This is a genomic window from Cupriavidus sp. D384, from assembly GCF_001652915.1.
GTDB lineage: Bacteria > Pseudomonadota > Gammaproteobacteria > Burkholderiales > Burkholderiaceae > Cupriavidus.
In genome coordinates this window covers 57,008-172,350 of the sequence record NZ_BBQI01000102.1, presented here as the reverse complement: position 1 = coordinate 172,350, position 115,343 = coordinate 57,008, and the positions used below count along the sequence as shown (strand labels likewise).

General features: G+C 66.2%; 97 protein-coding genes, 1 tRNA gene, 3 pseudogenes and 1 riboswitch (1 of these 102 cut by a window edge). Of the genes and pseudogenes, 59 read left to right on the top strand and 42 right to left on the bottom strand.

Annotated elements, in window-relative coordinates; translation table 11 throughout:
• Together A9J21_RS26825 and A9J21_RS26820 are read right to left on the bottom strand one after the other, a co-directional pair.
• Positions 1-1,001 carry the 5' portion of a cytochrome P450 gene (locus A9J21_RS26825; RefSeq protein WP_231907053.1) on the bottom strand. Its footprint begins 205 nt before the window's first position, so the window shows 1,001 of its 1,206 coding nt (coding positions 1-1,001); it begins with the start codon at positions 999-1,001; its stop codon lies off the left edge, out of view.
• Between the two features lie 99 nt (positions 1,002-1,100).
• Positions 1,101-1,373 (bottom strand): 5'-nucleotidase C-terminal domain-containing protein, encoded by a 273-nt coding sequence (locus tag A9J21_RS26820; RefSeq protein WP_197497575.1) that lies wholly within the window; start codon positions 1,371-1,373, stop codon positions 1,101-1,103.
• 68 nt (positions 1,374-1,441) lie between these two features.
• On the opposite strand from A9J21_RS26820, the gene A9J21_RS26815 reads away from it, so the two are divergent.
• Together A9J21_RS26815 and A9J21_RS26810 are read left to right on the top strand one after the other, a co-directional pair.
• Positions 1,442-3,019: an EAL domain-containing protein gene (locus A9J21_RS26815; protein WP_066741041.1), complete on the top strand. Its 1,578-nt coding sequence runs from the start codon at positions 1,442-1,444 to the stop codon at positions 3,017-3,019.
• A gap of 324 nt (positions 3,020-3,343) precedes the next feature.
• Positions 3,344-5,461 (top strand): bifunctional diguanylate cyclase/phosphodiesterase, encoded by a 2,118-nt coding sequence (locus tag A9J21_RS26810; protein ID WP_082926627.1) that lies wholly within the window; start codon positions 3,344-3,346, stop codon positions 5,459-5,461.
• A 2-nt stretch (positions 5,462-5,463) separates the two neighbouring features.
• Here the strand turns inward: A9J21_RS26810 and panE are convergent, their stop codons facing one another.
• Positions 5,464-6,387 carry a 2-dehydropantoate 2-reductase gene (panE, locus tag A9J21_RS26805; protein WP_066741040.1) on the bottom strand — a complete coding sequence of 308 codons (924 nt, stop codon included), beginning with the start codon at positions 6,385-6,387 and terminating at the stop codon, positions 5,464-5,466.
• A gap of 622 nt (positions 6,388-7,009) precedes the next feature.
• Between panE and A9J21_RS26800 the strand changes: the two genes are divergently transcribed.
• Positions 7,010-8,263 carry an Hsp70 family protein gene (locus A9J21_RS26800; protein WP_066741038.1) on the top strand — a complete coding sequence of 418 codons (1,254 nt, stop codon included), beginning with the start codon at positions 7,010-7,012 and terminating at the stop codon, positions 8,261-8,263.
• A gap of 43 nt (positions 8,264-8,306) precedes the next feature.
• Here the strand turns inward: A9J21_RS26800 and A9J21_RS26795 are convergent, their stop codons facing one another.
• Positions 8,307-8,915 (bottom strand): response regulator transcription factor, encoded by a 609-nt coding sequence (locus tag A9J21_RS26795; RefSeq protein ID WP_404851419.1) that lies wholly within the window; start codon positions 8,913-8,915, stop codon positions 8,307-8,309.
• A 658-nt stretch (positions 8,916-9,573) separates the two neighbouring features.
• Here A9J21_RS26795 and A9J21_RS26790 point away from each other — a divergent pair.
• From A9J21_RS26790 to poxB, 10 genes are all read left to right on the top strand, one after another.
• Positions 9,574-10,260 carry a hydrolase gene (locus tag A9J21_RS26790; RefSeq protein WP_066741036.1) on the top strand — a complete coding sequence of 229 codons (687 nt, stop codon included), beginning with the start codon at positions 9,574-9,576 and terminating at the stop codon, positions 10,258-10,260.
• Between the two features lie 172 nt (positions 10,261-10,432).
• Positions 10,433-11,437 (top strand): alpha/beta fold hydrolase, encoded by a 1,005-nt coding sequence (locus A9J21_RS26785; protein WP_066741034.1) that lies wholly within the window; start codon positions 10,433-10,435, stop codon positions 11,435-11,437.
• 13 nt (positions 11,438-11,450) lie between these two features.
• A complete protein-coding gene (locus A9J21_RS26780; RefSeq protein ID WP_066741032.1) occupies positions 11,451-13,397 on the top strand; it encodes an amidohydrolase in 1,947 nt (648 codons plus the stop codon).
• A 48-nt stretch (positions 13,398-13,445) separates the two neighbouring features.
• The gene (locus A9J21_RS26775; protein ID WP_066741026.1) at positions 13,446-13,880 is read left to right on the top strand and encodes a DoxX family protein; all 435 of its coding nucleotides are present in this window, start codon (positions 13,446-13,448) and stop codon (positions 13,878-13,880) included.
• Complete coding sequence (locus A9J21_RS26770; RefSeq protein WP_066741024.1) at positions 13,877-15,493, top strand: MFS transporter; 1,617 nt, start codon at positions 13,877-13,879, stop codon at positions 15,491-15,493. Before A9J21_RS26775 ends, A9J21_RS26770 begins: the two co-directional genes overlap by 4 nt.
• Before the next feature lie 40 nt (positions 15,494-15,533).
• Positions 15,534-15,812, top strand: coding sequence for a XapX domain-containing protein (locus A9J21_RS26765; protein ID WP_066741022.1), 279 nt, complete (start codon positions 15,534-15,536; stop codon positions 15,810-15,812).
• Positions 15,799-16,893 carry a porin gene (locus A9J21_RS26760; protein WP_156546210.1) on the top strand — a complete coding sequence of 365 codons (1,095 nt, stop codon included), beginning with the start codon at positions 15,799-15,801 and terminating at the stop codon, positions 16,891-16,893. Before A9J21_RS26765 ends, A9J21_RS26760 begins: the two co-directional genes overlap by 14 nt.
• Before the next feature lie 243 nt (positions 16,894-17,136).
• Complete coding sequence (locus tag A9J21_RS26755; RefSeq protein WP_082926626.1) at positions 17,137-17,517, top strand: response regulator transcription factor; 381 nt, start codon at positions 17,137-17,139, stop codon at positions 17,515-17,517.
• Between the two features lie 30 nt (positions 17,518-17,547).
• Positions 17,548-23,106: an ATP-binding sensor histidine kinase gene (locus tag A9J21_RS26750; protein ID WP_066741018.1), complete on the top strand. Its 5,559-nt coding sequence runs from the start codon at positions 17,548-17,550 to the stop codon at positions 23,104-23,106.
• 172 nt (positions 23,107-23,278) lie between these two features.
• Positions 23,279-25,012, top strand: coding sequence for a ubiquinone-dependent pyruvate dehydrogenase (gene poxB, locus A9J21_RS26745; RefSeq protein ID WP_066741016.1), 1,734 nt, complete (start codon positions 23,279-23,281; stop codon positions 25,010-25,012).
• A 194-nt stretch (positions 25,013-25,206) separates the two neighbouring features.
• Here poxB and A9J21_RS26740 read toward each other — a convergent pair whose 3' ends face one another.
• Positions 25,207-25,917, bottom strand: a complete 711-nt coding sequence (locus A9J21_RS26740; protein ID WP_066741014.1) for a response regulator transcription factor — start codon at positions 25,915-25,917, stop codon at positions 25,207-25,209.
• 254 nt (positions 25,918-26,171) lie between these two features.
• A complete protein-coding gene (locus A9J21_RS26735) occupies positions 26,172-26,411 on the bottom strand; it encodes a hypothetical protein (protein ID WP_066741012.1) in 240 nt (79 codons plus the stop codon).
• Between the two features lie 610 nt (positions 26,412-27,021).
• Between A9J21_RS26735 and A9J21_RS26730 the strand changes: the two genes are divergently transcribed.
• From A9J21_RS26730 to A9J21_RS26715, 4 genes are all read left to right on the top strand, one after another.
• Positions 27,022-28,074 carry an alpha/beta fold hydrolase gene (locus tag A9J21_RS26730; protein WP_066741010.1) on the top strand — a complete coding sequence of 351 codons (1,053 nt, stop codon included), beginning with the start codon at positions 27,022-27,024 and terminating at the stop codon, positions 28,072-28,074.
• A gap of 11 nt (positions 28,075-28,085) precedes the next feature.
• Positions 28,086-28,229 (top strand): MarR family transcriptional regulator, encoded by a 144-nt coding sequence (locus A9J21_RS26725; RefSeq protein ID WP_231907052.1) that lies wholly within the window; start codon positions 28,086-28,088, stop codon positions 28,227-28,229.
• Between the two features lie 374 nt (positions 28,230-28,603).
• Complete coding sequence (locus A9J21_RS26720; protein ID WP_066741008.1) at positions 28,604-29,872, top strand: SfnB family sulfur acquisition oxidoreductase; 1,269 nt, start codon at positions 28,604-28,606, stop codon at positions 29,870-29,872.
• 1 nt (position 29,873) lies between these two features.
• Positions 29,874-31,124 carry an SfnB family sulfur acquisition oxidoreductase gene (locus tag A9J21_RS26715; protein WP_082926625.1) on the top strand — a complete coding sequence of 417 codons (1,251 nt, stop codon included), beginning with the start codon at positions 29,874-29,876 and terminating at the stop codon, positions 31,122-31,124.
• A gap of 158 nt (positions 31,125-31,282) precedes the next feature.
• Here the strand turns inward: A9J21_RS26715 and A9J21_RS26710 are convergent, their stop codons facing one another.
• The gene (locus tag A9J21_RS26710; protein ID WP_231907051.1) at positions 31,283-32,560 is read right to left on the bottom strand and encodes a tripartite tricarboxylate transporter substrate binding protein; all 1,278 of its coding nucleotides are present in this window, start codon (positions 32,558-32,560) and stop codon (positions 31,283-31,285) included.
• On the opposite strand from A9J21_RS26710, the gene A9J21_RS26705 reads away from it, so the two are divergent.
• The 5 genes and pseudogenes from A9J21_RS26705 to A9J21_RS26690 all read left to right on the top strand — a co-directional run bounded on the left by A9J21_RS26705 (position 32,559) and on the right by A9J21_RS26690 (position 42,396).
• Positions 32,559-37,769 (top strand): AAA family ATPase, encoded by a 5,211-nt coding sequence (locus tag A9J21_RS26705; RefSeq protein ID WP_156546206.1) that lies wholly within the window; start codon positions 32,559-32,561, stop codon positions 37,767-37,769. The two genes, A9J21_RS26710 and A9J21_RS26705, sit on opposite strands and share 2 nt — an antisense overlap.
• 474 nt (positions 37,770-38,243) lie before the next feature.
• Positions 38,244-39,614, top strand: a complete 1,371-nt coding sequence (locus A9J21_RS26700; protein ID WP_066741004.1) for an LLM class flavin-dependent oxidoreductase — start codon at positions 38,244-38,246, stop codon at positions 39,612-39,614.
• A 25-nt stretch (positions 39,615-39,639) separates the two neighbouring features.
• Positions 39,640-40,013 (top strand): annotated as a pseudogene (locus tag A9J21_RS32735) (LLM class flavin-dependent oxidoreductase).
• 91 nt (positions 40,014-40,104) lie between these two features.
• Positions 40,105-41,103, top strand: coding sequence for a tripartite tricarboxylate transporter substrate binding protein (locus A9J21_RS26695; protein WP_082926642.1), 999 nt, complete (start codon positions 40,105-40,107; stop codon positions 41,101-41,103).
• 12 nt (positions 41,104-41,115) lie between these two features.
• Positions 41,116-42,396, top strand: coding sequence for an LLM class flavin-dependent oxidoreductase (locus A9J21_RS26690; RefSeq protein WP_066741002.1), 1,281 nt, complete (start codon positions 41,116-41,118; stop codon positions 42,394-42,396).
• A 14-nt stretch (positions 42,397-42,410) separates the two neighbouring features.
• On the opposite strand, the gene A9J21_RS26685 is transcribed toward A9J21_RS26690, so the two are convergent.
• Entirely contained in the window at positions 42,411-43,202 is a 792-nt protein-coding gene (locus tag A9J21_RS26685) for a phosphate/phosphite/phosphonate ABC transporter substrate-binding protein (RefSeq protein ID WP_082926641.1), read from the bottom strand.
• Positions 43,203-43,224: 22 nt separating this feature from the next.
• On the bottom strand, positions 43,225-44,214 hold the full coding sequence (locus tag A9J21_RS26680; RefSeq protein ID WP_066740998.1) for a fatty acid desaturase: 990 nt from the start codon (positions 44,212-44,214) through the stop codon (positions 43,225-43,227).
• Positions 44,215-44,440: 226 nt separating this feature from the next.
• Here A9J21_RS26680 and A9J21_RS32550 point away from each other — a divergent pair, with 226 nt between their 5' ends.
• The 9 genes from A9J21_RS32550 (at position 44,441) to metC (ending at position 52,377) form a co-directional block, all read left to right on the top strand.
• Positions 44,441-44,566, top strand: a complete 126-nt coding sequence (locus A9J21_RS32550) for a hypothetical protein (RefSeq protein WP_255366046.1) — start codon at positions 44,441-44,443, stop codon at positions 44,564-44,566.
• A gap of 147 nt (positions 44,567-44,713) precedes the next feature.
• The gene (locus A9J21_RS26675) at positions 44,714-45,709 is read left to right on the top strand and encodes a tripartite tricarboxylate transporter substrate binding protein (RefSeq protein WP_066740996.1); all 996 of its coding nucleotides are present in this window, start codon (positions 44,714-44,716) and stop codon (positions 45,707-45,709) included.
• A 97-nt stretch (positions 45,710-45,806) separates the two neighbouring features.
• The gene (locus A9J21_RS26670; RefSeq protein WP_066740994.1) at positions 45,807-46,631 is read left to right on the top strand and encodes a transporter substrate-binding domain-containing protein; all 825 of its coding nucleotides are present in this window, start codon (positions 45,807-45,809) and stop codon (positions 46,629-46,631) included.
• 13 nt (positions 46,632-46,644) lie between these two features.
• Positions 46,645-47,523 carry a transporter substrate-binding domain-containing protein gene (locus A9J21_RS26665; protein ID WP_066740992.1) on the top strand — a complete coding sequence of 293 codons (879 nt, stop codon included), beginning with the start codon at positions 46,645-46,647 and terminating at the stop codon, positions 47,521-47,523.
• Entirely contained in the window at positions 47,520-48,767 is a 1,248-nt protein-coding gene (locus A9J21_RS26660) for an aminotransferase class I/II-fold pyridoxal phosphate-dependent enzyme (RefSeq protein ID WP_066740990.1), read from the top strand. The genes A9J21_RS26665 and A9J21_RS26660 overlap by 4 nt, the downstream gene beginning before the upstream one ends.
• Entirely contained in the window at positions 48,764-49,510 is a 747-nt protein-coding gene (locus tag A9J21_RS26655) for an amino acid ABC transporter permease (protein ID WP_066740987.1), read from the top strand. Before A9J21_RS26660 ends, A9J21_RS26655 begins: the two co-directional genes overlap by 4 nt.
• Positions 49,500-50,312 carry an amino acid ABC transporter permease gene (locus A9J21_RS26650; protein ID WP_066740985.1) on the top strand — a complete coding sequence of 271 codons (813 nt, stop codon included), beginning with the start codon at positions 49,500-49,502 and terminating at the stop codon, positions 50,310-50,312. The genes A9J21_RS26655 and A9J21_RS26650 overlap by 11 nt, the downstream gene beginning before the upstream one ends.
• Entirely contained in the window at positions 50,299-51,165 is an 867-nt protein-coding gene (locus tag A9J21_RS26645; protein WP_066740984.1) for an amino acid ABC transporter ATP-binding protein, read from the top strand. Before A9J21_RS26650 ends, A9J21_RS26645 begins: the two co-directional genes overlap by 14 nt.
• A gap of 12 nt (positions 51,166-51,177) precedes the next feature.
• Positions 51,178-52,377, top strand: a complete 1,200-nt coding sequence (metC, locus tag A9J21_RS26640; RefSeq protein ID WP_066740983.1) for a cystathionine beta-lyase — start codon at positions 51,178-51,180, stop codon at positions 52,375-52,377.
• Between the two features lie 553 nt (positions 52,378-52,930).
• Here the strand turns inward: metC and A9J21_RS26635 are convergent.
• The 3 genes from A9J21_RS26635 to A9J21_RS26625 form a co-directional block, all read right to left on the bottom strand.
• Entirely contained in the window at positions 52,931-55,168 is a 2,238-nt protein-coding gene (locus A9J21_RS26635; protein ID WP_066740982.1) for a rhodanese-like domain-containing protein, read from the bottom strand.
• Between the two features lie 55 nt (positions 55,169-55,223).
• Complete coding sequence (locus A9J21_RS26630) at positions 55,224-55,634, bottom strand: NADPH-dependent F420 reductase (RefSeq protein ID WP_082926624.1); 411 nt, start codon at positions 55,632-55,634, stop codon at positions 55,224-55,226.
• Positions 55,635-55,753: 119 nt separating this feature from the next.
• The gene (locus tag A9J21_RS26625; RefSeq protein WP_066740980.1) at positions 55,754-56,557 is read right to left on the bottom strand and encodes an NADPH-dependent F420 reductase; all 804 of its coding nucleotides are present in this window, start codon (positions 56,555-56,557) and stop codon (positions 55,754-55,756) included.
• A 64-nt stretch (positions 56,558-56,621) separates the two neighbouring features.
• On the opposite strand from A9J21_RS26625, the gene A9J21_RS26620 reads away from it, so the two are divergent.
• Positions 56,622-57,584: a LysR family transcriptional regulator gene (locus A9J21_RS26620; protein ID WP_231907050.1), complete on the top strand. Its 963-nt coding sequence runs from the start codon at positions 56,622-56,624 to the stop codon at positions 57,582-57,584.
• 163 nt (positions 57,585-57,747) lie between these two features.
• Here A9J21_RS26620 and A9J21_RS26615 read toward each other — a convergent pair whose 3' ends face one another.
• Complete coding sequence (locus A9J21_RS26615; protein ID WP_066740978.1) at positions 57,748-58,728, bottom strand: helix-turn-helix domain-containing GNAT family N-acetyltransferase; 981 nt, start codon at positions 58,726-58,728, stop codon at positions 57,748-57,750.
• Positions 58,729-59,122: 394 nt separating this feature from the next.
• On the opposite strand from A9J21_RS26615, the gene A9J21_RS26610 reads away from it, so the two are divergent.
• Positions 59,123-59,983 carry a transposase gene (locus A9J21_RS26610; RefSeq protein WP_307188124.1) on the top strand — a complete coding sequence of 287 codons (861 nt, stop codon included), beginning with the start codon at positions 59,123-59,125 and terminating at the stop codon, positions 59,981-59,983.
• 569 nt (positions 59,984-60,552) lie between these two features.
• Here the strand turns inward: A9J21_RS26610 and A9J21_RS26605 are convergent.
• Positions 60,553-60,846 (bottom strand): hypothetical protein, encoded by a 294-nt coding sequence (locus tag A9J21_RS26605; protein ID WP_066740976.1) that lies wholly within the window; start codon positions 60,844-60,846, stop codon positions 60,553-60,555.
• Here A9J21_RS26605 and A9J21_RS31755 point away from each other — a divergent pair.
• Positions 60,836-61,195 (top strand): hypothetical protein, encoded by a 360-nt coding sequence (locus tag A9J21_RS31755; RefSeq protein ID WP_156546202.1) that lies wholly within the window; start codon positions 60,836-60,838, stop codon positions 61,193-61,195. The genes A9J21_RS26605 and A9J21_RS31755 overlap by 11 nt on opposite strands.
• Here A9J21_RS31755 and A9J21_RS32545 read toward each other — a convergent pair.
• From A9J21_RS32545 to A9J21_RS26595, 3 genes and pseudogenes are all read right to left on the bottom strand, one after another.
• Entirely contained in the window at positions 61,170-61,700 is a 531-nt protein-coding gene (locus A9J21_RS32545) for an MgtC/SapB family protein (protein WP_304441002.1), read from the bottom strand. The two genes, A9J21_RS31755 and A9J21_RS32545, sit on opposite strands and share 26 nt — an antisense overlap.
• Positions 61,701-61,847: 147 nt before the next feature.
• A pseudogene (locus tag A9J21_RS31190) lies at positions 61,848-62,249 on the bottom strand (transposase); the annotation flags it as partial.
• Positions 62,250-62,264: 15 nt separating this feature from the next.
• Positions 62,265-63,599 (bottom strand): PLP-dependent aminotransferase family protein, encoded by a 1,335-nt coding sequence (locus A9J21_RS26595; RefSeq protein WP_066741207.1) that lies wholly within the window; start codon positions 63,597-63,599, stop codon positions 62,265-62,267.
• A 183-nt stretch (positions 63,600-63,782) separates the two neighbouring features.
• Here A9J21_RS26595 and A9J21_RS26590 point away from each other — a divergent pair, with 183 nt between their 5' ends.
• Entirely contained in the window at positions 63,783-64,559 is a 777-nt protein-coding gene (locus A9J21_RS26590; RefSeq protein ID WP_066741205.1) for an enoyl-CoA hydratase, read from the top strand.
• Between the two features lie 30 nt (positions 64,560-64,589).
• Here the strand turns inward: A9J21_RS26590 and A9J21_RS26585 are convergent, their stop codons facing one another.
• The gene (locus A9J21_RS26585) at positions 64,590-65,024 is read right to left on the bottom strand and encodes a MarR family winged helix-turn-helix transcriptional regulator (RefSeq protein ID WP_066740974.1); all 435 of its coding nucleotides are present in this window, start codon (positions 65,022-65,024) and stop codon (positions 64,590-64,592) included.
• Positions 65,025-65,199: 175 nt separating this feature from the next.
• On the opposite strand from A9J21_RS26585, the gene A9J21_RS26580 reads away from it, so the two are divergent.
• Positions 65,200-65,958, top strand: a complete 759-nt coding sequence (locus tag A9J21_RS26580) for a sulfite exporter TauE/SafE family protein (protein WP_066740972.1) — start codon at positions 65,200-65,202, stop codon at positions 65,956-65,958.
• Positions 65,959-66,045: 87 nt separating this feature from the next.
• On the opposite strand, the gene A9J21_RS26575 is transcribed toward A9J21_RS26580, so the two are convergent.
• The 4 genes from A9J21_RS26575 to A9J21_RS26565 form a co-directional block, all read right to left on the bottom strand.
• Positions 66,046-66,429 (bottom strand): hypothetical protein, encoded by a 384-nt coding sequence (locus tag A9J21_RS26575; protein WP_066740970.1) that lies wholly within the window; start codon positions 66,427-66,429, stop codon positions 66,046-66,048.
• A 361-nt stretch (positions 66,430-66,790) separates the two neighbouring features.
• Positions 66,791-66,925 carry a hypothetical protein gene (locus A9J21_RS32540; protein ID WP_255366045.1) on the bottom strand — a complete coding sequence of 45 codons (135 nt, stop codon included), beginning with the start codon at positions 66,923-66,925 and terminating at the stop codon, positions 66,791-66,793.
• 142 nt (positions 66,926-67,067) lie between these two features.
• A complete protein-coding gene (locus tag A9J21_RS26570; RefSeq protein WP_066740963.1) occupies positions 67,068-67,475 on the bottom strand; it encodes an Hsp20/alpha crystallin family protein in 408 nt (135 codons plus the stop codon).
• 16 nt (positions 67,476-67,491) lie between these two features.
• On the bottom strand, positions 67,492-67,932 hold the full coding sequence (locus A9J21_RS26565; protein ID WP_066741204.1) for an Hsp20/alpha crystallin family protein: 441 nt from the start codon (positions 67,930-67,932) through the stop codon (positions 67,492-67,494).
• 841 nt (positions 67,933-68,773) lie between these two features.
• On the opposite strand from A9J21_RS26565, the gene A9J21_RS26560 reads away from it, so the two are divergent.
• Entirely contained in the window at positions 68,774-69,463 is a 690-nt protein-coding gene (locus tag A9J21_RS26560; RefSeq protein WP_066740961.1) for a helix-turn-helix transcriptional regulator, read from the top strand.
• Between the two features lie 31 nt (positions 69,464-69,494).
• Positions 69,495-70,001, top strand: coding sequence for a hypothetical protein (locus tag A9J21_RS26555; protein WP_066740959.1), 507 nt, complete (start codon positions 69,495-69,497; stop codon positions 69,999-70,001).
• Positions 70,002-70,042: 41 nt separating this feature from the next.
• Here A9J21_RS26555 and A9J21_RS26550 read toward each other — a convergent pair whose 3' ends face one another.
• Positions 70,043-71,041: a LysR family transcriptional regulator gene (locus A9J21_RS26550; protein WP_066740957.1), complete on the bottom strand. Its 999-nt coding sequence runs from the start codon at positions 71,039-71,041 to the stop codon at positions 70,043-70,045.
• 252 nt (positions 71,042-71,293) lie between these two features.
• Here A9J21_RS26550 and A9J21_RS26545 point away from each other — a divergent pair, with 252 nt between their 5' ends.
• The 3 genes from A9J21_RS26545 to A9J21_RS26535 all read left to right on the top strand — a co-directional run bounded on the left by A9J21_RS26545 (position 71,294) and on the right by A9J21_RS26535 (position 72,909).
• On the top strand, positions 71,294-71,560 hold the full coding sequence (locus A9J21_RS26545; protein WP_066740955.1) for a PepSY domain-containing protein: 267 nt from the start codon (positions 71,294-71,296) through the stop codon (positions 71,558-71,560).
• 2 nt (positions 71,561-71,562) lie between these two features.
• Positions 71,563-72,123 carry a cytochrome b/b6 domain-containing protein gene (locus A9J21_RS26540; protein WP_066740953.1) on the top strand — a complete coding sequence of 187 codons (561 nt, stop codon included), beginning with the start codon at positions 71,563-71,565 and terminating at the stop codon, positions 72,121-72,123.
• A gap of 105 nt (positions 72,124-72,228) precedes the next feature.
• On the top strand, positions 72,229-72,909 hold the full coding sequence (locus tag A9J21_RS26535; RefSeq protein ID WP_066740952.1) for a type 1 glutamine amidotransferase domain-containing protein: 681 nt from the start codon (positions 72,229-72,231) through the stop codon (positions 72,907-72,909).
• A gap of 18 nt (positions 72,910-72,927) precedes the next feature.
• Here the strand turns inward: A9J21_RS26535 and A9J21_RS26530 are convergent, their stop codons facing one another.
• Positions 72,928-73,842, bottom strand: a complete 915-nt coding sequence (locus A9J21_RS26530; protein WP_066740950.1) for a LysR family transcriptional regulator — start codon at positions 73,840-73,842, stop codon at positions 72,928-72,930.
• Between the two features lie 281 nt (positions 73,843-74,123).
• Here A9J21_RS26530 and A9J21_RS26525 point away from each other — a divergent pair, with 281 nt between their 5' ends.
• The 3 genes from A9J21_RS26525 to A9J21_RS26515 all read left to right on the top strand — a co-directional run bounded on the left by A9J21_RS26525 (position 74,124) and on the right by A9J21_RS26515 (position 78,289).
• The gene (locus tag A9J21_RS26525; protein ID WP_066740949.1) at positions 74,124-75,443 is read left to right on the top strand and encodes an MFS transporter; all 1,320 of its coding nucleotides are present in this window, start codon (positions 74,124-74,126) and stop codon (positions 75,441-75,443) included.
• A 45-nt stretch (positions 75,444-75,488) separates the two neighbouring features.
• A complete protein-coding gene (locus A9J21_RS26520) occupies positions 75,489-76,700 on the top strand; it encodes a M20 aminoacylase family protein (RefSeq protein ID WP_066740947.1) in 1,212 nt (403 codons plus the stop codon).
• Positions 76,701-76,759: 59 nt separating this feature from the next.
• A riboswitch (glycine riboswitch) is annotated at positions 76,760-76,858 on the top strand.
• Between the two features lie 162 nt (positions 76,859-77,020).
• On the top strand, positions 77,021-78,289 hold the full coding sequence (locus A9J21_RS26515; RefSeq protein ID WP_066740944.1) for a D-amino acid dehydrogenase: 1,269 nt from the start codon (positions 77,021-77,023) through the stop codon (positions 78,287-78,289).
• A 296-nt stretch (positions 78,290-78,585) separates the two neighbouring features.
• Here the strand turns inward: A9J21_RS26515 and A9J21_RS26510 are convergent.
• Positions 78,586-78,672: transfer RNA gene (locus tag A9J21_RS26510), tRNA-Leu, on the bottom strand.
• 91 nt (positions 78,673-78,763) lie between these two features.
• On the bottom strand, positions 78,764-80,341 hold the full coding sequence (locus A9J21_RS26505; RefSeq protein WP_066740942.1) for a diguanylate cyclase domain-containing protein: 1,578 nt from the start codon (positions 80,339-80,341) through the stop codon (positions 78,764-78,766).
• 152 nt (positions 80,342-80,493) lie between these two features.
• Between A9J21_RS26505 and A9J21_RS26500 the strand changes: the two genes are divergently transcribed.
• A complete protein-coding gene (locus A9J21_RS26500; protein ID WP_066740941.1) occupies positions 80,494-80,961 on the top strand; it encodes a hypothetical protein in 468 nt (155 codons plus the stop codon).
• Between the two features lie 65 nt (positions 80,962-81,026).
• Here A9J21_RS26500 and A9J21_RS26495 read toward each other — a convergent pair whose 3' ends face one another.
• Positions 81,027-82,523, bottom strand: coding sequence for a M81 family metallopeptidase (locus tag A9J21_RS26495; RefSeq protein ID WP_156546199.1), 1,497 nt, complete (start codon positions 82,521-82,523; stop codon positions 81,027-81,029).
• Positions 82,524-82,548: 25 nt separating this feature from the next.
• On the bottom strand, positions 82,549-83,868 hold the full coding sequence (locus A9J21_RS26490) for an MFS transporter (protein WP_066740939.1): 1,320 nt from the start codon (positions 83,866-83,868) through the stop codon (positions 82,549-82,551).
• 156 nt (positions 83,869-84,024) lie between these two features.
• Here A9J21_RS26490 and A9J21_RS26485 point away from each other — a divergent pair, with 156 nt between their 5' ends.
• A complete protein-coding gene (locus A9J21_RS26485; protein WP_066740937.1) occupies positions 84,025-84,990 on the top strand; it encodes a LysR family transcriptional regulator in 966 nt (321 codons plus the stop codon).
• A 56-nt stretch (positions 84,991-85,046) separates the two neighbouring features.
• Entirely contained in the window at positions 85,047-85,397 is a 351-nt protein-coding gene (locus tag A9J21_RS26480; RefSeq protein WP_066740935.1) for a hypothetical protein, read from the top strand.
• A gap of 150 nt (positions 85,398-85,547) precedes the next feature.
• On the opposite strand, the gene A9J21_RS26475 is transcribed toward A9J21_RS26480, so the two are convergent.
• Together A9J21_RS26475 and A9J21_RS26470 are read right to left on the bottom strand one after the other, a co-directional pair.
• Positions 85,548-86,063, bottom strand: coding sequence for a hypothetical protein (locus tag A9J21_RS26475; protein ID WP_066740933.1), 516 nt, complete (start codon positions 86,061-86,063; stop codon positions 85,548-85,550).
• Between the two features lie 124 nt (positions 86,064-86,187).
• The gene (locus A9J21_RS26470) at positions 86,188-87,453 is read right to left on the bottom strand and encodes an MFS transporter (protein ID WP_066740927.1); all 1,266 of its coding nucleotides are present in this window, start codon (positions 87,451-87,453) and stop codon (positions 86,188-86,190) included.
• Between the two features lie 163 nt (positions 87,454-87,616).
• Here A9J21_RS26470 and A9J21_RS26465 point away from each other — a divergent pair, with 163 nt between their 5' ends.
• Positions 87,617-88,558, top strand: a complete 942-nt coding sequence (locus A9J21_RS26465) for a LysR substrate-binding domain-containing protein (RefSeq protein ID WP_066740925.1) — start codon at positions 87,617-87,619, stop codon at positions 88,556-88,558.
• Here the strand turns inward: A9J21_RS26465 and A9J21_RS26460 are convergent.
• Positions 88,515-88,781: a DUF2917 domain-containing protein gene (locus A9J21_RS26460; protein ID WP_066740923.1), complete on the bottom strand. Its 267-nt coding sequence runs from the start codon at positions 88,779-88,781 to the stop codon at positions 88,515-88,517. The two genes, A9J21_RS26465 and A9J21_RS26460, sit on opposite strands and share 44 nt — an antisense overlap.
• Before the next feature lie 223 nt (positions 88,782-89,004).
• On the opposite strand from A9J21_RS26460, the gene A9J21_RS26455 reads away from it, so the two are divergent.
• Positions 89,005-89,400 (top strand): hypothetical protein, encoded by a 396-nt coding sequence (locus A9J21_RS26455; RefSeq protein WP_066741201.1) that lies wholly within the window; start codon positions 89,005-89,007, stop codon positions 89,398-89,400.
• A gap of 35 nt (positions 89,401-89,435) precedes the next feature.
• On the opposite strand, the gene A9J21_RS26450 is transcribed toward A9J21_RS26455, so the two are convergent.
• On the bottom strand, positions 89,436-91,082 hold the full coding sequence (locus tag A9J21_RS26450; protein ID WP_082926621.1) for a phospholipase D family protein: 1,647 nt from the start codon (positions 91,080-91,082) through the stop codon (positions 89,436-89,438).
• 49 nt (positions 91,083-91,131) lie between these two features.
• Positions 91,132-92,022: a mechanosensitive ion channel family protein gene (locus A9J21_RS26445; protein WP_066740921.1), complete on the bottom strand. Its 891-nt coding sequence runs from the start codon at positions 92,020-92,022 to the stop codon at positions 91,132-91,134.
• A 305-nt stretch (positions 92,023-92,327) separates the two neighbouring features.
• Here A9J21_RS26445 and A9J21_RS26440 point away from each other — a divergent pair, with 305 nt between their 5' ends.
• Positions 92,328-93,761 carry a DUF1254 domain-containing protein gene (locus tag A9J21_RS26440; protein WP_082926619.1) on the top strand — a complete coding sequence of 478 codons (1,434 nt, stop codon included), beginning with the start codon at positions 92,328-92,330 and terminating at the stop codon, positions 93,759-93,761.
• A gap of 16 nt (positions 93,762-93,777) precedes the next feature.
• Here the strand turns inward: A9J21_RS26440 and A9J21_RS26435 are convergent, their stop codons facing one another.
• Genes A9J21_RS26435 through A9J21_RS26425 form a run of 3 tightly spaced genes read right to left on the bottom strand, consistent with a single transcriptional unit; the run spans position 93,778 to position 98,103 of the window.
• The gene (locus tag A9J21_RS26435) at positions 93,778-95,298 is read right to left on the bottom strand and encodes an efflux transporter outer membrane subunit (protein WP_066740919.1); all 1,521 of its coding nucleotides are present in this window, start codon (positions 95,296-95,298) and stop codon (positions 93,778-93,780) included.
• A gap of 2 nt (positions 95,299-95,300) precedes the next feature.
• On the bottom strand, positions 95,301-96,899 hold the full coding sequence (locus A9J21_RS26430) for an MDR family MFS transporter (RefSeq protein ID WP_066740917.1): 1,599 nt from the start codon (positions 96,897-96,899) through the stop codon (positions 95,301-95,303).
• Entirely contained in the window at positions 96,892-98,103 is a 1,212-nt protein-coding gene (locus A9J21_RS26425; protein WP_082926618.1) for an HlyD family secretion protein, read from the bottom strand. The genes A9J21_RS26430 and A9J21_RS26425 overlap by 8 nt, the downstream gene beginning before the upstream one ends.
• Before the next feature lie 109 nt (positions 98,104-98,212).
• Here A9J21_RS26425 and A9J21_RS26420 point away from each other — a divergent pair, with 109 nt between their 5' ends.
• Together A9J21_RS26420 and A9J21_RS26410 are read left to right on the top strand one after the other, a co-directional pair.
• Positions 98,213-98,929 (top strand): CerR family C-terminal domain-containing protein, encoded by a 717-nt coding sequence (locus A9J21_RS26420; RefSeq protein ID WP_066740915.1) that lies wholly within the window; start codon positions 98,213-98,215, stop codon positions 98,927-98,929.
• 394 nt (positions 98,930-99,323) lie between these two features.
• Positions 99,324-99,743 (top strand): copper resistance protein CopQ, encoded by a 420-nt coding sequence (locus A9J21_RS26410; RefSeq protein ID WP_066740908.1) that lies wholly within the window; start codon positions 99,324-99,326, stop codon positions 99,741-99,743.
• A 190-nt stretch (positions 99,744-99,933) separates the two neighbouring features.
• On the opposite strand, the gene A9J21_RS26405 is transcribed toward A9J21_RS26410, so the two are convergent.
• Positions 99,934-104,256: a response regulator gene (locus A9J21_RS26405; RefSeq protein WP_231907048.1), complete on the bottom strand. Its 4,323-nt coding sequence runs from the start codon at positions 104,254-104,256 to the stop codon at positions 99,934-99,936.
• Between the two features lie 182 nt (positions 104,257-104,438).
• Here A9J21_RS26405 and A9J21_RS26400 point away from each other — a divergent pair, with 182 nt between their 5' ends.
• Both A9J21_RS26400 and A9J21_RS26395 read left to right on the top strand, forming a co-directional pair.
• Entirely contained in the window at positions 104,439-104,900 is a 462-nt protein-coding gene (locus A9J21_RS26400; RefSeq protein ID WP_066740904.1) for an ion channel, read from the top strand.
• A gap of 253 nt (positions 104,901-105,153) precedes the next feature.
• On the top strand, positions 105,154-106,032 hold the full coding sequence (locus tag A9J21_RS26395) for a MipA/OmpV family protein (RefSeq protein ID WP_066740902.1): 879 nt from the start codon (positions 105,154-105,156) through the stop codon (positions 106,030-106,032).
• A 33-nt stretch (positions 106,033-106,065) separates the two neighbouring features.
• On the opposite strand, the gene A9J21_RS26390 is transcribed toward A9J21_RS26395, so the two are convergent.
• Both A9J21_RS26390 and A9J21_RS26385 read right to left on the bottom strand, forming a co-directional pair.
• On the bottom strand, positions 106,066-106,731 hold the full coding sequence (locus A9J21_RS26390) for an alpha/beta hydrolase (RefSeq protein ID WP_066740900.1): 666 nt from the start codon (positions 106,729-106,731) through the stop codon (positions 106,066-106,068).
• Between the two features lie 141 nt (positions 106,732-106,872).
• Positions 106,873-107,184 carry a hypothetical protein gene (locus tag A9J21_RS26385; protein WP_066741197.1) on the bottom strand — a complete coding sequence of 104 codons (312 nt, stop codon included), beginning with the start codon at positions 107,182-107,184 and terminating at the stop codon, positions 106,873-106,875.
• A 199-nt stretch (positions 107,185-107,383) separates the two neighbouring features.
• Here A9J21_RS26385 and A9J21_RS26380 point away from each other — a divergent pair, with 199 nt between their 5' ends.
• Positions 107,384-107,767 carry a DUF3626 domain-containing protein gene (locus A9J21_RS26380; RefSeq protein WP_066740898.1) on the top strand — a complete coding sequence of 128 codons (384 nt, stop codon included), beginning with the start codon at positions 107,384-107,386 and terminating at the stop codon, positions 107,765-107,767.
• A 73-nt stretch (positions 107,768-107,840) separates the two neighbouring features.
• Entirely contained in the window at positions 107,841-109,013 is a 1,173-nt protein-coding gene (locus A9J21_RS26375) for a GGDEF domain-containing protein (protein WP_231907046.1), read from the top strand.
• Here the strand turns inward: A9J21_RS26375 and A9J21_RS26370 are convergent.
• Positions 108,983-109,168 (bottom strand): hypothetical protein, encoded by a 186-nt coding sequence (locus tag A9J21_RS26370; RefSeq protein WP_066740895.1) that lies wholly within the window; start codon positions 109,166-109,168, stop codon positions 108,983-108,985. The two genes, A9J21_RS26375 and A9J21_RS26370, sit on opposite strands and share 31 nt — an antisense overlap.
• A 334-nt stretch (positions 109,169-109,502) precedes the next feature.
• Here A9J21_RS26370 and A9J21_RS26365 point away from each other — a divergent pair, with 334 nt between their 5' ends.
• Together A9J21_RS26365 and A9J21_RS26360 are read left to right on the top strand one after the other, a co-directional pair.
• Entirely contained in the window at positions 109,503-110,948 is a 1,446-nt protein-coding gene (locus A9J21_RS26365; protein WP_066740893.1) for a catalase, read from the top strand.
• A 121-nt stretch (positions 110,949-111,069) separates the two neighbouring features.
• A complete protein-coding gene (locus A9J21_RS26360; RefSeq protein WP_066740891.1) occupies positions 111,070-111,561 on the top strand; it encodes an ankyrin repeat domain-containing protein in 492 nt (163 codons plus the stop codon).
• Between the two features lie 15 nt (positions 111,562-111,576).
• On the opposite strand, the gene A9J21_RS26355 is transcribed toward A9J21_RS26360, so the two are convergent.
• Entirely contained in the window at positions 111,577-112,335 is a 759-nt protein-coding gene (locus A9J21_RS26355; protein WP_066740889.1) for an SDR family oxidoreductase, read from the bottom strand.
• 239 nt (positions 112,336-112,574) lie between these two features.
• On the opposite strand from A9J21_RS26355, the gene A9J21_RS26350 reads away from it, so the two are divergent.
• Positions 112,575-114,044 (top strand): MFS transporter, encoded by a 1,470-nt coding sequence (locus A9J21_RS26350; protein WP_066740887.1) that lies wholly within the window; start codon positions 112,575-112,577, stop codon positions 114,042-114,044.
• Between the two features lie 67 nt (positions 114,045-114,111).
• Here the strand turns inward: A9J21_RS26350 and ilvA are convergent.
• Positions 114,112-115,104, bottom strand: a pseudogene (ilvA, locus tag A9J21_RS26345) (threonine ammonia-lyase, biosynthetic); the annotation flags it as partial.
• Between the last annotated feature and the right edge of the window lie 239 nt (positions 115,105-115,343).

Genomic DNA, 115,343 nt, shown 5'->3' with positions numbered 1-115,343 from the left:
CGCCCGGCATCATCATGGGACGCGGCGGCCAGCAGCACCAGTACCGCATCGTTGGCGCGAACCGGCTGACCGCACAAGATGGCATCGGCGGCCATGAAACGCCGCGTGTTCTGCACCGGCGGGTCCAGACGGGCCACCTGTGCCACCTGCGCATCGACCGGATCGGCCGGGCCTGGCAACTGGCCGGTACGCGCCAGATGGACCAGCGTGTTGCCGGTCAGGCCCGCCGTGGCCTCGCACGCCTGGATCATCAGGCCGACAGCGTTGGCGATCATCGTCGGCGCATCGATGCCAGCCAGCGCGGTGTCCTGCGACAGGGTCTGCAGCAGGCTGCCGGCCGGTGCGGCGGGCGCACAGTCGTGTGCCCACCGCGTGAGCCATTGCGCGGCTGCCGCCCCGGCCTCCACTTCCGCCGGCGTAGCGAGCGGCGACATTGCCATGGCAAAGGTGGAAACGAAGCCGGCCACACGTGTGGGGACATGGCCGTCGGCATCGCGTTCGAACGGCAGGCCCAGCAGGTCTGCCACGGTCAGCACGGGCAAGGTGAACATCCAGCGCGTGGCCTCGTGCGCGTCGTCGTCGGCCATGCGCGGCAGCCCCGCCGCCAGCGCGTGGGCGCGCACCCGCACCAGGCCCAGGTCGAGCCCCGCAAGCCGGCGTAGCACGATGGATTTCAAGGCAGCGTGCGCCGGCCCGTCGTTCATGCGAATCAGGCGGCCGAACAACTGGCCGGCGGGGCCTCCGGCCAGCGCGGGCGGCACGGGCTGCCCCGGCGGGCGCACCCGGGCATCGGGATGATCCAGCACTTCGGCCACGGCTGCGGCGCTGGCGGCCACCCATAGCTTCAGCGTGGCGTCGTAGTGGAACGGGCGCGTGCGCGCGAGCTGGCGATACCAGGGATAGGGATCGGGATGCGTGACAGCGGCAATGGGGTCGGCGGGGGCGACCGGCGCCTCGGCCGAAGGAGACAACGCCTGCAGAACATCAAGGGACGAATTCATCACGGCTTTCCGGCTGAATTGGCGATATCGCCATATTCGCAGTGCGCGGGCCGGGAAAGGTTCGTCGTGTCGTGAAATGTCGAATGCGGGGGGCATGGGTCAGGCATGGTCCACGTTCCAGCGCAGTCCGCCGGTATAGGGGTAGGAACCCGTGTTGTTGGCTACCACCGCCGTCATGGCGTCCTCCAGCGCAGCCTTCACCTCGGCGCCGGTCATCTTCAGCTGCAGCAGCGTGTTCTTGGACGGCAGCACGCTGTAGATGTTGCCAACGGTCACGTTGCCGGCCGGCAGGTCGACGCCCACCCGCCGCCGTTCTGGATCAATGCGTGGCTTGCCCGGGCTGGGCGGCAGCCCGGAAACCGGTCGCTGCATGCGCAATATCAGACTAGTCGTGGAGACCGTTCTGCTATGCTGCCACGCAGTCCATCCACCCTGACTCAATGACCCGGCGCCTCTGGCTCTTCATGTTCTGCGTGATCGCGCTGGGCGTTTGCGGCCCGGTAGCGCTCACCACATGGGTGTCGCGCGAGTTGGCCGAGCAACTGTTCCGCCAGCGGGTGGACGGGTTCACAGAGCGTGCGCTGCTGCGCGTGGAAGTGGTGGCGCGCGATGCCATCGACGCCGCCCGCCAGGCGGACCAGTTCATCGGCGCGCCCTGCAGCCAGGCCCACCTGGACGCCATGCGCGAGGCCGATCTCCAGCACCGCTACGCGCGCCAGATCATCTACCTCGACGGCGAACAGCTGCTGTGCGCTTCGTCATCGTTCCCGGGCGCATTGCGCAGTATCGAAGGCCAGGACCCGCGCTGGACCGCGCTGCCGCAGATGCAGGCCGCATACCGCATCGACGCCGCAGGAGATCCGCCACCCGCCGTGCAGTTCCGCGTGGGCCGGCATGTGGCGATCGTCCACGCCCAGTTCTTTATCGACATCGTGCCGCTCGATGCGCTGATTCGTCTTGGCATGATCGATACGCGCACGGGCAAGGTGGTGGCAACCTGGGGCGATACCGATACAGCCACGCTGCAGCGCGCCTGGGCCGAGAAGCTCGATGGCAAGGTGCGCCGGGGCCGCTACCTGGACATCAAGGTGTCGCAGCAGCTTCCGTTTGCCGTGGTGGCCTACGAACCACTCGAAACGATGACCGGCACCTGGCGGCAACTGCTGGTCATCGGCCTGCCGGTGGCGCTGCTGGTCAGCGGCCTGGCCACCTGGCTGATGCTGCGCTGGGGCAGGCGCCTGCGCAGTCCGCAATACACGCTACTCGACGCCATCCGCCGCAAGGAGTTCTTCCCGGTCTACCAGCCCGTGATGGCACTCGGCGACGGCCGCTGCGTCGGCGCCGAAGCGCTGTTGCGCTGGCGCATGCCGGACGGCACCATCGTACTGCCCGACCGCTTTATCCCGATGGCCGAATCGGTGGGCGCCATCCATGCCATCACCACATGCGTGATCGAGGCCGTGCTGGCGGACCTGGGCCCGCATCTGGCGGCCAACCCGGCCATGCACGTGTCGATCAACCTGTCGCCGGACGACTTCCGCGCGCACGACACGCTGCCCGCCATCGGTGCGGCACTGGCCCGCACCGGTGTCCGCGCCCGGCAGGTCTGGATCGAGGTCACCGAGCGCGGCTTTGCCAACGACGCCGCCTGCCGCGAGATGATCGCCGCCTTCCGCAAGGCCGGGCATCCGATCCTGATCGACGACTTCGGCACCGGCTATTCGAGCCTGGCCTACCTGCAGGACCTGGACGTGGACGGCATCAAGATCGACAAGGCCTTTGTCGGCTCGATGACGACCGATGCGCCGTCGAAATCGGTGGGGCCGCATATCATCGAAATGGCCCGTTCGCTGGACATCCGCATGGTGGCCGAGGGTATCGAGACCGACGCGCAACGCGTGGCGCTACGGCAACGCGGCGTGCAGTTCGGCCAGGGCTGGCTGTTCGGCAAAGCCATGCCGCTGGCCGAATTCCTGGCGTTCTGGCACGAACACAGGCAGTCGACCGTCGAAGCCTGACCCGATATCCCGGGGTCTGCCTGGCAGTTTGGACCTATACTCGCCGTTTCCTCCGCGCAAACGAAAGCGAACAGCCATGCCTTGAGTGATCAAACACCTGACGGAACGAAGGTTCCGCGTTGCCGGCATCGGGGACACGGCTGGCATGGCGGAGTTTGACGGGCACGACGGTTCATGAACCTGTCGTCGACGATGGCGAACATCACGACGCAGGGCAGACATCAATAAAAGCAGGAACCGGGTAGTCAGGACGCGGAAGGCCGCCATCCGGCCCCTGGGGCGCGCAGCGCCCGAGGGCAAGCGACTGGTGGTGGGCATGAACCCATGAACAACACACAACGTGCGCGGCGCGCGGCGCTGACTGGCGTGCGCGCTGCCGACGGGGCAACGGGCGGAAACATTGGTGCGGGCACCGGCGCAGGCGTCGGCGGCGGAGCCGTTGGCAAGCCCGTCGAGCCCACGCAGCCCTGGCAAACCCGCCACGACCAGCTGCTGGCCGTGCGCCGCACGGTCCGGCTGTCGATCCCGATCAATATCATCCTTGGCCTGAGCGTGCTGGCCGTGGCCTGGCACGCCGGACGCGGCAGCACGGCGGCGGTATGGTTCGTGATTTCCCTGCTCTGGAACGTACTGCGGATCTGGATGTGCCAGTTGCCGGTAGGCCGCGCTCCCGGTACCACGCGGCCCGCCGATGCCCTGATGGCACGCACGGTGGCGCGCCATCTGCGCATCCACTGCGCGTTGGCACTGCTGTCCGGCCTGACATGGGCCGCCATTCCGGTGCTGTGCGACGGCTACACGTCGCCGCAGACGCTGTTCTACCTGACCGTGGTCTGCGGCATCACGGCCGGCGCGGTGACCCACGGCTTTGCGTACGCGCGCATTCCACTTTGTTTCATCACGCCGCCGCTGCTGTCGGCGGCCGCATGCCTGTTCTGGTACGGCGATTTCGACAAGTACTGGCTGGCCGGCACCACACTGCTCTACCTGGCCGCGCTCATTCGATGCACGCTCGAAAGTGAACGGCAGATCCGGCACTCGATCCGCCTCAAGAACGAGGCCACCGCGATCCAGGATTCGCTGCGCATCGCGCATGACGACGCGGTGAACCGGGCCGACGAAATGTGGACGCTTGCCAGCCTGGACCCGCTGACCGGCCTGCTAAGCCGCAGCGGCTTCTTCGACCGGGCCAGCAAGCGCTTTGCCAACGGCACCAGCGGGCGGCACTGCCTGTTGATGCTGGACCTGGACGGCTTCAAGCTCATCAACGACGCGTTCGGGCACAAGGCCGGCGACGGCGTGCTGCGCGAGGTGGCGCGGCGCCTCGAGACCGTGGCCGGCCCCGGCATGCTGGCCGGGCGCATGGGCGGCGACGAGTTCATGCTGCTCTACGACCCGTTCGACAACGACGAATGCCCGTCGTCGCTGGCCGCGCGACTGATCGAGGCCGTGCGCCAGCCGCTGGAAGGCTACGAGTTCTGCGCCATCGGCATCAGCATCGGCATCTGCCGGGGCCCGGACATCAGCCTGGACGACATGCTGCTGTTTGCCGATGCCGCGCTGTACGCGGCCAAGCGCGCGGGCCGCAACAGCGTCTACACGTTCGACGACGACCTGCACCGGCACCTGCAGATGCAGCGCGATATCGAGCGCGACCTGCCGCGCGCGCTGGCCGATGACACGCTGGAAGTCTGGTTCCAGCCGATCTTTGCCGAAGGCGGCACGCGGGTGCGCAGCCTTGAAGCACTGATCCGCTGGAAGCACGCCCGGCACGGCTGGGTGCCACCGCCGGAGCTGGTGTCGGTGGCCGCCGCATCCGGCTTGTCGGAGACGTTGCTGCGCGCCACGCTGTCCAAAATCTGCCGCCTGTCGAAGGCGATCGAAGCCCAGGGCGGGCAGCGCATTCCCGTTGCCATCAACCTGTCGCCACGCGAGATGGCGCAGGTGGAAATCGATCAGCTGCTGCTGACGACACTGGAGGCCTGCAAGATCGAACCGGGCCTGCTGACCGTTGAAATTACCGAGGAAGTGGCGCTCGACGTGGTGGCCGTGCAGGGCAAGCTCGCCAACATGGCAAAGGCCGGCGTGGCGATTGCGCTCGATGACTTCGGCGTGGGCTATTCGGGCCTGGGTGCGCTGCGCCAGCTTGGCGCGGCCTGCGTGAAGGTGGATCGCAGTTTCATCACCGATATCGCGCGCTCGCCCCGCAACCAGGACCTGATGCGCGCGGTGCTGAACCTGGGGCGTTCGTTCGGCTTCGAAGTGGTGGCCGAGGGCGTGGAGCATGAAGCCGACCGGCAGACGCTGATCGGCATCGGCTGCTATGCCATGCAGGGCTACCTGCTGGCGCGTCCGATGCCCGAAGCGGACCTGCTGGCCTGGCTGCGCGCCCGCGCGGCCACGGCCAGCAGCACAGCCGCCATTGCAGCCGGCACCGCCTGATGTCAGCCGCCGCGTGCGCGGCGGGCCTCGTAGGCTTTCAGGTGCGTCAGCGCCATGCCGAGCGTGGGCGCTTCGGTACTGCCCCGACGCGCGAGCAGGTCGCCGACGATCTGATCCGATTCGATGGCAGCGCCGCGTTCCACATCGCGCAGCATCGACGCCGTGATCGGCGAGCCTTCCGTGAACAGCGTGGTCGTGGCCTGCTTCATCGCCGGTTCGCGCACCGGATAGCCGTTGGCCGCCGCAATGGCGGCGCATTCGTCCAGCAAGGCGGCGATGGTCTCGCGGCCACGCGGCGCGGCAAGGATATCGCCGATCGTGGCACGCATCAGGCAGGTGGACGCCGCCAGCGTGGCCAGGAAGAACCATTTTTCCCACATGTCCTGCAGCATCGCGTCGCTGCGCTGCACGTCGAAGCCCGCGTTGCCGAATACTTCGGCCAGCGCCTGCGCGCGCGGGCTGTTGCCCGACGGGCGCTCTCCAAACGACAGGACGTGGAACGCCGACAGATGCAGGATGGTGCCCTGGTCGTCGAGCGTGCTCGAAATCATGCAGCGGCCGCCCATCACGCGGGCAGCGCCAAAGCGGGCGTCAAGCTGGTCCAGGTGGCGCATGCCGTTGAGCAGGGGCACGATCACGGTATCCGGGCCCACGGCCGGGGCGATCGAATCCATGGCGCTGTCAAGGTCATACGCCTTGCAGCTCAGCAGCACCACGTCGTAGGGCGCGGTGATCTGCCCGGACAGGATGACCGGGGGCGTGGCGACATGCAGATCGCCGTGCGGGCTCTTCACGCGCAGTCCGTGCTCCGCCAGTTGCCCAGCCCGCCGCGCGCGCACCAGAAAGGTTACGTCACGCCCGGCCTGCAACAGCCGTGCTCCGAAATAGCCACCAGTCGCACCGGCACCGACCACCAGAATACGCATCCTCGACTCCCAGGTCTGGCCCGGCACCTTGCCGGGCGATGCGCCATTCTAGTGGGGTTCCGGCAAGGCTGCCGGAGGCACCGCCAATGCGGGCCGATCAGGCCGCGCGCAGCCCAGGGCCTGCCGTGAAGGCCGGCGGGAACACGCCAGGGGACGGCAGCGGGGACAGTGGCGCGGACGCAAAAAGGGGCCGTCAGTGGCGGCCCCCGTCCTCGCGTCGCGTCATGTGAGCAGATTGAATACGAAGCCCAGTGCAATCGCGCCGCCCAGTGCCTCCAGCGTGGCCAGCGCTACCAGTTCGCGGAAAATGCGTGATTCGTCCTGCTTGGTCACCATGGTATTGTCTCCAGTCGGTTTTCCAAACGGCCAGCCGGTACTGTCTCGTGTACCTGCCGGTCTCACTGCAACCTGCGGCTTCAGTAGACTGCAATGCCGGTGTGCGGAACAGTTGGCACAAACCCGCATGGGGTGATCCCCGATGGCATGCCGCGCTGCGGGTTTCCACCTCACGCCAGGAAAACCCCTACAATAGCGCCCCACGCAACGGCACCAGATCCGCTCCCGACCGGCACCGGACCAACGCGCCGCCTGCTTCCTGCTGCACCTGAACCCCTGCATTCCCATGATCTCAAACGCTTGCGGCGTCGACTTCGGCACGTCCAATTCCACCGTCGGCTGGCTGCGTCCCGGCGCTCCCACGCTGCTGGCGCTGGAAGACGACAAGGCCACGCTGCCATCGGTGATCTTCTTCCACGCCGAGGACCCGCTCGTCAGCTATGGCCGCGCCGCGCTGGCCGACTACCTGGCCGGCTATGAGGGCCGCATGATGCGGTCGCTCAAGAGCCTGCTGGGTACGTCGATGATGGACGACAGCACCGAGGTCATGGGCCAGGCCATGCCGTTCCGCAAGTTGCTGTCGCACTTCATCGGCGAGCTCAAGGGCCGCGCCGAGCGCTCCGCCGGCCGCCAGTTCAGCGCCGCGGTGCTGGGCCGCCCCGTGCACTTCATCGACGAGGATGCCGCCGCCGACCAGCTTGCCGAAGACACGCTGGCCGAGATCGCCCGCGACGCGGGCTTCAAGGACATCGCCTTCCAGTACGAGCCGATTGCCGCCGCCTTCGACTACGAGGCCGGGATCGGCAGCGAGGAACTGGTGCTGGTGGCCGATATCGGCGGTGGCACGTCCGACTTCTCGCTGGTGCGCCTGTCGCCCGAGCGCGCAAGGAAGACCGACCGCCGCGAGGACATCCTCGCCAATGGCGGCGTGCATATCGGCGGTACCGATTTCGACCGCGCGCTGAGCCTGGCCAGCGTCATGCCGATGCTGGGCCTGAACAGCCAGCTGCGCAATGGCAAGGCGATGCCGTCGGGCCAGTATTTCGACCTGGCCAGCTGGCACACGATCAACCTGGCCTACACGCGCAAGGCGTGGGCGATCGTGATGGACAACTATCGCGATGCGGCGGAAACGGAAAAACTCGACCGCCTGATCCGGCTGATCAAGGACCGCGCGGGCCACTGGCTGGCGATCCAGGTGGAAGCCGCCAAGATCGCGCTGTCCGAGGCGCCGCTTGCCACGATGGACCTGGCGCGCATCGCCCCCGATACGACGCTGGACGTCACTCGCGACGATTTCGACCAATCGATCTCGAAGCTGGTCGACAAGACGGCCAGCACGGTCAAGGGCATGCTGAAGACGGCCGGCGTGCCGGCCGATGCGGTGGACACCATCCTGTTCACGGGCGGCTCCAGCAGCGTACCGATGCTGCGCGAGCAACTGGCCCGGCTGCTGCCTGGCGCACGGCGCGTGGAAGGCGATCTGTTCGGCGGCATCGGTTCGGGCCTGGCCCTGGACGCGGCGCGCAAGTTCGGCTGATCCGCACGGCCCTGGCGCACGCCGGGGACGCTGGCAGACGGCCTTACTGCTCGGCCTTGCAGAGGCCGATCTGCTGCGCCATCAGCACCAGGTCCGCAAAGGTGCGGGCCTTCATCTTGCGCATGGCCTGGCCGCGGTGGATCTTCACCGTGACCTCGCTGATGCCGATTTCCCCGGCGATCTGCTTGTTCAGCAGGCCCGAGACGGCCATGCCCATGACTTCCGCCTCGCGCGGCGTCAGCGTGGCATAGTTGCCGCGAATCTCCTCCACCTTGCGCAGGCCCCGGCGTCGCAGCCGGTCCTTCTCGATGGCCGCGGACACCGCATCAAGCAGGTCCTGGTCGCGGAACGGCTTCGCCATGAAATCCTCGGCGCCCGCCTTCATGGCAGTCACCGTCATGGCGATGTCGCCATAGCCGGTCATGAAGATGATCGGGATATGCACGCCCATCTGGGCCAGGCGGGTCTGCAGGTCCAGGCCGCTCGGGCCGCGCAGGCGCACATCGAGCACCAGGCAACACGGCACATCGGGCAGGCTGTACTCCAGCAACTCTGCCGCCGAACCGAACAGCACCGCCTGCATCCCCACCGAACGAAACAGATTGCCCAGGCCGGCGCGCAGCATGGCATCGTCGTCGACGATCAGGACCATCGCGTCGTCGTCGGCCGTACCGGCAGGGTCCCCGTTCTGGGATGTCACGGCTCTGTTCTCCAAGGTGCCCAAGAGCAAGTTGCGGATGCCGCCCATGGCACCGGGGTGTCGTCGGGCGGCAATCGGATGAAATTCAGGCGCACGGGGACAACATGCCTGCCTGCGCGCCCAGCATTTCAGCACAGCATACGCCGCTTCGCCACCCATACCATTGTGTGAGTGGACAGCGCGGACGAATCGGGCAGCAAAAACCAGGCTTGTCGCCGGGCTCGCCAATACCTATACCAAGTGAGTATGGCGAAGCCGCACGCGCACACCTACCCTGCGCGTGCATTGTTACCCCCATCACCCCCCCGTCGACCATGCCCAGCCCTGCCCACTGGCGTGATGCCACGTCTGCTGGCCGCCGCTTGCCTGGCGCTCGCGCGTTCGCTGGCAAGCCCGCTCGCGAATGCCACCGCGCACAGCTAATCCGTAGACACGATCGCCTAATACGATAGGCCAATGGCCGCATACGCACGCGCCGTCTAGTCTTGCGTCGGGTTGCATCGTGCCCATCCCCAGGCATGACAGCTTCGATGCAACCGGCGCGGAACGGGCCAGCATGTGCTGCACCGTCCGTGCCCCGCCCCAACCTTCGTCTCAAGGAATTCTCATCATGTCCAACCCGAAGCTCGAAGTACTGACGCCGCAGAACAGCCAACTGATCATCATCGACCATCAGCCGCAAATGGCCTTTGGCGTGCAGTCGATGGACCGCCAGGCGCTGAAGAACAACGTGGTGGGCCTGGCCAAGGCCGCAAAGATCTTCAACGTGCCGACCACCATCACCACCGTGGAAAGCGAATCGTTCTCGGGCTACACGTACCCGGAGATCCTCGATGTGTTCCCCGACGCCAAGACGCTGGAACGCACGTCGATGAACTCGTGGGACGACCAGAAGGTGCGTGACGCCCTGAAGGCCAACGGCCGCAAGAAAGTGGTGGTGGCGGGCCTGTGGACCGAGGTCTGCAACACCACGTTCGCGCTGTGCGCCATGCTGGAAGGCGACTACGAGATCTACATGGTGGCCGATGCCTCGGGCGGCACCAGCAAGGAAGCGCACGACTACGCCATGCAGCGCATGGTGCAGGCCGGCGCCGTGCCCGTGACCTGGCAACAGGTGCTGCTGGAATGGCAGCGCGACTGGGCACACCGCGACACCTATGACGCCGTGATGAAGCTCGTCAAGGAGCACTCGGGCGCCTACGGCATGGGCGTCGACTACGCCTACACGATGGTCCACAAGGCTGCCCAGCGCACCGCCACGCCGCACGAGTCGATCGCGCCGGTGCCGGCCCGCTGACCGTCGGCCCACGGCCATTCAATTTATTTGAATAAAACGTACAGCGCGAGTGCGGCAATCACCGCATTCGCGCGGCTAAAGTTCATCCCGTCGCAGCGCTGCCGGCGAATAACACCGAAACGCGCCAGGCCGATAACTCAAACAAACTGAACCACTTTTGCAGGGAAATCTCATGTCGAACCTCGCCCCCCAGTCCCGCGAACAAGCTGATCAAGCCGGACAACACGACGCATCGCGCCGCAAGCTGCTGGTTGGCAGCACCGTGGGCGCCGCCGCAGCCACCGTGGCATCGATGGCTGCGCTGACGCCGGCCGCCGCCGAAGCCGCGCCGGCCGCGGGCCGCCAGTCGAAGCAGGGTCACTACGTGACGACCAAGGACGGCACCCGCATCTTCTACAAGGACTGGGGTTCGGGCCGTCCGGTGGTGTTCTCGCACGGCTGGCCGCTCGACGCCGACGCCTGGGACGCCCAGATGCTGTTCCTGGTGCAGAAGGGCTTCCGCGTGATCGCCCACGACCGCCGTGGTCATGGCCGCTCGGACCAGCCGGCGCAGGGCAACGACATGAACACCTACGCCGATGACCTGGCCGCCGTGCTCGACGCGCTGGACATCAAGGGCGCCACGCTGGTAGGCCACTCCACCGGTGGCGGCGAAGTGGCCCGCTACATCGGCCGCCATGGCACCAAGCGCGTCGCCAAGGCCGTGCTGATCGGCGCCGTGCCGCCGACCATGGCAAAGAGCGCCGCCTATCCGAACGGCCTGCCGCTGGAAGTGTTCGACAATATTCGCAAGGGTGTCGCCGAAAACCGCTCGCAGTTCTACAAGGACCTCGCTACGCCGTTCTTCGGCTTCAACCGTCCGAATGCCAAGGTTTCGCAGGGCACGATCGACGCCTTCTGGGCGCAGGGCATGGCCGGCGGCATCCTGGGCCAGTACCTGTGCATCAAGGAGTTCTCGGAAGTGGACTACACCGAGGACCTGAAGAAGATCGACGTGCCCACGCTGATCCTGCACGGCGACGACGACCAGATCGTGCCGATCGACAACTCGGCGAAGCTGTCCGCCAAGCTCGTGAAGAACGCCACGCTGAAGGTCTACCCGGGTGCATCGCACGGCATGTGCGTGATCAACGCCAATCAGGTCAATGCCGACCTGCTGGCCTTCCTGAACGCCTGAGCCGCCTGAGCCCATGTCAGTTTCCCGCCGGCAATTCATCGCCTCGGCTGCCGCGCTTGGCGCGGCAGCCTCTTCGGAGCTTTTCGCCATGTCACCGAACCCGACCCCCGATCTCATCCTCGTCAACGGCAAGTTCACCACCCTTGACAAGTCCAACCCCCAGGCCGACGCCGTAGCGATCCAGGACGGCCGCTTTATCAGCGTGGGCACGCGCGACGAGATCATGAAGCTCGCGGCTGCCGGGACAAAGGTGATCGACCTGAATGGCCGGCGGGCCATTCCCGGGCTGATCGACAGCCACATGCACATCATTCGTGGCGGCCTGAACTACAACATGGAACTGCGCTGGGACGGCGTGCGCTCGCTGGCCGACGCCATGCGCATGCTCAAGGACCAGGTGGCCCGCACGCCCGCCCCGCAATGGGTGCGCGTGGTGGGCGGCTTTACCGAGCACCAGTTCGTGGAAAAGCGCCTGCCGACCATCGAGGAACTGAACGCCGCGGCGCCGGATACGCCCGTGTTCATCCTGCACCTGTACGACCGCGCCATCCTGAACGGCGCCGCGCTGCGCGCCGTGGGCTACAACAAGGACACCCCGAACCCGCCGGGCGGCGAGATCATCCGCGACAAGAGCGGCAACCCCACCGGCCTGCTGCTGGCCAAGCCCAACGCGACCATCCTGTACGCCACGCTGGCCAAGGGTCCGAAGCTGCCGCCCGAATACCAGAAGAATTCCACGCGCCATTTCATGCGCGAGGTGAACCGCCTGGGCGTGACCGGCGTCATCGATGCTGGCGGTGGCTACCAGAACTACCCCGAGGACTACAACATCATCGAGGAGCTGCACAAGGACGGCCAGCTCACGGTGCGCCTGGCCTACAACCTGTTCACGCAGAAGCCCAAGGAAGAACTGAGCGACTTCAAGACCTGGACGTCGACCGTGAAGCCGGGCCAGGGCGATGACCTGTACCGCCACAACGGTGCCGGGGAAATGCTGGTCTACACCGCCGCCGACTTCGAGGACTTCCGCGTCGAACGCCCCGACATGCCGCCGTCGATGGAAGCCGACCTGGAGCCCGTGATCCGCCTGCTGGCCGAAAAGCGCTGGCCGTGGCGTCTGCACGCCACCTACAACGAGACCATCACCCGCGCACTGGACGTCTACGAGAAGGTTGCCAAGGACGTGCCGTTCAACGGCCTGAACTGGTTCTTCGACCACGCCGAGACGATTTCCGACCGCAACATCGACCGCATCGCGGCACTGGGCGGCGGCATTGCCGTGCAGCACCGCATGGCCTACCAGGGCGAGTACTTCGTCGAGCGCTACGGCGCCCGCGCCGCCGAAGCCACGCCGCCGATCAAGAAGATGCTGGAAAAGGGCGTCAAGGTCGGTGCCGGCACCGACGCCACGCGCGTGGCCTCGTACAACCCGTGGGTGTCGCTGTACTGGCTGACCACCGGCAAGACCGTGGGCGGCATGTCGATGTATCCGCAGGCCAACCTGCTGGACCGCGAGACCGCGTTGCGCCTGTGGACCGAGGCCAACACCTGGTTCTCGTCCGAAGAAGGCAAGAAGGGCCAGATCAAGGCCGGCCAGCTGGCCGACCTGGCGGTGCTGTCGGCCGACTACTTCGCCGTGCCGGGCGACGACATCCAGGACATCACGTCCGTGATGACGGTGCTGGGCGGCAAGGTGGTCTATGGCGACAACGAGTTCGGCCGCCATTCGCCCGACATTCCGCCGGCCATGCCTGACTGGTCGCCGGCCCGCCATGGCAGCCAGTACCAGCCGCGCCCGACGGCCCAGGCGAAGCAGCTGGCGCTGAGCACCGCCTGCGCCTGCGCCAGTTCGTGCGGTGTGCACGGTCACTCGCATGCCAAGGCGTGGACGTCCAGCGTACCCACGTCGGATGAAAGCAGCTTCTGGGGCGCGCTGGGCTGCTCCTGCTGGGCGTTCTGACGCCGGCTGCATCCCGCCATCCGCATCGCATTGAACCGGAGACCCGTCATGCCCTTCACTTCTTCCCCGCTGGCGGCGGCCGGCGACACCACGCACCGGCTGCCACGCTGGATGCACTGGATCGCCCTGCTGCTGCTTTGCGCGGCGTACCTGCAAGGCGGGCTCGTCAAGCTGTCGAACTTCTCCGGCGCGGTGGCCGAGATGCAGCACTTTGGCCTGAGCCCCGCCGCGCCGATGGCCGCGGCCACGATCGCGCTGGAACTGGCCGCGCCGGCCATGATCCTGCTCGGCGTGTACCGCTGGCTCGGCGCGCTGGCGCTGGCCGGCTTCACGCTGGCCGCCACGTTCATGGCAAACCGCTTCTGGAGCGCGCCGCCCGAGGCCCAGTTCATGCTGATGAATGCGTTTTTCGAGCACCTGGGCCTGGTGGGCGGCTTCCTGCTGGTGACCTGGCACGACCTGCGCACCGGAAGCCGGGCATGACGCAGGCTGCCGCAACCTCCGCAGGCAAGTCGCCGGGCTCCTTCGCACCGCTTGCCCAGTCGACGTTCGCCGTCCTCTGGGCAGCCACGATCCTCGGCAACATCGGCAGCTTCATGCGCGATGTCGCCAGTGCCTGGCTGGCAACCGACCTGTCGTCGTCGCCTGCCGCAGTCGCCACCATCCAGGCAGCGGCCACGCTGCCGGTGTTCCTGCTGGCGATTCCGGCGGGTGTGCTGTCCGACATCCTGGACCGGCGCCGCTTCCTGATCGTGATCCAGATCGCGCTGGCGGCGGTCAGCGGCGCGCTGGCCTTCCTGTCCTGGCAGAACGGCCTGACGATCGAAATCCTGATTGCGCTGGCATTTGCCGGCGGTATCGGCGCGGCGATGATGGGGCCGACCTGGCAGTCCATCGTGCCCGAACTGGTGCCCGCCAACACGCTGCGCCAGGCCGTGGCGCTGAACGGCCTGGGCATCAACATCGCCCGCGCCATCGGCCCTGCCATGGGCGGCCTGCTGCTGGCCGCGTTTGGCGCGGCCGCCACCTACTGTGCCGACCTGATCAGCTATGTGTTCGTGGTTGGCGCGCTGATCTGGTGGAAGCGCCCCGTGCAACCAGCCGATCCGCTGCGCGAGCACTTCTTCAGCGCCTTCCGCGCCGGGCTGCGTTTCACGCGTGCCCATAGCAAGCTGCATATCGTGCTGCTGCGCGCCGCCGTGCATTTCGCATTCGGCAGCAGCGTCTGGGCCTTGCTGCCGCTGGTCGCCAGGCAGTTGCTGCATGGCGGCGCGGGGCTCTACGGCGTACTGCTGGGCGCGGTCGGCGCCGGCGCCATCCTGGGCGCGCTGTCGATGCCCGCGCTCCAGAAACGCCTGGATGGCGACGGCGTGATCCTGGTGTCCGCCATCGCAACCGCCGTGGTCATGGCCGCGCTGTCGTTTGCACCGCCGGTCTGGCTGGCGCTGCCGCTGCTGCTGGTACTGGGCGCGGCATGGATCCTGGCGCTGACCACGCTGGGCGGCGCCGCCCAGGCCATCCTGCCGAACTGGGTGCGCGGCCGGGCGCTGGCCGTCTATCAGATGGTGTTCAACGGTGCGCTGGCCGGCGGCAGCCTGCTCTGGGGCTTCGTGGCCCAGGGGCTGGGGACGCCCCACGCGCTGCTGATTGCCGCGGCCGGGCTGGTCGTGGCGGCACTGCTGCTGAACCGCGTGCGCCTGCCGCGTGGCGAGGAAGACCTGGGGCCATCGCGCCACTGGCCGGAGCCGGAGATGGCTGACGACATCGCCCACGATCGCGGCCCCGTAATGATCCTGATCGAATACTGCATTCCGGCGGCCAACCGCGACGCATTCCTGCGCGCCGTGCATGGCCTCTCGGAAGAACGCCTGCGCGACGGCGCCTTCAACTGGGGCGTCATGGAAGACCCGGCCAACCCCGAGCTGCTGACCGAATGGTTCCTGGTCGAATCATGGGCCGAACACCTGCGCCAGCATCGGCGGGTACCAAATGCCGATGCCGACCTGCAGCGCGACGTGGCCGGCTTCCATGTGGCAAGCGAACCGCCGCGCGTGCGGCACCTGCTGGGCGTGGGACTGCCCGGCACCCCGCGCTGACCCCCTCACCTGATATCTGTTGTTGTATTGCGAGACCATCATGAAAATCTACCTTGTTTCCCTTGGCGCCGGCGTGCTGGTTGGCATCATCTATGCCCTCATGCAAGTGCGCTCGCCCGCGCCGCCCGCCGTGGCACTGCTCGGCCTGCTGGGCATGCTGATCGGCGAACAGGTGGTACCACCGATCAAGCGCATGATTGCGGGCGAGCCCGTGACCGTTGCCTGGTTCCATTCCGAATGCGTGCCGAAGATCACCGGCACGCCCGGACCCGCCACGCTGACGGCCAAGAATGATGAAAAGACCGATGCGGCGCACTGAAGGGCTGGCCTTGCTGGCGGCTCTGGCCGCCCCCGCATCGGCGCTGGCTGACAGTTCCGTGACGATCTACGGCCGGCTGAACACCGCCATCGAATATTCGCGCGCCAGCACGGCCACCGATGGCACGTCGCTGGGCAGCGTGGTTCGCCAGACCAACTACCGGTCGGTCTGGGGGCTGCGCGGCGAGGAAGGCCTCGGCGGCTCGCTGAAGGCGATCTGGCAGATCGAAAGCAACCTGTCGATCGACAACGGCCAGGGCGGCATCGCCACACGCAATTCGCGCATCGGCCTGCAGGGCGACTATGGCCTGCTGTTCATGGGGCACTGGCATACGCCGTACACCGAGTCGACCATGGCGTACGACCCGTACTATCCGACCACGGCCGGCTACATGGCGCTGATCGGAAACGGCTCGACGTCCAGCTCCGACAACGTGCAGGACACCAGTTCGTTCGACCGCCGCCAGAAGAACATCGTGCAGTACCGCACGCCGCAGCTGGCCGGGGTCAGCGTCTGGCTGGGCTGGGGCCTGCCCGAGGAGAAGAACACGGTGCCGCGCAACCCGGCGCTGTACTCGGCCGCCGTGGTCTACGACCAGGGGCCGCTGAACGCCACGCTGGCATACGAGATCCACCAGCACTACCAGGCGGCCGGGCGCAATGACGATGCACTGAAAGTGGGCGTGGCCTACCAGCTGTTCAAGGGCACCCGCATCTCGGCGCTCTACGAACACCTGCACTACCGCACCGACACGGGCGACCTGCAGCGCAATGGCTACTATGCGTCGCTGGTGCAGCAGCTGGGGCCGGGCAGTGTGCGCGTGGGCTTTGCGCTGGCCGCCAATGGCACGGGGTCGTCCTCCGACACGATCGGTTTCTTCCGCAGCGGATCGGAGACCGGCGCCACCCAGTTTACGGTTGGCTATGACTATCCGCTGTCGAAACGCACGGCGCTCTTTGTTTTCTACAGCCGCATCAACAACAAGAAAAACGCGATCTACGACTTCGCCATCAACGAGCTGGGCGTCAGCGCCGGCGCCGATCCGCAGACGTTCGCCCTGGGCATGCGGCACAACTTCTGAGGCCCGATGTCACGCACCGTGCGTGACTAATACCTTGGTATGGGTTCGCTCCGATTCGTGGCGGAGCGGGCCCGAAGCGAATATCCTTGTCGGTTTCCGCGCGGATCATGGTTGCAGCGTCGGCGTCCGCAGTCGGCGGCACACCGGCAATACCACCGTATGATGTCGAGCCAGGCCCGGCGGGATTATGCTGTGAGCAAGCGGTGACCCCTGTCACCGTTCCAGACTTCTCAAGGATTCCGTGTGACTGCCACCCCCGTGATTGCCATTGTCGACGACGACGCTTCCGTCCGGCATGCCATGGGCAGACTGGTGCGCTCGCTGGACATGACCGCGGAACTCTATGGCGGCGGCCCCGAACTGCTGGCGTCCACATCGATCGCCAGCATCGACTGCGTGATCACCGACGTGCAGATGCCCGGGATGAATGGCTTTGCCCTGTGCGAGGCATTGCGCGCCCGGGGGCACCGTATGCCGGTCATCTTCATGACGGCCTTTGCTCAGGAAGGCTACGAGCAGCGCGCCCGCGACGCCGGTGCGGCCTGCTTTCTGAACAAGCCCTTCCAGGATACGGATATCATCGACTGCATCGAGAGCGCCCTGCAGATCCGCCCCGGAAACTAGGCCCCAAGGCCACCCCCTTTCCGGCGCCGCATGATGATGACTGACGAATCCAGCCTGCCGAACCGGCTACAGAACACCCCGCAAGACACCCTCTCCCTGTCGGAGTACCGTTTCGCGCCCTGCGTGCAGGACGGCATCGTGGCGCTCTCGCGCGGCGTGCATGCCCGCACCGGCAACGCACTGATGCTGGCGCACGCGGTGTCCGCGCGCGTGGAGCCCGATGCCGCGCGGCGCATCGAGGCCGAATACGCGTTGCGCGGCCTGCTGCGCGCGGAATGGGCACTGTTGCCGCGCGCCCTGACCCGCTTCCGCCAGGGCGTGGCCGCCGTCTACGACGATCACGCCGGCACGCCGGTATTCGCGCTGCTGGGCCAGCGCCTGCCGGTGGAGCGCGTACTGTCGATCGCACTTGGCGCCAGCGCCGCACTGAAGGCCGTACATGAATGCGGCCTCGTGCATCGCGCCATCACGCCGTCCAGCCTGTTTGTCGATGAAGCGGGACGCTGCCGCATCGGCCGGTTCGGCTTTGCCATCCACGTATCGCAACCCGACGCCGACCGGCCCGCCGTGACCACGCTGGCCGGCGAGGCCCCTGCGTACATGTCGCCCGAACATACGGGGCGCACCCGGCATCCGGTCGATGCACGCAGCGACCTGTACGCGCTGGGGGTCATCGTCTACCAGCTGCTGACCGGTCAATTGCCGTTTGGCGTCCGCAATCCGGACGACCTTGGCGAGTGGATTCACAGCCACGTTGCCGGCACGGCCCTGCCGCCCGATGCCATCGCCCCCGACGTGCCGCCCATGTTCTCGCGGATCGTGCTCAAGCTGCTCGAAAAGAGCCCGTCGCGCCGCTACCAGACAGCCGCCGGCCTGCACGCCGACCTGGCCCGCTGTGCCGACGCCTGGCGCGCGCATGGCCAGATCGCGCCGTTCGAAGCCGGCGAGCGCGATATGTCCGCCGACCTGACGCTGCCGGACAGGCTTTACGGCCGCGATGCGGAACTTGCCAGCCTGACCGAAGCCTTCGCCAGCGTGCAGGCCACCGGCACGCCGGCCGTGGTGGTATTGAGCGGCCCGTCGGGGGTTGGCAAGAGCACGCTGACGCAGGCGTTTACCCAGGCCATCCAGGCGCAGCACGGGTGCTGCGCTGTGGGCAAGGCGGACCAGTTCCGCCAGAACGTGCCCTACGCGGTATTGGCCGACGCCTTCCGCACGCTGGTTCACCAGATCCTCGGGCTGCCCGAAGAAGCGGTACGGCACTGGCAGATGCGGCTGGCGCAGGTGCTTGGCAGCTACGGCCAAATCGCCGCAAGCATTGCCCCGGCGCTGCGATTGCTGGTGGACGATTTTCCGCCGCCGCCCGCCGCGCAGGGCGCCGATGCCGACGTGCACGTCGGCATCGCGATGCGCCAGCTGGTGCAGGCGTTGGCGCAGCCCGGCCTGCCCTTCACGCTGCTGATCGACGATATTCACTGGCTTGACCAGCCTTCGCTGCGGCTGCTGTCGCGACTGGCCGATGCATCGGCACCGCTGCCGTTGCTGCTGGTCTGCAGTGCCCGCACGGCCGACGCACCAGCGCTGGCCGCGCTGCGCCAGCACGCGGCGGTACAGGACATCCCCGTGGGCAACCTGTCGATGGCATCGGTCGCCACGCTGCTCGCGGATGCCCTGCGCATGCCCGAGGCGGCGGTGCAGACCCTGGCGCAGCGCGTGCACGTCAAGACGCTCGGCAACCCGTTCTTCGTCAGGCAGTTCCTGAGAACGCTGGCCGACGAACGCCTGATCACCTGCTCGCCCCAGGGCGACAGCTGGCAGTTCGACCTGCCTGCCATCGAGCAGCGCAGCTACACCGACAACGTGGCCGAACTGAGCCTGCAGCGGCTGCACCGGTTGCCAGCGGAAACGCGGGACTGCCTGGGCGGCATGGCCTGCCTGGGCAGCCGTTCGCCGGTCACGCTGCTGTGCGACGTCTTTGACCTGTCCGAACGCGCGCTGCATGCGCGGCTGGCACCGGCACGCGCGGCCGGTCTGCTCATGCTGGCCCAGCAGGAGTACGTGTTCACGCACGATCGCATCCAGAAGGCCGCCCATGACGGGATCGACCCCAAGGCCCGCGCCCGGCTGTACCTGCATGCCGGACGCCTTCTGGCGCAGTCGATCCGGCACGATGCCCGCGACGACCTGCTGTTCCGCGCCGCAGACCTGCTGATGCATGGCGAAGCACCGGAGACATCGGCCGACGATGTCCGCATGATCGCCACGCTGTTCCTGGATGCCGCGCGGCGCGCACGCAGCACCGCCGCCTATACGGCGGCGCTGCTCTACGTCGACAGTGGCCTGCGCCGTGCTCGCGGGCCTGGCATGCCGTCACCCGCCGCTGACGGGCTCACGTTCGCGTTGCTCGAGGAACGGGCCCATTGCTGGTTCCTGCAGGGCCGGCTTGACGACGCGCTGGCACAAGCCGTCGATCTGCTGGAACGGCCTGCGGGCCCGCTGCGGCAGGCGGGCGTGTACCGGCTGAAGATCGAAATGCATCTGCGGCGATCAGAGAACGCGCTGGCGGTACAGCAGGCGCTGGAAGGGCTGCGTGGCTTCGGCATCGACCTGCCGCCGCATCCGTCCGATGCCCTGTGCGATGCGCTGTACGCCGGGATCCAGCCACAGCTCGATGCCGCGCACCTCGACGGTTTGCCGGCGCTGCCTGAGGTTGCCGATGCCCGCATCGACGCCGCGATGGGCTTGCTGTCGGCGCTGCAGATCCCCGCCAGCTTCACGGACCAGAACCTGGCGTTCGCCACCCTGTGCCAGATGATGCGGCTGACGCTGGCACACGGCATGAGCGCACCGGCCACCGCATCGCTGGCATGGCTCGGCGTGCAGGTGTGCCACCGCTATGGTGCGTACCAGGACGGTTTTCGCTATGGCGAACTGGCGCGCCGGCTGACTACCCGCAATGGCTACGCCGCGTACGAGGCGCGTACGCTGTTGCCGCTGGACCAGCTCAGCGTGTGGACCCAGCCCCTGTCCTATTCGGTCGAGTGCGCACGCGCCGGCTTTGCTGCCGGCGTGGCGCACGGCGATATCACCACGGCCTGCTACGAGTGCTGCCACCTGGTGGCGGTGATGCTTGTACGGGGCGACCCGCTCGACGATGTCGAGGCCGAGATCTCGCGCGGGCTGCAATTCGTACGCGACGCCCGGTTCGGCGACGTGGAGACCATCCTGCTGCTGCAGCAACGCCTTGTCGACGGGCTGCGCACGCTGACATGGCAGGACGCCGGCATGGCGGCAGATCAGGCGCCGGCGGCGGAAAGCCTCAGCACGTTCGAGTTCTGGCATGCGGTGTACAGCGCGACCGTCCAGTTGCTGGCCGGTCGCGTGGATGCCGCGGCACAATGCCTGGACCGGGCCGCCGCCTTTGCATGGTCGGCCCCGGCCCATGTCCATCAGCTCGACTTCCACCTGATGCGCGCGCTGACGCTTGCCGCACGGCTCGAAGCATCCCCGGATGCACCCGATGCGGCGGCCTGGCAGACGCTGCGCGCCGATGCCCGCAGGCTGCGCGACTGGGCGCAGGCCAATCCGCTGACCTTTGCCGACAAGGCACTGCTGGTGGAAGCGGAACTGGCACGCCTGGAGGGCGACGCGCTGACGGCCATGTCGCGCTACGAACAGGCCATCGCCCACGCGGCCGCTCATGGGTTCGTGCAGATCACCGCCATGGCCCACGAGCGCGCGGCACGGTTATGTGCGGCGCAGGGGCTGGCCTCGGCCGCAGACGGCCATCGGCGCCATGCGCGCGACGCGTACCTGCGCTGGGGCGCCATCGGCAAGGCACGGCAACTGGAGGCCGATCACCCGGAGATCGTGGATGCCACGCCGCTCCGCACCTGGCATCTGGGCGCCAGCGCGCAAACACTCGATGCGGAGAGCGTCATCAAGGCGTCCCGGGCGCTGAGCGAGGAAATCCGCCTCGACCGCCTGATCGACAAGCTGATGACGATCGTGCTCGAGTACGCCGGAGCCCAGCGCGGCCTGCTGATCCGCATGCGGCCCGAAGGACCGGTGGTCGAGGCCAGCGCCGACACCACCGCCGATGGCATCCGCGTGCGCATCACCCAGGACCCTGTCACCGCCAGCGCCTTGCCGGTGGCGATGCTCCACACGGCCGTGCGCACGGGACAGGCGGCCATGACGGGTACGTCGATGGGCGCCAACCCGTTTGCGATCGATCCGTACTTTGGACTGACCGGCAGCCAGCCCGACATGGCCGACATCTCCGCCCTGTGCATTCCGATGCTGCGCCACAACGAGGCAATCGGTGCGCTGTACCTGGAAAACCGCCTGGTGCGCGACGCCTTTACGCTGGACCGCACGCGCGTGCTGGAGCTGATCGCCTCGCAGGCGGCCATCTCGCTGCGCACGGCGCGGCTTTACGACGACCTGCTGGCCGAGAACGAACGCCGCCAGCAGGTGGAGCGCGAACTCCGGGCCAGCGAGGCGTCGCTGTCCATGGGCGAGAGCGTGAGCCACACGGGTAGCTGGCGCTGGGACCTGAAGCGCGACCGCTTCACGGGCTCGGACGAGCTGCGCCGCATCTACGAACTCCAGCCGGACCAGCAGGACCTGCCGTTCGAGGTGTTCCTGTCGCGCATGCATCCCGAGGACCGCGACATGGTGCGGCACGTCACGGAAACGCATGTCGCGCGGCAGGCCACCGTCCGCGTGGAACACCGCATCGTGCGGGCCGACGGTTCGATCCGCTACCTGGCCGCCGTCGGCAAGCCCTTGCCCGGCGACAATGGCGAACTCGACTACGTGGGTACCGTGACCGACATTACCGCCCGGCGGCAGGCCGAAGACGCATTGCGCAGCGCCCAGGCCGACCTGGCCCGGGTGGCGCGCGCCACCACGGTAGGCCAGCTGACCGCCTCGATCGCACACGAGGTGAACCAGCCGCTGATGTCGATTGTGTCGAATGCAGGCGCCAGCCTGCGCTGGCTGGCACGGGCCACGCCCGACATCGCCAATGCGCGCGAAGGCCTTGAGGCCATCCGCAGCGAGGGGCAGCGCGCCGGCGACATGATCCGCAGCCTGCAGGCGCTGACGCGCAACGCCGCGCCGGTGCTGGCACAGGTGGATATCCACCAGGCCGTCCGCCATATCCTGGCGATCTCGCGCAACGAGATCGAACGGCGCCAGATCGCGCTGAAGCTGTCGCTGAATGCCGAGCCCGCGCATGCCTTTGGCGACGATATCCAGTTGCAGCAGGTGATCCTGAACCTGGTGCTGAACGCCATCGACGCCATGAGCGACGTCCACGACCGGCCGCGCGTGCTGCACCTGGCCACGCGCCTGGTAGACGACCATCTGCTGGAATTGAGCGTGGCCGACACCGGCACCGGCATCGGCCAGGACCTCACCGAACAGGTGTTCGAACCGTTCTACACCACCAAGGTCAACGGTATGGGCATGGGGCTGGCCATCTGCAAGTCGATTGTCGAAGCGCACCGGGGGCAGTTGCGGGCCGAGGCGCTGGCGCCGCATGGCAGCCGCTTCGCCTTTGCCATTCCGCGACAGCCGTAGCGGCCACCGGCGGGCTCGCAGGTAGCGCGACGGTGGCATGCTTGCATCGTGCGAATCCGGAAGTGCACCCATCGGGACACAAGGCTGGCGGATCGGCCCTGTGTAGGCTAGGTTGAATCTTTCCCTGCCTGGCTGATCCGACAGGGATACCCTTCCGGACAAGGAGCACAGCATGGCTACGGAAACCGCTGCCGATCTGATCACCTCGGTGCTGCACGGTGCCGGCGTTCGCCGCATCTTCGGCGTCGTGGGCGACAGCCTCAACGGACTGACCGAATCGCTGCGCCAGCGCGGCGACATCGAGTGGATTCACACCCGGCACGAGGAAACCGCTGCGTTTGCGGCCGGCGCGGAAGCACACCTGACCGGCAATCTCGCGGTATGCGCCGGCAGTTGCGGGCCGGGCAACCTGCACCTGATCAATGGACTGTTCGACTGCCACCGCTCGCGCGTGCCGGTGCTCGCCATTGCCGCGCACATTCCAAGCGCCGAGATCGGCCGCAATTATTTCCAGGAAACCCACCCCGAGCAGCTGTTCCGTGAATGCAGCCACTACTGCGAGCTGGTATCCAGCGTGGAGCAACTGCCGGGCGTACTGGAGACTGCCATCCGCGCGGCCGTGGGCCGCCGTGGCGTGGCGGTCATCGTCATTCCGGGCGACGTGGCGTTGCGGGCTGCGGCCACCGCGGGGATTTCCGCGCCGGCATCGATGACGCTGCCGCCACCGGTGGTGGTGCCTGACACCGCATCGCTGGACGCGCTGGCCGACCTGCTGCGCGGCAGCCAGCGCACCACGCTGCTGTGCGGGCGTGGATGCGCCGGCGCGCATGACCAGGTGGTGCGGCTGGCCGAGACGCTCAAGGCGCCCGTGGTGCACGCACTGGGCGGCAAGGAATACATCGAATACGACAATCCGTACGACGTGGGCATGACCGGGCTGATCGGCTTCAGCTCGGGCTATCACGCCATGCAGAACTGCGACACGCTGGTCATGCTGGGTACCGACTTTCCGTATCGCCAGTTCTATCCGGAAGGCGCGCGCGTGGTACAGATCGATATACGCCCCGAGAACCTGGGCCGCCGCACGCGGCTGGACCTTGGGCTGGTGGGCGACGTGGCGGCCACGCTCGACGCGCTGCAGTCCCGCCTGACCCCGCAGGCCGACACCGCCCACCTGGACGCGAGCGTGCGCCACTACCGCGATGCCCGCAGGCAACTGGACGACCTGGCTACCGGCGACAGCGGCCGACGCCCGATCCATCCGCAATACCTGGCCCGGTTGATCAGCGAGCAGGCCACCGAGGACGCCATCTTCACGTTCGACGTGGGCACGCCCACCATCTGGGCTGCGCGCTACCTGCGCATGAACGGCCGGCGCAGGCTGATCGGCTCTCTGGCGCACGGATCGATGGCCAACGCGCTGCCGCAGGCCATTGGCGCGCAGGCGGCGTTTCCGGACAGGCAGGTGGTGAGCCTGTCCGGCGACGGTGGCTTTGCCATGCTGATGGGCGACTTCCTGACGCTGGTGCAGCAAGGGCTGCCGGTCAAGGTGGTGATCTTCAATAACAGCGTGCTGGGCTTCGTGGCGCTGGAGATGAAGGCGTCGGGCTTTCTCGAAACCGGCACATCGCTGCAAAACCCCGATTTCGCCGCCATGGCACGCGCGGTGGGCGTGCATGCCCAGCGCGTGGAAGATCCGCGCCTGCTGCCCGAAGCCGTGGCGTCGATGCTGGCGCACGACGGCCCCGCCCTGCTCGACGTGGTGACGAACACGCAGGAGCTGGCAATGCCGCCTGCACTGAAGGCCGAACAGATCAAGGGCTTCAGCCTGTGGGCGCTGAAGGCGGTCATGAACGGCCGCGCCGACGAACTGGTGGAGCTGGCAAGGACGAATCTGCTGCGCTAGGCGCTGGAGAAGCCGGGCGTCGGGGCGCCTCGCCACGCCCGGGCGCCCGGACCACGCGCCTCAGGTCCCTCCCATCTCAGACCTTCGTTTAGCGCGGCAACGACCACGCGGCAATCGAAGCCAACGGCGTGCCCGGCTTCGACTGGGGCCGTCAGCCGATCATGCGCTTCCCGGCTGGCCGCATGGGGTACTGGTCAGTCGGACTCGGGGTCCGGGCCATCGTCACCATTGCCATCGAACGCCGCACCACGGGTCACCATGCCCAGCGCCTGGGCCATGAGGATCAGCTCGGCAAAGGTGCGCGCCTGCATCTTGCGCATGGCCTGGCCGCGATAGATCTTGACGGTGGCCTGGCTGATGCCGAGTTCGTCGGCCACTTCCTTGTTCATCAGGCCGTGGACCAGCAGCTTCATGACTTCGCGCTCGCGGCCGGTCAGCGCGTCGAGACGCTCGCGCAGCAGCTGTGTCTGCGAGCTGGCCTGGCGGCGGTCGCGGTCGCGCTGCAATGCCTCGTTGACGGCATCGAGCAGATCCTGTTCGCGGAACGGCTTGGCGATGAAATTGACGGCGCCGGCCTTCATGGCCGCCACGGTCATGGGTACGTCGCCATAGCCCGAGATGAACACGATCGACGCGCTCTTGCCAGCGCGGATGAGATGGGTCTGCAGGTCCAGCCCGCTGGCGCCGCGCAGACGCACATCGAGCACGATACAGATGGGCTGGTCCGGGAATGCGTGGGCCAGCAGTTCCTCGCCGGAACTAAAGGATTCGCTCGCGAGCCCGACCGAGCGGAACAGCCCCGACAGGGCGCGCCGCACATCCTGGTCGTCGTCGACAACCAGTACGACACCGTCGTCGGTCGATTCCCGCAACAAGGCGGCACTGCTGTTTATCGTGGTTCTCATGTGCATGCATGGACGTTCTGGCCGGGGCTTGCGGGGGCGGCCCCAGGGCGCTGCGCCTGGCGCAGTTGGACGAACCGTGCCCCAGGCCAGATGCCTGAAGATGCACAAAGATACGATGGAATTGCCGGGAAACGGCGCGAAATCGACGTCAGCCCGCCCAATGCGAAGCGGAATTATCGACGCTTTCGATGAAATTGCAAACGAATGTGTGGCGCTGACGCCGCGGCTGGGCCCTGTGCCGGCCGGGACCGCCGCTACACGGCCTCCAGCGCCCGGCTCAGCGTGTAGGCGGTGCGCACGGCCACGTCGAAGGACCGGTCGCAGGCCAGTTCGCGCCCGGCGATGGTGATGTGCCACCAGTCTCGGTTACGTTCGCAGCACAGCCGGTGTTCTTCCATCTGGTCGGAAAACCAGCGCCACAGCCGGGCGTCCTGGCTCAGCGCGGACGCTGCCGCGCGCAGCCGGACCAGTTCGAGCCCATTTGCTTGATCCATGAAGTTTCTCCCCGGAGCCAACGCCCGCGTGCCCCGTGAGCACATGGTAGGCATGCACGGCCCGCGTGTGCATTGCCCGTTGGTCCGACCACCGTAGCGCATGGGCATGCCGGGGTCATACCAAAGACGTACCGGCTGCCGCAAGGCAGCGCGGCGGCGGCGGCGGCGGCGGCCAGCAGATTTGTATCCGCATATCCGGCCGCCCGGGGCTGAATACACTGCGATACAAAACCGGGGCAGACCGACACATGGGGCATGCGCCGTCTGCCTAGACTCGTGTCAACCCTTCGGCGCCGGCCAGTCCGTTCAACGGCTTGCCGTGCCGAAGCGCAACGCTCGGGGAACAAGGCATGAAGACAGGACATTCGAAAGGGGGCTGCGGCCTTGCCCTTGTATGGGACGGAAGCGCGTCCGCCGTGCCATTCGGAAACGGATCGTTCCCGGTCGATATCGGTGTGATCGCGCTGGCGCTACACCCCATCGTATCGGTGCTGGCATCGGCCGTGCCCCAACGGCATCCGGTTCCCGGCGGCGCCTGCGCCCGATAGAAGCGAAACCCCTCAAGTCACCTTCGAAGTAAAACGCTAGCGTCTGACGCAAAGGAGAAAACATGAGCAAGACCATCGATTTGCCGCGCCGCAACTTTCTTGGCACCGCCGGCCTGGCGCTGGCCGCCGCCCAGCTTGGCGTAATCGGCTCCGCGCACGCGCAGTCGGGCGTGTCGAAGGCCGCGCCGCTGGCGCCGGTCACGCCGGGCACGCATACGTCGTTCGCCACGATCCGGCAGGTCAACGCCGGGGTGCTCAACGTCGGCTACGCCGAACTGGGCCCGGCCGATGGCCCGGTGGCCCTGCTGCTGCACGGCTGGCCGTACGACATCCACGCCTTTGTCGATGTGGCACCGCTGCTCGCGCAGCGCGGCTATCGCGTGATCATCCCGCACCTGCGCGGCTACGGCACCACGACGTTCCTGTCGCCGGAGACCAAGCGCAACGGCCAGCCGTCCGCCCTCGCGGCCGACATGATCGCCCTGATGGACGCGCTCAAGATCCGCAACGCGGTGGTGGCCGGTTTCGATTGGGGCGCGCGCACCGCTGACATCATGGCCGCGCTGTGGCCCGACCGCTGCCGTGGCCTGGTCTCGGTCAGCGGCTACCTGATCGGCAGCCAGGCCGCCGGCAAGCAGCCGTTGCCGCCCGAGGCCGAACTGCAGTGGTGGTACCAGTTCTACTTCGCCACCGACCGTGGCGTGGCCGGCTACCAGAAGTACACGCACGACTTTGCCAAGCTGATCTGGAAGCTCGCTTCGCCGCAGTGGAAGTTCGATGACGCCACGTTCGCGCGCAGTGCCGTGTCGCTGGACAACGCCGATCACGTCGCCATCACGATCCACAACTACCGCTGGCGCCTGGGCCTGGTCGAGGGCGAATCGAAGTTCGACGACATCGAGAAGAAGCTCGCCACGGCGCCCACCATCAGCGTGCCCACCATCACGATGGAAGGCGACGCCAACGGCGCGCCGCACCCGGCGCCCAGCGCCTACAAGAGCAAGTTCACGGGCCGCTACGAGCATCGCGACATCACGGGCGGCATCGGCCACAACCTGCCGCAGGAAGCGCCCACCGCGTTTGCGCAGGCCGTGCTCGATATCGACCGCAAGTAACCGGGGCCGCCATGCTGCATCGACTGCTGATACTGGCAACCATGACGCTGTCGGCGCTGGCCTGCGAACTGGGCGGTGGTGGCGATCGCTGCGCCTGGAAGGGCATGCCCGGCCAGTATCGGGTGGATGCGCCGGGCCGGCGGCGCAAGGTCTAGCCCGGCGCGCACCAAGCTGATTGGGGACACTGGCTGGCATGCCCGGGGGCATGCCGCTGCTTCCCCCGGGGTCCTTGTTGGAAGATGTCTTTGGGACAGACCCGCCGACGGCGGGAGGGTGAAGACGCGGCCCCGCCTTTCCTCGGGGACCGTGCGTGGTATTTCGTGGCCGCACGGTGTTGCGGATCGATCGAAGGAATGCGCATGGTCTTATGCGCAGCGGTCGCGCTTGGATAGAACAAACGCGTCGTTCGTATGCCGGATCTGCCGCAGTATGGTGTCGGAACCGTGCCGCGCCATGGGCCGTCCCGCTTCCGGCGCCGCATACGGCTGGCGGGACGCCGGGCCCGCGCCGCGCATTCCTTCGACACGCCATGACCGACCTTTCAGACATTCAAGCCGTGGTGCCTGCCGCCACCGGCCGGCGGGAACCGCGTCTTCCCGATCCGTCGCGCGTACGCCGCATCCGTACCGACGCCGAGGCCATCGACGCCGCCCACGCGCTGGCCGCCATCTACCGCCAGGGCGCATCGGCCCGCGACCGCGAACGCCTGCTGCCGTGGAACGAGCTGGATCTCTGGTCGGAAAGCGGCCTGGGCGGCATCACGGTGCCAAAGGACCATGGCGGCGCCGAAGTCTCGTTTGCCACGCTGGCCGAGGTCTTTACCATCGTCAGCGCTGCCGATGCGTCGCTGGGCCAGATTCCGCAAAACCAGTTTGGCCTGCTTGGGGTGCTGCGCGAAGCCGGGACCGACGCACAGAAGCGGCGCTTCTACGCCGAAGTGCTGGCCGGCCAGCGGCTTGGCAACGCCGGGCCCGAGCGGCGCGCGGCAGGCAGCCGCACCGTGCTCGACGGCACCACGCGCCTGCTGCGAACCGCCCAGGGGCTGCGGCTCAGCGGCAAGCGCTACTACTCGACCGGCGCGCTGTATGCCCATCGCGTGCCCACGCGTGCGCTGGACGACGATGATCGCCCTGTCCAGGTCTGGGTGCCGCGCGATGCCGCCGGGCTGACAGTGATCGACGACTGGTCATCTTTCGGCCAGCGCACCACTGCCAGCGGCACGGTGGAATTCAACCGCGTGTCGATCTCCCCGGATGACGTGATTCCGCTCTGGCAGCTTGCCGACAAACCGGGGCTTTATGGCGCCAACTCGCAACTGATCCAGGCCGCCATCGACCTGGGCATTGCGCAGGCGGCATTCGACGATGCGGTGGATTTCGTGCGCAAGCACGCCCGCCCGTGGATCGATGCCGGCGTGGCACGTGCCAGTGAAGACCCCCACCTGATCGCCGACGTCGGCCGGCTGGCCATCGACATCGAGGCTGCCCGCGCGGTGCTGCGCGAGGCGGGGCTGACGCTTGACGACATCGCAGCACAGCCTGTGACCGAGGCATCGGGTGCCCGCGCATCGGTGGCCGTGGCCGAGGCCAAGGTGCTGACCACCGAGGTTGCGCTGCAGGCGAGCGAAAAGCTGTTCGAGCTGGCCGGGTCGTCGGCCACGCGCGCCAGACACAACCTCGACCGTCACTGGCGCAACGCCCGCACGCATACCCTGCACGATCCCGTGCGCTGGAAGCTGCATCTGATCGGCAACTATCACCTGAACAATGCGCTGCCCAAGCGGCATTCCTGGAACTGACATGTCGTTGCTACTGACCCCGCCGCCGGCCGATGGCCGCGCGCGCCCAGCCGCTGCGCCCGCAGCCGCACCCCATGTCGTGGCCGACGATGCCGAGGCAATTGCCATTGCGCACCGGCTGGCCGCGCAGTTTGCGCCCGGCGCCGCCAGACGGGACCGCGAGCGCCTGCTGCCCTGGCAAGAACTGGAAGCCTTCAGCGCCAGCGGCCTGTGGGGGATCACCGTGCCGCGCGATCACGGCGGCGCCGGCGTGTCCAATGTGACGCTGGCAGAAGTCATTGCGATCATCGCCGCCGCCGACGGATCGCTCGGACAGATCCCGCAGAACCACTTCTACGCGCTGGAGGTATTGCGCGTGGGCGGTACGCCCGCCCAGCAGGCCTTCTTCTACCACCGCGCCTTGGCTGGTGAGCGCTTTGGCAACGCACTGGCCGAGATTGGCCACAAGGACTTCCAGCGACGCACACGGCTGACGCGCGACGGCGACGGCTTCCGCGTCGACGGCCAGAAGTTCTACTGCACCGGCGCGCTGTACGCGCACTGGATTCCGACGCTCGTCGCTACCCAGGACGACGGCCGCGACGTGACGTGGCTGGCCTTCGTTCCCCGCACGGCGCAAGGCGTGGGCATTACCGACGACTGGGATGGTTTCGGCCAGCGCGTGACCGGCAGCGGATCGGTGACCTTCGAGAACGTGCGGATCGAAGCCGGCTGGGTGGTGCCGTTCCTGGCATCGTTCGAGCGGCCGACGACGGTCGGTCCGTTTGCCCAGTTGCTGCATGCAGCCATCGACCTCGGCATCGGCCGTGGCGCGTTTGCCGCCACGCTGCCGTATGTGCGCGACCACGCGCGGCCGTGGATCGATGCCGGCGTACCCGCTGCATCGCAGGATCCGCTGACCATCCACCAGATCGGCGATGTCCACGTCAGGCTGCGTGCCGCCGAGGCGCTGCTGCGTCGGGCCGGCCGCGCCACCGACGATGCCCGGTGTGCGCCCGACGAGCAGGGCGTCGCGCACGCATCGCTGGCCGTGGCCGCGGCCCGCGCGGCGGCAACCACCGCGTCGCTGCTCGCCGGTACGCGACTGTTCGAACTGGGCGGCACATCGGCCACGCTCGACAACCAGGGCCTGGACCGCTTCTGGCGCAACGCACGTACGCATACGCTGCACGACCCGGTACGGTGGAAGTATCACGCCATCGGCAATTACCACCTCAACGGCACGTTGCCGCCGAGGCACGGCGCCATCTGATGGGCCGTCGCCGGCCACGGCAGACGTGCGTGGTGTGCGTTGTGCGTCACGAGGGCTGCGTGCGGGCAGCTGCGCGCAACAGATCGGCGATTTTTCCCGTTCTCGTCGAACGGTAGCCGCCGCTTCGGCAATCCCGGGCCCGGCGGGAATGCCCGCCGCTACCGGCGCCCGGGGCCAGCCGGGTTGGGCCCTCGAATATCGATCTGGTCCGGAACGATGTGTCGATCGACGATCAGCCGGCTCCAACGCGCCAGTTCCTGTTCGATAAACGCCTGAAAATCCGCCGGGCCGGCATGCAGCACCTTGAAACCGTAGCCCGCCAGCTGCTCGCTCAGCGCCAGCTCCGACAGTACCTGCCTGATTACGAGGTCAAGGGTCTCGACCCTGTCCCCGGGCGTTCCCCTGGGGGCCAGCACGCCGTACCAGCCTGTGACGAACATGTTCCGCACGCCGGCATCCGTAAACGTTGGCGTTTCGGGGGCGATGGACAACCGGGCGTCGCTGGCAACGGCCAGCGCCCGCAATTTGCCTGTGCTGACATAGCGCAGGCCGTCGGCTCCAGCGAACACGGCATCCACGTCTCCGCTCATTGCCGCGGCCACCGCCTGGACCCCGCCGTGGTACGGGACATGCATCACCCGGATCCCGGCCGCTTGCGAGAACATCTCGATGGCAAGGTGGCTGGTATTGCCAAACCCCGATGACGCCACTGTCACCCGGTCCGGCTGCGACTTCGCCCGCGCGATCAGGTCGGCTACGGACTGGAATCGCGAATTGGCCCCGACGTAGAGCACCAGCGGTTGCTTGGCGACGAGAGAAACGGGCTGGAAATCCTTGACCGGATCGTAGCCCGCCGATTGGCTCACGAGCGGCCCGATGGCGTAGGCGGCCAGGGCAAGCACCAGGGTGTAGCCGTCGTTTTTGGCCCGCTGCGTATATCGCAGGGCTATCTGTCCGCCCGCACCAGGCTTGTATTCCAGTACCACCGGGGTGCCCAGGCGCTTTTGCAGCCCGGCGCCCAGCGGGCGCGCGATAAGGTCCGCCGGGCCGCCGGGCGGGTACGGCACGACGAGTGTGACCGGCTGATCCGGATAGGCGGCCCACGCCGGTTGCGCCCAGACGAAAGCCACCCCTGCCAGGCAAAGCCCGAAGCCCCTTGCCAGCGCCGGCCGCGAAGCTGGCAGACGTGCCGACACTGCCCGCCCGGGCCACATCGAAACGCGTTCGATGGCCGCAAGCAGTACGGATCGGGCTTTTTTCAGCGTGGACGGGAACGCCTGAAGCGTCATGGACGGGGTAGGGTCGCGGTTGATTTTCCGGACGAGATCATACGCCTGCCCGGCCATGGGCGATTTGATAAGATCAGGGCTGCCTTCGGCACCCCTGAATCCGCGGGCATTCCTTCCGCCATCCGTCAGCACTGCGATGCTTTCCATGTTTTTCCCCCGGGCCGGCGTCGGTCTCGGCTTCGATTCCACGTGGGACGCTGGCGACCGGCTGTTCGGGCGCGGCTGGCTGTTGCGTGACGATGGCGGCAAGACAGCCGCGCTCGGGGTCTGGGCCGCCGATGGGCAGCGCACGCCCGACACGCTCGAACGGCTGGCTCACGAGTACGCGCTTCGCGACGAGATCGACGCGAGCTGGGCGGCCCGGCCTCTGCAATTGCTGCACGAGCGCGATACGGCCGTGCTGCTGCTCGAGGATCCGGGCGGCGCGCCGCTTTCCCACCTGCTTGGGGACCCCATGGACCCCGCGACGTTCCTCGACGCCGCCATGGCCATGACCAGTGCCGTCAGCAAGCTCCATCAGCGCGGCCTGATTCACAAGGACCTGAAGCCCGCCCACTTCCTGGTGGCCGCAGACCGGACCCGCGCCTGGCTGATCGGCTTCGGCATCGCTTCGCGGGTGCCGCGCGGCGCCGACCCGTCCCTGGAAACCCGCGAAATCGCCGGCACGCTCGCCTATATGGCGCCCGAGCAGACAGGCCGGATGAATCGGGCGATCGATACGCGGAGCGACCTCTATTCGCTTGGTGTCACGTTCTACCAGATGCTCACCGGTGCGCTTCCGTTCGTTGGCGCGGAACCCATAGACTGGGTCCATGCGCACCTGGCGCGTTCGCCGGTGCCGCCGGAGGTGCGTGTCGCCACGGTGCCTGCGATGCTGTCCGACCTGGTCATGAAGCTTCTGGCAAAGGCACCCGAGGAACGCTACCAGACCGCTGCCGGACTGCTGCGTGACCTTCAGCGCTGCCACCAGGCACTGACCTCGCAGGGTGGCATCGCGCCATTTGCGCTTGGGCAGGGTGATCTTTCGGACATCTTCGTCATACATGACCGCCTTTATGGCCGCGAACATACCGTGACGATGCTGGCGGATACGTTCGACCGTGTCGCGTCCACGGGCTGCAGCGAGATCGTGATGGTGTCGGGGCATTCGGGTGTCGGCAAGACATCGGTCATGCAATCGTTCGCGCGAGCCGTCGGCGCGCGTGGCGGCGTCTACGCTGCCGGCAAGTCGGATGCGCCGGCCGATGTCTCGGCCGATGCGCCCGCAGATGCCAACGCGCGGCTGCCGTATGCCACGCTCGCCCAAGCGCTGCGCGGCCTGCTCAGGGCATGGCTGGCCCGTGACCCGGCCGACGGTGCGCCATGGCGCACCGTCATTGCCGAGGCCCTGGGGCCGAATGCCGGCCTGCTGGTGCCGCTTCTGCCCGAACTCGAATCGATGCTGGGTCCGGTGCCATGGGTGCCCGACACGCAGTCGCGCGAGGCCGGTCCCCGGCTCCAGCTGGCATTGCACAGCCTGCTGGCGGCGCTGGCCCGCGCCGCGCAGCCGCTGACGCTGAGCTTCGATGACATCCAGTGGCTTGACCACGAAACCACCACGCTGCTGCACCAGCTGCTGACCGATCCAGCCACGACCAACCTGCTGGTGGTCTGCGCCTATCGCAGCCACGAGGTCGACGATGGCCACTCGGTCACGCGCTGCGTGGCGGCCTTGCGTGCGGATGGCGCCAGCGTCGCCCATGTCGAACTGGGTTGCCTCGACGCCCCCGAACTGCACCAGCTCGTGGCCGAATCGCTCCATTGCGATATCGGGACAAGCGCGCCGCTGGCAGGCCTGGTAATGGAGAAGACGGCCGGCAACCCGTTCTTCGCCACGCAGTTCCTGAGCGAACTCGCCAACGAAGGCTTGCTGCGCCTCGACCACGGCGCGGCGCGCTGGACCTGGGACCTCGGCCAGATCGCGGCAAAGGGGTTCACCGACAACGTCGTGGCGCTTATGGTTGGACGAATTGCCCGGCTCCCGGCCAGCACCCGCGTGGCGCTGAAGCTGCTGGCGTGCCTGGGCAATGACACCACGGTCGACACGCTGGCACGCGGCTGGACGCGCGACCCGGGCGAACTCGACCCGGCAATCCGCGAGGCCGTGCGTGCGGGGCTGGTCTCGCGCAAGGAAGACGTGCTGCGCTTCCGCCACGACCGGATCCTCGAAGCCGCCTACGCGCGCATTCCCGAACCGGAGCGGCAGGAATTCCATCTGCGCCTGGGCCGCCTGCTGCTGGCCCGCACACCGCCAGCGGAGATCGAGGCCAGTGTCTTTACGATCGTCGGCCAGTTGAACCGTGCGGCCGACCGGATCGAGGATCAGGACGAGCGCGACCGGCTCGCGGCGCTGAATCTGACGGCGGGATTGCGCGCCAAATCCGCCTGCGCCAACACGGCGGCACTTCACTATCTGTCGGCCGGGCTCGCGTTGCTTGGCAGCGATGCCTTTGCGCGATGCGAGACCCTCGCGTTCTCGCTGACGCAGCATATGGCCGAATGCGAATTCCTGACCGGGGATTCGGCGCGCGCCGAACTCAGGCTGGCGGAACTGGCCACGCGCGCGTCGTCACTGGCTGCGCTGGCCGTTGTCACGCAGCTCCAGCTTGGCCTGTTGCTGACGGGCGGACGCCGCGTGGAAGCCGTGACGGTAGGCCTGGCCTACCTGCGCCGTGCCGGCATCGACTGGTCCGCGCAGCCCGCGGCGTCGGTTGTGGCGCAAGAAGAGGCGTTGCTGGCGAGCCTGCTCGACGGCAGGGAAATCGCCGCCCTTGCCGCCCTGCCGCGCATGACGGACCCGGGCGGCCTTGCCACGATGCGCGTACTCACGGCGCTGCTGCAGCCGGCCTGGTACACGGACGATCACCTGCGGACGCTGGTCGTCCTGCACATGGTCAACCTGAGCATCACGCTGGGGAACAGCGACGAATCCTGCCTGGCCTATGCCTGGCTGGCGATGCTGCGCACGGCGGCGTCCACCGACGAGGCGGCCGCCGTGGCATTCCAGCGCCTGGCGCTGTCCGTGGCCGAGCAGCGCGGCGTCGAACGGATGCGCGCCCGGGTGTACCAGATCGCCGGCGGCAACCTGCTGCACTGGACGCAGCCGCTGCGCGTGGCACGCGGCGTGCTGCGCCAGGCGCTGGAACTGACCGGGCAGATCGGCGACCTTACCTATGCGGCCTACATTCGCAGCAACCTGATGACCCACGCGCTCGCGATTGGCGATCCGCTCGGCCGCGTGCAGCACGATGCCGACTCGGGCAGCGTGTTCGCATGGGGCCCGCGTTTCGCGCTGGTGGCAGATCGCCTTGCCGCGCAACGTCAGCTCGTGCGGACGCTGCGCGGGCTGACGCACGTGTTCGGACGCTTCGATGCTAGGGATTTCAGCGAGACCGAGTTCGAAGCGCGCCTGGGCGGCGACGTGGGGCTGCGGCTTGCCGCGTGCTGGTACTGGATTCGCAAGCTGCAGGCCCGCTACCTGGCGGGCGAAGCCGCCGAGGCACTCGAAGCTGCCGAGCAGGCCCGCCCGCTGCTGTGGACCTCCCCCGCCTACTTCGAGCAGGCCGAATATCACTTCTATGCCGCGCTGGCACGCGCCGCCTGCTGCAATCCGGCCGTCGCGGACGAACTGGCCACCCACCTTCCCGCGCTGGCCGGACACCATCGGCAACTGGCCCAGTGGGCGCGGCGCTGCCCGGCGACGTTCGCGCACCGGGCCTTGCTGGTCGAAGCAGAGATTGCCCGGCTCGAAGCGCGCGACGTAGATGCAATGCGCGGATACGAAGCGGCCATCGCGTCAGCGCGGGACAGCGACCTGATCCACATGCAGGCCCTGGCCAACGAGCTTGCGGCGCGCTTCTACGTGAGCCGCAAGCTCGACAACGTGGCCGTGGTGTATCTGCGGCAGGCTCGCCATGGCTACCTGCACTGGGGCGCCGATGCAAAGGTCTGGCAGCTGGACAAGCAGTATCCCGCCCTGGCCGCCGACGCCAACGCCAGCGCCGCTCCCGCTTCGGCGCCGTTGATGGGCACCATTGGCGCGCCGCTTCAGCACCTGGACCTTGCCACGGTCATGGCGATCTCCGAGGCGGTGTCTGGCGAGACCCGGCTGGACCGACTTCTCGCCACGCTGATGCGCACGGCCATCGCGCACGCGGGCGCATCACGCGGGATGCTGATCCTGCCGCAGGGGGCCGAACACCGCGTGGCCGCCGAAGCGGCGGTTCGGGACGATACCACTGTGGTGACGCTGGCCGACTGGCCGCTCGACGCCGCCGAGATGCCACTGTCCATCGTCCGGCACGTACTCGAGTGCCACGAGCATGTGGTGATCGACGATGCCGCGGCCCAGCCGTCGTTTTCAGCCGATCCTTACATTCGCCAGCGACGGGCGCGCTCGATGCTGTGCCTGCCGCTGCTGAACCAGGGCAAACTGATCGGCGTGCTCTATCTGGAGAATGCGTTGGCGCCGGGGGCATTCGTGCCGGCACGGATCGAGGTGATCAAGCTGCTGGCGTTCCAGGCGGCCAGCGCCATCGAGAACAGCCGGCTTGGCGAACAGCGCCGGGAAGCTGACGACGCGTTGCATCGCGCCCAGGCGGAACTGGCGCACGTCAGCCGCGTCATGACGCTCAGCGCGCTGACGGCGTCAATCGCGCACGAGGTCAGCCAGCCAGTGGCCGCGCTGACCATCGAAGCCAATGTGGCGCTGCGCTGGCTCAAGCGGGAGCGGCCCAACGTCGACGAGGCGGTGGTGTCGCTGAACAGCATCGTCCAGCAGGGCCAGCGTGCGCGTGACGTCATCGTCGGCATGCGGGCCATGCTGCGCAAGACCGGGCCGCAAGCGCAACGGATCGACCTCAACGCGATGATCGCCGAAACACTGCCGCTTCTGGCGGGCGAACTGACCCGGCATCGGGTCATGCTCAAGACCGAGCTGCTGCCGGCGCTGCCCGCGGTATCGGCCGACAAGATCCAGCTCCAGCAGGTGTTCCTGAACCTGACGGTCAATGCCATCGAGGCCATGCGGGACATCGAGCCGCATGCGCGTGAACTGACAGTACGCACGGCCATCGGCCCGGCGGGGGAGGTACTGGTGACGGTGCACGATGTCGGCATCGGCCTGCCAGACGATCCGGAACAGCTGTTCGAGGCGTTCTATACGACCAAACCGGAAGGGATGGGCATGGGCCTGTCAATCTGCCGCACGATCCTCGAAGCGCATGGCGGCCAGTTGCAGGCGTGGCAGAACCGCCCCAAGGGGGCCGTGTTCGGCTTCAGCCTGCCGCCGGCGGAAGGCGCGCCGGGGGTTGAATAGCGGCATTGCCCGTTCAAGGTGGCGATGGCGGGGTTCGGTGGAGTTCTGAGGGTTGAAAATAAGGTTCTTACCAGATTTCCGGCAAACCATTGATTCTTCGTTGACCGGAGCGCAACCGTCACACTAAAGATCTTACGAAGCGGGCGCCTCCGGGGTAAATCACGTCTTACGAGAAGACGCCCTTACCATACGTTGGGATCGAGCCGTAGGACGGTCTCCCAGTTCGGCAGCACATGGGACCGCTGAGGGTCGGTCAGAGCCGGCGGGCCATGACTGCCGTCATCCGGCAGGCAGAGACCGGCTGTGGATTCAACCGGTCGATTTGAGACGGCGCCCATCGATGCCACGCTCCTGGGCGAAAAGTCGCATATCGATCAACGGCCGGCAGCAGTATCAACATGCAGTATTCGCAGTTCGCCATGCGCACGGGATTGGTTAGGCTGGGAGGCTCCATCGTGACGATCCTCGACATCCATGTCCCAACGCACCGGTCAATTGAGCCTGGGAGCCTTCCTCTACCCCTCTGGCCACCACATCGCCGCGTGGCGGCATCCCCAGGCGCAGGCCGACGGCGGCACCGACCTGCGCTTCTATGCCGACCTGGCCCGCGCGGCAGAAGCCGCCAGATTCGACCTGATCTTCCTGGCCGATGGCGTGGGCACGCGGGGCGACAACGTTGACTTCCTCAGCCGGGTAGCGCACAACTACCAGGCGCAGTTCGAGCCGATTACGCTGCTGTCGGCGCTGTCGACCGTCACGGAGCGAATCGGGTTGGTGGCAACCGCATCGACTTCCTTCAACGAGCCGTACCATATCGCGCGCAAGTTCGCCTCGCTCGACCACTTGTCCGGCGGCCGGGCCGGCTGGAACGTGGTGACGACGGGCAACGACCACGAGGCCCGCAATTTCAACCGCGACGACAACCTGCTGCATGCCGATCGCTACGCGCGCGCCACCGAGTTCGTCGACGTCGTGACCGGCCTCTGGGATAGCTGGGAAGACGACGCCTTTGTGCGCGACAAGGCCGCCGGCCTCTACTTCGAGCGCGACAAGCGCCATGTCCTGCACCACAAGGGCGAGCACTTCCAAGTGCAGGGGCCGCTCAATGTCTCGCGGCCGCCGCAGGGGCATCCAGTCGTGGTGCAGGCCGGGTCTTCCGAGGCGGGCAAGGAACTGGCCGCGCGCTGCGGCGAAGTCGTATTCACTGCCCAGCAAACGCTGGACGAAGCGGTCGCCTTCTATGCTGACCTCAAGTCGCGCCTGGCGCGCCACGGCCGCGCCGCCGACGACCTCAAGATCATGCCGGGAGTGTTCCCGGTGGTGGGGGCGTCGCAGGCCGAGGCGCAGGAAAAGTTCGAGCAGTTGCAGGCGCTGATCGATCCCGTGGTGGGCCTGACGCTGGTGTCCAACCTGACCGGTGGCTTCGATCTGTCTGCCTATCCGCTTGACGGCCCGATTCCCGATCTTCCCGAAACCAACGGCACCAAGAGCCGGCAGAGACTGGTGGTGGATCTGGCCCGCCGCGAAAACCTGACCATCCGCCAACTCTACCAGCGCGTGGCCGGCGCGCGCGGCCATTGGCAACTGGTGGGCACCCCAACGCAGATTGCCGACGCCCTCGAAGAGCGCTTCCGCCAATACGGTGCAGATGGCTACAACATCATGGCGCCGTACCTGCCAGGTGGGCTGCACGACTTTATCCGTCTGGTGTTGCCGGAACTGCGCCGGCGGGGCCTGTTCCGCACCGAGTACACCGGCAAGACGCTACGCGACCACCTGGGCCTGAAGCGGCCCCCGCATCCTGCAGCCGTCGCCCGGCAGGCGTCCGAAGCTGCCATCGCCTGACATCCTCCGACTCTGTAACCCAACCATGCCCATTGGCCTGTATGGCACGCTTTACCCACGCCGGTTCCCGGAAGTCATTCCAGCGCAAGGGCCGGCCTTCGACACCGCACACATCGAGCAGCGCGCGATGGAGCACGAGGCGGCTGGCTTTGACGGCGTGCTACTGCCGCACAATTCCGGCTGGTCCGACAACTTCCTGACGACCGCCCGCGCGGCCGGCGTGACAAGACGGCTGAAGTTCCTGCTCGCACATCTCCTGGGTTTATCTCGCCCACGCTGGCGGCCCGCAAGCTCGCCACGCTCGACCACTACACCGGCGGTCGGCTGCTGCTCCATATCATCACTGGCGGCCGTAACGCCGAGCAACGGCGCTTATCACCGGAGCGGCTAACGACATGACGAATCGGCAGTTCCGGCACTGCGGGTATCGACCTACGATGACCGGTCTGCCTCCATGCATCCACTCCCTCTCCATCCCTTGCTGATTGTCATGCGTTTCCGTGTCTTCCCCGCGCCTGTGCGCGCCGTGATCGCCGCGTCTGCCGCCATCGCCTCATTCCACGCCGCGACCCAGGAGGCGTTGGCCCAGCAGCCCTTCCCGTCCAAGCCGATCACCTACGTGGTGCCCTATACGCCCGGCGGCACCAATGACAATGTCGCCCGCATCATCACCAAGCGGCTTGCCGAGAAGGCGGGGCAGCCAGTGGTAATTGAGTACAAGGCCGGCGCCGGCGGCACGCTCGGCGCCGGCTTCGTGGCGACGTCCCCGGCAGACGGTTACACCCTGCTCAACACCTCGATCGGCAATGTGGCCATTGCACCGCAGTTGGTGACCGTGAAGTTCGATCCCTTCCACGACCTCGTGCCCGTGGCCTATATCGGCAACTCGCTGGCGACCATTGCCATCAACCCTTCGCTGCCGATCCGGACGCTACCCGAACTGCTTTCCTATGCGCGCGCCAACCCCGGCAAGCTCACGTTTGCCAGTTCCGGCAACGGCACGCCGGGGCATCTGGCCGGCGAGTTGCTCAAGCGGCAGACCGGCATCGACATCCGTCACGTTCCCTATAAAGGCAGCGCGCCGGCCGTGGCCGACGTGGTAGCCGGCCATGTCGACCTCGTGTTCGACCCGCTCAGCACGCAGTTCATCAAGCAGGGCAAGCTGCGGGCACTGGCCTACTTCGGCGGTACACGTTCGCCTGACCTGCCCAATGTGCCGAACGTGCGCGATGCGGGCGTCAAGGGGTGGGAGGACTCGCTGGCCGGCGCGTTCTTCATCACGGCGCCACGTAACGTGCCACCGGAGGTGCTGGCGAAACTGCGCCAGTGGATCGGCGAGATCCTGGCCGAACCTGACACGGTGGCAGCCCTGAGCCGCGTGCAGGTGGACGTGCAGACGCTGACACCCGAGCAGACGGCGCAGCGTATTCGCCAGGTGCACGAGATTGCCGCACGGGTCGTCAAGGACAGCACCGTTCAAGGCAACTGAGCGGACGCCATCATGAAACTTGGATTGTTCCTGCTCGCGGCCGGGCACCACGCGGCCGGATGGCGATACCCGGGCGCCGAATCTGGCACCGAAAACATCGACCTGGTCGTGCGCATGACCCAGGCCGCCGAACGCGCAAAGTTCGACATGGTGTTCTTCGGCGACCGGTTGCTCACCTCGGCCGACGCCCACCCATCGATGATCACCCGTCCCGATCCCCTGGCCATGCTGGCCGCGTTGTCGATGGTGACCACGCATGTCGGGTTAGCCGCGACCGCCTCCACCACGTATAGCGAGCCGTTCAACCTGGCACGAACGCTGGCGACGGTCGACAAGCTGTCGCACGGCCGTGCCGCGTGGAACATCGTGACCACTTTTGCCGATGGATCGGTGAATTTCAGCCGTAGCCGCCATCCCGAGCACGCCGAACGCTATGCCATCGCAGAAGAGTTCGTTTCGGTGGTGAAGGGGCTTTGGCGCTCCTGGGATCCGCAGCCGTATGTCCAGGACAAGGCACGCGGCATCTATATCGACGTCGGGAAGATGCACGCGCTGAACCACGAGGGGCGCCATTTCTCGGTGGCGGGCCCACTCAATGTCACAAACAGCGAGCAAGGCCAGCCCGTGCTGATCCAGGCGGGTTCCTCCGGACCGGGGCAGCAACTGGCCGCGCGTCACGCCGAGGTTGTTTTCACGGCGCAACAGGACATCGGCGCCGCGCTCGCCTTCGCCACCGGCCTGCGCAAACAGGTGGCCGACGCAGGACGCGATCCGCGCCATTGCCTGATTATGCCGGGCCTGATGCCGATCATCGGGGCGACCGAGGCCGAGGCGCATGACAAGCTCGCGCAGTTGCAATCGTTCACCGACCAGTCGAATGCACTGGCCATCCTGACCGAGCAACTGGCCGTTGACGTATCGGGCTTTGCGCTCGACGCGCCGCTGCCGCCCTTGCCCACCGACGTCGTCGTGCATAGCCGCAGCGCACTGCTGATCCGGCTGGCGCACGAGCGGGGCCTGACGCTACGCCAGCTCTATCATCTGGTGGCCAGCGCGCGGGGCCACCAGATCGTGGTCGGCACTGCCGCGCAGGTGGCCGACCACATGATCGAATGGGTACGTGCCGGTGCCGCCGATGGCTTCAACATCATGCCGGCCTACTTTCCCGGCGGATTCGAAGACTTCACACGCGACGTTGTGCCGATCCTGCAAGAGCGTGGTACGTTCCGGCACGACTATGAAGGGCGCACGCTGCGGGATCATCTCGGACTACCGCTTCCGCAGGGACGATAAAGCCGCCCCAGTCCTCAAGCCAGCTTGCCGTACCCTACCCGGTGAGCGTCCAGCGCCATGGTGGCGATCGGCAGGTACGCCGCTGCAGTCGTCCGCACGACGTCGTCCATATGAAGCCGCGTCCGCAGGCCAGCGTCATCGCGCAACGCCTCGCGCAAGGCAACGCGCACCTGCCTGACAAGGGAAGTGCGGGCGCGCCGCGAGGCAATGAAGGGCAGCCCGGGCACGGCTCGCGTCAAGCCGATCTGGCGGATGCCCGCCACCAGCGCCGGGTGATGCTCGGACGCAAATGCCAAGGTCACGCAATCGATAGCCGCTACATCGGCCCGGCCTTCTCCGACCGCCGCCAGCGATGCGAGATGCGAACCCGTTTGCACCACGGCGCCGAAGAATCGCCCATCCCTGGCGAGCGGCGCAACGACGTGACGCAGCGCGTTCATGCCGCTGTGCGAGTCAGGCCCGTTGCACGCAGCTCGCGCGCCCCGGCAGGCCTCGATCGTCGCGGGTCCACCGTCCGCACGCACTACGATCGCACTGCGGTAAGTCTGCCGATGGCAGCCTGACACCGCAAAGCGCGGCGTGCCGATCAGCCGGACATGAGGGGCCAGTCCGTGCACCAGCGGATACCCGCAGGTCTGCGACAGCAGCAGGTCGTCGCGGCGCCAGAAAGCGTGCAGCGCATCGGCGCCTTCGCCGGGGTCCACCGCCGCGAGCGTCACCGGCGCCCGCGCGCGCGCCAGCAACTGGCCTACCCGGTCAATCAACAATAGCCAGTCCTCACGCAACGGCGCAGCTACGTTATACATGGGCAGCGCCGCCACCCAGCGCTCAGACCTTGCCATGATCGCCCGATGTCTCGACACGAAGCGACAGCATCCCGTCGAATCGTGGATGAACGACAGGTGCCACCGCACGCCAGGCGTAGCGCAGCAGCCACTCGCGATAGCCTCGCACGAAAAATCCTTCGTTACGCGCAAGGTAGTCGCGCGCGCGGCGCCGATAGACCCACCCCAGTGCAAACCAGGGTACGGCCGGAAGATCGTGATGCACAAGGTGGAAGTTGTTGTTCAGGAACAGCAGGCGCCAGCCCAGGCCGGCTTCGTTGATAACACTGCGCGCCGCATCGCCTTCGGTGGCGCGATGTTCCTGGAAGGACCGGATCGCCGCCAGGGACAGCGCGGGATACGCGACGCCTGCCAGCATCAGCCAGGCCGGCATGCCGCATTCTTGCTGCAGCCACGCCAGCAATACCGTCAGCACGGCAAGATGCGCCGCCCACACCGGGAGATCGCGCCAGTCTCCAGACCGTACCCGCCCGAGCGCATCGCCGACGATCGACGCGATGGAGAACGCCGGCTGCATCAGGATGCGTCCGGCCATCGTGTTGCGTGCCGCATAGAGGCGACGCACGACCCGCGGCGCGGACTGCCACGCACCAAAGTCGAGGAAGTAGCTTTCAGGATCGGCGTGCGGATGCGTGAGTTCAGCCTCATGGTGCAGCAGATGCGCTCGACGGTATAGCGCATAGGGCAGCCATACCCCCAGCGGCGCCGCGCCAAGCAGCGCATTCAGCCATGGCAGACACGTCGGATGCCCGTGCAGCAGTTCGTGCTGCAGCGACAGATACCACGTGGTGCACAGCGTCAGCAGTACGCAGGCCAGCGGCAGGCCGAGCTGCCTGGCATGGGTCGCCACGCCAAACCAGGACCCATACACGGCCACGACCAGCATCCACGTGGGCAGCTCGGTGCGCCACAGCCAATGCCGCGCCGCCTGCGCAAGTTCCATGCGCTGCTGATCGTCGAGGTAAGTAGTCATCGGCGGTGGGTCCGTGAAAGAGAGAGAACGACGCCGCAGCATACGGGCGCCAGTGCACGCTCAGGAACGAACGATTGCCGATAACGATATGTACCGCGCCCGCTTCGCGTCACATGCGCCGGGCGCTGGCGACATTCACCGGATTTGCATAGTCGGATTGCTTCGTTGACGTACCGGGCGTCTCGGTCCACAACATGGCTTGTCAACAATCACGGAGAGCCTCGCCATGACCGATCTGCTCGACTGGTTCACGGCCATCTGCGCCGTGGTCCTGGTCTACGCCGCACTGCGCCATCCGCTGTACCCGCCTCGCAAAGACAGTGAACCCTCGCAGCGCCAGCCGCCCCGTTGACCGCGCAAGTCCGCCGCGCATATCGAAGTACGAAAAGATTTGTTCGTATCGGACGCTGCACTCCATAAGCTGACTGATCCGGGACATTGCGCGATTCCTGCCGACATCGTGTCTGCAGGCGTGTCCGGACTCATACCTGCATCCATCATGCTGCGCCGCAGACTGCTTGACTCGTTGAAACTCGCACTGGCGGCCTTTGCCTACGCCACCTGCGCCACCCCGTCCATCGCCAACACGCCGGTCGATGGATTCCCGAACAGGACCGTGCGCATCATCGTGCCGGTGGCCGCTGGCGGCAGCGCGGACAAACTGGCCCGCACGCTGGCTCAGAAGCTCAGCGAGCGGTGGCATCAAAGCGTGGTAGTCGAGAACGTGTCGGGCGCCAGCGGCACGATTGGCGCAGGCCAGGTGGCCCGCGCCACGCCGGATGGCTATACGCTGCTGCTGGGCGGCGAAGGTGTGACGCTGAACGCGTCGCTGTTCAAGCGGCTGCCCTACGATACGCGCCATGCATTCCGTGGGGTGATCAAGGCCGTGGTGAGTCCCCAGGTGCTGGTGGTCCGGCCCGATCTGGGCGTGAAGACCTTTGGCGAATACCTGGCCCTGACAAGGCGCAAACCAGGCGAGCTCGCGCTGGGACTGCCGGGCAATGGCGGTATCGCCCATGTCGCGCATGAAATGCTGTCGCGCCAGCTCGGCATCGAGGTCAACTACATTCCTTATCCCGGCGGTGGCCCCGCCACGCTCGACCTGCTGGGCGGCCATATCGATGGCACGCTGATCACGCTGGCTGCAGTCACCGACTATGTGCGCAACGGACGCCTGACCGCACTCGCTGTGACCACGCCCTATCGTTCGAAGGCGCTGCCGCAAGTGCCCACCATGGCCGAGGCCGGCGCACCCGGCTTCGCCGTCGAAAGCTGGCAGGGCCTGCTGGCCCCGTCCGGTACGCCAACGGACGTGGTCGAGCGTATCAACCGCGATGCCATGGCCGTGCTGGCGCAGCCGGGCACCCGGCAGCAACTTGAAGAAGCCGGCTTTGTCGTGGTGGCGTCTTCGGCGCAGGCACTCGACGACACGCTATCGAAAGACCTGCCGCGTTACGCGGCGGTGATCGCCTCGGCGGGCATCAAGCTGAACTAGCTGCAGCGCCTCCCAATCTTTCCACAACAAACCTGCCCTTGCCGTCCGGCGATGCCTTTTCGGGCACCGGCTGCCTGGCGCCAACTTCACCTGCCCCATGACATCCGCCTACACCCTGCGCGCCGTTGCCGCGCTCGCACTGACTCTCCTCGCCACCCAGCCGGCACGCGCTGACGCCACGCTCGACAAGATCAAGCAGCGCGGCAAGGTTGCCATCGGCGTGCTGGTCAACGGAGGACCATTTGGATCGATCGATCCGGCCACCCAGCAACTGGTCGGCTGGAACCCCGAACTCGCCCGTGACCTGGCCAAACGCCTCGGGGTGGAAGCTGAACTCGTACAGGTCAATCCGTCCAACCGTGTGCAGTTTCTGCAGGCTGGCAAGGTCGACCTGCTGATTGCCTCGATGGAATACAACCCGGATCGTGGCGAACTGTTGTCCTACGCGCCCACGCCGTTCTACCGCGTCGGCGGCACCGCTGCAGTGCTCAAGACCAGCGGCATCCATCAGTGGGAAGACCTGCGCGGCAAGACCGTCTGCGCGTCGCAGGGCAGCAGCTTCGTGAAGCCGCTGCAGGAGCAGTATGCCGCGCAGGTGCGTGGCTTCAAGACGGCATCCGAATCCCTGCTGGCATTGCGCGGCGGCCAATGCGTGGCGGCCGTGCATGACGCCACGTTGATCCATCCGCTGCTGCGCTCCAATACCGAGTGGGCCGGCTATGCCGCACCGATTGCGACCGAGATCCTGCCGGCGCCGTCGGTGGTCTGGGCGCGCAAGGGTGAGACCGACACCGTCGCCGCCGTGGACAAGGTGGTGCAGGAATGGCATCGCACCGGGTGGTTGATCGGCACCGAAAAGCGGCTGGGCATCACGCCGCCACAGCCGGTGCTGCCCGAACTGCAGGCAAGATTCAAGGGCTGAGGGCAGGCACGCGATGAACAAGTCCCTCGTATCGACCGCCCTGCTGCTGGCCGGGTTCGCCACGGCCCATGCCGCCTGGGCCGACGCCACGCTCGACAAGATCCGCCAGCGCGGCAAGCTGTCGGTTGGCATCGATGGCCCCAGCCCGCCGTTCGGCATCCTCGATACCGCTACCGGCAAGACTGGCGGCTACCAGACGGAACTGGCGGCCGATCTGGCACGCCGTCTGGGCGTGCAACTGGAAACCGTGCCGGTGACGGCTTCCACGCGTGTGCAGTTCCTGCAGGCGGGCAAGGTCGACCTGCTGGTGGCGAACATCCAGTGGACGCAGGAGCGCAGCGAGATCCTGAGCTTCGCCCCCACGCCTTACGACCTGGTCGGCGGTGCTGCCATGGTGTCGAAGCAGAGCGGCATCAAGCGCTGGGAAGACCTGCGTGGCAAGGTGGCCTGCGTATCCCAGGGCAGCAATTTCGCCAGACCGCTGGCCGAGCAGTACGGCGCCATCGTCAAGGGTCTGCGCGGCATTCCGGAGTCGCTGCTGGCACTCAAGGGCGGCACTTGCGCGGCATCCGTGCATATCCAGCCGGCGTTGTACCAGACGCTGAATGGCCCCAACCGCACCGAGTGGACCGCGTTTACGCTGGCCACCGAAGACCAGTTGATCCCGTCGCCAACGGTGGTTTGGACGCGTCGCGGCGAGCAGGACACCGTGGCGTTCGTCGACAAGGCCATCCGCGACTGGCACCGCACCGGCTTCCTGCTTGGCCAGGCCCGTAAGTCTGGCGTGCCGGACGGCGCGTATATCCAACCGGCACACGATCGCGCCCGTCAGGGCAAGTTCGATGTAGCGCCGCAGGACTTCGCGGTCTTCACGGAAGGCCGCAAGTCATGACCGCACCGACCATCCCGCTGTCCCGGCGTGCCCGCCGCGTCCGCCTGTCCCCCATTGCGGCGGCCGGACAGCGTGCCGCCACGCTGATCAGTCAGGGCCGGAACGTCCTGACGCTAACCTCCGGCGAACCTGAATTCGACACGCCGCCCGCCATCCAGCAGGCGGCCATCGCGGCCATGGCACGCGGCGAGACACGATACACGCCGACGCCCGGCACGCAGGCGTTGCGCCGCGCCGTGGGTGAGCGCTTCGCCGCCGACCATGCCATCGGCATCGCACCAGCCGAGGTCTTCATCGGCAGCGGCGGCAAGCAGGTGATCTTCAATGCGTTCGCGGCCACACTGGACGCCGGAGACGAGGTCATTGTGCCGGCGCCCTATTGGGCATCGTTTCCGGACATCGTGCGCATCAACGACGGCAACCCGGTCATCGTGCCTTGCGACCAGCAAAGCGGCTTCAAGCTCAGCGCAAGCGCGCTGGAAGCAGCGATTACCCCGCGCACGCGCTGGGTGATCCTGAACTCGCCGTCGAATCCTTCCGGTGCGGTGTACGCGGAGGACGAACTGCTCGCGCTGGCCGATGTGCTGCGTCGCCATCCGCACGTACTGGTGCTGCTCGACGAAATCTACGACCAGATTCGCCTTGTCCCGCCTGGGCGGCATTGGCTCGCGCTGGCACCCGACCTGCGCGGCCGCTCACTGATCCTCAACGGCGCGTCGAAAACCTATGCGATGACCGGCTGGCGCATCGGCTGGGGCATCGCGCCCCCCGAACTGGTGCAGGCGATGACCGCGATCCAGTCGCAAGTGTCTTCCGGCGCCAATTCGATCGGCCAGGCAGCCGTGGCGGCTGCGCTGCTGGCCAACGACCGGACCCTGGCCGACTTCATCGAACATGCGCGCAGCGCCTACGCACGCCGGGCCGCGCTGACCGTTGCGGCGATCAACCGCATCCCCGGGTTGAGCCTGCTGCCGCCCGACGGGGCGTTCTTCGCCTACATCCACTGCGGCGGCCTGATCGGGCAGTTGCGGCCCGACGGTCAGGTGCTGTCCACCGACAGCGACGTGGTGGACTGGCTGCTGGACAGCGCTGGCGTGGCAGTCGTGGAAGGCGCTGCCTATGGGCTGTCGCCGTATTTCCGCCTGTCGTTCGCCGCCGCGGACAATGTGCTCGAAGCAGCGTTGCAGCGCATTGCGCAGGCCGTAACGACACTGCGCTCCGCGCCGGTGGAGGTGCGCCCATGATCGACGCCTGGATCGTTTCCGGGATCGCAACGCTGAGATCCCTGGGCCTGAACTACGCATTCGTTCTCGACGCTACCGAGCGCACTGCGTTCCTGCATGGACTTGTCGTCACGCTGCAACTGTGTGCGCTGACGATCCCGTGCAGCCTGCTGGCGGGCGCCGCCTTGGCGGCAATCCTCACATCCGGAAACAAGGCGCTGGCTACGCCTGCACGCGCGTTCGTCGAACTGACCCGCAACACGCCCACGCTGGTGCAGCTCTATTGTGGCTTTCTCGTGTTGAACATGCTGATCACCCAGCATCTGAACAATCTCGGCGGCAGCAATCCGCTGACGCCGTTCTTCTGGGTGGTCGCCGTCGTGTCGCTGCACAAGGCCGTGTTTCACGCCGAGGCCCTGCGGGCCGGTATCGAAGCGGTGCCGCGCGTCACGCTGGAGGCCGCGCGCTCGCTGGGCTTCTCGCGCCGGCAACTGCTGCTGCAGGTGGAATTGCCGCTGGCCGTCCGTTTCGCGCTGCCAGCGCTGGTCAACAACCTTGTCGACCTGGTCAAGATGACGGCCGTCGCGTCTGCCATCGCCGTTGGCGACGTCACGTACGAGTCCATCATGATCTGGACCCAGCGTGACAACGTGCTGGAACTGCTGCTGTTGATCCTGGCGTTCTTCGGCGTGCTGACCTGGCTGGTCAGCCGCACGGGCCGTTGGCTGGAACTGCGTTTGAGGATGCCCGGCTATGGCCAGTAACCCGCTTGCCCTGCCCTGGCGCATCGCGTCTCACCCCGTCAGAGACGCCCTTGCCAGCCCTTGGGTGCTGGCCATGCTATGCGTGCTGGCCGTCGTCGGCTGCTGGACCGCCACCGGCAGCACGCCGGCCGCGTTCCGCAACCTGTGGACATGGTCGCCCGCGCTGCTGCGCGGCATGTGGGCCAATATCGAGATCAGCATCCTGGCGATGGCGCTTGGCACCGTGGCCGGCCTGGTGATCGGCGCGCTGTCGCTGTCCACCCATCGCTGGATACGCCACCTGGCACGACTATGGGTGCAGGCGTTTCGCAACGCCCCGATCCTGGTGCTGGTCTACTTCACTACTTACGTCTTCCCATTCGAACTTCACATCGGCCAGTGGACGGTGCCGTTTCCCGACTGGATCAAGGTCGTGCTGGGTCTTGCCCTGCCCGCCAGCGCCAACGTGGCCGAGATATTCCGGGGCGCGATCCAGTCGATTCCAAGCGCGCAGTGGGAGGCCGCCCAGTCGCTGGCGTTCCGGCGCAGCCAGATTTTCCGGCTGATCGTGCTCCCGCAGTGTCTGCGGCGCATGTTGCCGCCATGGATGAACCTTTACGCCAGCATCACCATGAGCACGTCGCTGGCCTCGCTGGTTGGCGTGCACGATGTGGTCGATACCGCCCAGGTGGCCAGCAATACCGTGGCTCGCACCGACTTCACGGTGCTGGTCTATTTCACGCTGCTGGCCCTGTTCTTCGCCTATTGCTATCCGATCGCGCGCGCCACGCGTGCGCTGGAGCGTCGTCATGACCGCCACTGATTCCTTTGTGCGCAACCGCCAGGCACCGGCGTCCGCCGACGCGCCCGCCAGACCGCTGGCCGCACTGCACGACGTGCACCTGACCTTCGGCAACAACACCGTTCTCAAGGGTATCGATGTCGAGGTGCGGCGCGGCGAGGCCGTGACCATCATCGGCCCGTCCGGGTCTGGCAAGAGCACGATCCTGCGCTGCATCACCGGCCTGCTGCGACCGCAGCAGGGGCGGATCCGCGTTGGCGACACCGCCGTGGAAACGCTCCGCACCGAAGACGAACTGATTGCCCTGCGCAAGCGCGTGGGCTTCGTCTTCCAGCAGTACAACCTGTTCCCGCACCTGACCGTACTGGAGAACCTGGTTATCGCCCCCACCCGGGTAATCGGCCGCAGCCGGCGCGAGGCCGAGCTGGAAGCGCATGCACTGCTGGGCAAAGTGCGTCTGTCAGACAAGGCGCACGCGTATCCGGGCGAGCTGTCGGGCGGTCAGCAGCAACGCGTGGCGATTGCCCGGGCGCTGGCGATGCGGCCCGAGCTGATCCTGTTCGACGAGGTGACGTCGGCGCTCGACCCCGAAACCGTCGGCGAAGTCCTGACCGTGATCCGCGAACTCGTGGAAGACGGCATGACGTGCGTGCTGGTTACCCACGAGATGCGCTTTGCCGCCGAGATCAGCGATCACATCTACTTCACCGAAGCGGGCCGAATCGTCGAGCATGGGCCGCCAGAGCAGATCTTCGGCAACCCCAGCCACGAGCGCACGCGGGCCTTCTTGCGCCGGGCACTGGGTGCTATTCCGCGCCTGCCTGCCGAATTCAACGCGGCGTTCGCTCCGGCACCCGCAACCACCCAAGGCTGACAAGGATCATCCATGAGCCAGAATCCTACGGACGGCATCCGCACGCGGCTGCTGCATGCCGGTGCGCCACGACTGCACGATGGCGCCGGCCCCGTCAACGTGCCCGTGGTGCGCACCAGCACCGTCCGCTTCGATAATGTCGAGACGCTGGCCGACCGCCATCACCGCCGCTCGCATGGCGAACGGATCGCCACCTATGGGCGTCACGGCCTCGACACCCATGAGGCGCTGGAAGATGCGCTGTGTACGCTCGAAGGCGGGCATCGTGCCTTCCTGGCGCCCTCCGGGTTGTCGGCAATCACCCTGGTGCTGCTGGCGCTGCTGGGCCCCGGCGGCCACGCACTGGTTTCCGACACGGTCTATGCGCCGCTTCGCCGGGTCGACCAGACGCTGTTGCAGCGGCTTGGCGTGGAAGTCCAGTATTTCTCGCCCGCGCATGACGACCTCGATGAACTGATCCGCACCAGCACACGGCTCGTCTATCTGGAGTCCCCAGGCTCCCTGCTGTTCGATGTCCTCGACTTGCCCGCGCTGACGGCCATTGCACGTGCGAAAGGCGTGCCCGTCGCCATTGACAACACGTGGAGCGGCGGCTGGTTCCTGCAGCCGCTACGGCACGGCGCCAACATCTCGATCCAGGCTGCCACCAAGTACATCGCCGGCCACTCCGATGTGATGCAGGGCGCCGTTGTGGTCGACAGCCCGGCGCTTGCAGAGCGCATTGCCGCCACGCATGAGGCGCTGGGCCTCACCATTGGCGCCGACGATGCCTATTTGGCGCTGCGCGGGCTCCGCACGCTGCCCGTACGGCTAGCCCAGCACCAGCGCAATGCGACAGAGGTGGCGCAATGGCTGCAGCACCAGCCGCAGGTGTCCCGAACCTTCTATCCCGCGCTGCCCACCGACCCCGGTCACACGCTGTGGAAGCGAGATTTCACGGGCGCCAGCGGACTGGTGTCGTTCGCCCTGCGGACCAGCGACCACACCGCCGCCGGCCGGCTGGTCGACGCCCTGCGACTGTTTTCGATCGGTGCATCATGGGGCGGCTACGAGAGCCTGGCGCTGGTGGCGCCTCCGGAGCGCCTCAACGCCTCCCGAAGCTGGCTGGAACACGGTAACAACGCGCCGGTCATTCGCCTGCATGTCGGGCTGGAAGATCCACACGACCTGATCGCGGATCTGCGGCAAGCCTTCCAACGGACCATCGCCTGAGACTGACAATGAGCGACATCGACCAAGTCGCGCGAGACACGCTCCGGCGACTTGGCGGTGCAGGCGGGGCTCGCCGCGTATACGGCCGATGCCATCGACCTTGCAGCGTTGCGCGGCAAGACCGTGGCGGTGATCGGCGCCGCCGCTTCGGCGTTCGATGCCGCGGCCGTGGCGCCGGAAGCTAGCGCACAATCGGTGCGGTTGTTCTCCCGGCGCGATCACATTGCGGCTCGGGCCGTGGCCAAGCCGCGCATGTATCCGGCTTCTTCGAAAACTACGCCAGCTTGTCCGATGCGCAGCGCTGGCAGCACGCAGTGCGCTACCGCCGCGCCGGCTCGACGCCTCCGGCCGATGCCGTCAAGCGCGCCACCGCCCATGCGAACTTCCATCTCCATCTATCCTCGCCGTGGCCGGATCGTGTCGCGCGTCAGCCACGACCTGTTTCACGCCGACCTGGAGCTGCACCAGGCACGCGCACTCGCTGATGTGTCGCCTGACTTCGGCCCAGACCTGTACGAACACGCCATCTGGCGCCCTGTACTTGCTGTCCGCCTCAGCTTGCTGTCTCGGCCGTCCCGATCAACCGGAAGCCGATATTGCTCTCGCGCCCGAGTTGCTTCACGAGATTGACCTCCCAGTCGAGGTACGCCTGGAAGCCTGCATTGCGCTGGCCCACGTCGGTATGCTGATACGGGCTGAACCAGTAGTCGTCGTCACCGGTCAGCACCCGCTCGCCGCCCGTACCCACTGGTAGACCCGCAGCCGCCCACGCCTGCGTGCCGCCACTCACGTAGCGAACATCACGGCCGGTACGCGCCGCCAGCTCCGCAGCCACCACGCGTGCGAGCACGCCATCCGAAGAGGTGATCAGAATGGCGAGCTCGGCCGGAATGTCGGCAATCAACGCTTCAAGCCGATCAGGGACGGCGAAGTACGCGTCCGCTGCATGACGCTTCTCGAAGGCTGACCTTCGCTCCACGTCGAACAGCCTCGCCGTGCCGGAGGCCAGCCGCTGCGCGGCCTGCTGTGATGACACCGACGCAGCGGCCGGACGCGATGCCAGCACACGCACAGGCTCGGGACCGGTCACGAGATCCGCGCCGGCCGACGGTGCGTAGACGAACACTTCATGCCCGCCAAGCTGCGCCAGCCACGCGGCCGTTGTCAACGCACGCACGCCGTCGAAGTCTGCCAGCACGATACGGGCACCACGGGTGGCCAGATACTCGTCGGTGGCCTGCACCAGTTGGCCGCCAGGTGCCCAACGCCAGCCGGGCAGGTGGCCCGATTCATACTCGCCGCGTGTGCGCACGTCGAAACGGTACAGGGAATGCGTCTGCGATTCTGCCTCCAGCTTCGCCAGTCCGGATAAGTCTAACCGGCGCACACCGGCCAGCGCCGCCACGCGCCCGGCCCTGGCACGCGCGCCTTCGTGCGTTGTTGCGGACGGCTCCGGCAGCGGTGTCACGCGCCCCTGTGCTAGCGACCGGCCCGACAGCAGCCAGGCCATGGTGCCGTCCTTGAGCGACGCCACCGGGTTGGGGATGCCCGCATCGATCAACGTCTGGGCCCCCACAATGCTGCGCGTGCGTCCTGCGCAATTGACGACCACGAGCGTGTCAGGGTTCGGCGCCAATTCGCCGATCCGGTAGACCAGTTCCGCACCAGGCAGGCTATGTGCGAACGGCAGGCTGAAATCGGCAAACTCCTCTGTGGTGCGGCTATCCACCACGACGATGTCTGCGCCCGCCTCAATACGGCGGTGCAATTCCTCGGCGTCGATCCACGGCGTGTGTTTCTCGTGTTCGATGATCTCGCCAAAGGCCTTGCTTGGCACGTTACTGCCAGTGAATAGTTCGTTGCCGGCGCCAACCCAGGCCGCCACGCCGCCTTCCAGCACCGACACATTGCCCCAGCCGAGCCGCACCAGCTTTGCCGCCGCCTGGTGCGCGAGTGCGTCGGCATTGTCACCGCCGTCGAGCAGGACGATGCGCGTGTCGCGCCTCGGTACCAGCCGATCGATCAGCAGTTCCAGCCGCCACAGCGGGGCGGAAGCAGCCAGCAACGGATGGCCCTTCGTATGGACGCCAGTCTCACGGACATCGAGCAGCGCGATTTCCTGTCCGTCTGTCAGTGCAGCCTTCAGCGTGGCAACGTCCGTTACCGGCGCCGCCAGCCGGCGCAGCGGCCCGAAGTGGCGATAGCTGCCACCTGCCTTGCTCTCGAACACCACGCGGCCCGCGAGCCGATCCAGTGCGAGGCCATAAAAATGCAGATGCAGCCCGTTCTCCTCGCCAATCAGTTCGATGGTATGCACGTCGTCGGGCAACAGCGTTACCGACGAGCCCGCCACGACATCGAATTCCTCGATTTCGCGCAGCTCGTCGCGCGCCGGGTCGGCCGTGGCCTCGCGCTCATAGAAGTTGTTGCGCTCGCGTCCGGTAATACCGGCGATGATCGCCCACGTGGTGTGATCGTGCGGCGGCTGCGCTTTGCCCGGGAGGCCGGCCGAGACATACAGCGCGAATCGGCCATCGAGGTCCTCGGCCAACCTGTAAACCTGAGCGGGGTTACTGGCCGACACCGGAAAGTGCGCATCAGGAAATAGCTCCCGTTGCTGGCCTAGCGCTTCCAGCAACCTCGCCACCGGACCAAGCCGGGACTTGTCTGTCACATCCGCGTTGCCGAGGATCCGGCGCGTCTCGGCGATAAACCGTGCCACGGCTTGGTGGCGGCGGCTGGCGATGTCAGTTCCTGAAGCTTCAGCATGAAATAACTGGGATGCGGTCATAGCTAAGGCCCAATGGTTCTTGGGTCGGATGGGGACAAGCTACCGACTCTAGGGGCTACCGCCTATACAAGGAACGAACAAACGCGCACATGGTTATGCGCAAATGGCGCATATCGGCTGTGGATTCAAATGGTGCCTGTGGCGCCGTCCTTCGCGGCCTGTAGCACGCCTCCGGCCGTATTGCTGCCTGCGAGGTTTCGATAACCACCTTGCCGTCGAGCGAATCGCCCACGGTGTGGATGATGGCGTCCGCCCGCGGCCAATAGACGGAGAACAGCAACGCGTCGCCAAATTCCGCAGCCTCCTTGATGGAGCCTGGCCGGACGCGACCTCTGAGCTCGGCGAGCAGCGGATCCATCTTGCGAGCGTCACCGTCCTTCGCGAGCATCAGTTCATGATCCGCTGCTGCCCAGGCGCCGGCAAGGCGGCTGCCGATGTTGCCGGTATTTAGGATGCCTATCTTCATAGCAATGTCGCCTATCGATTCCACCGTGAAAAACCCCACTCTAGAGACGACATGAAGCACAGATAAATAGCAGTGCGAACCACAGACCGTTGTCTGTGGATGCATCAATAGACCGACACCTATTTGCCGACGGTATCGGCGCTTGCCTGCTCAAGGAACAGATCCACATGGACCTGAGGCATTCCGTCCAGCGTCCCGCCAATCGGCGAAGGACGCACCGCCTCCGCGATGAGGCCGTGCGCCTCATTGGGCGAGATGGGCTCGCCACGCCGCTGGTAGATTCGCTTGGCCTCGTCGGCCGATACACCATCGGGAACGACAGGTGCGTAGCGCCAGAAATAGATCGGCGTGCCAGGTTCGATGCGCCAACTGTCTGCAAGCGTGCCGGCGTCGACGACATTGAAGCCAAGGGCTTCGATGAAACGCATCGCAGCGTCCTTCGCTGCCAGGTCGTCGCCGGCAATGGGTAGCGTTGTACGGTCGGCTGCGCCTTTCGGTCTGGCGTTGCTCTCCATATGGATCCAACTGAGATTGTGGAGGCCCTTGACCAGCTTCGCGCCGCGGAGATATCGCTGCATGAGCTCACTCGACGTCAGCTCGCCATCGTCAAGATCTGTCCGACGGAATCCGCCCATACCAGGGTAATAATTCGTCTGGTCGAGAACCACCTTGCCAGCAAACTTGTCGGCCGGCAATGCCTCGAAGGCCGCCAGTAGAACCGCCAGCGTGACGATATCTGCGGCGGCGATTACTTCGTCGACGTTGCCGGCGCGCGCGCGCGGGCCCAGCGTGTCGATCAAGGACGAAAGCGTGTCGGGTCCACGCGAATTGCTGATGATGACGCGACATCCGGCCGCGATGGCCAGCCGCGCGACGGCTTTGCCTACGAGGCCGGCGCCAATGATTCCGATGGTTTGTGTCATCTTGCGTATTCCTTGTGATGGGATGTATGCAACACGCGGAACGCGCGCTGCTCTGGACCACACTATGGACAGCATCACCACATTGATAAATAGCGCAGAAAATTACATACTGTTGTCCATGAATACATCAATCGATCTACCCGAAATGCGCGTGTTCGCGGCGGTGGTGACCGACGGGTCCTTCACGACCGCGGCAGAGCGGCTTGGCACTGACAAAGCGCGCGTGAGCCGGATCGTGAGCCGCATGGAGGAGAAGCTGGGCGCGCAACTCCTCACACGTTCCACGCGTCGCCTCAATGTGACCGAAGTGGGCCGAGACTATTTCGAGCGCGCCGTTAGTATCCTGACCGCCGCGGAGGCGGCGGAAGCTGCGGTGGCACAGCAGTCTCGCGAGCCGAAGGGGTTGCTGAAGATCACGGCGGGCTCCGAGTTCGGCACGATGGTCGTGGACGAATGGGTCGCGGCGTTCCTCAAGATGGCGCGGAAAGTCACGGTCGAGGCTGAGTACACCAATCGTCTCGTCGATATCATCCATGAAGGGTTCGATGTCGCGATTCGCGTCGGCACACTGGAGGATTCAGGACTGTCCGCGCGCCGCCTTGGCGAAGTCCACTATGGGTTGTATGCAGCCTCCGACTACGTCAGCCGCGCACCAGCGCTAACCGCAGTCAGCGATCTGAAGCAGCATGACCTGATCATGAAGACCACGCGGGGCCGCTCCAACTGGATCCTCTTCAACGGCGTAACCGCCGAACGCGTCACCGCCACCCCGCGCTGCGCGGTCAATAGCACCATCGCCGCGCAGAATCTCGTTCTCTCCGGACTCGGCATCGCGCAACTGCCCCGATTTATGGCAGAGCCGTACGTAAAGGAAGGCAGACTGTCTTGCGTGCTGCCCGGCTGGGCCGAAGCCCCCGCTCCGGTCCATGCCGTCTTTGCATCGAGTCGTTACATGGATCCCAAAGTCCGTAGCTTCGTGGATCTTTGCCTCGGCGCGTTTCAGAGCCGCGGCCGCAGCGCAGAGTGAACGCGAATTACGCAAGCTTCGTGGGCCTTCCGCTTTCGGCCACCAGCAGCCATTTGAGAAGGGTCGCCCTGTGGATTCAACCGGTCGATGCAACGTACTGGTGTTCAGCCGGCGTATCGAAGTTCAACGTCTTGCTCGCCGCTCGCTAAGGCCTATATGTAAATCACGGCTGAGTTCGGGCAGAGCAGCGACTAAACCGTTGTTCTACGACGTTGGTCCCCCACTGCGTCCCCTCTGATTCGCTGGTCAATTGGAAACCAAATGTCTCGTATAGGTGGCGCGCTGCATCTAGCCCCTTGAACGTCCAAAGGTACGTCTCACTAAATCGCTCGTCGACAAATCTCATCGCGTGTGACATCAATTGCCTACCGACACCGGAACCACGCAACGAATCGTCGACGATGAACCATCGCAAATGAGCGATGCCTGTTTCATAATCCCCATCGATTGCCATAGAGGCGAGGGAGCGACCATTTTCGGCGTAGAGCCATAGCGCCTTGCTATCGGCTGGCAATGCGCCAGCGAACTCGGCAAGCTCTGTCGCTACCTTCTGCTCGAAGAACGCGCCGAAGCCCCAGTGCTCTGCGTAGAACCGGGCGTGTAAGCTTGCTATGTCACCGATGCAGCCGGGTTGATAGCCCTCCTGAATCTGGGTGGCCAGGACGCGTTCGGGGGCCGCTTCGGTTGAGTTGTCTTGCGCGAGCGCGTCGGCGTACAGCGCGAGAGAACGAACCAGGACTTGCTGGTCGGCAGGAACCATACGTCGAAGCGCACTGGACACCTGATTTGTCGCGAATCGGTCAATTTTTCTCCGGAGCTTCTGCCCTGCCTCCGTTAAATACAACTCAGACGAGCGCGCATCCTCGTTTGCGACCTTGCGTTTCACCAGTCCGCCTGCCTCCAGTTTCGCAACCTGTCGACTTGTGTTTGATTTGTCGAGGCGCAAGATGTTGCCTAAGTCCTTCGCACTGATCCCTCGCGTTGCCCCGATTTCGATGATCGCGTGAACAGCCGAAGGCGCAAGATCACTGTCAGCCAAGGTCGTTCGCATGAAGCCTAGTTCGCGAACCAGTTTTCGGGAAAAGTCCCGGAGCTCGAGAATCGTAGTTTCTCGAGATTTGGCCGGAAGATCGACAAGGTCCATGTGCGGGCTCAAATAAGTTGCGCATCGCAACCAACATAGTTGCGATGCGCAACTATGTCAAGGTCCGCCTTATAGTGATGTCGAGTTGTGGCGAGCTATTGCTCGCCGAAACCGGACAGGCGTAAGACATTTCCAACTGAAGGTCCGCTTGTCATTGTGCAGCGGGCGTAGAAGCAAGCCGGCGGAACGTCGCAGCCTGGCCGATAGCAGACTACGGCGGGAGTGTCATGCCACTGTGCCCTGCCGCCACGGCTCGATGTCTCAGATCGGCCAGAGGACTAAACCGCTCGCGCGGTAACCCTCCGTCCAATGCGCAAAGTGACTGAAGCGCCTGCGCTGTCTCCTAAGTTGAGGACCGAGGCAACTTGCCGCGATTCCCGACAGGAGCCCAGCCATGTCAGTCGCGACACCTACCATCAGCCCGCTACGCCAGCGCATGATCGAGGACATGCGGATGCGCAAGCTTGCGGACAAGACCCCGGGCCTCAATCCCATCGAGTCACTCAGCACCCGGCAACTCAACCGTGCCGTCCACGCCGCCACACAGGCCGCAGAGATCGACAAGCGCGTATCCATGCATACGCTACGGCATAGCTTTGCAACACACCTGCTTGGCTTCTTCCTGTCAGTCCGCGTGCTCTCCCGCCTCTTCCGGCGGCGCTTCCTCGATGCACTCCAGGACGCACACACGTTGGGGCAATTGCAGTTCTTTGGTGAGTACAGCGCCCTCGCCAATCCGGACGCCTTTGCGCAATGGTTGGCGCCACTACGCGCCACCGAGTGTGTGGTCTACGCCAAGCGACCGTTCGCCGGTCCAAAGGCAGTACTGGCCTACCTGTCGCGCTACACGCACCGCGTGGCAATCTCCAACCAGCGCCTGGTCTCGCTTGATGAACGCGGCGTGACCTTCCGCTGGAAGGACTACCGCGCCAAGGGACGCACGCGCCGTAAGACCATGACGCTGGACGTCGGAGAATTCATGCGCCGCTTCCTGCTGCACGTGCTGCCGGGCAGCTTCCATCGCATCCGCCACTACGGGTTGCTTGCCAATCCCCCAGCGCGCCGCGCGAATCTGGTCAAGATACGCTCGCTATTGAGCGTCGTCCCGGCGGTGACCGCTGCGCCTGACGATACCGATGTCGCCGCACCTCCGTCCTTCGTCTGCCGGCACTGTGGCGCCCCGATGCTCGTCATCGAGGTCATCCCGCGCAGCGCGTGCATCCGCGGACCGCCACCGCAGCGAGCCCTGGCATGAGCCTGCACGTTCCACACCTACCACTCGACCGACGGCTCTTCGGAATCTGGAGCCGCAAGCGGAGCGTTGTGCTCGCCGACTCCCTCGACCAGGTTGCATGCACTGGGTATCCACGCGATCCTGAACTGCTCCGACCTTCGCGCCATGGCAGGAGCCGATTGATTGGCCTGCCTCCCCTTCAAGCCATGACGCCGTTGTTGGGGCCAAGCCATCAATCGCCATAGCCCGCATCACCGGCGTCGCCGGACTCCGCGGTTTCCTCCCCTGAGGTTTGTTCAACGCCTGCCCTCATACCCCTGGAATTCTGCAGCCAAGGGCAGGCATCAAACAAACCTAAACATCAACGGCCATATCGAAGTATCCGGCTGAACGGCTGCTCCGATGTCGCAAGCGGCCAAGCGATCCGATGACTTTCGCGCTCGAAGCAGCTTCAAAGCCAACTCCCTCCGTCAAACTCCAATCGACCAGCCAACGCTCCAATCGGTTGCTAATCCCAACAGCCCAATCGCCTACCAATTAACAGGCCCCACGCAAGTTGCGTGAGGCCTTAAGCAGCTTCCCGGGTTGGGTTACGGCCTGTCGATCGAGATCGAATAGAAGGGATTGGGGTTGCTCGCGCTAGCGTTGATCGAAACGGTCAGGCCCGTGTTGGACAGGCTCATGCCGATGGACTCCGCAGCGCCTGGGAGGCCATTAACCGGGGCCACTACCGGGCGATAGCGAAGTCCGGTGGACGGCACGTTGTCTTGCCACGTGTCGATGCGACCATCGTTGCGCTGGCGCGTGTAGGTATGGGAAGTTGCATCGACGGCAATCACCGTGTTCGAGAACGTAGTGATGTCGGTGACTCCCGTGGGATTCAAAACTGCGTCCCGCAAGTTCACCAAAGCTGCCGATTGCGGCATGAGTGGATGTGGCCAACCCTCGGCAGCCGGTGACCTCGCGACGTTCTCAGTCAACGCCAATGGTGGCTTTGATCTGACTGACGCCAGCGGTACGGCACGCGCATTCGGCTTCAAAGGTGTGGACGGGCAATTGGCCATCGTGATCGTTCATACGAACGGATTCATGGTCGCAAGGCATCCGGTGGCACGCGCGTTGCCGGTAGTTGGATTCACCAATGCCTATCAGTTCCTGTCGGACCTCGGCGAATTGCACGCCAAGCATGTTCGTTCTGGTCACGGGATCAGCTCCGCACCGGCACGATGCTGAAGCGCGATACGCCCTCGGTGGCCGCCATCTCCGCAGCCAGTGCAGCCGGCGACAGCGCGCGTGCCTTGTCCGGAGCGACGAGGCTGACGCGCCACACCGCTTGGTGGTCGGCATAGGTAATAGTGAGCGTGTCGTTGAGCACACGATAGCCGCGTGACCTCGCCAGCTCGATCACGAGATTCAAGTCAGGCGCTTCCCTTGGCTGGAATGTCAGAGACAGGTCAAGCGTCATGCGTCCGGGCAGCCGTGACTCCAGCGGATGCATCAGAGACATCGAAGCCACACATAGGACTGCGAGCAGTAGCGCAGCGGCATAGAACCCGACGCCAAGGAGCACTCCCGTCGCAGCAACGGCCCAGATGGATGCAGCGGTCGTAAGGCCGCGGACACTCATGCCATCCTTCATAATGACCCCGGCGCAAAGGAAGCCGATGCCGGTGATGACGCCCTGGATGGTATGTGCCGGGTCCGACTGGATGTGCGCCGTGGTGCCGCCGTACCACAGCGACGCGTGCCCGACGAATACCGTTAGTGCGGCGATCGCCGATCACTCGGACATGGAGTCATCCTTTCCCGATGTAAAGGACATGTATTTAAGCCTCCGCTGGACGACGGAGCAGCCCTGTTTGAATGACCGGAATCAAGTGCGGATTCAACCGGTCGATGCAACGGTCTGATGGAATCGTTCAGCGGGTGTATCGAAGTTTAGTGTTTTACGCGGACGTTCGTTGAGGCGCCGTTCTATGCCATTGAGCTTTGCCTGGGAATAGACAGAGAGATCAGCGCATTTGGGGAGGTACTGCCTCAAAAGGCCATTTGTGTTTTCATTGGACCCGCGCTGCCAAGGATTCTGCGGGTCACAGAAAGTGACGATCTGGCTATTGGCACTGCCGAAGAGCAAAGCTCCTTCCCAGTGCCCAGGTATCGCGCGGTCTTCAGCGTTCGCAGGTCGCTCGCTTATTGAAACGGCATCACGGATTCTTCCGCGCTCGTCGGTCTTCGCCGAATAGTTGCGCAAGTGGCGCGAGTGCGCACGGCGGCGCGCGGACGACGTCTGGCAAGTCGCGCGTTATCGGTACGCGTGATCGTCCACAACTCTGGCGACGGTGATTAGTGCTTGCCGCAGCGTGTCAACGTCGACGGAACCGAGGGCCAGCCGGATGGCGTGTGGCACCTGCTTCGAGGTGGTGAAGGGATGCGCGGTGGATACGGAAATGTTCTGCGCCAGCAACGTATTCGCGATGGCATCGGCACGCGCATCTTCCGGAAGCGGCAGCCAAACGAAATACGACGCGGGATGCCGGACGGGATCTAGATGCCCCAGGGCTTCGGTCACGATGCCTTGGCGTACCGAGGCATCCAATCGCTTCTCCGCCTCCAGTCGAGCGACCGTCCCATCCTCGATCCAGCCGCAGGCAATCGCGGTCATCGTGGTTGGCGTATGCCAGGTAGTCGCCCGGATCGTGCGTTCGAATTTGGGGATCCAGGCCAGCGGGGCACAGACCGGGCCGACGCGCAGCCCGGTTGCCACGCTCTTGGACAGGCTCGATACATACACAGTCATTTCGGGCGCCAATGCGGCCAGGGGCGGTGGAGCGTCTGCCGCCAGGAAGGCGTACGCGGCATCCTCGATCACGATCAATCCGTGCTGGCGCGCAATGGCAACCAGATCGCGCCGCCGGCGCGCGCTCATGACCCAGCCAAGCGGATTGTGCAGCGTCGGCATTGCGTACACGGCGCGTACCCGGCGTCGCCGGCAGAGGCCGGCCAATGCGTCCAGGTCCGGGCCCTTGGTGCCCGCAGGAATCGCCACTAGTTCCAGTCGGCAGGCTTCTGCGGTGAGCTTGAAGCCAGGGTATGTCAGCGCGTCGACGGCGACGACGTCGCCGGGTTCCAGCAACGCCATTGCCGTGACGGTCAAGCCGTGCTGTCCACCACTTACCAGCACCGTGTTATGCGCCGTGGCCGGCACGCCGCGTCCGGCAAGATGCCGGGCCATCGTCTCGCGATCACGCATTCGGCCGCCATGGGGGTGGTACCTGAGCAACGATTCAAGGTTGCCGGCGCCAGCCAGTTCGCGCAGCGCGCTCCGGAGCAGGTCGCTCTGGCCGGGCATCGACGGATTGTTGAAACTCAGGTCAACCGTGTCGTCGCTCCATGGCTGAAGATCCACACCGTGTCCGCGCGGAAGCACTTCCTTCACGAACGTCCCCCTACCCGTTTCGCCGCTTACCAGCCCCATGGCATGCAGTTCCGCGTAGACACGTGTCGCTGTGACCAGCGCCAGGCCCTCGCGGGCGGCGAGTTCGCGATGGGTGGGCAGGCGGGTGCCGGGACGCAAGCGGCCTTCCTGGATGTCTGCGGCCAACTGGTCGACCAGTTGCTTGTAGCGGTGTCGAGGCATGACGAACGGATGCAAGACAATGGCAGGAATGTACTGATTATCGACCGGATCCGATCATCGCGCAAAACCAGGCGACAGCGCCGCGCACGCGAGCGCGAGCGCGTTTCGGCCTATCCCATAGTTTACTTCGCACGCAAATTATTCATATACTTCGCATGCGAACATAAACCTATGGAGACCCGCATGACCTCGGACATTCACGTCGACCTGACCGGCAGCATCCTGACCATTACGCTTGCCCGACCAGACAAGAAGAATGCACTGACCAATGAGATGTACGGCACCCTGGCCGACACCATCGAAGGCGCCGAGCACGACGGCAATGTCCGCGTCGTTCTGGTACAGGGGGATGGCGACATGTTCACCGCGGGGAACGATGTGGGCGAGTTCGCGGCGATCGCCGCGGGAAAGGGTCCCAGCGAACGGCACGTCCACCGCTTTCTGCATGCGCTGGCGAAGGCGACGGTGCCCATCGTTGCAGCCGTCCATGGCAAGGCGGTGGGCGTGGGCACAACAATGCTGCTGCATTGCGACTACGTGCTGCTGGCGCAGGATGCCCAACTGATCACGCCGTTCGTAAACCTGGCGCTGGTGCCCGAAGCGGCCTCGAGCTATCTGCTGCCGCTGCGCATCGGCCACGCCAGGGCCTTCGAGATGTTTGCCATGGGGGATCCGCTCGACGCGCAGACCGTACTGGCCTGGGGTATCGCCAACAAGGTCTGCGCCAATGACCAGTTGCGCGCCGAGGCACGCCGGATGGCCGAACGCATCGCCGCCAAGCCTGCCGGCTCGCTGAGCGCCATGAAAGCGCTGATGCGCCAGGCGGAGATGCTGGTGACGCAGATGGATACCGAGAGCGCGAAATTTCAGGAGCGGCTGACGAGCGCGGAAGCCAGGGAGGCGTTTGCGGCCTTTGCCGAAAAGCGCAAGCCGGATTTCTCGAAGGTCGCCCAGCACTAGGCCGGGTTGGTCGCGCCGACGTGGGCCAGGCTAGATGTCGCCTTCGTCGGCGGCCGGGAACCTGGTCTGCAGGCTGGTGAGCCACCGCGCCACTACATCGATCTCGGCTTCGGTAAAGCCTTCGGTCAGCCTGGCGTTGAGATCGCTCATGCCGGCCTTGGAGCGCTGACGCGCCGAGCGCCCTGCGTCCGTCAACCACAGGCGCGATGCCCGACCATCGTTCTCGTCGGCACGACGCTCGATCAGGCCCGCTCTTTCTGTTCGGTCAGCCAGGCCGCACATCCCTGGGGCGCCAAGGTCCAGCGCGGCGGCGGCCTCGCTCATCAATGCGCCGTTGTGCGTGCCCAGAAAGAACAGCAGGCCCGATTGCGCCGCGGTGACGCCACCACGAGCGGCACGCGCCTGCGACCAGCGCTGCAGCCGGCGCTGGCCAACGTTCAGGAGATAGACAAGGCGGTGCTTCATGTTCGGGCCGGCAGCGTTGATCGATTTAATTCGCGCGCGAATATTATCACCACCCTCGGCACCCCATGATGACTTTCTCCCGAAGCCGCGGCGATTGTATCCATGACAATGATTTGATTGTATTGAATCACAAGCCTACGATGGTCTCCAGCCTTCAGTCTTTGCCGACCCCATCATGGAACTGAATATCACCACCATCCTCGTCACGTTTGCCGGCGTCTTCCTGATCTGCTTCATGAAGGGCGCCTTCGGCGGGGGCTTTGCCATCGTGGGCATTCCGCTGTTATCGCTTGTGATGGACCCGGTATCAGCAGGTGGCCTGCTGGCGCCGCTGTTCGTCGCCATGGACCTGTTCAGCCTGCGCTACTGGAAACCATCGACGTGGTCCAGGCCTGACTTGCTCTTGCTGGTGCCCGGGCTGGTGGTCGGTATTGGCGTGGGCTACTTCCTTTTTCGCGTGTTGGACCACCGTGCCATCTCCATCATCATGGCCGTGGTCACGTTGAGTTTCGTCGGGCTGTGGCTGTTGCGGGGCGGACATGTCGCGGTGCAGCCCCGCTCCTCGCCCAAGGCTGTAGCGGCGGGCCTGACGTCGGGGATCACCACCATGGTCGCCCACTCCGGCGGGCCGCCGCTGGCGATGTACCTGCTGCCGCTGGGCCTGAGCAAGCAAGTCTACGCGGGAACGACCAGTATGTTCTTTACGGTGGGCAACGTCCTCAAGGCCGTACCATGGTTAGCGCTGGCGAGGCCCGTCGGCGCCGTCTGGACGCTGATGGCGATCTGCCTGCTTGCCGTTCCAGCGGGTGTCTGGCTGGGCTGGCGCCTGCATGGGCGGCTCGATCAGCGCCAGATGTACCGGGCATGCTACAGCTTGCTGGTAGTCACCGCGCTGAAGCTGTTATGGGACGGTGCTTCAGGCTACCTTGCCTAGGCTCGCTGATCGAAATAAGGGGAATATGTCCACTGTAGTAAGGCTTAACCCCTCTCTGACTCCGTGAGCACGCCTTGGCGCCCTGAATCACTGTATTAGAGGGACGATCCCGATCTTCTCCGCAAGCATCCGCTCGTAAACCCCAAAGTGAAGGTCGACTTCTGCCTGACTGACAACGGTCACCTCCATATTGATCTGTTCAGCCTTCAACCCGAACATGGTGGCGAGCGCCATCTCAAGGTCAGGCACCATATCTTTATCCTTCGGAAAGGTCGTACCGATGCTTATCGAATATGCATTGGAGCGATCCGCAACAACTTCCAGCAGCCGCGCCGCAGCGCTCATATTGTGCTCGATTGCGATGCGAGTAAGCTCCGCAATACTGCGCATCTTCTCGGTTGGAAAGCCGCGGATGCCCCGCAGGCGTATCCGATGAGTGCCTAACGTCATCCAGTCGGTATCGAATTCCATGACAACCTCAGTCAGTCAATCTGCTATTCATCTATGCCCGTGGATTCCACTCTCCGATCATCGGGGCGGTTATCCAATTGGCGAATCAAACACTACGAAGCACAAGGGAGTGAAGCGCCTCGGCCAAGGCAATCGCTGATATCCGCTTTGGCCGAGAACCTTGTGTCGCACTAAGCGGAACGCCCCGATAATTGGACCGAACCGGCGGTGTAAGCTTCTGGTTCCTATGCGGCGGAACGCAACTATTGGATGTCGATCTTTCGAACTGTCGACGACGGCCGCTCGATCTTAGAGAAGCGCATCGTCAGTACGCCGTTCGCAAATCGCGCGTCGACATGGTCGTCCGGCGACGAGGCGAGCGTCAACGAGCTTTACGGGAATCGATCGGTGGTTCGGCGACTATAGTTCCGCCCGCTTCCAGCCGCGTATCGATCGTCGTCTGCACTTCGTTGCGTTCCGATTTGCGAAGCTTCCACTTTCCGACTTCGGTTTTCATCTCGCACCCCTGACAATCATGGTTGAAACACGAGATACGCAAGGTCTGTCGGGGCGCCACGCCTGTAAAGCCTGGGCACGCCCGGAAACACCCTGGAACGCCCTGACAAAGCCGTAGGCCGCCCCGACAGACATCAAGCGCTTCAAGCCAGGTTGATCGCAATGCGCCGCGGTCTCGCTTCGTCACGCCGAGGGACGGTCAGCTTCAACACACCGTCTTCCAACTGCGCCCCGATCTGCGTTGCATTCAGGTCGGGGCTTAGCGAAAACGACCTCGCAAAGTGAGGCTGACGAATTTCGGCGTGCTGCACGCGAAGTCCCGAGGGCGTCGGGACGACCGCTTGCCCTTCGATGTGCAAAGCACCGTCATTGAAACTGACCTGGAGATTCTCACGGCTCACGCCAGGCAGGTCAGCCCACAGCGTCACGCCATTGGCGTCTTCCACAACGTCCACTGCTGGGATCAGGGTTACTTGTCGCCCGCCCTTCTCCTCAGTGCGTTGGGCCACAGCGCTATCGTTACGTTGTGCGAGTTGGGTGTTGTCGTTCATGGTAGCCTCCTTGACGTTATTGAACGATGATCGCACGCGGCTTGGACGCCTCGCGCTTACCCACGCTGACTGAAAGACAACCATTGGCATATCGGGCCTGGACCTTATCGGGATCTGCGCCCTCCGGCAGTTCAATCACTCTCCTAAACGCGCCGACAAAGCGCTCCTGGGCGTAATGCCGTGACTCTGGCATGCCGTCTTGCCAAAGCGGTTGTCGTTCGCCGCTGATCGTCAACAGGCCACGATCGATGGTGACTTCGATGTCTTCCTGCTTGAGTCCAGGGGCAAAAGCCACGATCTCGATCGAGTCGTCAGTTGCCCCAATGTTTATGGCAGGAAATGCGCTGGAGCGCCCTGCGCGGATGCTGGAAGGAAAGCCGCCGAACAGGCTCGTCATCTGCCTTTGCAGACGATCGAAGTCACTGAAGAGGTCGGTTCCGAAAATTGCGTCAGTCATGGTCGTATCCTCCTGTAGCGCGCAGCGAGGAGTGAGGGGCATCACGCGCTCCCATTCACCTGCCCTCGCTGCTGGCAAACAAACAGAAACACGCAGCGCGACATCGCGACTGCCTGAGCGAAATTAAAATAGCAACGGAAAACGACAATTTCAAGAGTCTAAAGCGTCACCCTTGCCACGGTCGATATGCGGCCCGCCGGTGCCAATTTCTGACCCGAACTTGAGGCGCCCGCCGAACTAAAGCGCCGTGCACCAAGCGCCCTCACCCAAAAAGAGGCACCGTGCGACGCGCAACGTCGCACGGTGCCAAAAAGGACCGCCTCCACGCAGCAAGCAGCGAACCCGCGGACACATCAATATGTCGAACGCGGGTGCTGGCGCCGGTGCCGCTTCATCTTCCCTGGGAACGTCCGCCACCGTGGCCTCCGTCGTGAGGACAGGCCCGATCACCGCCGCATTTTGATGCGCTGTTCACGCGAGGAACACTGCACGACGCACCTGCTGGCAGGCTGGGCCGGGCCGACAGCGAAGCAGTGGCCCAACTCAGCCCCTGCACGTCACTGCTGAAGATGGATTGAGCCGCGGTACTCACGGCGGTGCGTGAGCGGGGATATTGCGCGGTCGGCCTGAGCAGGATTATGGAGGCAGTGGAGCCGGCCGCGATGACGGCGCTAGCGGCTGCAGAAGCCCGCCAAACATTTGGTAAGGGCCCTTTTGGTTAACGTAAGACAACAGTTGTTTAGTAAGAAAAGTTTTGGTCAGTAAGACATGTTTTGTGCGACACCAACTTCAACCCCAAATTGCCTATACTTGCATCCGTCCCTTCACCCATGCATGAACTATGGAATACGCTCCAGGCATCAGCCAGCTGGCTGGCCTGCTGGCCGACCCCGGGCGCGCGGCGATGCTGTGGGCGCTGATGGATGGCAGTGCCCGGCCCGCTGGCGAGCTGGCGCTCATTGCCGGGCTGTCGGCGTCGTCCACCAGCGGCCACCTGGCAAGGCTGTCCGAAGGCGGGTTGCTGGCCGTGGAATCGCGCGGGCGCAATCGCTATTACCGCCTGGCAGCGCCGGAAATCGGCGTTGCCATCGAGGCGCTGGCCACGGCATCGCTGGTGAGCCAGCCGCCGCGCATGCGGGTCGTGCCCGTTTCGCGCGGCACGCCGCCTGCACTCCGGCAGGCGCGCACCTGTTATGACCACCTGGCCGGGGAACTTGCGGTGGGCCTGTTCGAACGAATGTCGCAGGCGGGCTGGCTGGCCTTGGATGGCACGCGGATCGACCTGACCGGCGACGGCACGCAGGCCATGGCGCAGCTGGGCATCGACCTGGACGCCACGCGGCGCAAGCGCCGACAGTTCGCCTGTACCTGCCCCGACTGGAGCGAGCGCAAGCCGCACCTGGGCGGCGCGCTGGGCGCGGCCTTGCTGGAAACCATGCTGGAGAAGGGCTGGATCGAGCCTACCCACGCGTCGCGGGCATTGCGCGTGACGCCACGGGGGCATCGCGAGATCGGGAAAGTGGCCGCATGAATGGAGCAACGGGGCCACAAAGGAGCCACAGATGGCAATAGAACTGGACGACGACGCGCAGGACGCCGCAAGCCGGCTGTTTGCGCTGATCAACCTGGGAGACACCCAGCAGACCACGCGGCACCTGGCGCTGTTCGAGGAAGCGCTGGAGGATGCCGAGGAGGACGAGGCCGACGCCGAGATGCTGCTCTTCCAGATCAAGGAGATCATCGACTGGGAAGCAGGCTTCTACGTCGACTGGAAGGACGTCGAGTCCTTTATCGGCTGCCTGACCCAGCTCTGCGAGCGCATCGACCTGGAGATCGACTGGGGCACCGACGACCCCGAGGACGAGGATTTCCTGGAAGGCACCAGCGTGCCCGAACTGATGGAGCTGGCCACGGACCAGCTGCGCGTGGCCGGCTACACGCTATGGAACTGGGATACCGGTGGCGACGCGTACGCGGGCTGGATCACGCGCAGCGAGGACGACGACGAAATGCTGGAGATCGCCGACACGCTCAGCTTCGACCTGCGCAGCGGCGACCAGCCTTACTGATTCGCCCCGCCCCCGGGGCCGGCCGCCGGTCCACCAGCGGCTTATTCGAGCGTCAGGATGGTGGGCGCGGCATCGGCTTCTTCCAGCGCCGCGGTGACGTCCGGCAGCAAGGTGGCGCCCAGGCGCGATGCGGGGCGCCGCGCGTTTTCCGGCACGCCCAGCGTTTCTTCCAGCGCGTTGAGGAAGGCGCGCACGCTGGCCGGCATCAGCTTGCGCGCGGGCATCAGCACATAGACCTTGAGCGGTGACGACGAATAGCCGGGCAGCACCCGCACCAGTTGCCCCTGCACCAGTTGTTCATGCACGAACCGTGGCGACAGGCGCGTAACGCCCAGGCCATCGACGGCCGCCTTCAGGCGCACCTCGGCATTGTGCGTGCAGATGCGCGGTTCCACGTCGAGCGAGAACGTCTCCACGCCATCGCGCAGGAATTCCCAGTGCGAGTCGTCGAGATTGCCGACGGTGGGCCAGCCCTGCAGGTCTTGTGGCGCGCGTGGCAGGCCGCGCTCGCGGATCAGCGCGGGCGCCGCATAGAACGCACGCTCGATCAGCACCACACGCTTGCTGGCAAAGGAGCTGTCGTGCAGGCTCGTATCCGTCATCACGAATGCCAGGTCGTAGCCATGGCGGATCAGGTCGGGCTGGTCCCAGTTCATGTCCAGCTGCACGCGCAGCGACGGATGCTGCTTGAGCAGCCGGTTCACCGTCGGCGACAGGTGCTGCGAGCCCACTTCGTACGGCGTGGCGATACGGATCGTGCCACTGACTTCGGCGCTGACCGAAGCCGCCTCGGCACTGATTTCGCGCAGTGCGCCAAACAATGGCGATACGCGATCGTAGAGTTGCTGCCCGCGTTGTGTGACGCGCACGCGGCGCGTGGTGCGCTCGAACAGGCGCACCCCGAGCTGCCCTTCCAGCCGTGCCACCGCGGCGCTGGCCGATGACTTCGGGACTTCGGCCAGTTCGGCCCCCTGTGTGAAGCCGCCGCCTTCCACCACACGGCAGAAGATTTCCCAGTCCTTCCAGTCAATCGTTTTCATGCGCAACCTTTCGAAGCTTGGCATCGGGAAAACCCTTACCCGACCGGCCGCGATTGTCCCACAACGCGAACAATCGTGGAGCCCACGTTCATAGTAGGGATATTACGAGAACGTGACATCAACGTGACATTTGCAACGACTGTGCGATTGCAGCCACGGGGCAGATCGGGAAAACCTACATTGAGAATCGGTCTCATTAGACTCTACGATTCACACACGTCGCCCTGGTGGGCTTTTTTGAGGAGTGGATCCATGCACAAGATCGTCGCCGCAGCCTTTGCCGGCCTGTTCTCCACCGCCGCATTCGCAGGTGCAAATTGCGAGAAGCATCCCAAGTCCGAATGGATGCCAGAGGCCGACGCCAAGGCCAAGATCGAGGCCCAGGGCTACAACATCAAGAAGTTCAAGGTCGACGGCAACTGCTACGAAATCTACGGCACCACGAAGGACGGCAAGAAGGCCGAGATCTACTTCGATACCAAGACGCTGGACATCGTCAAATCCGAAATCGGGAAGTAAGCATGGCAACCCCGGCGGATCGCGTGTATCCGCGCGACACGATTCGCGTCTGGGACCTGGCCGTCCGCTTCACGCACTGGAGCGTGGCGGCCATCGTCTGCTATGACCTGATCGACGATTCGGGCGACCAGGTGCATCGCGTGATGGGCTACGTGGCCGCCGGGCTGGTGCTGTTCCGCATTGTCTGGGGATTTGCCGGCACCGAGCACGCGCGCTTTCGGGCCTGGCTGCCACGCCCCGCCGGTGTGCTGGCCTATGGCCGCGCACTGATGCGCGGCCGTGCACCGCGCTTTATCAGCCATACCCCGCTGGGCGCGGTGATGATGCTGGCGATGTGGTCGCTGATCCTGGCGCTGGCCGTCACGGGCTGGATGTCGCGGCTCGATCCGTTCTGGGGAGAGGACTGGCCCATCGACATCCATCGCTGGCTGTCGAATACGCTGCTTGGCCTGGTGGCGCTGCATGTTGCCGCGGCGATTGCGATGAGCATCAAGGGCGGCGAAAACCTGATCGCCGCGATGCTTACCGGGCGCAAGCGCCGCGACACCGACCAGCCTTCCTGAAAATCAGGATCGTCGAGCTTTCGGAATTGCCACGCGCTGGCTACGATGGTTGCCAACGCCGTTGCGCGTGCGTGGCAGCGGTGCCAACCAACCCGGAGAACGACAATGAAGATCCTGATGGTGCTCACCTCGCATGACAAGCTTGGCAACACGGGCAAGAAGACCGGCTTCTGGCTTGAGGAATTCGCCGCGCCCTACTACGTGTTCAAGGATGCGGGCGTCGATGTCACGCTGGCGACACCCAAGGGCGGCCAGCCGCCGCTCGATCCCAAGAGTGACGAACCCGACTTCAAGACCGACGCCACGCGCCGGTTCCAGAGCGACCCTGCCGCCCAGAAACACCTGGCCGCCACATTGACGCTGGACCAGGTCAAGGCCGACGACTTCGACGCGGTCTTCTATCCGGGCGGCCATGGCCCGCTGTGGGACCTCACCGAAGACAAGCGGTCGATCGCGCTGCTTGAAGCGTTCGACCGCGCCGGCAAACCCATGGCGCTGGTCTGCCATGCGCCCGGCGTGCTGCGCCACGTGAAGCGCGCCGATGGCGAACCGCTGGTCAAGGGCCGCAAGGTCACGGGCTTCACCAATACCGAGGAAGAGGCCGTACAGCTGACCAATGTGGTGCCATACTTGGTGGAAGACGTGCTCAAGGCGAACGGCGGCCAGTTCTCGCGAACCGACGACTGGGGCAGCCATGCCGTGGTCGACGGGCTGCTGGTCACGGGGCAGAACCCCGCGTCATCCGAGGCCGGCGCGCATGAACTGCTGAAGCTGCTGAAGAAGTAAAACGTGCCGCCGCGCGCCTCAACGCGAGCGGCGCGGCTTCGCCGCATGCCGCACCTCGCGCGTGAATTGCGCGCAGGCGTGGGTCATCAGGTCTTCGGAACGATAGACCAGGAACAGCTGGAAGTCCGGCAGCTCGTCGGCAATCGGCAATCGCACCAGCGCCTCGGGATCGAGCTTCAGCGGCCCCGTGCCATCGAACACGTAGTTCGACCACACGCTGATCAGGTCGGTCTTCGTCGCCAGCTGCAACCCCAGCAGGTTCGATGCGCTCTGCACGATGCGCTTGGGCATGTCCAGGCGGTGCAGGCGCATCAGGCTGGCCAGCGGGCTGCCCGGATCGTCCAGCGGATCGAGCGTCAGCCAGTCGGCATCGAGCAACGCGCGCAGGCGTCGCGCCCGGCGCAGCGGGTGCCCCGCCCGCACTGCCAGGCCCATGCCGACGGAAAACAGCGGCTCCCATTGCATGCCGCCACCACCGGGGCCGCTGTTGGTCGAGATCAGGCCAAGATCGAGCCGTCCTTCACGTAACCCTTCCAGGATCTGTTGCGGGCGCAGCTCCTGCGCGCGCAGCGTCACATTCGGATAGCGCTGGCGGTAGGCGGCCATTGCATCGGGCAGCGCGGCGCTGGACGCCACGGCGGTAAAGCCGATGTGAAGCTGCGCCTCGGCATGGCCGCGGATCGATTCGATATCTTCCAGTGCATGCCGCAGTTCCTGCTCGACCACCGTGGCACGCCGCACCAGCGCCAGGCCGTAGGCCGTCAGGCTCACTCCACGCACCGAGCGCGACATCAGCGTGACACCCAGCTCGCGTTCAAGCTCGGCAATGGCCTTGGACAGCGCCGGCTGCGACGTATGCAGGCTGCGCGCAGCCTCGTGGATGCTGCCGTGCTGGGCCACCGCCAGCAGCACGCGCAGTTGTTGCAGCTTCATCAGGGTTTCTCCCCATCGTCCGGTTGCCGATGCATTGCCTTGGTGCGCGCGTGCGCAATTGCCGTGCATGGCACTTCTGAATGCGCCGCGTAGGTACTAGTCCTGATGGTGCGCGGCGGGTGATGATGACGGTGATGCCATTTGGTTATCACGATGACAATAAATGATTTTTGGGGCGGCGTGTTTGCCGGAATACTGCATCGCCAAGGACGTACGACTTGCGCGATGGATGCCACCCCAGGCTCCACGATTCCCGTAACCCAGTTCGTGGAGCCCCTCACATGAACGACGCAACCCTGCCCGCCGGCGCGCCGCTCTCCGCTGCCACCGTCGCCACCCCGGCCACCCCGGCCAAGGCGAAGCAAAGCCAGTTCCGCCTGATCGCCGCATGCTCCATCGGCAATGCGCTGGAGATGTTCGACTTCACGGTCTACAGCTTCTTCTCGCTGCTGATCGGCAAGCTGTTCTTTCCGTCCGACAGCCCCTACGGTTCGCTGCTGCTGGCCGTCGCCACGTTCGGCATCGGCTTTATCATGCGCCCGCTGGGCGGCGTGCTGATCGGCAACTATGCCGACCGTCATGGCCGCAAGGCCGCCATGACGCTGACCATCGGCCTGATGGTGCTGGGCACGCTGTGCATCGCGCTGGCCCCTACCTACGCCACGGCCGGTGTGCTCGGTTCGCTGACCATCCTGGCGGGGCGCCTGCTGCAGGGCTTCTCGCTTGGCGGCGAAATTGGCGCGTCCACCGCGATGCTGATGGAAGGCGGCGACGTGCGGGGCCGCGGCTGGCGCGTGAGCTGGCAGATCGGCAGCCAGGGCATTTCCGCGCTGGCCGGCGCCGCCACGGGCGCCACGCTCTACGCCCTGCTGCCCACTGCCGCGCTGGAAAGCTGGGGCTGGCGAGTACCGTTCCTGTTGGGCCTGCTGATCGCACCGGTGGGTCTCTATATCCGCGCCAATCTCGATGAAACGCACGAGGCCGACGCGCACGCCCCGAGCCCCGTTGGCGAACTGTTCCGCCGTCACGCCGGCAAGGTGGTGCTGGGCATCCTGGCGGGCACCGCCGGTACGGCCACGATGTACCTGGTGGTGTTCTTCATGCCGACGTACATGATCCGCGTGCTGCATATGCCGGCGTCGCTGTCGTTCCTCTCGGGCTGCGTCACGGGTGTCACGCTGCTGGTGGTGTCGCTGGCCGCAGGCACGCTGGCGGATCGTCTGGAACGCCGCAAGCCGCTGGTGGCGGGGTCGCTGCTGTTCAGCCTGATCGCCGTCTATCCCGCGTTCTGGCTGATGAACCACTACCCGAGCGTGCCGCTGGTGCTGGGCCTGTCCGCGCTGCTGACCGCCAGCATCAACCTGGGCACCACGCCGCTGTTCCTGATGCTGCTGGAGATGTTGCCGGCCGGCGTGCGTGCCACGGGCCTGGCGGTGATCTACAGCGTGGGCGTGACGGTGTTTGGCGGCTCGTCGCAATTCATCGTCACCTGGCTGCTGGCGAAGACCGGCAATCCGATGGCCCCGGCCTTCTACATGATGGCGTGCGGCGTGCTGGCCCTGGTTGCCGTGCTGCGCATTGCCGAGAAACGCGAACACTGATCCGCCTTCGATTTCCCCGCGAGCCCCACTTTCCGAGACCTCTCCATGACCCGCGAACCGACCCTGACCCCGTTTCAGCTGCTGCCGCACCTGCTGCCCGCCATCGACACCGAGACCTTCGTCAATATCCGCCGCCAGATCCACGCGCAGCCCGAACTGGGCTTCGAGGTGGGCGCCACCAGCCGGCTCGTCGCCACGCTGCTGGAAAGCTGGGGCTACACGGTGCATACCGGCATCGGCAAGAGCGGCGTGGTGGGCCAGCTGAAGGTGGGCAACGGCACGCGCCGCCTGGGCATCCGGGCCGACATGGACGCCCTGCCGATCGTCGAGGCCACCGGCCTGCCCTACGCCAGCAAGACCCCGGGCCGCATGCATGCCTGCGGGCACGACGGGCACACCGCCATCCTGCTGGCCGCCGCCAAGGCGCTGGCCGATTCGCGCAGCTTCGACGGCACGCTGAACCTGATCTTCCAGCCCGACGAAGAAAACCTGTGCGGCGCGCGCGCGATGATCAACGATGGCCTGTTCGAGCGCTTTCCATGCGATGCAGTGTTCGCGCTGCACAACATGCCCGGCGTGCCCGCCGGATCGTTCCGTGTGCTGGAGGGGCCCGTGAGCCTGTCGTCCGATGTGGCCGACGTGACGATTCGCGGTGTGGGCGGCCACGGCGCGATGCCCCATCGCTCGAAGGATCCCATTGCTGCGTCGGCGGCCATCATCACCGCCCTGCAAACGGTGGTGGCGCGCAACGTGGCGCCCGACGATACGGCGGTGGTGTCGGTCGGCTTCATCCACGCTGGCGCCACGCACAACGTGATTCCGGAGGAGGTCAGGATCGGCCTCAATGTGCGCGCGGCACGGCCCGAGACGCGGGCACTGGTGGAAGCACGCATCTACGAGATCGTCAGCCTGACCGCGCAGGCCCACGGCGTGACGGCGCAGATCGACTACCGCCAGCTGACGCCGCCGATGGTCAACGCAGCCGGCCCCACTGCCCTGGCCGCCGAGGTCTGCCAGGAACTGGTAGGCACCGAGCAGGTGGTCACGCAGGCGCCCAAGGGCCTGAACGGCAGCGAGGACTTCGCCTGGATGCTCGATGAGGTGCCCGGCTGCTACCTGATTCTGGGCAACGGCGAAGGCGAATTCGGCGGCTGCATGGTCCACAACCCCGGCTACGACTTCAACGACCAGGTGCTGCCGCTGGGCGCCGCGGCGTGGGTACGGCTGGCGCAGCGTTTCCTGGTCCCCGCGTGCTGACCCGGATAAACCAAATGGCCGAATCTTTAAAATCTATGGCATAGTTGCCACCGTTGTATCCCGCGATATCGGGAGAGCCCGTTGCTGCCGCCAGGCAGCACGGCGCCGAAGGAGCAACCGCCCCGGAAACTCTCAGGCAAAAGGACCGGTATCGCCATTGAACTCTGAAGAACCCCCGGCCTGTACGTCGGCCGGCGGTACCGAAGGAGCAAGCGAGCCCTGCTCGCGAATCTCTCAGGTCAAGGACAGAGGGGGCGTCCGCGAGAAGCGCATGGTGCGCCGTGGACTGCCACCCCATGACGTCCTGAAAGACCTTCCACATGAAATCCATTGCAGTGATCGGCGGCGGGATTACCGGCGTCACGACCGCATACGCGCTGGCAAAACGCGGATTCTCCGTCACGCTGTTCGAGCGCCATCGCTATGCGGCCATGGAAACGTCGTTCGCCAACGGCGGCCAGCTGTCCGCGTCGAATGCCGAAGTCTGGACGCACTGGTCCACGCTGGCCAAGGGCATCAAATGGATGCTGCGCGCCGATGCGCCGCTGCTGGTGAATCCGCGCCCCACCTGGCACAAGCTGAGCTGGTTCGCGGAATTCATGGCCTCGATCCCGCATTACCGCGCCAACACGGTGGAGACCGCACGGCTGGCAATCGCCGCGCGCCAGCACCTGTTTGCCTGGGCCGACGCGGAAGGCATCGACTTCGACCTGAAGCGGCGGGGCATCCTGCATATCTATCGCAACAAGGCGGGCTTCGAGCATGCCGGGCGGGTCTCGAAGCTGCTTGCCGAAGGCGGTCTGGAACGCCACGCGGTGACGCCGGCGGAAATGCGGGACATCGAGCCCACGCTGGCCGGCAACTACTACGGCGGCTACTACACCGAAAGCGACGCCACCGGCGACATCCACAAGTTCACCAGCGGCCTGGCCGCCGCGATCCGCCGCCTGGGCGTGCAGACGCTGTACAACCAGGACGTGCGCTCGATTGCCACCACGGGCCGGCGCGCGACGGTGGTGTCGGCCGAAGACAACCTGCCCGCATCGCGCGAGTTCGATGGCGTGGTGGTGTGCGCGGGCGTGGCAAGCCGGGCCTTCGCGCAGCAGCTTGGCGATCGCGTCAACATCTATCCGGTCAAGGGCTACTCGATCACGGTGAACCTGAACGACGCCGAAAGCCAGGCCAGCGCGCCGACGGTGAGCCTGCTCGACGACGAGACCAAACTCGTGACCAGCCGGCTGGGCGCCGACCGCTTCCGTGTGGCCGGCACAGCCGAGTTCAACGGCATCAACCGCGACATCCGCGCCGACCGCATCCGTCCGCTGGTCGACTGGGTGCATGCGTGCTTCCCCGGCGTCAGCACGCGCAGCGTGGTGCCCTGGGCAGGCCTGCGCCCGATGATGCCGAACATGATGCCGCGCGTCGGCCGGGGCCATGCCGCCAACGTGTTCTACAACACCGGGCACGGGCACCTGGGCTGGACGCTGTCGGCCGTGACGGCGGAGATGGTGGGGGATGTGGTGCGGCAGGCGGCGACGCAGGATGGGCGCGTTGTGGTGGGCCAGGGCGTGGGCGGCGTAGCAGCCTGATACGCCCGCCCTCTCCCCCGCCCCTCTCCCGCCATGCGGGAGAGGGGAGACCACCAGGGGCAGGATCCCGGGCGGCGTCGGTCTGGGGGACGTTCTGATTCCGGAAATGAAAAAGCCCCGCTCGTTCGAGCGGGGCTTTCGAATTGGTGCCCAGAAGAGGACTCGGTCGCCCATGCGCGACCCAGGATTGCGCTTGCAGGCGCAATCTTTTCGAGTCCCCGCGGGCAGCCCGCAGGGACTGCCCTTTCTGGGCGTACAAATGAAAAGACCCCGCTCGTTGAGCGGGGTCTCTGAATTGGTGCCCAGAAGAGGACTCGAACCTCCACAGTGTTGCCACCGCTAGGACCTGAACCTAGTGCGTCTACCAATTCCGCCATCTGGGCTTCGTTTCGCCGCATTGCTGCGTTGAAGCGAGACGCGAATTCTACATAAGCTCTGGCAATTTGCAAGCCCTTTTTCACGCCATCGTAAAAATCAGCTGTTCTGCACCCCAAGGTACAGGCTGCCGTCCAGCACATAGCGGTTGCGCCCTGCCCGCTTGGCGCGATACATGGCGCTGTCGGCGCGATGCAGCAGCGGCTCCAGCCGTGCCGCCTCGGGGACCGCGCACACCGCGCCCACGCTGATCGTCACGTATGGCTGCACGGGCGTGCCGTTGTGCGGGATGCCCAGTTCCCGCACCGCCGCCACCATGCTGCGGGCGATGGCACGCGTTTCGTCGGTCGACGAATCGGGCAGCACCACCGCGAATTCCTCGCCGCCCAGCCGCGCACAGAACTGCGCGCCGCGCAGCACGCCGGTCAGCGCCGCGGCCACCTGCCGCAGGCAATCGTCGCCGCACGGGTGGCCGTACAGGTCGTTGTATTGCTTGAACAGGTCGACGTCCAGGATCAGCAGGCCGATTTCCGTGCCGCGCTCGTGGGCATGCGCCACGGCGGCCAGCGACTCGCGCTGGAAGTAGCGCCGGTTCGGGATGCCGGTCAGCGCGTCGATATCGAGGTCGGCCTGCACGCGCGAGAGTTGCTCTTCCGTTTCGCCAAGCTGCGTCGCCAGCGCCTGCTCGCGCGACTGGTAGCGGCTGATGTCGCGCATGAACACCAGCAGGCCGATCTGCTTGCCGTCCATCCCGCACACGGGCTCCACCGTCAGTTCGTACCCCAGGCCGTCGGGAATGAACGGCGCCGCCTCGTCGGGATCGCTCAGCGCGTGGTGCCACGCCGGGGGCGGTATCTGGCCGCGGCGCAGGTCCGACACCAGCCGTGCGGCGGCCGGATTGAACTCGACGATGCGTCCGTCTGCGCCCAGGATCACACAGCCTTCCCGGATCGCGTCGAACACGCGCAGCCGCGCGTAGTGGCCGGTATCGTCCAGATGGGTGCGCAGCGCGCAGAACCACACCAGCAGGGTCATCAGCGAGAACGTGGCTGGCGTCAGGTCGCCGCCCAGCGGGCCCGTCCAGCGGTACAGGTAGGCGATGTGCGTGACCAGCGGCAGGAACAGGCCGGCCATCAGCACGTTGCGGCCGCGCACCGACAGCGCCGCGTTCGGCACCTCGGCGGTCGCCAGGAAATACATGCTGAGCCCCAGCATCGCGTAGGTCCAGGCCGCCACGGCGGTATAGCCGACGCCGTGGCGAAACACCGCGCCCGGCGAGACGCCAGGCGGCATCAGTTCGATGGAGGTCCAGATCAGGTGATGGCGTTCGTTGGTGAACACCAGCGCCAGCGTGAGCAAGGCAAAGAACACGGGCACCCAGAGCATCGACCACGGCACGACAAAGCGCGGCCGGCTCAGGTGAACCATCGCCACCAGCCACCCGATCGGTACGGCGACGATGCCTGCGTACTGGAACTTGGCCCAGAAGATGCGGCCTGCCAGCGCCGTCTCGCTGATTTCCAGCAACCGGCCGCCACTCCAGATCGTCACGCCCGCCGCCAGCACCAGGAAGGCGCGGACGGTGGGGTCATCGCGGCGCGGCCATGCCGCGACGGCCATGCCCACACTGCACACCACGGCAATGGTCAGGCAGAGGACGAGAGGATACGATGGCATGGAAGGTGGGCCGAACCGGATGGCGAGCCCCGTCCGGCGGTGCGGGGCGAACCATTATAGGCCCCTGGGGTCCGACACTGGCGTGCCGGCGTGCCGCCGCAACACCCCCCGCCCCGGCCCGCCCCCGATCGCCACCTTTCAGGAACAAGGACGTGCCCTTCATCCTTCTCGGCATTGCACTCATCGCCGCCTTTGTCTACGGCCTGGTCCGGCTCTATCAGGTGGTGACCGCCGCGTCCGGCATGCTGGCCGGCGCCGCCGCCGACATTCTGATACTCGCGGTGCTGACGGCGCTGGGCGTGGCGTGGCTGCGCCGCTACCGGGCCATCCATGGCCGGCGCGTCAGGGGCGAGCGCATCCTGGCCCTGCATGGCGAATGGGGATCGCTCAAGGTCGATGCCGAGCGCAAGAACGGCGTGCTGGAGATGAACGGCCAGCGCCAGGTGCTGATCTTTGCCGACATCGACGGCGCCCGGCCCGAGGCGCGCCAGGGCCGCTGGTATGTCGTTGTCGCCCTGCGCCACAGCCGCCAGGGCGAGTGGGTGATTCCGGTGACCAACCGGGACGCCGCCAACCTGTGGACGAAGATCTTCCGGCTGGCCGCGCTGCAGAAACTCTGAGCGCCGGGACGGGATCGCCTGGCCCCGGGCGCGAACCAGACCACGACCAGGGGGCCAGGACCGGATCAGGGTCGGAATGGCTGGCCCATCGGCTTCAGGCGGATGCCGGGCGCCAGGCGGGTCCAGGGCAGATCGGCAGGGTCGGCCGTCATCGGCCCCGGCGCCTTGGCGACCAGCACCGCATGCGCGATGCCCTGGAAGTCCGCGCGGAAATGCACCGAGCTCTTGTTCACCAGGATCTTCATCGCCTCGGGCTCGACCCCGCCCACGCGGTAGAGGTTGCGATCGAGCATCTGCGCCTTGCCGCCGCTCACCACCACCTGCACGCCGCCAATACCCAGCCGCGCCACCGGCCCGACATCGGCCAGCATGCCGTGCATCATCGGCCCGCCAAAGCGGCATACGCCGTCAGACAGCCCGAGCACCTCGAAGCGCTCCTGCAACGGCTCGTCGCCGGGAACGCCTGACACGCCGCCCAGCGCCACGTCGATCACCGCCCCCACCCCGGCACGATGCGCGGCAGCCGCCACGGCCGGATCCCAGATCAGGCCGATGGCCGCGCCCTGCGCGCCGTTGCGCAGCAACGCGCGCAGCATGCCCATCGTGTTCGAGTCGCCGCCAGCACCGGGGTTGTCCTGGGTATCGGCGATGACCACCGGGCGCGTGGCGTCTGCGGCCATCCGCATGGCTTCGCGCACCGCGTCGTCAGGCGACAGGAACGGCACCTCCCAGGCGGCTTCCTCGGCCAGCATCCGGTCGTAGAGCGCCTGCACGGCGGCTTCGGCAGCGGTGTCATCGTCGCCATAGCCCCAGATGACCGGCCCGCATTCGGGAAAGTCGGCGGCCGGAAAACCCGGTGCAAACGACAGCGACACCACCCCGCCGGACTCCAGCTCTGCCAGCGCCGCGTACAGGCCGCGTGCGGGCTCCAGCATCGTGCACATGCCATTGATCGGAATCAGGAACGGCAGGCGGCGCGCGGCCGCACGCCAGCGGCGCGGGCCGGCCAGCAGCGGCTGCAGCAGTTCCGCCGCGCGCACGCCGGTTTCGGCCATGTCGACGTGCGGATAGGTGCGATAGGCCACCAGCGCATCGGCGGCATCGAGCATGCGCTGCGTGACATTGGCGTGCAGGTCCAGCGACGCCACCAGCGGCACGTCGGGGCCGATCACCTCGCGCAGGCGCGCCAGCAGTTCGCCTTCGCCATCGTCGGCATGCTCGGCCACCATGGCGCCATGCAGGTCCAGGTAGATGGCATCGAAGCCGCCCGCGCGTGCCGCCGCGACGATTTCGCCGGCGATGCGTTCGAACGCATCCTCGGTCACGTGCGCCGACGGGCTGGCGCCGGCCCAGATCACCGGGCTCAGGGCCCAGCCGTTGCGCTGCGCGGCCTGGATAAACCCGCCAACGGGGATATTCACATCGCGCAGCGCCAGCACGTCGTTGCCGCGCGCCATGGCCGGAAAGCCCTCGCCGCGCTCGAAGCTGGCGTAGGTGGCCTTGGACGGCGCAAAGGTATTGGTTTCGTGCTGGAAACCGGCGATCAGGATTCGGGGTGCCAAGGGGCTCTCCATATTCATGTTGTCTTCAGACCGTGGCCGGGCTGCCATGCGGCGCAGGCATGCGATTGACCACCAGCGTCACCGCGCCGGCCACCAGAAGTGCCACCATCACCAGCAGGCCCGCCTGCATGCTGCCCGTGGCCGTGCGCACCCAGCCGATGATGGTCGGGCTCAGGAAGCCGCCGATCAGGCCGATCGTGTTGATCAGCGCGATGCCGCCCGCCGCGGCGTCGCCCTTCAGGTATTGCGACGGAATGGCCCAGAACACCGTGTAGGCCGTCCACATCATTGCCGTGGCAATCGTCATGCATAACAGCGACACCGGCAGGTTGCCGCTGGACAACGTGGCCACCGCCAGCGCCACCGCGCCGATGAAGGCAGGCACCGCGCTGTGCAGGCGCCGCTCGCCGCGACGGTCGGAGCGCCGGCCGATCACGACCATGGCGATCGCGGCAGCGATATACGGAATCATCGAGTACAGGCCGATCTGCATGGTGTCGGTCACGCCATCCGCCTTGAGGATAGACGGCAGCCAGAAGCTGACGGCATAGATGCCGCAGATCATCGTGAAATAGGCGAAGGCCAGCAGGTACACGCGCGGATCTCGCGCCACCTGGCCGAACGAATGGTGGCCTGCGCCGGGCGTGTGCAGTTCTGCGGCGATCATGCGCTTTTCGGCATCGGTCAGCCACCTGGCATCGGCCGGACGGTCGGCCAGCACGCGCAGCGCCAGTACGCCCAGCAGCACGCACGGCAGGCCTTCCACCAGGAACATCCACTGCCAGCCTTCCAGGCCGCGCGCACCCGACAGGCCGGTCATCAGCCACGTCGACAGCGGCGAGCCGAAGATGCCGCCGATGGGCCCGGCCAGCATCACCACGGCCATCACGCGCGCCATGCGCTGCTGCCCGTACCAGTACGTCAGGTAGAAGATCATGCCCGGCGCAAAGCCCGCCTCGAACACGCCGAGCAGGAACCGCATCACGTAGAACGTGGTTTCGTCGCGCACGAACATCATGCCGGCCGACGTCAGGCCCCACAGCACCAGGATGCGGCTGATGGTCTTGCGTGCGCCGATGCGGGGCAGCAGCAGGTTGCTCGGGATCTCGAACAGCACATAGCCGAAGAAAAAGATGCCGGCGCCCAGGCCGTAGACAGCGTCGGAGAAGCCCAGGTCGCTCTGCATCTGCAGCTTGGCAAAGCCGATGTTGACGCGGTCCAGGTAGGCAAACGTATAGCAGAGCAGCAGGAACGGCAGCAGGCGCCAGTTCAGCTTGCGGTACAGCGCCTGTTGCGCGGCGCTGTCGTGCGCCGGCATGGTGCGTGGGGGCAGTGTGGTGGACATTCGATCTCTCTCCTGTGGGCGTCCTCGTGGATGCGATGAACGTTGTGCTGTCGCTGTTTTCTTGTTGTCGGAGGATCGTCGGTCAGATGAAAAAACAGAGCAAGAGCAACTTTAGTCGGCTATCGTTGCCCAATCGGCAACAGCTTGGCTTTCGACATGCGAGAACTGAACCAGCGCAGGCTGCGCTATTTCCACGAGGTGCTGACGCACGGATCGATCCGGGGCGCAGCCGACAGCATCAATACGTCGCCATCGGTGATCACGCGCCAGATCCGCCTGCTGGAGGACGAGGTGGGCGCGCCGCTGTTCGACCGCCACGCGCGTGGCGTGCAGCCCACCGAAGTGGCGCTGCATCTGCTGGAGTACTGGCAGGGCTGCCGCGCGCAGCAGGAACTGTTCGAAGACCGCCTGCAGGCCCTGCGCGGGCTGCAACACGGCCAGATCCGCATTGCCACCAGCGAGGGCTATGTCGACGGCCTGATGGACGAGGTGCTGACCGACTTCTGCGCCCAGTACCCGCGGCTCGACGTCACGGTGGACATCCTGCCCGTGAACAACGTGCTGCAGGAGGTGGCCGAAAGCCGCGCGCATATCGGCCTGGCCTATAACCCGCCGTCACATGCCGATGTGCGCTGGGTGGCAACGTCGTCCCAGCCCGTGGTGCTGCTGCTGCATGCCGGGCATCCGCTGGCCCTGCGCGGCACGCGGGTGGACGTACGCGAACTGGCCGACTATCCGCTGGCGATGATGCCGCCGGCGTTCGGCCTCGGGCAGATCGTGCAGATGCTGGCCTATGCCGAGAATATCCAGATCCGCCCCACGCTCACCACCAATTCGCTGGCCGTGCTGCGGCACTTCGTCAAGCGCCATCACGGCATCACGCTGATCGGCGCATTTGCCGCCTATCGCGAACTGGCTTCAGGCGACCTGGTGACGCTGCCGATTGCCCATCCGCTGTTCGAGGCGGCCAAGGCGCGGCTGCTGGTCAAGGCAGGCCGCCCGCTGGGCATGGCCGCCGACACGCTGCTGGGCTGCATCCAGCGCGACATGTCGATGTTCGCGGCCCCGGCACCGCGCGGGCGCACGCGACCCACCGCGCGGCCGGCGCGCAAGTCGCCGTGAACGTGGAGCCGTCCGCTAGAATCGGGGCTCGCTGACACGTGCCAAGGAGTCTCTGCATGACTGCATCGAACTGGAAAGGAATGGCCTGCGCGGGCGCCGTGGCAATGGCCACGATGATAGCGGGCTGCGCCGCGCAGCCGCAGGCGCCGCAGCCACCGGCCACAGGCGTGCCCAACCCTGGCCCGCAGGGCGGGCGCGGCACGCCCGAAGGCTGCCAGGCCGACAAGCTTGGCGACAACGCGCTGATCGGCAAGACCGAGGCCGACGCCGCAAAATTGCTCGAAGGCTGCGCGTGGCGCTTCGGCAATCGCGAAGGCCAGCACATGCCGGGCACGATGGACTACAACCCGCAGCGGCGCACCATCGACGTGATGGGCGGCAAGGTCACGGCGGTACGGCGGGGCTAGGCAGACAGGCCGCCGGCAGCACGAAGCCGTCGTAGGTGGTGGTCCAGTAGCGGCGGTCGAACACCCGGTTGCCGTTGACCAACGGATCGTCGTCCGGCGTTGCCGGGGCCAGGACGGCCCGCCGGGGATCGCAGGGGTGCAGGCGCCTGCCTACTTGCGGCTGCGCTCGCCGCCGCGCGAATCCTGGATGATCATCGTCCGGTCGAGTACGCCGTTATCGTCGAAATACGCGCTGAAATGCGCCGGCACGTAGCCGGGCAGGTACATCCGGTACGACCAGGCCTCGCGCTTCATCAGCGCGTAGTACTGGATCGGCTCCTTGGGCCGTCCCCAGCGTTCCAGTACGTCCTGCTTGGTCCATTGGCCGGGCCGCGCGGTGTAGATCTCGTTCTCGGTCAGCATCTGGCGGAAATCGGTCAGCTTGCCGCCGGCGTCGAAGTCGGCCGCGTAGATTTCGTAGCCGTAGGGTTGCTTCGAATAGATCCAGCGCTGCGCGCCATTGGTCATCTGGAACGTATCGGTGGGCGCACCAAACGCCTGCTGCACGGCTGCCTGCGGGCTGCCGATCAGCTTTTGCCCGGTTTCCACCGGCTGCAGCGATGCGCATGCGCTCAACACAAGGGCCGCCGCGACGGCGCCCGTCCAAACGGAAAATCGAAACGGCATGGCGGCCTCCGGATATCTGGAATGACAGGACTGGCGTGCCAAGCATACTCCACCTCCCGCGCCCGGCACGCAGCCTGCCTGATGCATAAACACGCCAGGCCGGCCTTTTATTCCATGCGGGCACTCAAGGCCGCAGCCCCTGCCATGGCGTACGCACGATCTCGCGGTCGTCGATGGGCCAGTGCAATGCCGCGGCGACCACACCCAGCGCCATCGCACCCATCCACACCAGATCATAGGAATGGGTCAGTTCGAACACCAGCCCCCCAAGCCAGACGCCCAGGAACGACCCCAACTGGTGACCAAAGAACACAAAGCCGAACAGCGTGGTGATGTAGCGTACGCCAAACACCTGCGAGACGATGCCGCTGGTCAGCGGTACCGTGCCCAGCCACAGGAAGCCCATCACGGCAGCAAACCCGTACAGTGTGGCCGGGCTGAGCGGCAGCAGCAGGAACAGCGCCATGGCCGATGTCCGCGTCAGGTAGATGCCCGCCAGCAGGTACTTCTTCACATGCCGGCCGCCCAGCCAGCCAAACGCATAGGTCCCCGCGATATTCGCCAGCGCGATGATGGCCAGTGCAATCATCGCGCTGGCCGGCTGCATCCCGTGGTCGCGCAGGTAGGCGGGCAGATGGTTGGCGATGAACGCAAGCTGGAAGCCGCAGGCCAGAAAGCCAAAATTGAGCAGCCAGAACCCCGAATGGCCGAAGGCCTCGCGGACGGCGGCCAGCATCGACGGCTGGTTGCCCGGGGCATCGCCACCTGCCGGCCGATCCCGGAACGGCAGCGCGAACGGCAACAGCACCAGTGCCGCCACGGCAAAGACGAGCAACGCCAGTTGCCAGCCCGCCACCGACATCAGCGCCTGCGCCGACGGCACCATCAGGAACTGCCCGATGCCACCGAGCGCCCCGGCGATGCCCAGCGTGCGGCTGCGCTGTTCAGGCGGCACCATGCGGCTCAGCGCGCCATAGACCACGCCGAATGTCGTGCCGGACTGCGCAATGCCGATACAGATGCCGGCCGCCAGCACGAACGCCATCGACGAAGGCGCCAGCGCCATGCCCCAGAGCCCGGCCGCATACAGCGCCAGCCCACCCAGCATCACCTTCCAGGAGCCGAAACGATCGGCCACCATGCCGGTCAGCGGCTGGGCGATGCCCCAGACCAGGTTCTGCACGGCCATCGCAAACCCGAACGTCTCGCGCGTCCAGCCCCGTTCGGCAATCACCGGCAGCAGGAACAAGCCCTGCACATGGCGCACGCCCAGCGCCAGGCCCATCACCAGCCCGGCGGCCAGCAGCAGGAAGACGCTATCGCGCCACCAGGGCGGCGATCCGGCAGGCTGCAATGCGCTGGCATCATGCGAAGGCTGACGAGGTGACATGGCGAACTCCAGTGATGACGGTTTCGAAACCGCTTTATTTCAAGCCAATCCGGGCACCGGTTCAAACGAGATTTCAGTCGCATTGCCATTCCATACGCGCATGGCTGCAGGAAGACAATCCGTGCTGTAATGAGGCTCGCCAGCGCCATCGTGAGGCTTTGCCATGTCCGTCCCGCTCGTTCGCCTGTTTCCGCTCGATCTGCTCAAGGGCTTCGTGGCCGTGGGCCGGCGCATGAGCATCACCCAGGCGGCCGACGACCTGTGCCTGACCCAATCGGCCGTCAGCCGGCAGATCCGCGCCCTGGAAGACCAGCTCCAGGTACGCCTGTTCGTGCGCCAGCATCGCGGCGTGGCCTTCACGCCCGAGGGCGAACGGCTGTTTCGCAGCGCAGACGGCGCGGTGCAGCAACTGCAGGATGTGGCGGCCGAACTGCGCAAGCGCGATGGGCGCCAGCCCGTCACGGTCACGGCCAGCATCGGCGTGGCCGGCCTCTGGCTGCTGCCGCGGCTGGGCAGCCTGCAGCGCCGGTATCCAGAACTCGACGTGCGGCTGTCCGCCAGCAACCAGATCAGCGACCTGCGTGCCGATGGCATCGACCTCGCCATCCGCTATTGCCCGGCATCGGCCGCGCCGCCGCATGCCATGCGCTTGTTCGACGAAACCATCGCGCCCGTTGCCAACCCGGCGCTGGGCGCCACGCGCGTCACCTCTGCCGAAGCACTGGCCGAACTGCCCTTGCTCGAATTCGACGATCCGCGGCCCTGGCTGCACTGGCGCAATTGGCTCGGTGCGCAGGGCTACCGCCAGGCCAGCCGGCGCGGCATCCTGCGCATCAACCAGTATGACCAGGTGATTCACGCTGCACTGGCGGGGCAAGGCGTGGCGCTCGGACGCCTGGAGCTGATTCAGCCGCTGATCGAGGGCGGCCAGCTGAACGTGGTCACCACGGCGGGCGCGCTCATGCCCAGCCCCAACGCGTTCTGGCTGATCCACGCCACCGAAAGCCCGCGCGAGGATGTGCGCCACGTGGCCGCCTGGATTGCCGACGAAGCGGCGCGCGTCAGGCCGGGCGCAGCACCAGATTTTGCTGGGCGGCCGGCGTGATGTGGCATTGCACCGCGCCCAGCGCGCGCAGCGCGCTCAGGAAATAGACGCCGTCTTCTTCCACGCGGCATTGCTGGCCGGCCGACAGGACGATATCCGCCGATGGCCGCGCACGCCGGTGCTCGACGGTGATCCACAACCGGCCGGCGCGGCAGGTCACATGGGCACCCGCGCGCAGCTTCACGGGCACGCAGTCCGATTCGATCAGCAGATCCCAGGTCATGGCAGGCTCCAGTTCATGCCTGCAGTGTGGCAAACGGGCGTTTTCCTGCCATGATCGTTCGGGCGGCCAGCCATGAGTTTTGCGCCCCCACACGTGCGCCGGCCCGTGCCGATACATTGCCGCTAAAGATTCGCTTCACCGATCCGTTAACATGGGCGGCAGCGCCAATTCTGACCCGAATGGGCAGACCACCGCGCGCCCTGCCTACATCGAGCCACCCACCATGGATCCCCTGTCGTTCGAATTCGTCACGGTCGAAGAAGCCAAGAAGGTACTGGATGGCGACCCGCCCGCATCGGCGCGGATCGACTGGAGCGAACAGCGCCAGGCGCCGGACCCGGTCAACCTGTCGCTCACGCCGGTAGCGCTCAGGTGGCTGGCCCAGCTGCCGCGCGAAATACGGCCGCTGGAACTGTTCTACGCCTATCCGCGCATCGGCAACCACCTGGCCGCGCTGGGCAATGCCGCCGCCGTGTCCGCCTTCGTCGCCGAACTGCTGATCGACAAGCGCGGCAACCGCCAGGGGTTTCCGGGCGGCATCGCGGTGGAGTTGTCGCGCCTGCAGGATTACCTGCTGCAATTGCTGCAGCCGGGCGGCGCCGGCACTTCGCAACCCTAGCCAGGCCGGGGCCAAGGCCGCGCGCAGCGCCTGGCCTACAGCTGGTCCTCCACGGGCAGGACCTGCAGGATGCCGATGCCCATGTGCTGCCACGCGCTCATGCCGGGTTCGTGATCGTAGGTCGTTTCCTTGCCGTTGTCGCGCGTGGTCCACGTCAGCGATTCCGCACCGCTGTCGCTGGTCATCAGGCCCACCCGGTAGGCGATATCGAGCAGCCGGCGGTCCATGTCCTCCACCAGCAGCCTGGCCAGCGCCGGGCTGTCCAGCACCACGCCCATCTCGGTATTGAGCTTGATCGAACGCGGGTCCAGGTTCATCGATCCGATGAACAGCGCCTGGCGGTCCACCACATAGGCCTTGGCATGCAGGCTTGCGCGGCTCGACGCGAACATGCGCGACCTGGGCGCGCGGCTGCGTACCAGTTCGGCATCGGCCGTGGGTTTCAGCTCGTAGAGTTCCACCCCGGCCTCCAGCAGCCGCTTGCGCGTGGGTGCGTAGCCGGCATGCACCGCCGCAACGTCGGTGGCGGCGAACGAATTGGTCAGCACGCGCACCTTGACGCCGCGCTTGACCATCGCGGCCAGCCAGGCCTCGCCCTTCTTGTTGGGCACGAAGTACGGCGACACCAGCACCAGTTCCGTCCGGGCCTTTTCCAGCAGCGCGCGCAGTTGCGGGATGGCGTGGGTCGACGGGTCATCCGACGATTCCTCGATCTTGTCGGCCTTGTCGGCAATCACCCGCGCGGCGCCCATGTAGCCGGGCAGGTGGCCCGACTCGATACCGCGCGCCAGGCCGGAATCCAGCAGCTCCTGCACGAACGGGCTGGCACGCGCCATGTCGCCCTTGACCTCGATCTGCTTGCGGAACGCGCGCAGTTCGTCAGGGACCTCCTTGCCTTCCGGGGTCAGGGTGGCAACGGGGTAGGCGCTCTCGCTGTTCCAGTATTCGTCGAACACCTTGCTGGCGGCCGGCACCGCGGGCCCGGCCACCATCACGTCCAGGTCGCTGAACGCCATGTCGGGCTTGGCCGCGAAATACGCGTCGCCGATATTGCGCCCGCCCATGATCGACACCAGGTTGTCCACCGTCATCTGCTTGTTGTGCATGCGGCGGTTAAGGCGGCCGAAATCGAACAGCAGTTCCACCCAGCGGGCGTTGCGGTTGGCAAACGGGTTGAAAATGCGCACCTCGATGTTCGGGTGCGAATCGACCGCCGCCCAGGTCTTGTCCTGCTTGCCGGTATGAATGTCGTCCAGCAGGATGCGCACGCGCACGCCGCGATCGGCGGCGTCGATCAACTCGCCCAGCAGCGCGCTACCGGTGGTATCGACGTCGTAGATGTAGTACTGCAGGTCCAGCGTCTTCTGCGCGGCCCGCGCCAGGGCCATGCGCGCCGTCAGTGCGTCGGGCCCCGCGCCGAGCGGGTAGAAGATCGACTGCCCGGGATTCTGCGCCAGCCGTGGTGACAATGTCCGCGCCAGCAGCGTGCTGCCGGTATCGGTGGCGGCGTAGCTGGGAGTGCGCCCGGCATTGGCGGGCAGGCTCGCGCATCCACCAACCAGGGCCAGCCAGACCGACATGACAACCAGCCACGCCAGCGGCCGCGCGCGGCGCCATCCGCGCCCCGGCGCCCCGGCGGGCACCGGGCCGGATCCTTGCCATCGAATCAGCGCCTGCGCCATGATCCTCTCCTCGATGGTCCTGCCGATGCCGTACCTGCCCCGCCCGGTGCTACGGCTGCACCGCAGGCAAATCCGGCGCGGCCGGCGCCCCGGATACCGTCCCGGATGCCTCCGGGGATACCGCCGGCCGGGCCTGCGCCCGCTCGCGGTAGTAGCCGCGCACGATCTGCTGCGCCACCGCCAGCCGCGCGCTGACCGGCACCGGAAAGCGCACCACGGCATCGAAGCGGGTCACGTCGAACGGCTCGAATATCACGCGTGGCTCGAACTGCGACAGATCCACGAAGCGCATGTCGCCATAGCGCCGCAGCGTGCGCCCTGCTTCTTCCATGAACCCTTCGCAGGCACGCCGCGCCACCTGCACCAGCAGCGCCTCCACGGTTTCGGGATCGTCGCCCACGGCCAGTGGAATGCGCACCATGTCCAGCGTATAGGCGCCGGCCTGCGAATGGTTGCGCACGGCCGTGGTCAGCAGCATGCTGTTGGGCACCTGTACCGTAAAGCCCGTGTACTGGCGCGCGGCGGCCACTTCCACCAGCGTGGTGGACATCACGTCCATGTCGATGACTTCGCCGCCGAACGGGCCGATCTCCACCAGGTCGCCCAGCTGGAACGGGCGCGTGATCATGCGCATGAACGCACCCAGGAAGCACATCACCAGTTCCTTGCCGACCAGCAGCAGGGCCGCCGCGAACGCCGCCAGCGAAATCGCCACGCTCTTCAGTTCGGACACCCAGATGCCCAGCAGCAACAGGAACACCACGGCCGCCACCAGGTTGCGCGACGCCACCGTCCAGGCGCGGTAGCTGCCCCGGTTGTCGGCCTGCAGCCGCGCCGAGAAGAAGCGGTTGATCAGCTTGACCACCAGCGTGCCGGCCAGGATCACCACCACGCTGGTAATGATGTTGACCAGGATGCTGTCGTTGGCGTTGAAGTGCATGGGTGATTTGTCTGTTGTTTTGCATCCCCGACCTCCACCGCCGTAACACATTGTTGCAATTGGCGCCGCAGGTAGGCATGTCCACGGCGATTCTATCCACTTGCCAGTGTGCGGTGCTGGCTCTTTGTCCAAAAGTCGGATTCGTCCGGTTCCGCTGTCGGCGTTTCTCTTGCAATTGCTGCACCCGCACCTTGTGTGCGAAAGCAAAAACCGAATGGCAAAGCCGGGGCAGAATCGGGCCGCCGCGCCGGTACCGCCCGGCAGCGTGGCCCAGACCGACAGAACGAAAGCAAGGAGGAACGACGATGATGTGGAAGACCAGCCGCCGCTGGCTGATGGCCGGAGCCGGCGCCGCCGTCATGGCCCTGCCATGCGGCGCAGCAAATGCGGCAACCGGCGGGTCCGTGACGGCCGCACCCGAGCAGGCACGCGCACTGGCTCGCGAAGCCTGGATTTACGGCTATCCCGTGGTGGAGTCGTACAAGACGCTGTACGCCCAGGCGGTGGACCGTGGCGACCCCAATTTCAAGGCGCCGTTCAACCAGATCGGCCATGGCACCGGCACCTTCTCGCCGAAGGACACGGCGATCATCACGCCCAATGCCGACACGCCCTACTCGTTCGCCTGGCTGGACCTGCGCGCCGAGCCGGTGGTGCTGACGCTGCCCGCCGTGGAGCCGGACCGGTACTACTCGGTGCAGCTGCTGGACCTCTATACGCAGATCTTCGGCTACCTTGGCACGCGCGAGACCGGCAACGGCGGCGGCCGCTTCCTGGTGGCGGGGCCAGACTGGCACGGCACGGTGCCGCCGGGCATCGACCGTGTGCTGCGCAGCGAGTCGCGCATCGCCTACGCGCTGTACCGTACGCAGCTGTTCGACGATGCCGATCTGTCGCGTGTCGGCCAGATCCAGAAGGGCTACGGCGTGCAGCCGCTGTCCGCTTTCCTGAAGCAGCCGGCACCGCCCGCCGCACCGGCCATCGAGTGGCCCAGGCCGCAGCCCGGCATGACCAACGGCCTGGCGCTGTTCCGTTATCTGGATTTTTTACTTGCACTGGCGCCGACCGATCCCAGCGAGACTGGCCTGATGCAACGGCTGGCCGCCATCGGCGTGGGGCCGGGCAAGCCCTTTGACGAAAGCACGCTGGCGCCCGACATCCGCCAGGCCATGGAGGCCGGCATCGCCGACGCGAAACAGGAATTTCAGCAGTTCCAGGCCACGCAACTGCGCACGCGCAAGGTCAGCAGCGGCGACCTGTTTGGCTCGCGCGCCTTCCTGAAGAACAACTACCTGTACCGGTACGCGGGCGCGGCGCTGGGCATCTATGGCAACACGGCTGCCGAGGCGCTCTATCCGGGTTACTACACCGATGCGGAGAACAAGCCGCTCAATGGCACCGGCGGCGCGCGCTATACGCTGCGCCTGGACAAGGATGCGCTGCCGCCGGCCAACGCCTTCTGGTCGATCACGATGTACGACGGCAAGTCGAAGCTGCTGGTGGATAACCCGATGCAGCGCTATCTGGTCAACTCGCGCATGCTGCCGTCGCTGCAGCACGACGCCGATGGCGGTGTCACGCTGCATCTCCAGCACGATGCGCCGGCCGGCGACGCGCGCCAGAACTGGCTTCCGGCGCCCGATGGTCCGTTCTACGTGATCCTGCGCATGTACCTGCCCAGGCCGGAAGCGGCCAACGGCAGCTGGAAGCAGCCGCCGCTGGTGAAGGTGGCCCAGTAAGGCCGGCGCGTGCCGGTCAGGACGCCGGGTTGGCTGGTGCGGGCGGAGTGGCGGGCGCACCCTGCGCGGCCGCCGCGGTCTGCCATCCCAGCCCCAGCGACTTCTGCAGCGACACATAGTCCTTGAGCAGGTCCGCATCGCCCGAGATGCGGTTCTGCTGCGCCACCACGCGCGTGCGCTCCACGTCGAGCCATTCGAGCATGCTGGCCGTGCCGGCGCGATAGCGCTGCTGCTGCAGCGTCGACGCCCGTTCGGACGATGCCTCCACGCGGCGCAGCACCACCACGTGTTCGCGCTGATGGCCGTAGCGCGACAGGGCCACATCCGCATCGCGCAGCGCCTTCAGCACCGTGCTGCGATAGTTGGCATCGGCCTCGTCGCGCCCGCCCTCGGCACTGTCCACCCCGGCGGCGACGCGGCCGAAATCGAGGATGTTCCATTGCAGGCGCGGCAGCGTCAGCCAGGTGCCGTTGTCCTTGCGCGCCAGGTGACCGGGGTCCATGGCACTGAATCCCAGCGACCCCAGCAGCGACAGCTTCGGGAACCAGTCGGCCTTGCGCACGCCGATCTGGGCCGTGCTCGATGCCAGCCGGCGTTCTGCCGCGCGGATATCGGGGCGTGCCTTCAGCAGCGCGGCCGGATCGCCCACTGCCACGGTCTCGGGCACACTGGGCAGCGGACGCGCCCTCGTCAGTTCGGCGTCCAGCGTGCCAGGGGCACGGCCAGTCAACAGCGCCAGCTGGTCGAACTGTTCGGCGATGCTGGCCTGCACCGGCGACATCTGCGCGCGCGTGTTGTCGAGCTGCGTCAGCAGGCGCTCCACTTCGAGCTGCGACGCCACGCCGCGTGCGCGCCGTTGCTGCGTCAGGTCGAGCATGTCGGCTTCGAGCTTCTCGGAATCCTGCAGATGCGCCAGGCTCGCCTGCTGCTCGCGCAGCGTGATATAGGCCTGCGCCACCTCGGCGGCCAGCTGCACATGCGCGTCGGCCAGTTGCGCCGAAGCCGCGTCGGCCTCTGCCGAGGCCGCCTCGATCGACCTGCGCGTACCGCCGAACAGGTCGATTTCCCAACTCGCATCGAAGCTGGCGATATACAGCGACAGCGGCCCGCGCCCGCCACCCGACGATCCGCCGCCAGACAGCGCCGACAGGTCCGGCGAACGGGTGCGCAGCATCGCCGCATCGAAGCCCACCTTTGGCAACAGGTTGGCCTTGTTGCTATCCAGCCCGGCACGGGCCTGGCGCACGCGGGCGCGCGCCACGTCGATGTCGGGGCTGTCCTTGAGCGCGGCCTCGATCAGCGTGTCGAGCTGGGCATCGCCCAGCGCGTGCCACCAGTCCGCGGCACGCGGCGCAATGGGCGCGGCCTCGGCCGGCGCGTGCGGAAAGCGGCCGGCATCGATTGCGTTGGCAGCCACTGCGGGTGCGCTGCGGTAGTCGGGGCCCACCGTGCATCCGGCAGCAAGCCAGACAGCGGCAAGCGCGGCAGCGGTAAGGGCCGGCAGGCGTGGCCGCCTGGCATGTGAAAGGACAGACATGATCAATGACCGGTGGAAACGGGCGCGCCCGGGCGGGGCGGCTTGAGCAGCAGGGCCAGCGGCACGCAGCACAGCAGCGCAATGCCAAGGGCGAAGAAGGTTTCGGAGAACGTCATCACGGCGGCCTGGCGCGCGATCTCGCCGCTGAGCTGGGCCACGGCCTGCAGTTGCGCGTGGGCGAAGTCGCCGCCCTGGGCCACGAACCCGGCGATGCTGGACGTCATATGGTCCTGGCCGATACTGCTGTTGGCCGTGACCGATTCGCGGATCACCGAGTCGTGATAGGCGTTGCGGCGGTCGATCAGCGTGCCAAGTAGCGCCAGGCCAATCGAGCCACCCAGGTTGCGCGCCATGTTGTAGAGCCCGGCGGCGTCACCAGCTTCGTGCGTCGCCACGGCCGCCATCGACGCCTGGTTCAGCGGCATCATCGCCAGGATCTGTCCAAACCCGCGCAGGATTTGCGAGACCGTGAAATCATGGCCCACGCTGTCCACCGTCAGGCCGATATCGAGCATGCAGCTGGCAAAGAAGCACACCAGGCCGGTGATCACGAGCCAGCGGCTGTCGAACTTGCCCAGTATGCGCGGCAGCACCGGCATCAGCAGGAACGCCGGCAGCCCGGAGAGCAGCATGATGCCGCCCGCCTGTTCGGCGTTGTAGCCGGCAATCAGCGACAGGAACTGGGGCAGCAGGTACGACACGCCGTACAGGCCGGCGCCCACCGTGGTCACGATCAGGATCACGCTGGCGTAGTTCCTGTTCAGCAGCAGCCGCAGCCGCACGATGGGCTGCCTTGCCGTGAACTGGCTGATCAGCATCATCGAGAGCCCGATGGCCGACAGCATCGACAGGTAGACGATGAATTGCGACTCGAACCACTGCTCGCGCTGGCCCTCTTCGAGCACCACGGTCAGCGAACTGAGCCCGATGGTCAGGCCGACGATGCCCAGCCAGTCGGCCTTGAAGAAGGCCTCCACGTCGGCGCGTTCGGCCTTCAGGCCAAAGTACAGCAGCGGCACCAGCACGGCCGTGATCGGCACGTTCAGGAAGAAGCACCAGCGCCAGTTGATGTTCTCGGCCAGCCAACCACCCACCACCGGGCCCAGCAACGGCCCGAGCAGCACGATCAGCCCGAACATCGACATGCCGATGGGCATCTGGTGGCGCGGCAGCCGGGTGCGCACGATGGTCTGCGCGGTCGGGATCATCGCGCCGCCGGCCAGCCCCTGCCCGATACGGCCGATGACCATCTGCGGCAGGCTATGCGACATGCCGCAGACCATCGAGAACGCCGTGAACAGCAACGCGTTCCACATCAGGAAGCGGCGCAGGCCGAAGACCCGCGTCAGCCATGCCGTGAGCGGGATGATCACGATCTCGGCCATCAGGTAGCCGGTGGACACCCAGGTGCCCTCGGTGCCGGCTGCGCCGATCTGCCCCTGGATCTGCGGCAACGCCGAGTTGGTAATGGAGATGTCCAGCGTGGCCAGCAGCGCGCCGAGCGAACCGGCAGCCACGGCGATCCAGTCGGCTGCCGAGGCGTTAGGTTGCTGCGCGGCGGGAGACTGGGGCACCTGGCTCGCGGCCGCGGCCTCAGCCATGGCTGGCTCCGCCGGCGGGCGCCGGGACGTTGGCCGGCGTAGTGGGCGGCGTAGTAGTCGGCGGCGTACTGGCCGGCACACTGGCCGAGGCGTGGGCCGGATTCAGCTCGCGCGTATCGACATCGACCGCCACCGACAGGCCCGGCACCAGCACAGGCCGCGCCGCGTTCGGCACATCCACGTGAATCCGCACCGGCACGCGCTGGACGATCTTGGTGAAGTTGCCCGTAGCATTCTGCGCGGGCAGCAGCGCGAACTGCGAGCCGGTGCCCGGCGACAGGCTGTCGATCACGCCATGCAGCGCTTCGCCGGACAACGCGTCGACATGCAGCGTCACGGGCTGGCCTGCCCGCATGCGGCCGACCTGCGTTTCCTTGAAGTTGGCGGTCAGGTATAGGTCCTGCACCGGCACCACGGTCAGCAGCCGCGTGCCGGGCTGGGCAAACTGGCCGACGCGCACGCCCTTGTCGGCCACGCGCCCGGCCGTGGTGGCACGCACGGTGGTGTCTTCCAGATCCAGCTTCGACTTGCGCGCGCTGGCCTCGGCCACGTCCAGCTGGGCGCGCGCCTGTTGCAGGCGCGTCTGCAGTGTCACGGTCTGGCTCTGCTCCACCTTGAGGGCCGCCTCATTGGCGGCAAGCGTGGTCGACGCACGGGTCTGCGCGTTGCGCAGTTCGGCGGTGCGCTCCTCGGTCTCGGCGCCGGTCCTGACCAGCGGCGCATAGCGTTCCACCTGCGACGCCGCATAGCGCGCGTTGGCCCGGGCGCCATCCACCTCGGCGGCGGCCTGGGCAATGCGGGCCTTCTGCTGCTGCAGATCGGCATCGGCGCGCGCCACGTCGGCCTGGCGCGACGCCACGTTGGCCTGCGCCTCGTCAAAGGCGGCCTGGTACTGGCGATTGTCCAGCCGGACCAGTTCCTGTCCCGCCACCACCTGCTGGTTGTCGCGCACGTAGACCTCGGCCACATAGCCGCTGACCTTGGGCGCCACGGTCACGCTATCGGCCTGGATATAGGCGTCGTCGGTACTTTCAATGAATCGGCCATAGAGCCACCAGCGCACGCCGATGACCAGGGCAATCAACACCAGCGCGGCGCCAATGCCGATCAGCACCGTGCGGCGACGGCTGGCGCGCGAGGAAGGAATATGCTGCGATGCAACATCGGCCGGCATGGCCGGCGCTTCGGAATGAGAGGCTGACATGAGGGGGGCGGGGGCGGCGAGAGTCGGGAATGCTGCGCAATTATTCCACTTGGAATAAATCTGTCAACTGATATATTTCGGCTTGTTCATCTCGGGGAGACACGTCGACATGGCGCGACACAGGCCAGCGGCCGAAGGCGGCTACCAGCGCGGGGAAGAAACCCGGGCACGGATCATTGAAGCAGCCATGCGCCTGTTTGCCGCACATGGCTTCGACGGCGCATCCACACGCGACATTGCCCGCGAGGCCAGCGTGAACGCCCCGGCGCTGCAGTACTACTTCGACAACAAGGAAGGCGTGTACCTGGCCTGCATCGACTACTTTGTCGAGCGCGCCTGGGCCATGGTGCAAGACGTGGTGGCGGGGGCCGAAGACCTGCTGGCCCGGCCCGATGCGACGGATATGGAACTGATCGACGCCTATCTGGCGTTGCAGTCACGGTTTGCCAATTTTCTGTACGAGTGCCCCGAGACCGACCACTGGCGCCAGTTCATGGCGCGCGAGCGAGCCGGCCTGGGCCCGCCCACTGCCTTCGAGCGCATCGACGCGGGGATCAACCGGCGCCTGTTCGCGCTGACGTCGGCGCTGATCGGCCGCCTGACCGGCCAACCCGCCTCCGACGAAACCACGCGTATCCGCACGGTAGCCATCGACAGCCAGATCGCAGCCTTCAAGGTCATGCGGCGCCACGTGCTCCGGGCTCTGGAATGGGACGGCTATGGTGAACCGGAGACCTCCCGGGTGCAGGATGTGTTGCAGGAACACACGCGCATCCTGCTGCTAGGTCTCGTTGCGCTGCGCGATGGACCACCGCGGCAAAAATAGAGGAAACACTCTAATCGATCGAAGAAGAGCGATAGCCATCGCTCTTTTCGCTTGTGATTCAACGACTTGCAGCATCCCTCCGGCGCTCCTCGCATCGCCTGACGCTGCACATTTGGAACTTTTACGATTGTGCTTTGCAAAAACCCCTTGCTTGTCTATCTAGTAGTAGATAATATTCAAGCCATGGACGACGCCAAGCAGCAAGAAGCAGACAGCAAGGCACCTTCCAGGCAAGACAAGGCAGTGAATCAGTACCGGAGACGGTTCTTTTTTTAGCAGTGCAAATCTACCTACCAGTAGATAGCAGCAAAGAAAAACCGCCGACATCTCAATAGTTATCTGGCCGGCGCGAACCAACAGTGTGATCGCCCGGCCCCCAGCAAGGAGAGCCACCATGAATGCCAAGACCATCGTTACCGCCGCCGCCCTCGCAGCCGCTTTTGTGACCGGCGCCGTTCAAGCCGCCCCCGCCACGCAGAAGGCCGGCGAAGTCTACGGCTATAGCTTCCGCGTGCAGGATCAACGCAGCGCGTTCACTGACGGTGCGCGCCAGGGCAAGTTCGACCCGTTCACCGAAGGCGCCCGCGTTGGCAAGGCTGACCCGTTCACCGACGGTGCCAAGGTTGGCAAGGCCGATCCGTTCACCGACGGCGCCCGCATCGTGGCAGGTCTGGACCGTGTCGGCGTGTCGGCCAGCCCGGCCCGCAAGGTCGACCCGTACTACGACGGCGCCCGCAGCGTGAACCAGCCGCGCAACCCGTTCTATGACGGTGCCCGCGCCCGCGACATCTACACCGACGGCGCCAACGCCTGATTCCCGCCCGATGCCGGCGGCCCACCAGCAGTAACCGGAGCCCGGGTGGGCTCCGGCACTCTCTCCACGGAGCCCATCATGTCTTTCCGCAACAGCGCCCTGATCCTGGGCGGATGGCTGGCACTGAGTGCCGCCAGCGGTGCCGCGGCGGCACTCGTCGCCTCGGCCCTCTGAGCCGCCACAGGTTGTATTACCCGCCCGCCGGGCGGGCCTGCAGCACGTTGATGAAGTCCGTCAACGCATATGGCTTGCGCAGCATGACCGCGTTCGGCAACGCGGCACGCTGCGCAGGCGTCAGCACCACTTCGTAGCCACTCACGAAGATCACCCGCAGCGCCGGCAACCGCCGGCAGGCGTCGATCGCCAGATCCACACCCGACACGCCGCCCAGCCCCACATCGGTCAGCAATACGTCGATACCGTTGCCACCCAGCGCGGCCATGGCCTCGGCATCGTTGCGCGCCTCGATCACGTCGATGCCAAGCGTGCGCATCAGTTCCGCGGTACTGGCCCGCAGCAGGTCGTCGTCCTCGACAAAGACCACACGCTGGTGCCGGGGCATCTCGATGACCATGCCGTTGGACAAGTCCGCCGCCGGCGTCTGCATGCCATCCACCTGCAACGCTGCCGCCGCGTCAGCCGGCCCCAGCTTCGCCCCGCCGCTCATCAGCATCTGGCGCACCTTGCGCGCCAGCGCCTCATGCGTGTACGGTTTGCTCAGCAGTTCGATGCCGGCATCGAGCCGGCCGGTGTGGACGATGGCATTGTCCGTATAGCCGGACGTAAACAGCACGGCAATGCCCGGCAGGCGCTGGCGCACCTTGCGCGCCATCTCCGTGCTTCGCAGCGGCCCCGGCATGACCACGTCGCTGAACAGCAGGTCGATCGGCACGCCGCTTTCGACAATCGCCAGCGCACTGGTGGCGTCGCGCGCCTTCAGCACGCGGTAGCCCAGGCCGGCCAGCATCTCCACCACCGTGGTGCGCACGTCTTCGTCGTCTTCCACCACCAGCACGGTTTCGGTTCCTCCGCTGGCCGGGCCGCAGTCGATCTCGATTTCCAGGTCTTCCGGCTCGTCCGCGCGCGGCAGGTAGAGCCGCACCGTGGTGCCCACCCCCACCTCGCTGTAGATCTTCACGTGCCCGCCAGACTGCCGCACGAAGCCATACACCATGCTCAGGCCCAGGCCCGTGCCCTGGCCCTCCGGCTTGGTCGTGAAGAATGGCTCGAACACCTGCTCCTGGATCTCCGGCGGCATGCCCGCGCCCGTATCGGTCACGGCCAGCATCACATACTGGCCCGGCGCCACATCGGCGTTGCGGCGCGCATAGACGTCATCGATCGATGCATTGCCGGCTTCCACCGTCAGCCGGCCGTGGCCGTTCATGGCATCGCGCGCATTGATCGCCAGGTTCAGCAGCGCGTTTTCCACCTGGAATGGGTCGATAAGCGTATTCCACAACCCCGCGCCGATCACGGTTTCGATCTCGACACCATCGCCCAGCGCCCGCCGCAGCATGTCGTCCAGGCCCCGCACGAAGCGGCCCAGGTTGACCACCTTCGGCGCCAGCGGCTGGCGCCTGCCGAACGCCAGCAGTTGCGACGCCAGCTTGGCACCCCGCGCCACCCCGGCCAGCGCGTTGCGCACGCGCGTTTCAGAGCGGTCGTCGCCGGCCACGTCGCGCGACAGCAGATGCAGGTTGCCGCCAATCACCTGCAGCAGATTGTTGAAGTCGTGGGCCACGCCGCCGGTCAGCTTGCCGATGGCCTCCATCTTCTGCGCCATGCGCAGCGCTTCGTCGGCATGCCGCAGTGCCTGCGCTGCCGCCTTGTCGCCGGTGACGTCACGGCCCACACCGTGGATGCGCCCGTTCGCCGGATCGATGGCAAGCGTCCAGGCCACCCAGCGCTCGGCCCCATTGGCGCAGAGCATGCGGCATTCGTAGCGCACCGGCAGACCCTCCTCCTGCAGGGCGAGCATCTGCTCGGTCACCGGCACCAGGTCTTCGGGATGCACCAGCACCATGCACGAGCGGCCGATGACCACGTCCGCCGCGTGGCCCAGCAACCGTCGCCATGACGGGCTCGCCCGCTCCAGCATGCCGTCGGCGCCGATCACCATCAGCAGGTCTTCGCTCAGTTCCCACAGCCGGTCGCGGTCGGCCACGGTCTCGGCCACGCGGCGTTCGAGAGAATCGTTCATGTCCTGCAGCTCGCGCTGGGCCTGGCGACGCAGCCGCGACAGCCGCAGGTTGCTGGCGACGCGGGCCAGCAGTTCGCGCGCATTGAATGGCTTGATCAGGTAGTCATCCGCACCCGACGCCAGGCCGCCGACCCGCGCCTCCTCCCCCGCGCGCGCCGACAGCAGCAGCACCGCGGTCTGCCGCAGTACCGCGTCGTCGCGCACGCCGCGCAACAGGCCGAAGCCGTCGAGCCTGGGCATCATCACATCGGAGACGATCAGGTCCGGCGCGATGCGCCGCGCCATGTCCAGCGCCTCCTGGCCGTCCGCCGCCACATGCACCTGATGGCCCGCCGCCTGCAGGATGCGGTGCATGTAGTTGCGCAGGTCGGCATTGTCGTCGGCCACCAGCAGCCGGCCCCGCACATCGGCGGCGTCGGCGCTGGCGCCAGCCCCGGCCATCTCCTCGATGACTTGCGGTGCCGACACGTCGTCGGCCCCGGGCACCCAGCGCCTGGCGGCATCCGCATATGCCAGCGCCCGTGCGCTGGTGGCCGCCGGGCTTGCCGCCGGTTCCGTCACGCTGGCCTCTCGCGGCAACGTCACGCAGAAGCGCGACCCCTTGCCCGGGGTGCTCTGCACGTCGATCCGCCCCCCGTGCAACCGCACCAGTTCCTGAACCATGGCCAGGCCGATGCCACTGCCTTCGATAGACCGGCCGACCGCGCCCGCCACCCGGTGGAACCGTTCGAACAGGCGCGGCAGCTCGTTCTCGGCAATGCCGATGCCGGTATCGCTGACGCACAACGCCACCTCGCCGGAACCGAGCGTCTCCAGCTTCACCGCGATCTCGCCCGTGTAGGAGTACTTGAACGCGTTCGACAGCAGGTTCAGCACCACCGACTCCCACATCTCGCGATCCACCGCCACAGCTGCCGGCAGCGGCGGGCAGTCGACTTCCAGCCGCATGCCGGCCGATTCCACGGCCGACCGGAACAGCGACGCCAGGTCGGCGGTGAAAGCGGCCAGGTCGGTGGGTTGCGGGTACATCTGCACGCGTCCGGCCTCGATGCGCGAGAAGTCGAGCAATGCGTTCACCAGCTTGAGCAGCCGCTGCCCGTTGCGAAGGGCAATCTCCGCCAGCGCGCGATCGCCGTCCGGCCCATTGCTGCGATGGAGCATTTCTTCCAGCGGCCCCAGCATCAGCGTCAGCGGCGTACGGAATTCGTGACTGATATTCGAGAAAAACGTGGTCTTGGCGCGGTCGATCTCGGCCAGCGCCTCGGCGCGCCGCCGTTCTTCCTCATAGGCATGGGCGTAGCTGATGGCCTGGGCGATCTGCCCCACCACCAGGTCCAGAAACGCCCGGTAGCGGTCACCGAACAGGCGGCACGGGTTCAGCCCGACCACCAGCACGCCGCTGGGTGCGCTCTCGCCCGACAGTTGCACCGGCAGCACCATCGCCGCGCGCGGCGCCATTTGCCATGCGCCACGCGGCAGGGCCCCGGCAAACCGGCCTTCCAGGGCATCGACGCGCACCGGCGTTCCCGTGCGCATCGCTTCGCCGGCGGGCCAGGCCGCCAGGGGATCGGCGGCATCCAGAGTCTGTGGCGCGGCGGGATGGTCGCTGCCGATGCCGGTGCTGCCCGTGAGCGCCAGTGTTTCGGCCCCGCGTCCGCCCAGGTACAGCAGCGCGAACGGAATGTCCCAGGGATTCACCTGCAGCGCGCTCAAGGCAAGCCGACTGGCGTCGACGCCGCTGCGTGCGTTGGTCGCGGACGCCGCCAGTTCGCGCAGCAGGTTCAGTTGCCGCTCGGCCACCACGCGCTCGGTGTCGTCGCTGTTGGCACAGATGATGCCCCCGGTGCCACCGTGGTCGTCGGGCACGGGGCTGTAGGAGAACGTGTAGTACGTTTCCTCGGGGTACCCGTTGCGCTCCATGATCAGCAGCTTCTGCTCGACGAAGGTGCCTTCCACGCCGGTCATGGCGGTGGCCAGCAGCGGACCAATGTCCGGCCACACCTCGCGCCAGACTTCGGCGGTCGGACGGCCCAGCGCCACCGGGTGCTTGCCGCCAATGATCGCCTTGTACGGGTCGTTGTAGAAGAAGAGCAGATCCGCGCCCCAGCCAATCCAGATCGGCTGGCGCGACGTCAGCATGATGCGGATGGCCGTCTTCAGGCTTTGCGGCCATTGCTCGGGCGGGCCCAGCGGCGTGGTATTCCAGTCGAACTGCCGGATCAGCGCCGCCATCTCGCCGGCACCGGCCAGGAAACCCAAGGCTCCCCCATCGAAATTCGTCGACGGCACACTGCCGTCCGCATGCGTCATTGCAGTTCTCCCCCCGTCCCCCATGGCCCGCCAGGGCGGCCCATGCCGATTTTCCCCGGCGCGCGCCGCCGGCGACAACCCTGTCTTGTATCCGTTCGCTCACACGCGGCACCACCCCCGATACATTTACACCGGGCCAGCCGCCGTATAGTCTGGCCTTCTACCAGCGCCCAATGCCTGCGATGGATGACACGCCACTCCAATTCCTGATTGCCGTAGCGCTTACCGGCACGCTGACCGTGCTGAGCGTCGGCATCCACTACGAGGCGCTGCGCCTGGTCTCGGAATTCCACCCGAAACGGCTCAGCGGCAAGCTCAATATCGGCGCGGTGATCGTCCTGATCATCATCACGCATTGCATCGAGGCCATGGTGTTCAGCGCCGGCTACTGGCTCGGCACCGACGTGCTGAACATCGGCAAGTTGACCGGCATGCGCGAACATGGTGCCATCGCCTATATCTATTTCTCGCTGGAAACGTTCACCACACAGAGCATTGGCGATATCGTCCCGATTGGGCCCCTGCGGTTGCTGGCTTCGGTGCAGCCGCTGGTGGGCCTGATCCTGATCGGATGGTCGACGTCGTTTACGTTCCTGATCATGCGGCGCGACTGGCGTGGCGACGAACTCGATGCCACCGACTAGACGCGCATTCCCCCTGCTGCATGGTAGGCACCATTGGCTGACGCCGAAATCGGCGTCCTTCCTACACGGTTGTGGGATTGCGGGAAGTTGCCGGCGGCAGTCTCCGGTGAAAAGATAAGTTGCCGTCATCCAGATGGACCGTTGTCCCGTTAGAAGTCGATTCCGCCCCGGCAACGGGGTAACAAGAAGACCGGAGAATCAAGTGTCGACCATCCCGGATAGCCAGCCGTCGTGGCGCGTCCCCTTTCCCCGAATGCCCCAACTGCCCCCGATGGCAGCCCGCGCGCCCCTGAGCCGCTGGCTGGCGCTGGCACTGCTGGCCGTCCTGGCCTTGCTTTGCATGCCGCGCGCCCAGGCCCAGACCCCGGCGCCGCTGGCCGAATGGCAGTACTCGGTGGGGGTTCCGCTGGAGAAAATGTTCGAAGGCGAGCCCGAAAAATGGGAAGTGCGCGTGGGGGCCGCCGCCAGCATCCGGCCGTACTACGAGGGCACCAGCAACTACTACGTGCTGGCCGGCCCGGTCATCGATATCCGTTACCGCGACCTGGCCTTCCTGTCCACGGGCGAAGGCCTGGGCTGGAACATCATCCATACCAATCACCTGCGCGCCGGCATTGCGCTGACCTATGATTTCGGCCGCCGCGAGAAACACGACCACGACCACCTGGGCGGGCTCGGCAATATCGGCATGGCGGCAGAGACGAAGCTGTTCGCCGAGTACGTGATTTCCAAGGAATTTCCGCTGGTGATCCGCGGCAATGTGCGGCGCCAGTTCGGCGGCGCCAACGGCGTGATCGGTGACATCGGCGCCTACATGCCGCTGCCGGGCAGCAACGAGAAATTCTTCTGGTTCGCGGGCCCCACCATGACTTTTGCCGATTCGGCCTACATGAGCCGCTGGTATGGCGTCACGGCCGAGCAGTCGGCGCGGTCGGGCCTGCCGCAACACCATGCCGGGGCGGGCATCAAGTCCTACGGTGGCGGTATCTCGGCCATGTGGTTCTTCGGCAAGCACTGGTTCACCACGGCCGACGTGGGCGTGTCCGCGCTGGTTGGCGATGCCCGCAACAGCCCGGTGATCTCGCATTCCACCAGCTGGACTGGCGATATTTCGATCAATTACCAGTTCTGACCCTGCCCGCCCGGGCAGCGCCGGCCGTGACCGTCAGGCTTCCGGCCGGCTCAGGTATTCATCGACAACCTGGCGCAGCCCCGGCAGCTTGCCGGTAAAGAAGTGGCCCGCGCCCGGCAACACCACCACCGGCAATTCCTGCGGCCGCGCCCAGTTGAAGATATTGGCCAGCGGCACGCGCTCGTCGCGCTCGCCATGCACGACCAGCGAGAGGGCCGGCACGGCGGGGGTATCGTAGGACAGCGTTTCAGACAGCGCGCCGGTCGGCATGCCGGTCAGGATCAGGTGGGCAACCGACTCGCCGTCCGCCGCCAGCCGTGCGGCGGCGCGCGCCTGGATAAAGCCACCGAACGAAAAGCCGGCCAGCGCCAGCGGCAGGCCTGGATGTTCGGCCCGCAACTGGCGGATCACGGCCAGCACATCGTCGGTTTCGCCATTGCCATCGTCGTACTGGCCCTCGCTTTGCCCCACCCCCCGGTAGTTCGGCCGCAGCGTCAGGAAGCCATGCGCCTGCAGCACGCGGGCCAGCAGCTGGGGAATCTTGTGCTCGGCGGTGCCGCCCTGGCTGGGGTGCGGATGGGCCACCACGGCAATGCCGCGCGGCGCGGCGTCCGGGGGATCGACCAGGACTTCAAGTTGTCCGGCGGGGCCTGCGATGAACTGGCGGGAGGATGCTGCAGTCGTGAAAGACGAAGACATTGAAAGGCGGTGACAGGCTGAAAGTGGGCATGCCCGGCAACGCGTGCGGGCACTTGTGCATGCGCAGCATACCCCCGGCCAGACCCGGCCGGCAACGTCGGGGGACGGCTGCCCGGGTTGGCACCGGCCCCGCCGCGAGCATCAATGCGAATGATCGGCCCGGATGACCGACGCGATTTCCTGGCGCCGCACGCTGACCACGTCGTCCAGTTCCAGCCCTTCGGCCACCACCAGCATTTCGGCGCCGCGATTGATGGCATAGATCACGCCATACCAGAGATCGGGTCCCGCCACGGCATTCAGGCGGATGTTGAACTCGGTCTCCAGGTCCTGGCTGTAGACGGTCACCAGATCGCCGACCTCGGGCATGGCGGCCTCCTCCGCCAGCGGATATTCCCGGGCCGCCACGGTCAGTGGCGTCTGCGCAATGCCCCGCGCAAACCTCGCTTGCATCATTGTCTCCTGCACGTTGTTTTCCTGTAAGGATATAAGCGCAGTCCGAAAAGGCACGGTAAACCTGCCGTGCCAGCCCCCGCGGGCCGCGCCAGCGCCGCTTTTTCCGGGTTTCGTTCGGTGCGAAGATGACGTGCCGGATTGACGTGGCGGATGCCCCGCACAACCCTCAGCCGCCCCCCCGACTGGCCGTTTGCCGATGTCCGACTCAGCGCAGGACCTTCTCTTCCGCTACCCGGACAGCGTCTACTTGCCCCGGCATTTCGGCGTGGCCGACCGCATGAACCTGGTCGCACGGCTGGCCGCGGACGTTCTGGACGACCGGGCCGCCCGGGCCCTGCCCTGGGCCGTGGAATGGCCTGCCGGGTTCTGGGCCGATGCCGGCATGCTGCACCGCCACATCGACTATCGCGGGCCCGCCATGGCGACGCTGGCAACCGCCCTGGCCGGGCCCGGCCAGCTGACCCGTGCCACGATCGGCGCCGCCGCACGCAACGGCCGCCATGACCCGCAGAACCTCAAGACGGTGTGGCATTGCCGGGCCCGCTTTGGCAATCGCAACGGGCATCCGGGGTTCCGTTGACGCCACCCCCCGTGGAAATACCCCCCTTCCCGGTGCCTGCGGCGTAACGTGGCTCTGGCAGAATGCATGGGCAATGACGCAACGCTATTCCCCAATGTTCCTGTCGGGCCAGGTCTACACTGCGCCGCGCTGGCGTTTCACGCGCTGGCTCGCGGAGCCCGGCCGGGACGTGCCTGCCGAAATCCGCGAGGCGCTGGTCGGCAGCCTGTTCGGCACGCTATCGATTTTCTTCGGCGGCATTATCAATACGCTGATGGTGGCGATGGTCATCACGCTCCATTTGCGGCGCGCGGAATTCGTGGCGTGGCTGGGGCTTGAGATCCTCATCTGCCTGTCGCGTGTGATGGTGCTGTTCCACGCGCGCCGCGCCTCGCGCGCCGGACGCCCAACCCCCACCGACTGGCACATGTGCCTGACGCTGGCCTGGGCCACCAGTGTCGGCCTGGGTGCCTGCCTGAGCGTGGTCAGCGGCGACTGGCTCAGCGCCGCCATGGCGTGCCTGTCGGCCGCGGCCATGTGTGGCGGCATGTGCTTTCGCAACTATGGCGCGCCGCGCATGACGGCGCTGATGATCCTGCTGAGCCTGGGCCCGATCTGCGCGGGCGCGCTGGTGGCCCACGAACCGCTGTTCCTGCTGACGCTGCTGCAGTTGCCGGTTTATGTCATCAGCATGACCAGCGCGTCGTTTCGCATGAATGCGATGGTGGTGGCGACCATGCGCTCCGAGCGCGAAAACGCCCATCGGGCCCGCCACGATTCCCTGACCGGGCTGCTGAACCGGTCCAGCCTGCTTGCCGAGATCCGCGAAGCCAGCGTCCATCGCATGGCCGCCGGCCGCTACCTGACGTTGCTGTATATGGACCTGGACGGCTTCAAGCCGGTCAACGACTCGTTCGGCCATGGCAGCGGCGACGAACTGCTGATCCGCGTGGGCGAGCGCCTGCGCGGCGCGGTGCCGGGCCGTGGCCTGGTCTATCGCATCGGCGGCGACGAATTCGTGATCGTGCTACGCAATGAAAGCACGCAGAGCGTGCAGGCGCTGGCGCATGACCTGCTGCGCGAAGTGAGCGCACCCTATCTGCTGTCCACCGGCCACGAGGCCCGGCTCGGCGTCAGCATCGGCATTGCACACGTGCGCCCCGAAGGCCTGACCGCCGACGATATCCTGCACCTGGCCGACCGCGCCCTGTACCGGGCCAAGGCCCAGGGCAAGGGTCAGTTCCAGTTCGCCACGTCCGACGACTGAAGCCCGTCGCCGTCCGGGCCGCTGCGCACGGGCCCGCGCCGCGACACCGGGCACGACACGCGGGACGACAGCCGGTACTGGCACACGAACAACGCGATCAGCGCCAACAGGGCAATCACCGCAATCCCGATCCGAAACGCCATCCATATCGTCATGGCAGGCTCCTGGCTGTCTGTTCATGTCTCCAGCCTACGGATTCCGTCGTCCAGTTACTGAAAAGATCCGACTCGGCAATATCAAATTCGTGTCAAAAGGGTGATCGGCCTTTGGACGACAGCATACATTCCATAGCAAAACTCTTAATTCAGTAACCTAAAAGTCTGATGGCCTATCGCAGTCATTGATCAATACGATATGACTTGTCGCAGTCCATCTGCGATAGTTAAATCGACTTCCGCCGGTGCATCGCGCCATCGGTGTCAGCCTAGTCAGACCCACAAACGTCCAGGCAGGGCCCATCAGGCCTTGCCGTCTGCATCAAGGAATCCAATGAAAAAGCTCACGACCGCTTTCGGCGCGCCCGTCGTCGACAACAACAACATCCAGACGGCCGGCCCGCGCGGCCCGGCCCTGCTCCAGGATGTCTGGTTCCTGGAAAAGCTCGCCCACTTCGACCGCGAAGTCATCCCCGAGCGCCGCATGCATGCCAAGGGCTCGGGCGCCTATGGCACGTTCACCGTCACGCACGACATCACCAGGTACACGCGCGCCAACCTGTTCTCGGAGATCGGCAAGAAGACCGATCTCTTCCTGCGCTTCTCGTCGGTGGCCGGCGAACGCGGCGCTGCCGACGCCGAGCGCGACATTCGCGGCTTCGCCATGAAGTTCTATACCGAGGAAGGCAACTGGGACCTGGTGGGCAACAACACACCGGTCTTCTTCCTGCGCGACCCGCTCAAATTCCCCGACCTGAACCACGCCGTGAAGCGCGACCCGCGCACCGGCATGCGCAGCGCCGAGACCAACTGGGACTTCTGGACCAGCCTGCCCGAGGCGTTCCACCAGGTCACCATCGTGATGAGCGACCGCGGCATTCCGCGCAGCTGGCGCCATATGCACGGCTTCGGCAGCCATACGTACAGCTTCATCAGCAAGGACATGCAGCGCCACTGGGTGAAGTTCCACTTCGTGACCCAGCAGGGCATCCAGAACCTGACCGATGCCGAGGCCGCCGAAGTGACCGGCCGCGACCGCGAATATCATCAGCGCGACCTGTATGAAGCCATCGAGCGCGGCGAATTCCCGCGCTGGAAGCTCTTCGTGCAGATCATGCCCGAGGCTGACGCCGGCAAGTATCGCTACAACCCGTTCGACCTGACCAAGGTCTGGTCCAAGAAGGACTACCCGCTGATCGAGGTGGGCGTGCTGGAACTGAACCGCAATCCGGAGAATCACTTCGCCGAGGTGGAGCAGGCCGCGTTTGCACCGTCGACGATCGTGCCGGGTATCGGCTTCTCGCCGGACAAGATGCTGCAAGGCCGCCTGTTCTCGTATGGCGACGCCGAGCGCTATCGCCTGGGCGTGAACCATCACCTGATTCCGGTGAACTCGCCGAAGGCCGCGAAGTACGTCAACAGCTATCACCGGGATGGCCGTGGCCGCACCGACGGCAACGCGGGCGGCACCATTGGCTACGAGCCCAATACGCGCGGCGAGTGGGCCGAGCAACCGGATTTCCGTGAGCCGCCGCTGTCGGTCGAAGGCGCCGCCGACCACTGGAACCACCGTGTCGACGACGACTACTTCTCGCAGGCAGGCGACCTGTTCCGCCTGATGTCGCCGGCCCAGCAGCAGACGCTGTTCGACAACACGGCCCGCGCCATCAAGGGCGTGTCGAAGCCCGTGCAGCAGCGCCACATCCTGCACTGCACGCAGGCCGACCCCGCCTACGGCGCCGGTGTCGCGGCTGCAATCGAGAAGATCGAAGCGAAGTAAGCCCCCTGGGCGTTTGCCTCTCCCGCCCACGGGAGAGGCCCGGGGCAGAGGGCGGGCGCGTCCCGCCCTCTCTACCACTGCAAGACGAGAGCATCAGATGGATCAAACCCAAGCCCCCACCATGACCGCCGATGAAGAAGCCCGCATGATCGCCGCGCTGGGCCAGGTGTTCGACCTGGCGCGCAATGGCGACGTGGCCGCGCTGGCGGCGCTGATCGAACGCGGCATGCCACCGAACCTGCGTAACGAAAAGGGCGACAGCCTGGTGATGCTGGCCGCCTATCACGGCCATGCCGATGCACTGCGCATGTTGCTGGCCGCCGGCGCGTCACCCGACACGGGCAACGCGATGGGACAGACGCCGATTGCCGGGGCCGCCTACAAGGGGTATCAGGAAATCATCGAAATCCTGCTGGAGCATGGGGCGGACGTCGAAGGTGCATCGCCCGACGGCCGCACGGCGCTGATGGTGGCGGCGATGTTCCAGCGTGCGGAGATCGTCGAACTGCTGAAGCGCCACGGCGCCGATCCGGAGGCACGCGACGAACGCGGCATGACGGCGGCCGACGCCGCCGCATTCATGGCCGGCCGCACGGGACGGCCGGCACAGTGATTCGCGGATAGCCGGTCAGCCGCGCCCGACGAACGGCATTTTCGTCGCCATCACGGTCATGAACTGCACGTTGGCGTCGAGCGGCAGGTTAGCCATGTGCAGCACCGAACTGGCGATATGCGCCACGTCCATCAGCGGTTCCGGCCGGATTTCGCCGTTGGCCTGCGGCACGCCGCGCGCCATGCGGTTTGCCATGTCGGTACCCGCGTTACCGATATCGATCTGGCCGCAGGCAATGTCATAGGCGCGGCCATCGAGCGACAGGCTCTTGGTCAGGCCCGTGATGGCATGCTTGGTCGCGGTGTAGGGCACCGTGTTCGGGCGCGGCGCATGGGCCGAGATCGACCCGTTGTTGATGATCCGGCCGCCGCGCGGGTCCTGCGCCTTCATCAGCGCAAAGGCGCCGCGGGCGCACAGGAATGCGCCGGTCAGGTTGGTATCCAGCACGGCCTTCCACTGTTCGAACGACAGTTCGTCGATGCCGATGGCCGGCGCGTTGATGCCAGCGTTGTTGAACAGCACATCCAGACGGCCAAAGCGCTGGCGCACTCTTTCGTACAACGCATCCACCGACGCCGGATTGCTGACATCGCACTGCACGGCCAGCGCCGTCTGCCCCGCCGCCCCGGCCTGTTCGGCCAGCGCTTCCAGCGTTTCGGCGGTGCGGCCCGCCAGCACTACCTGATAGCCGTCGGCCAGCATGGCCTGGGCCACCGCCTTGCCGATGCCGCGCGCTGCGCCTGTGACCAATGCGACCTTTGCCCGCTTTGTCATGCTCGGTGTCTCCGTTCTCGATGGTTAAGCAAGTGCTGACATGATGGTCATCGTACAACACACGGCGAGGCACTGGGGCATGCGGCCCAGGTTTCTCTTGGGCACGGCAGGTGCCGTTTTAAAGATATAACAATAATGCATTTGGGTTGGCGATGCGGTTGTCGTACGATTCGACGCTGACTGGGCGAGTGCTGGGAGGCGCTCGCCTTCCCATTTCCAGCGCCCTCGAACAAATACAAATGTCAGTCGATCTCGCCCTGTCGCCCGCCGGTGCACAGGCTTCCGCCCAGACGGCCGCGCCGTCCAAGGCCGTTATTCGTTCCGCCGCCGATGTGGCGCGGCTCGTCAACGATGGCGGCGCCGCCGTCAGCAACGCCCGCATCGTGGTAGCCATCGCGCTGGGCGGCATTTTCCTGGACGCCTATGACCTGGGCGCCCTGGCCTTCGGCCTGAAGGACGTCACCAGGGAATTCGGCCTGACACCGGCTGGCACCGGCATGGTGGCCTCGGCCATCACGTTTGGTGCGATTGTCGGCGCGTTCCTGGGGGGCTATCTCACCGACCGTATCGGCCGCTACCGCGTGTTCATGGCCGACATGCTCTGCTTCGTGATCGCCGCCATCGCCTGCGCACTGGCACCGAACGAGTATGTGCTGGCCGGCGCCCGCTTTGTGATGGGCCTTGGCGTCGGTATCGACCTGCCGGTGGCCATGGCCTTCCTGGCCGAGTTCTCCAAGCTCAAGGGACACGGCAACAAGGCCGCACGGGTGGCGATGTGGTGCCCCACCTGGTATGCGGCGATCTGCGTCTCGTACCTGCTGGTGCTGGGCTGCTACTCGATCCTGCCGGAATCGCACAGCGGCCTGCTGTGGCGCATCATCCTTGGCTTCGGCGCCGTGCCGGCGCTGATCATCATTGCCGTGCGCAGCCGCTACATGAGCGAATCGCCGGTGTGGGCGGCCAACCAGGGCGACCTCCAGGGTGCCGCCAGGATCCTGCGGAAGTCGTATGGCATCGATGCCGAGGTGGCCCCCGATGCCGTGGTGGAACCGCCCAAGCGCCCGGCGTCGTGGCGCAACTACGGCCTGCTGCTCAAGGGCGTGTACGCGCGTCGCACCGTGCTGGCCACGGTCATGTCGATTGCATCGTCGTTTGCCTATAACGCGGTGGCCTTCGGCCTGCCGGTGATCATCGCCAGCTTCCTGGCGCAGACCATGCTGACCACCATCCTGGTGTCGCTGGCGCTGAACCTGCTGTTCGCCTTCGTCGGTGGCCTGATTGGTGTGCACCTGGTGCCCAAGACCGGCGCCTGGAAGCTGACCGTCACCGGCTACGCGTTCCAGCTGGCCGCGCTGGTGGGCCTGGCCCTGGTGGGCAAGCCCGCCGGTGGCGTGGAAGTGGTCATTGCCATCTCGTTCCTGGCGCTGTTCCTGCTGGGCCAGGGCTTTGGCCCGGGCGCGCATACCATGACCTATGCGTCGCTGAGCTACCCGACGTCGCTGCGCGGCGTGGGCGTGGGCTTCAACCAGACGCTGATGCGCGGCAGCTCCACCGCGTCGCTGTTCCTGTTCCCGGTGCTGGCCGCCGCGCTGTCCACCAAGGTGTTCTGGGTCATCGCCCTGGCACCGCTGGCGGGCCTGGTGGCACTGCTGGCGATTCGCTGGGAGCCGGCCAACTACGACGTGGACGCCGAAGACTTCCAGTCCTGATATCGACCGCCAGCCAGCGCCCGGGCAACCCGGGCCGCCGGCTGGCGTGGATGCCCTAGCGGGCGGCGGCCTCCACGGCCTCGGCCCGCTCCGCCACGATGCGCAGGCGGTCGAAATTCATGTTCGCCCCCGACGTGATCGCCACCAGCGCCTGCCGCGTGCCTTGCGGCTGGCGGCCCGCATACTGCTTCAGCCCCGCCACGGCCAGCGCGCCAGCCGGTTCCACCAGGCTCCGGGTGTCCTGGAAGATGTCCTTGATGGCCGCGCATAGCGCATCGGTATCCACGGTCAGCACCCCATCGAGCAGATGCCGGCAGAGCCGGAAGGTCTCCTCGCCCACGCGCTTGACCGCCGTGCCATCGGAAAACAACCCCACCGAATCCAGCGTCACGCGCTCTCCGGCGGCCAGTGAGCGCGCCATCGCGCACGAATCCTCGGTCTGCACGCCGATGACCTGCACCTCAGGCCGCACCGCCTTGATATAGGCCGCCACGCCGGCCGCCAGGCTGCCACCGCCAATCGGCACGAATACGGCGTCAAGCGCGCCGCGGTGCTGGCGCAGGATTTCCATGCCCACCGTGCCCTGGCCGGCAATCACGTCGGGATCGTCAAAGGCCGGGATGAAAGTCAGCGCCTGCTCGCGCTGCATCGCCATCGCGTGGTCGTAGGCGTCGGAATACGACTCGCCAGCCTGCACCACCTCCACCATGTCGCCGCCGTGGGCCCGCACGGCATCCACCTTGACCTCGGGCGCGGTCTGCGGCACCACGATCACGGCCCGCACGCCGAGCCGCGCCGCCGACAGCGCCACGCCCTGGGCATGGTTGCCGGCCGATGCCGTGATCACGCCGCGCGCCAGCGCATCGGCCGGCAGGTTGGCCATCTTGTTGTAGGCGCCGCGCACCTTGAACGAGAAAACGGGCTGGTGATCCTCGCGCTTGAGCCAGACCTGGTGGCCCAGCCGCGCCGACAGCGCGGGCGCCAGGTCGAGCGGCGTTTCGCGCGCCACGTCGTAGACGCGGGCCGTCAGGATCCGCCTCAGGTAGTCATCTGCGTCGATCGCCTCGGCATCTGCGCGCAGAAGCGAAGAAGACGCGGAAGAAGCAGCGCCGGCAGCGGGGTACCGGGGGGGTGCGGGGACGGCGGGAACCGTGGGTTGCGGCATGGAACGCTCCTGTCTGAAGTCGGGGGGTCCCCAGGAGGCGGCCACAAAAAACCCGCCTCGTTGGGCGGGTTGTTGTCTGTTCCGGACGCGCGCTAACCCACCATTCGAGGAATGGTGCGAATAATCGCGATGAT

Coding starts and splice junctions, on each gene's coding strand:
- A9J21_RS26820 (WP_197497575.1), bottom strand. CDS start 1,373: ATGCAGCGACCGGTTTCCGGGCTGCCGCCCAGCCCGGGCAAGCCACGC.
- A9J21_RS26815 (WP_066741041.1), top strand. CDS start 1,442: ATGACCCGGCGCCTCTGGCTCTTCATGTTCTGCGTGATCGCGCTGGGC.
- A9J21_RS26810 (WP_082926627.1), top strand. CDS start 3,344: ATGAACAACACACAACGTGCGCGGCGCGCGGCGCTGACTGGCGTGCGC.
- panE (WP_066741040.1), bottom strand. CDS start 6,387: ATGCGTATTCTGGTGGTCGGTGCCGGTGCGACTGGTGGCTATTTCGGA.
- A9J21_RS26800 (WP_066741038.1), top strand. CDS start 7,010: ATGATCTCAAACGCTTGCGGCGTCGACTTCGGCACGTCCAATTCCACC.
- A9J21_RS26795 (WP_404851419.1), bottom strand. CDS start 8,915: ATGGTCCTGATCGTCGACGACGATGCCATGCTGCGCGCCGGCCTGGGC.
- A9J21_RS26790 (WP_066741036.1), top strand. CDS start 9,574: ATGTCCAACCCGAAGCTCGAAGTACTGACGCCGCAGAACAGCCAACTG.
- A9J21_RS26785 (WP_066741034.1), top strand. CDS start 10,433: ATGTCGAACCTCGCCCCCCAGTCCCGCGAACAAGCTGATCAAGCCGGA.
- A9J21_RS26780 (WP_066741032.1), top strand. CDS start 11,451: ATGTCAGTTTCCCGCCGGCAATTCATCGCCTCGGCTGCCGCGCTTGGC.
- A9J21_RS26775 (WP_066741026.1), top strand. CDS start 13,446: ATGCCCTTCACTTCTTCCCCGCTGGCGGCGGCCGGCGACACCACGCAC.
- A9J21_RS26770 (WP_066741024.1), top strand. CDS start 13,877: ATGACGCAGGCTGCCGCAACCTCCGCAGGCAAGTCGCCGGGCTCCTTC.
- A9J21_RS26765 (WP_066741022.1), top strand. CDS start 15,534: ATGAAAATCTACCTTGTTTCCCTTGGCGCCGGCGTGCTGGTTGGCATC.
- A9J21_RS26760 (WP_156546210.1), top strand. CDS start 15,799: ATGCGGCGCACTGAAGGGCTGGCCTTGCTGGCGGCTCTGGCCGCCCCC.
- A9J21_RS26750 (WP_066741018.1), top strand. CDS start 17,548: ATGATGATGACTGACGAATCCAGCCTGCCGAACCGGCTACAGAACACC.
- poxB (WP_066741016.1), top strand. CDS start 23,279: ATGGCTACGGAAACCGCTGCCGATCTGATCACCTCGGTGCTGCACGGT.
- A9J21_RS26740 (WP_066741014.1), bottom strand. CDS start 25,917: ATGAGAACCACGATAAACAGCAGTGCCGCCTTGTTGCGGGAATCGACC.
- A9J21_RS26735 (WP_066741012.1), bottom strand. CDS start 26,411: ATGGATCAAGCAAATGGGCTCGAACTGGTCCGGCTGCGCGCGGCAGCG.
- A9J21_RS26730 (WP_066741010.1), top strand. CDS start 27,022: ATGAGCAAGACCATCGATTTGCCGCGCCGCAACTTTCTTGGCACCGCC.
- A9J21_RS26725 (WP_231907052.1), top strand. CDS start 28,086: ATGCTGCATCGACTGCTGATACTGGCAACCATGACGCTGTCGGCGCTG.
- A9J21_RS26720 (WP_066741008.1), top strand. CDS start 28,604: ATGACCGACCTTTCAGACATTCAAGCCGTGGTGCCTGCCGCCACCGGC.
- A9J21_RS26715 (WP_082926625.1), top strand. CDS start 29,874: ATGTCGTTGCTACTGACCCCGCCGCCGGCCGATGGCCGCGCGCGCCCA.
- A9J21_RS26705 (WP_156546206.1), top strand. CDS start 32,559: ATGTTTTTCCCCCGGGCCGGCGTCGGTCTCGGCTTCGATTCCACGTGG.
- A9J21_RS26710 (WP_231907051.1), bottom strand. CDS start 32,560: ATGGAAAGCATCGCAGTGCTGACGGATGGCGGAAGGAATGCCCGCGGA.
- A9J21_RS26700 (WP_066741004.1), top strand. CDS start 38,244: ATGTCCCAACGCACCGGTCAATTGAGCCTGGGAGCCTTCCTCTACCCC.
- A9J21_RS26695 (WP_082926642.1), top strand. CDS start 40,105: ATGCGTTTCCGTGTCTTCCCCGCGCCTGTGCGCGCCGTGATCGCCGCG.
- A9J21_RS26690 (WP_066741002.1), top strand. CDS start 41,116: ATGAAACTTGGATTGTTCCTGCTCGCGGCCGGGCACCACGCGGCCGGA.
- A9J21_RS26685 (WP_082926641.1), bottom strand. CDS start 43,202: ATGTATAACGTAGCTGCGCCGTTGCGTGAGGACTGGCTATTGTTGATT.
- A9J21_RS26680 (WP_066740998.1), bottom strand. CDS start 44,214: ATGACTACTTACCTCGACGATCAGCAGCGCATGGAACTTGCGCAGGCG.
- A9J21_RS32550 (WP_255366046.1), top strand. CDS start 44,441: ATGACCGATCTGCTCGACTGGTTCACGGCCATCTGCGCCGTGGTCCTG.
- A9J21_RS26675 (WP_066740996.1), top strand. CDS start 44,714: ATGCTGCGCCGCAGACTGCTTGACTCGTTGAAACTCGCACTGGCGGCC.
- A9J21_RS26670 (WP_066740994.1), top strand. CDS start 45,807: ATGACATCCGCCTACACCCTGCGCGCCGTTGCCGCGCTCGCACTGACT.
- A9J21_RS26665 (WP_066740992.1), top strand. CDS start 46,645: ATGAACAAGTCCCTCGTATCGACCGCCCTGCTGCTGGCCGGGTTCGCC.
- A9J21_RS26660 (WP_066740990.1), top strand. CDS start 47,520: ATGACCGCACCGACCATCCCGCTGTCCCGGCGTGCCCGCCGCGTCCGC.
- A9J21_RS26655 (WP_066740987.1), top strand. CDS start 48,764: ATGATCGACGCCTGGATCGTTTCCGGGATCGCAACGCTGAGATCCCTG.
- A9J21_RS26650 (WP_066740985.1), top strand. CDS start 49,500: ATGGCCAGTAACCCGCTTGCCCTGCCCTGGCGCATCGCGTCTCACCCC.
- A9J21_RS26645 (WP_066740984.1), top strand. CDS start 50,299: ATGACCGCCACTGATTCCTTTGTGCGCAACCGCCAGGCACCGGCGTCC.
- metC (WP_066740983.1), top strand. CDS start 51,178: ATGAGCCAGAATCCTACGGACGGCATCCGCACGCGGCTGCTGCATGCC.
- A9J21_RS26635 (WP_066740982.1), bottom strand. CDS start 55,168: ATGACCGCATCCCAGTTATTTCATGCTGAAGCTTCAGGAACTGACATC.
- A9J21_RS26630 (WP_082926624.1), bottom strand. CDS start 55,634: ATGAAGATAGGCATCCTAAATACCGGCAACATCGGCAGCCGCCTTGCC.
- A9J21_RS26625 (WP_066740980.1), bottom strand. CDS start 56,557: ATGACACAAACCATCGGAATCATTGGCGCCGGCCTCGTAGGCAAAGCC.
- A9J21_RS26620 (WP_231907050.1), top strand. CDS start 56,622: ATGGACAGCATCACCACATTGATAAATAGCGCAGAAAATTACATACTG.
- A9J21_RS26615 (WP_066740978.1), bottom strand. CDS start 58,728: ATGGACCTTGTCGATCTTCCGGCCAAATCTCGAGAAACTACGATTCTC.
- A9J21_RS26610 (WP_307188124.1), top strand. CDS start 59,123: ATGTCAGTCGCGACACCTACCATCAGCCCGCTACGCCAGCGCATGATC.
- A9J21_RS26595 (WP_066741207.1), bottom strand. CDS start 63,599: ATGCCTCGACACCGCTACAAGCAACTGGTCGACCAGTTGGCCGCAGAC.
- A9J21_RS26590 (WP_066741205.1), top strand. CDS start 63,783: ATGACCTCGGACATTCACGTCGACCTGACCGGCAGCATCCTGACCATT.
- A9J21_RS26585 (WP_066740974.1), bottom strand. CDS start 65,024: ATGAAGCACCGCCTTGTCTATCTCCTGAACGTTGGCCAGCGCCGGCTG.
- A9J21_RS26580 (WP_066740972.1), top strand. CDS start 65,200: ATGGAACTGAATATCACCACCATCCTCGTCACGTTTGCCGGCGTCTTC.
- A9J21_RS26575 (WP_066740970.1), bottom strand. CDS start 66,429: ATGGAATTCGATACCGACTGGATGACGTTAGGCACTCATCGGATACGC.
- A9J21_RS32540 (WP_255366045.1), bottom strand. CDS start 66,925: ATGAAAACCGAAGTCGGAAAGTGGAAGCTTCGCAAATCGGAACGCAAC.
- A9J21_RS26570 (WP_066740963.1), bottom strand. CDS start 67,475: ATGAACGACAACACCCAACTCGCACAACGTAACGATAGCGCTGTGGCC.
- A9J21_RS26565 (WP_066741204.1), bottom strand. CDS start 67,932: ATGACTGACGCAATTTTCGGAACCGACCTCTTCAGTGACTTCGATCGT.
- A9J21_RS26560 (WP_066740961.1), top strand. CDS start 68,774: ATGGAATACGCTCCAGGCATCAGCCAGCTGGCTGGCCTGCTGGCCGAC.
- A9J21_RS26555 (WP_066740959.1), top strand. CDS start 69,495: ATGGCAATAGAACTGGACGACGACGCGCAGGACGCCGCAAGCCGGCTG.
- A9J21_RS26550 (WP_066740957.1), bottom strand. CDS start 71,041: ATGAAAACGATTGACTGGAAGGACTGGGAAATCTTCTGCCGTGTGGTG.
- A9J21_RS26545 (WP_066740955.1), top strand. CDS start 71,294: ATGCACAAGATCGTCGCCGCAGCCTTTGCCGGCCTGTTCTCCACCGCC.
- A9J21_RS26540 (WP_066740953.1), top strand. CDS start 71,563: ATGGCAACCCCGGCGGATCGCGTGTATCCGCGCGACACGATTCGCGTC.
- A9J21_RS26535 (WP_066740952.1), top strand. CDS start 72,229: ATGAAGATCCTGATGGTGCTCACCTCGCATGACAAGCTTGGCAACACG.
- A9J21_RS26530 (WP_066740950.1), bottom strand. CDS start 73,842: ATGAAGCTGCAACAACTGCGCGTGCTGCTGGCGGTGGCCCAGCACGGC.
- A9J21_RS26525 (WP_066740949.1), top strand. CDS start 74,124: ATGAACGACGCAACCCTGCCCGCCGGCGCGCCGCTCTCCGCTGCCACC.
- A9J21_RS26520 (WP_066740947.1), top strand. CDS start 75,489: ATGACCCGCGAACCGACCCTGACCCCGTTTCAGCTGCTGCCGCACCTG.
- A9J21_RS26515 (WP_066740944.1), top strand. CDS start 77,021: ATGAAATCCATTGCAGTGATCGGCGGCGGGATTACCGGCGTCACGACC.
- A9J21_RS26505 (WP_066740942.1), bottom strand. CDS start 80,341: ATGCCATCGTATCCTCTCGTCCTCTGCCTGACCATTGCCGTGGTGTGC.
- A9J21_RS26490 (WP_066740939.1), bottom strand. CDS start 83,868: ATGTCCACCACACTGCCCCCACGCACCATGCCGGCGCACGACAGCGCC.
- A9J21_RS26485 (WP_066740937.1), top strand. CDS start 84,025: ATGCGAGAACTGAACCAGCGCAGGCTGCGCTATTTCCACGAGGTGCTG.
- A9J21_RS26480 (WP_066740935.1), top strand. CDS start 85,047: ATGACTGCATCGAACTGGAAAGGAATGGCCTGCGCGGGCGCCGTGGCA.
- A9J21_RS26475 (WP_066740933.1), bottom strand. CDS start 86,063: ATGCCGTTTCGATTTTCCGTTTGGACGGGCGCCGTCGCGGCGGCCCTT.
- A9J21_RS26470 (WP_066740927.1), bottom strand. CDS start 87,453: ATGTCACCTCGTCAGCCTTCGCATGATGCCAGCGCATTGCAGCCTGCC.
- A9J21_RS26465 (WP_066740925.1), top strand. CDS start 87,617: ATGTCCGTCCCGCTCGTTCGCCTGTTTCCGCTCGATCTGCTCAAGGGC.
- A9J21_RS26460 (WP_066740923.1), bottom strand. CDS start 88,781: ATGACCTGGGATCTGCTGATCGAATCGGACTGCGTGCCCGTGAAGCTG.
- A9J21_RS26455 (WP_066741201.1), top strand. CDS start 89,005: ATGGATCCCCTGTCGTTCGAATTCGTCACGGTCGAAGAAGCCAAGAAG.
- A9J21_RS26450 (WP_082926621.1), bottom strand. CDS start 91,082: ATGGCGCAGGCGCTGATTCGATGGCAAGGATCCGGCCCGGTGCCCGCC.
- A9J21_RS26445 (WP_066740921.1), bottom strand. CDS start 92,022: ATGCACTTCAACGCCAACGACAGCATCCTGGTCAACATCATTACCAGC.
- A9J21_RS26440 (WP_082926619.1), top strand. CDS start 92,328: ATGATGTGGAAGACCAGCCGCCGCTGGCTGATGGCCGGAGCCGGCGCC.
- A9J21_RS26435 (WP_066740919.1), bottom strand. CDS start 95,298: ATGTCTGTCCTTTCACATGCCAGGCGGCCACGCCTGCCGGCCCTTACC.
- A9J21_RS26430 (WP_066740917.1), bottom strand. CDS start 96,899: ATGGCTGAGGCCGCGGCCGCGAGCCAGGTGCCCCAGTCTCCCGCCGCG.
- A9J21_RS26425 (WP_082926618.1), bottom strand. CDS start 98,103: ATGTCAGCCTCTCATTCCGAAGCGCCGGCCATGCCGGCCGATGTTGCA.
- A9J21_RS26420 (WP_066740915.1), top strand. CDS start 98,213: ATGGCGCGACACAGGCCAGCGGCCGAAGGCGGCTACCAGCGCGGGGAA.
- A9J21_RS26410 (WP_066740908.1), top strand. CDS start 99,324: ATGAATGCCAAGACCATCGTTACCGCCGCCGCCCTCGCAGCCGCTTTT.
- A9J21_RS26405 (WP_231907048.1), bottom strand. CDS start 104,256: ATGACGCATGCGGACGGCAGTGTGCCGTCGACGAATTTCGATGGGGGA.
- A9J21_RS26400 (WP_066740904.1), top strand. CDS start 104,439: ATGGATGACACGCCACTCCAATTCCTGATTGCCGTAGCGCTTACCGGC.
- A9J21_RS26395 (WP_066740902.1), top strand. CDS start 105,154: ATGCCCCAACTGCCCCCGATGGCAGCCCGCGCGCCCCTGAGCCGCTGG.
- A9J21_RS26390 (WP_066740900.1), bottom strand. CDS start 106,731: ATGTCTTCGTCTTTCACGACTGCAGCATCCTCCCGCCAGTTCATCGCA.
- A9J21_RS26385 (WP_066741197.1), bottom strand. CDS start 107,184: ATGCAAGCGAGGTTTGCGCGGGGCATTGCGCAGACGCCACTGACCGTG.
- A9J21_RS26380 (WP_066740898.1), top strand. CDS start 107,384: ATGTCCGACTCAGCGCAGGACCTTCTCTTCCGCTACCCGGACAGCGTC.
- A9J21_RS26375 (WP_231907046.1), top strand. CDS start 107,841: ATGACGCAACGCTATTCCCCAATGTTCCTGTCGGGCCAGGTCTACACT.
- A9J21_RS26370 (WP_066740895.1), bottom strand. CDS start 109,168: ATGACGATATGGATGGCGTTTCGGATCGGGATTGCGGTGATTGCCCTG.
- A9J21_RS26365 (WP_066740893.1), top strand. CDS start 109,503: ATGAAAAAGCTCACGACCGCTTTCGGCGCGCCCGTCGTCGACAACAAC.
- A9J21_RS26360 (WP_066740891.1), top strand. CDS start 111,070: ATGACCGCCGATGAAGAAGCCCGCATGATCGCCGCGCTGGGCCAGGTG.
- A9J21_RS26355 (WP_066740889.1), bottom strand. CDS start 112,335: ATGACAAAGCGGGCAAAGGTCGCATTGGTCACAGGCGCAGCGCGCGGC.
- A9J21_RS26350 (WP_066740887.1), top strand. CDS start 112,575: ATGTCAGTCGATCTCGCCCTGTCGCCCGCCGGTGCACAGGCTTCCGCC.